Source organism: Wolbachia endosymbiont (group A) of Barypeithes pellucidus, from assembly GCF_964030885.1.
GTDB lineage: Bacteria > Pseudomonadota > Alphaproteobacteria > Rickettsiales > Anaplasmataceae > Wolbachia.
In genome coordinates this window covers 1,153,430-1,268,772 of record NZ_OZ034985.1, presented here as the reverse complement: position 1 = coordinate 1,268,772, position 115,343 = coordinate 1,153,430, and the positions used below count along the sequence as shown (strand labels likewise).

Annotated in this window: 92 protein-coding genes, 2 tRNA genes, 2 rRNA genes and 7 pseudogenes (1 of these 103 cut by a window edge); 46 read left to right on the top strand and 57 right to left on the bottom strand. The window is 36.0% G+C overall.

The genetic code is table 11. The annotated features are described in order from the left end of the window. Positions 1–20: 20 nt before the first annotated feature. On the top strand, positions 21–1,250 hold the full coding sequence (locus ACQH1X_RS06450) for an IS256-like element ISWpi15 family transposase (protein ID WP_425385843.1): 1,230 nt from the start codon (positions 21–23) through the stop codon (positions 1,248–1,250). On the opposite strand, the gene ACQH1X_RS06445 is transcribed toward ACQH1X_RS06450, so the two are convergent. The 3 genes from ACQH1X_RS06445 to lysS all read right to left on the bottom strand — a co-directional run bounded on the left by ACQH1X_RS06445 (position 1,191) and on the right by lysS (position 4,821). Beyond that, a complete protein-coding gene (locus ACQH1X_RS06445; RefSeq protein WP_425386048.1) occupies positions 1,191–2,447 on the bottom strand; it encodes a recombinase family protein in 1,257 nt (418 codons plus the stop codon). The genes ACQH1X_RS06450 and ACQH1X_RS06445 overlap by 60 nt on opposite strands. Further along, on the bottom strand, positions 2,396–2,731 hold the full coding sequence (locus ACQH1X_RS06440) for a recombinase family protein (protein ID WP_419247151.1): 336 nt from the start codon (positions 2,729–2,731) through the stop codon (positions 2,396–2,398). The genes ACQH1X_RS06445 and ACQH1X_RS06440 overlap by 52 nt, the downstream gene beginning before the upstream one ends. Before the next feature lie 368 nt (positions 2,732–3,099). Continuing rightward, entirely contained in the window at positions 3,100–4,821 is a 1,722-nt protein-coding gene (lysS, locus tag ACQH1X_RS06435; RefSeq protein ID WP_425386047.1) for a lysine--tRNA ligase, read from the bottom strand. Between the two features lie 116 nt (positions 4,822–4,937). Between lysS and ACQH1X_RS06430 the strand changes: the two genes are divergently transcribed. The 8 genes from ACQH1X_RS06430 (at position 4,938) to rsmD (ending at position 20,124) form a co-directional block, all read left to right on the top strand. Then, positions 4,938–5,234, top strand: a complete 297-nt coding sequence (locus ACQH1X_RS06430) for a type IV secretion system protein VirB3 (RefSeq protein ID WP_007548615.1) — start codon at positions 4,938–4,940, stop codon at positions 5,232–5,234. Positions 5,235–5,243: 9 nt separating this feature from the next. Next, on the top strand, positions 5,244–7,649 hold the full coding sequence (locus ACQH1X_RS06425; protein ID WP_425386046.1) for a VirB4 family type IV secretion/conjugal transfer ATPase: 2,406 nt from the start codon (positions 5,244–5,246) through the stop codon (positions 7,647–7,649). Continuing rightward, the gene (locus ACQH1X_RS06420) at positions 7,642–10,155 is read left to right on the top strand and encodes a type IV secretion system protein (protein WP_425386045.1); all 2,514 of its coding nucleotides are present in this window, start codon (positions 7,642–7,644) and stop codon (positions 10,153–10,155) included. The genes ACQH1X_RS06425 and ACQH1X_RS06420 overlap by 8 nt, the downstream gene beginning before the upstream one ends. 9 nt (positions 10,156–10,164) lie before the next feature. Next, complete coding sequence (locus ACQH1X_RS06415; RefSeq protein ID WP_425386044.1) at positions 10,165–12,564, top strand: type IV secretion system protein; 2,400 nt, start codon at positions 10,165–10,167, stop codon at positions 12,562–12,564. Beyond that, on the top strand, positions 12,561–15,533 hold the full coding sequence (locus ACQH1X_RS06410) for a type IV secretion system protein (RefSeq protein WP_425386043.1): 2,973 nt from the start codon (positions 12,561–12,563) through the stop codon (positions 15,531–15,533). The genes ACQH1X_RS06415 and ACQH1X_RS06410 overlap by 4 nt, the downstream gene beginning before the upstream one ends. 90 nt (positions 15,534–15,623) lie before the next feature. Further along, positions 15,624–18,821: a type IV secretion system protein gene (locus tag ACQH1X_RS06405; protein WP_425386042.1), complete on the top strand. Its 3,198-nt coding sequence runs from the start codon at positions 15,624–15,626 to the stop codon at positions 18,819–18,821. A 2-nt stretch (positions 18,822–18,823) separates the two neighbouring features. After that, positions 18,824–19,456: a WD_0853 family protein gene (locus ACQH1X_RS06400; protein ID WP_425386041.1), complete on the top strand. Its 633-nt coding sequence runs from the start codon at positions 18,824–18,826 to the stop codon at positions 19,454–19,456. A 119-nt stretch (positions 19,457–19,575) separates the two neighbouring features. Next, positions 19,576–20,124, top strand: coding sequence for a 16S rRNA (guanine(966)-N(2))-methyltransferase RsmD (gene rsmD, locus ACQH1X_RS06395; RefSeq protein ID WP_425386040.1), 549 nt, complete (start codon positions 19,576–19,578; stop codon positions 20,122–20,124). On the opposite strand, the gene ACQH1X_RS06390 is transcribed toward rsmD, so the two are convergent. From ACQH1X_RS06390 to murD, 3 genes are all read right to left on the bottom strand, one after another. Further along, complete coding sequence (locus ACQH1X_RS06390; protein WP_425386039.1) at positions 20,121–21,497, bottom strand: alpha/beta hydrolase family protein; 1,377 nt, start codon at positions 21,495–21,497, stop codon at positions 20,121–20,123. The genes rsmD and ACQH1X_RS06390 overlap by 4 nt on opposite strands. Before the next feature lie 89 nt (positions 21,498–21,586). Beyond that, on the bottom strand, positions 21,587–22,186 hold the full coding sequence (locus ACQH1X_RS06385) for a COQ9 family protein (protein WP_425386038.1): 600 nt from the start codon (positions 22,184–22,186) through the stop codon (positions 21,587–21,589). Positions 22,187–22,192: 6 nt separating this feature from the next. Next, entirely contained in the window at positions 22,193–23,596 is a 1,404-nt protein-coding gene (gene murD, locus ACQH1X_RS06380; RefSeq protein ID WP_425386037.1) for a UDP-N-acetylmuramoyl-L-alanine--D-glutamate ligase, read from the bottom strand. Between the two features lie 584 nt (positions 23,597–24,180). Here murD and ACQH1X_RS06375 point away from each other — a divergent pair. From ACQH1X_RS06375 to ACQH1X_RS06360, 4 genes are all read left to right on the top strand, one after another. Continuing rightward, positions 24,181–24,324: a WPE palindromic element domain-containing protein gene (locus tag ACQH1X_RS06375; RefSeq protein ID WP_265035086.1), complete on the top strand. Its 144-nt coding sequence runs from the start codon at positions 24,181–24,183 to the stop codon at positions 24,322–24,324. Between the two features lie 525 nt (positions 24,325–24,849). Then, positions 24,850–25,209 (top strand): ferredoxin family 2Fe-2S iron-sulfur cluster binding protein, encoded by a 360-nt coding sequence (locus ACQH1X_RS06370; RefSeq protein WP_265026265.1) that lies wholly within the window; start codon positions 24,850–24,852, stop codon positions 25,207–25,209. Positions 25,210–25,211: 2 nt separating this feature from the next. Continuing rightward, positions 25,212–26,252, top strand: coding sequence for a hypothetical protein (locus ACQH1X_RS06365; RefSeq protein WP_425386036.1), 1,041 nt, complete (start codon positions 25,212–25,214; stop codon positions 26,250–26,252). Then, positions 26,236–26,613, top strand: coding sequence for a cytochrome c-type biogenesis protein (locus tag ACQH1X_RS06360; protein WP_010962876.1), 378 nt, complete (start codon positions 26,236–26,238; stop codon positions 26,611–26,613). Before ACQH1X_RS06365 ends, ACQH1X_RS06360 begins: the two co-directional genes overlap by 17 nt. Positions 26,614–26,953: 340 nt before the next feature. Here the strand turns inward: ACQH1X_RS06360 and ubiG are convergent, their stop codons facing one another. Together ubiG and ACQH1X_RS06350 are read right to left on the bottom strand one after the other, a co-directional pair. Further along, positions 26,954–28,117 (bottom strand): bifunctional 2-polyprenyl-6-hydroxyphenol methylase/3-demethylubiquinol 3-O-methyltransferase UbiG, encoded by a 1,164-nt coding sequence (gene ubiG, locus ACQH1X_RS06355; RefSeq protein WP_425386035.1) that lies wholly within the window; start codon positions 28,115–28,117, stop codon positions 26,954–26,956. Between the two features lie 135 nt (positions 28,118–28,252). Then, positions 28,253–29,677 (bottom strand): recombinase family protein, encoded by a 1,425-nt coding sequence (locus ACQH1X_RS06350; RefSeq protein WP_425386034.1) that lies wholly within the window; start codon positions 29,675–29,677, stop codon positions 28,253–28,255. Positions 29,678–29,743: 66 nt separating this feature from the next. Here ACQH1X_RS06350 and ACQH1X_RS06345 point away from each other — a divergent pair, with 66 nt between their 5' ends. Next, a complete protein-coding gene (locus ACQH1X_RS06345; protein WP_425385758.1) occupies positions 29,744–30,496 on the top strand; it encodes an IS5 family transposase in 753 nt (250 codons plus the stop codon). Positions 30,497–30,515: 19 nt separating this feature from the next. Here the strand turns inward: ACQH1X_RS06345 and ACQH1X_RS06340 are convergent. Next, a pseudogene (locus ACQH1X_RS06340) lies at positions 30,516–31,547 on the bottom strand (phage terminase large subunit); the annotation flags it as partial. Between the two features lie 336 nt (positions 31,548–31,883). Between ACQH1X_RS06340 and ACQH1X_RS06335 the strand changes: the two are divergent. Then, positions 31,884–32,231 (top strand): IS630 transposase-related protein, encoded by a 348-nt coding sequence (locus ACQH1X_RS06335; protein ID WP_425385784.1) that lies wholly within the window; start codon positions 31,884–31,886, stop codon positions 32,229–32,231. Between the two features lie 10 nt (positions 32,232–32,241). Further along, positions 32,242–32,742 (top strand): IS630 family transposase, encoded by a 501-nt coding sequence (locus ACQH1X_RS06330; RefSeq protein WP_306794344.1) that lies wholly within the window; start codon positions 32,242–32,244, stop codon positions 32,740–32,742. 332 nt (positions 32,743–33,074) lie between these two features. Here the strand turns inward: ACQH1X_RS06330 and dapE are convergent, their stop codons facing one another. Continuing rightward, positions 33,075–34,280, bottom strand: coding sequence for a succinyl-diaminopimelate desuccinylase (gene dapE / locus ACQH1X_RS06325; RefSeq protein WP_425386033.1), 1,206 nt, complete (start codon positions 34,278–34,280; stop codon positions 33,075–33,077). A gap of 42 nt (positions 34,281–34,322) precedes the next feature. Here dapE and ACQH1X_RS06320 point away from each other — a divergent pair, with 42 nt between their 5' ends. Further along, positions 34,323–35,621, top strand: coding sequence for an iron-containing alcohol dehydrogenase (locus tag ACQH1X_RS06320; RefSeq protein ID WP_425386032.1), 1,299 nt, complete (start codon positions 34,323–34,325; stop codon positions 35,619–35,621). A gap of 194 nt (positions 35,622–35,815) precedes the next feature. On the opposite strand, the gene ACQH1X_RS06315 is transcribed toward ACQH1X_RS06320, so the two are convergent. From ACQH1X_RS06315 to ACQH1X_RS06270, 10 genes are all read right to left on the bottom strand, one after another. Beyond that, a tRNA-Met gene (locus tag ACQH1X_RS06315) sits at positions 35,816–35,888 on the bottom strand. Further along, positions 35,888–37,180: an adenylosuccinate lyase gene (gene purB / locus ACQH1X_RS06310; protein WP_425386031.1), complete on the bottom strand. Its 1,293-nt coding sequence runs from the start codon at positions 37,178–37,180 to the stop codon at positions 35,888–35,890. Before purB ends, ACQH1X_RS06315 begins: the two co-directional genes overlap by 1 nt. Then, positions 37,164–37,364 (bottom strand): hypothetical protein, encoded by a 201-nt coding sequence (locus ACQH1X_RS06305; RefSeq protein WP_425386030.1) that lies wholly within the window; start codon positions 37,362–37,364, stop codon positions 37,164–37,166. The genes purB and ACQH1X_RS06305 overlap by 17 nt, the downstream gene beginning before the upstream one ends. A gap of 11 nt (positions 37,365–37,375) precedes the next feature. Continuing rightward, positions 37,376–38,677 (bottom strand): group II intron reverse transcriptase/maturase, encoded by a 1,302-nt coding sequence (gene ltrA, locus ACQH1X_RS06300; protein WP_425385808.1) that lies wholly within the window; start codon positions 38,675–38,677, stop codon positions 37,376–37,378. 26 nt (positions 38,678–38,703) lie between these two features. Beyond that, positions 38,704–39,090, bottom strand: coding sequence for a hypothetical protein (locus ACQH1X_RS06295; protein WP_246433168.1), 387 nt, complete (start codon positions 39,088–39,090; stop codon positions 38,704–38,706). A 122-nt stretch (positions 39,091–39,212) separates the two neighbouring features. Beyond that, positions 39,213–39,770 carry a 50S ribosomal protein L9 gene (gene rplI, locus ACQH1X_RS06290; protein ID WP_425386029.1) on the bottom strand — a complete coding sequence of 186 codons (558 nt, stop codon included), beginning with the start codon at positions 39,768–39,770 and terminating at the stop codon, positions 39,213–39,215. A gap of 7 nt (positions 39,771–39,777) precedes the next feature. Further along, positions 39,778–40,053 carry a 30S ribosomal protein S18 gene (gene rpsR, locus ACQH1X_RS06285; protein ID WP_250294995.1) on the bottom strand — a complete coding sequence of 92 codons (276 nt, stop codon included), beginning with the start codon at positions 40,051–40,053 and terminating at the stop codon, positions 39,778–39,780. After that, positions 40,053–40,835: a 30S ribosomal protein S6 gene (gene rpsF, locus ACQH1X_RS06280; protein ID WP_265026309.1), complete on the bottom strand. Its 783-nt coding sequence runs from the start codon at positions 40,833–40,835 to the stop codon at positions 40,053–40,055. Before rpsF ends, rpsR begins: the two co-directional genes overlap by 1 nt. Positions 40,836–40,883: 48 nt before the next feature. Then, positions 40,884–44,213 (bottom strand): DNA polymerase III subunit alpha, encoded by a 3,330-nt coding sequence (dnaE, locus tag ACQH1X_RS06275; protein ID WP_425386028.1) that lies wholly within the window; start codon positions 44,211–44,213, stop codon positions 40,884–40,886. Between the two features lie 492 nt (positions 44,214–44,705). Then, a complete protein-coding gene (locus ACQH1X_RS06270; RefSeq protein WP_425386027.1) occupies positions 44,706–45,443 on the bottom strand; it encodes a WD_0702 family putative metalloprotease in 738 nt (245 codons plus the stop codon). Between the two features lie 1,039 nt (positions 45,444–46,482). Here ACQH1X_RS06270 and ACQH1X_RS06265 point away from each other — a divergent pair. Both ACQH1X_RS06265 and ACQH1X_RS06260 read left to right on the top strand, forming a co-directional pair. Then, complete coding sequence (locus ACQH1X_RS06265) at positions 46,483–47,091, top strand: superoxide dismutase (protein WP_265026315.1); 609 nt, start codon at positions 46,483–46,485, stop codon at positions 47,089–47,091. A 1-nt stretch (position 47,092) separates the two neighbouring features. Further along, entirely contained in the window at positions 47,093–48,367 is a 1,275-nt protein-coding gene (locus ACQH1X_RS06260) for a M16 family metallopeptidase (protein ID WP_425386026.1), read from the top strand. A 115-nt stretch (positions 48,368–48,482) separates the two neighbouring features. On the opposite strand, the gene ACQH1X_RS06255 is transcribed toward ACQH1X_RS06260, so the two are convergent. Further along, the gene (locus ACQH1X_RS06255; RefSeq protein WP_425386025.1) at positions 48,483–49,253 is read right to left on the bottom strand and encodes a hypothetical protein; all 771 of its coding nucleotides are present in this window, start codon (positions 49,251–49,253) and stop codon (positions 48,483–48,485) included. A gap of 38 nt (positions 49,254–49,291) precedes the next feature. Here ACQH1X_RS06255 and ACQH1X_RS06250 point away from each other — a divergent pair, with 38 nt between their 5' ends. Both ACQH1X_RS06250 and ACQH1X_RS06245 read left to right on the top strand, forming a co-directional pair. Beyond that, positions 49,292–49,639, top strand: a complete 348-nt coding sequence (locus tag ACQH1X_RS06250; RefSeq protein ID WP_425385784.1) for an IS630 transposase-related protein — start codon at positions 49,292–49,294, stop codon at positions 49,637–49,639. 10 nt (positions 49,640–49,649) lie between these two features. Beyond that, positions 49,650–50,150 carry an IS630 family transposase gene (locus tag ACQH1X_RS06245; protein WP_306794344.1) on the top strand — a complete coding sequence of 167 codons (501 nt, stop codon included), beginning with the start codon at positions 49,650–49,652 and terminating at the stop codon, positions 50,148–50,150. Here ACQH1X_RS06245 and ltrA (ACQH1X_RS06240) read toward each other — a convergent pair. The 4 genes and pseudogenes from ltrA (ACQH1X_RS06240) to truB form a co-directional block, all read right to left on the bottom strand. Beyond that, complete coding sequence (ltrA, locus tag ACQH1X_RS06240; protein WP_425385785.1) at positions 50,147–51,280, bottom strand: group II intron reverse transcriptase/maturase; 1,134 nt, start codon at positions 51,278–51,280, stop codon at positions 50,147–50,149. The two genes, ACQH1X_RS06245 and ltrA (ACQH1X_RS06240), sit on opposite strands and share 4 nt — an antisense overlap. Positions 51,281–51,306: 26 nt before the next feature. After that, positions 51,307–51,693: a hypothetical protein gene (locus ACQH1X_RS06235; protein ID WP_246433168.1), complete on the bottom strand. Its 387-nt coding sequence runs from the start codon at positions 51,691–51,693 to the stop codon at positions 51,307–51,309. After that, a complete protein-coding gene (locus ACQH1X_RS06230) occupies positions 51,683–51,886 on the bottom strand; it encodes a hypothetical protein (RefSeq protein ID WP_425385884.1) in 204 nt (67 codons plus the stop codon). The genes ACQH1X_RS06235 and ACQH1X_RS06230 overlap by 11 nt, the downstream gene beginning before the upstream one ends. Before the next feature lie 197 nt (positions 51,887–52,083). Beyond that, a pseudogene (truB, locus tag ACQH1X_RS06225) lies at positions 52,084–52,769 on the bottom strand (tRNA pseudouridine(55) synthase TruB); the annotation flags it as partial. A gap of 199 nt (positions 52,770–52,968) precedes the next feature. On the opposite strand from truB, the gene ACQH1X_RS06220 reads away from it, so the two are divergent. Together ACQH1X_RS06220 and tnpC (ACQH1X_RS06215) are read left to right on the top strand one after the other, a co-directional pair. Further along, on the top strand, positions 52,969–53,316 hold the full coding sequence (locus ACQH1X_RS06220) for a hypothetical protein (RefSeq protein WP_425386024.1): 348 nt from the start codon (positions 52,969–52,971) through the stop codon (positions 53,314–53,316). Between the two features lie 132 nt (positions 53,317–53,448). Then, complete coding sequence (gene tnpC, locus ACQH1X_RS06215; RefSeq protein ID WP_425386023.1) at positions 53,449–54,831, top strand: IS66 family transposase; 1,383 nt, start codon at positions 53,449–53,451, stop codon at positions 54,829–54,831. A gap of 53 nt (positions 54,832–54,884) precedes the next feature. Here tnpC (ACQH1X_RS06215) and ribD read toward each other — a convergent pair whose 3' ends face one another. Next, positions 54,885–56,366 (bottom strand): bifunctional diaminohydroxyphosphoribosylaminopyrimidine deaminase/5-amino-6-(5-phosphoribosylamino)uracil reductase RibD, encoded by a 1,482-nt coding sequence (gene ribD, locus ACQH1X_RS06210; RefSeq protein WP_425386022.1) that lies wholly within the window; start codon positions 56,364–56,366, stop codon positions 54,885–54,887. A gap of 17 nt (positions 56,367–56,383) precedes the next feature. Further along, positions 56,384–57,574, bottom strand: coding sequence for a deoxyguanosinetriphosphate triphosphohydrolase (locus tag ACQH1X_RS06205; protein ID WP_425386021.1), 1,191 nt, complete (start codon positions 57,572–57,574; stop codon positions 56,384–56,386). A gap of 47 nt (positions 57,575–57,621) precedes the next feature. Between ACQH1X_RS06205 and ACQH1X_RS06200 the strand changes: the two genes are divergently transcribed. Together ACQH1X_RS06200 and ACQH1X_RS06195 are read left to right on the top strand one after the other, a co-directional pair. Next, positions 57,622–58,083 (top strand): HesB/IscA family protein, encoded by a 462-nt coding sequence (locus ACQH1X_RS06200; protein ID WP_425386020.1) that lies wholly within the window; start codon positions 57,622–57,624, stop codon positions 58,081–58,083. A 391-nt stretch (positions 58,084–58,474) separates the two neighbouring features. Next, positions 58,475–59,149, top strand: coding sequence for an ABC transporter ATP-binding protein (locus ACQH1X_RS06195; RefSeq protein ID WP_425386019.1), 675 nt, complete (start codon positions 58,475–58,477; stop codon positions 59,147–59,149). Between the two features lie 246 nt (positions 59,150–59,395). On the opposite strand, the gene ACQH1X_RS06190 is transcribed toward ACQH1X_RS06195, so the two are convergent. Then, the gene (locus ACQH1X_RS06190) at positions 59,396–60,094 is read right to left on the bottom strand and encodes an alpha/beta hydrolase (protein WP_425386018.1); all 699 of its coding nucleotides are present in this window, start codon (positions 60,092–60,094) and stop codon (positions 59,396–59,398) included. 155 nt (positions 60,095–60,249) lie between these two features. On the opposite strand from ACQH1X_RS06190, the gene ACQH1X_RS06185 reads away from it, so the two are divergent. Both ACQH1X_RS06185 and ACQH1X_RS06180 read left to right on the top strand, forming a co-directional pair. After that, positions 60,250–61,386 (top strand): cysteine desulfurase family protein, encoded by a 1,137-nt coding sequence (locus tag ACQH1X_RS06185; protein WP_425386017.1) that lies wholly within the window; start codon positions 60,250–60,252, stop codon positions 61,384–61,386. Positions 61,387–62,326: 940 nt separating this feature from the next. Beyond that, a pseudogene (locus tag ACQH1X_RS06180) lies at positions 62,327–63,249 on the top strand (IS5 family transposase). 2 nt (positions 63,250–63,251) lie between these two features. Here the strand turns inward: ACQH1X_RS06180 and ACQH1X_RS06175 are convergent. From ACQH1X_RS06175 to ACQH1X_RS06160, 4 genes are all read right to left on the bottom strand, one after another. Beyond that, a complete protein-coding gene (locus tag ACQH1X_RS06175; protein WP_425386016.1) occupies positions 63,252–63,428 on the bottom strand; it encodes a hypothetical protein in 177 nt (58 codons plus the stop codon). Positions 63,429–63,439: 11 nt separating this feature from the next. Then, on the bottom strand, positions 63,440–64,741 hold the full coding sequence (ltrA, locus tag ACQH1X_RS06170; RefSeq protein ID WP_425385808.1) for a group II intron reverse transcriptase/maturase: 1,302 nt from the start codon (positions 64,739–64,741) through the stop codon (positions 63,440–63,442). A gap of 26 nt (positions 64,742–64,767) precedes the next feature. Further along, positions 64,768–65,154 carry a hypothetical protein gene (locus ACQH1X_RS06165; protein ID WP_246433168.1) on the bottom strand — a complete coding sequence of 129 codons (387 nt, stop codon included), beginning with the start codon at positions 65,152–65,154 and terminating at the stop codon, positions 64,768–64,770. A gap of 296 nt (positions 65,155–65,450) precedes the next feature. Beyond that, on the bottom strand, positions 65,451–65,963 hold the full coding sequence (locus tag ACQH1X_RS06160) for a hypothetical protein (RefSeq protein ID WP_425386628.1): 513 nt from the start codon (positions 65,961–65,963) through the stop codon (positions 65,451–65,453). A 261-nt stretch (positions 65,964–66,224) separates the two neighbouring features. Here ACQH1X_RS06160 and ACQH1X_RS06155 point away from each other — a divergent pair. Continuing rightward, a pseudogene (locus ACQH1X_RS06155) lies at positions 66,225–67,658 on the top strand (IS4 family transposase). A 60-nt stretch (positions 67,659–67,718) separates the two neighbouring features. On the opposite strand, the gene ACQH1X_RS06150 reads toward ACQH1X_RS06155, so the two are convergent. Next, positions 67,719–70,754 (bottom strand): AIR synthase-related protein, encoded by a 3,036-nt coding sequence (locus tag ACQH1X_RS06150; RefSeq protein ID WP_425386015.1) that lies wholly within the window; start codon positions 70,752–70,754, stop codon positions 67,719–67,721. A 91-nt stretch (positions 70,755–70,845) separates the two neighbouring features. Between ACQH1X_RS06150 and ACQH1X_RS06145 the strand changes: the two genes are divergently transcribed. Continuing rightward, positions 70,846–73,653: a WPE palindromic element domain-containing protein gene (locus ACQH1X_RS06145; protein ID WP_425386684.1), complete on the top strand. Its 2,808-nt coding sequence runs from the start codon at positions 70,846–70,848 to the stop codon at positions 73,651–73,653. 812 nt (positions 73,654–74,465) lie between these two features. Here the strand turns inward: ACQH1X_RS06145 and ACQH1X_RS06140 are convergent. Together ACQH1X_RS06140 and ACQH1X_RS06135 are read right to left on the bottom strand one after the other, a co-directional pair. Then, positions 74,466–76,250, bottom strand: coding sequence for a ribonucleoside-diphosphate reductase subunit alpha (locus ACQH1X_RS06140; protein WP_425386014.1), 1,785 nt, complete (start codon positions 76,248–76,250; stop codon positions 74,466–74,468). 58 nt (positions 76,251–76,308) lie between these two features. After that, positions 76,309–77,385, bottom strand: coding sequence for a methyltransferase domain-containing protein (locus tag ACQH1X_RS06135; protein ID WP_425386013.1), 1,077 nt, complete (start codon positions 77,383–77,385; stop codon positions 76,309–76,311). Positions 77,386–77,720: 335 nt separating this feature from the next. Between ACQH1X_RS06135 and ACQH1X_RS06130 the strand changes: the two genes are divergently transcribed. Together ACQH1X_RS06130 and rrf are read left to right on the top strand one after the other, a co-directional pair. Next, positions 77,721–80,486, top strand: a 23S ribosomal RNA gene (locus ACQH1X_RS06130). Positions 80,487–80,552: 66 nt separating this feature from the next. Beyond that, positions 80,553–80,659, top strand: a 5S ribosomal RNA gene (gene rrf / locus ACQH1X_RS06125). A gap of 16 nt (positions 80,660–80,675) precedes the next feature. Here rrf and ACQH1X_RS06120 read toward each other — a convergent pair. The 3 genes and pseudogenes from ACQH1X_RS06120 to rpmH form a co-directional block, all read right to left on the bottom strand. Continuing rightward, entirely contained in the window at positions 80,676–80,900 is a 225-nt protein-coding gene (locus tag ACQH1X_RS06120) for a hypothetical protein (RefSeq protein WP_425386012.1), read from the bottom strand. An 89-nt stretch (positions 80,901–80,989) separates the two neighbouring features. Next, positions 80,990–81,265: pseudogene (gene rnpA / locus ACQH1X_RS06115) on the bottom strand (ribonuclease P protein component); the annotation flags it as partial. Between the two features lie 67 nt (positions 81,266–81,332). After that, positions 81,333–81,467 (bottom strand): 50S ribosomal protein L34, encoded by a 135-nt coding sequence (gene rpmH / locus ACQH1X_RS06110; RefSeq protein WP_006279898.1) that lies wholly within the window; start codon positions 81,465–81,467, stop codon positions 81,333–81,335. Positions 81,468–81,574: 107 nt separating this feature from the next. Here rpmH and pstC point away from each other — a divergent pair, with 107 nt between their 5' ends. The 4 genes from pstC to fsa all read left to right on the top strand — a co-directional run bounded on the left by pstC (position 81,575) and on the right by fsa (position 85,462). Further along, a complete protein-coding gene (gene pstC, locus ACQH1X_RS06105) occupies positions 81,575–82,663 on the top strand; it encodes a phosphate ABC transporter permease subunit PstC (protein ID WP_425386683.1) in 1,089 nt (362 codons plus the stop codon). A 101-nt stretch (positions 82,664–82,764) separates the two neighbouring features. Beyond that, the gene (gene atpD / locus ACQH1X_RS06100) at positions 82,765–84,192 is read left to right on the top strand and encodes a F0F1 ATP synthase subunit beta (protein WP_425386682.1); all 1,428 of its coding nucleotides are present in this window, start codon (positions 82,765–82,767) and stop codon (positions 84,190–84,192) included. 12 nt (positions 84,193–84,204) lie between these two features. Then, a complete protein-coding gene (locus tag ACQH1X_RS06095; protein ID WP_006279902.1) occupies positions 84,205–84,549 on the top strand; it encodes a F0F1 ATP synthase subunit epsilon in 345 nt (114 codons plus the stop codon). Between the two features lie 271 nt (positions 84,550–84,820). Further along, positions 84,821–85,462: a fructose-6-phosphate aldolase gene (gene fsa, locus ACQH1X_RS06090; RefSeq protein WP_425386011.1), complete on the top strand. Its 642-nt coding sequence runs from the start codon at positions 84,821–84,823 to the stop codon at positions 85,460–85,462. A 23-nt stretch (positions 85,463–85,485) separates the two neighbouring features. On the opposite strand, the pseudogene tnpC (ACQH1X_RS06085) reads toward fsa, so the two are convergent. The 6 genes and pseudogenes from tnpC (ACQH1X_RS06085) to ACQH1X_RS06060 form a co-directional block, all read right to left on the bottom strand. After that, positions 85,486–86,778, bottom strand: a pseudogene (gene tnpC, locus ACQH1X_RS06085) (IS66 family transposase). A 129-nt stretch (positions 86,779–86,907) separates the two neighbouring features. Next, positions 86,908–88,401, bottom strand: coding sequence for an IMP dehydrogenase (guaB, locus tag ACQH1X_RS06080; protein ID WP_425386010.1), 1,494 nt, complete (start codon positions 88,399–88,401; stop codon positions 86,908–86,910). Positions 88,402–89,215: 814 nt separating this feature from the next. Then, positions 89,216–89,974 carry a cell division protein FtsQ/DivIB gene (locus tag ACQH1X_RS06075; protein ID WP_425386009.1) on the bottom strand — a complete coding sequence of 253 codons (759 nt, stop codon included), beginning with the start codon at positions 89,972–89,974 and terminating at the stop codon, positions 89,216–89,218. Then, positions 89,955–90,962 carry a D-alanine--D-alanine ligase gene (locus ACQH1X_RS06070; protein WP_425386008.1) on the bottom strand — a complete coding sequence of 336 codons (1,008 nt, stop codon included), beginning with the start codon at positions 90,960–90,962 and terminating at the stop codon, positions 89,955–89,957. Before ACQH1X_RS06070 ends, ACQH1X_RS06075 begins: the two co-directional genes overlap by 20 nt. Positions 90,963–91,022: 60 nt before the next feature. After that, positions 91,023–92,066 (bottom strand): RDD family protein, encoded by a 1,044-nt coding sequence (locus ACQH1X_RS06065; RefSeq protein WP_425386007.1) that lies wholly within the window; start codon positions 92,064–92,066, stop codon positions 91,023–91,025. A gap of 188 nt (positions 92,067–92,254) precedes the next feature. Beyond that, the gene (locus ACQH1X_RS06060) at positions 92,255–92,629 is read right to left on the bottom strand and encodes a ferredoxin family protein (protein WP_010082601.1); all 375 of its coding nucleotides are present in this window, start codon (positions 92,627–92,629) and stop codon (positions 92,255–92,257) included. A gap of 61 nt (positions 92,630–92,690) precedes the next feature. Between ACQH1X_RS06060 and dprA the strand changes: the two genes are divergently transcribed. Then, the gene (gene dprA, locus ACQH1X_RS06055; protein ID WP_425386006.1) at positions 92,691–93,779 is read left to right on the top strand and encodes a DNA-processing protein DprA; all 1,089 of its coding nucleotides are present in this window, start codon (positions 92,691–92,693) and stop codon (positions 93,777–93,779) included. A gap of 347 nt (positions 93,780–94,126) precedes the next feature. On the opposite strand, the gene ACQH1X_RS06050 is transcribed toward dprA, so the two are convergent. Next, positions 94,127–94,852 (bottom strand): triosephosphate isomerase, encoded by a 726-nt coding sequence (locus tag ACQH1X_RS06050; RefSeq protein WP_425386005.1) that lies wholly within the window; start codon positions 94,850–94,852, stop codon positions 94,127–94,129. A gap of 24 nt (positions 94,853–94,876) precedes the next feature. Continuing rightward, positions 94,877–94,949: transfer RNA gene (locus tag ACQH1X_RS06045), tRNA-Thr, on the bottom strand. A gap of 78 nt (positions 94,950–95,027) precedes the next feature. Here ACQH1X_RS06045 and rsmA point away from each other — a divergent pair. Continuing rightward, complete coding sequence (rsmA, locus tag ACQH1X_RS06040; protein WP_425386681.1) at positions 95,028–95,840, top strand: 16S rRNA (adenine(1518)-N(6)/adenine(1519)-N(6))-dimethyltransferase RsmA; 813 nt, start codon at positions 95,028–95,030, stop codon at positions 95,838–95,840. A 302-nt stretch (positions 95,841–96,142) separates the two neighbouring features. On the opposite strand, the gene ACQH1X_RS06035 is transcribed toward rsmA, so the two are convergent. From ACQH1X_RS06035 to def, 4 genes are all read right to left on the bottom strand, one after another. Then, positions 96,143–98,806, bottom strand: a complete 2,664-nt coding sequence (locus ACQH1X_RS06035; protein WP_425386004.1) for a 2-oxoglutarate dehydrogenase E1 component — start codon at positions 98,804–98,806, stop codon at positions 96,143–96,145. Positions 98,807–99,164: 358 nt separating this feature from the next. Continuing rightward, complete coding sequence (locus ACQH1X_RS06030) at positions 99,165–100,121, bottom strand: IS5 family transposase (RefSeq protein WP_264735368.1); 957 nt, start codon at positions 100,119–100,121, stop codon at positions 99,165–99,167. A gap of 645 nt (positions 100,122–100,766) precedes the next feature. Beyond that, positions 100,767–101,588 carry a uracil-DNA glycosylase gene (locus ACQH1X_RS06025; protein ID WP_425386003.1) on the bottom strand — a complete coding sequence of 274 codons (822 nt, stop codon included), beginning with the start codon at positions 101,586–101,588 and terminating at the stop codon, positions 100,767–100,769. Beyond that, positions 101,578–102,117 (bottom strand): peptide deformylase, encoded by a 540-nt coding sequence (gene def / locus ACQH1X_RS06020; protein ID WP_425386002.1) that lies wholly within the window; start codon positions 102,115–102,117, stop codon positions 101,578–101,580. Before def ends, ACQH1X_RS06025 begins: the two co-directional genes overlap by 11 nt. A 136-nt stretch (positions 102,118–102,253) precedes the next feature. Here def and ftsA point away from each other — a divergent pair, with 136 nt between their 5' ends. Continuing rightward, positions 102,254–103,492: a cell division protein FtsA gene (gene ftsA, locus ACQH1X_RS06015; RefSeq protein WP_425386001.1), complete on the top strand. Its 1,239-nt coding sequence runs from the start codon at positions 102,254–102,256 to the stop codon at positions 103,490–103,492. A gap of 140 nt (positions 103,493–103,632) precedes the next feature. Continuing rightward, complete coding sequence (map, locus tag ACQH1X_RS06010) at positions 103,633–104,415, top strand: type I methionyl aminopeptidase (protein ID WP_425386680.1); 783 nt, start codon at positions 103,633–103,635, stop codon at positions 104,413–104,415. A gap of 26 nt (positions 104,416–104,441) precedes the next feature. On the opposite strand, the gene ACQH1X_RS06005 is transcribed toward map, so the two are convergent. After that, on the bottom strand, positions 104,442–105,689 hold the full coding sequence (locus ACQH1X_RS06005) for an MFS transporter (protein ID WP_425386000.1): 1,248 nt from the start codon (positions 105,687–105,689) through the stop codon (positions 104,442–104,444). 217 nt (positions 105,690–105,906) lie between these two features. Between ACQH1X_RS06005 and rsmH the strand changes: the two genes are divergently transcribed. Together rsmH and ftsL are read left to right on the top strand one after the other, a co-directional pair. After that, on the top strand, positions 105,907–106,797 hold the full coding sequence (rsmH, locus tag ACQH1X_RS06000) for a 16S rRNA (cytosine(1402)-N(4))-methyltransferase RsmH (RefSeq protein ID WP_425385999.1): 891 nt from the start codon (positions 105,907–105,909) through the stop codon (positions 106,795–106,797). Between the two features lie 26 nt (positions 106,798–106,823). Then, on the top strand, positions 106,824–107,099 hold the full coding sequence (gene ftsL, locus ACQH1X_RS05995; RefSeq protein WP_425385998.1) for a cell division protein FtsL: 276 nt from the start codon (positions 106,824–106,826) through the stop codon (positions 107,097–107,099). Positions 107,100–107,141: 42 nt separating this feature from the next. On the opposite strand, the gene ACQH1X_RS05990 is transcribed toward ftsL, so the two are convergent. Beyond that, positions 107,142–107,441, bottom strand: coding sequence for an NADH dehydrogenase ubiquinone Fe-S protein 4 (locus tag ACQH1X_RS05990; RefSeq protein ID WP_425385997.1), 300 nt, complete (start codon positions 107,439–107,441; stop codon positions 107,142–107,144). 145 nt (positions 107,442–107,586) lie between these two features. On the opposite strand from ACQH1X_RS05990, the gene ACQH1X_RS05985 reads away from it, so the two are divergent. After that, on the top strand, positions 107,587–108,198 hold the full coding sequence (locus tag ACQH1X_RS05985) for a 50S ribosomal protein L25/general stress protein Ctc (protein WP_425385996.1): 612 nt from the start codon (positions 107,587–107,589) through the stop codon (positions 108,196–108,198). Further along, positions 108,198–108,746 carry an aminoacyl-tRNA hydrolase gene (gene pth, locus ACQH1X_RS05980; RefSeq protein WP_425385995.1) on the top strand — a complete coding sequence of 183 codons (549 nt, stop codon included), beginning with the start codon at positions 108,198–108,200 and terminating at the stop codon, positions 108,744–108,746. The genes ACQH1X_RS05985 and pth overlap by 1 nt, the downstream gene beginning before the upstream one ends. Before the next feature lie 37 nt (positions 108,747–108,783). Here the strand turns inward: pth and ACQH1X_RS05975 are convergent, their stop codons facing one another. The 3 genes from ACQH1X_RS05975 to ACQH1X_RS05965 are packed head-to-tail and all read right to left on the bottom strand — an operon-like array spanning position 108,784 to position 111,363. Continuing rightward, positions 108,784–110,076, bottom strand: coding sequence for a cbb3-type cytochrome c oxidase subunit I (locus tag ACQH1X_RS05975; protein WP_425385994.1), 1,293 nt, complete (start codon positions 110,074–110,076; stop codon positions 108,784–108,786). Beyond that, on the bottom strand, positions 110,069–110,827 hold the full coding sequence (locus ACQH1X_RS05970) for a hypothetical protein (RefSeq protein WP_425385993.1): 759 nt from the start codon (positions 110,825–110,827) through the stop codon (positions 110,069–110,071). The genes ACQH1X_RS05975 and ACQH1X_RS05970 overlap by 8 nt, the downstream gene beginning before the upstream one ends. Beyond that, complete coding sequence (locus ACQH1X_RS05965; protein ID WP_425385992.1) at positions 110,827–111,363, bottom strand: Na+/H+ antiporter NhaC family protein; 537 nt, start codon at positions 111,361–111,363, stop codon at positions 110,827–110,829. Before ACQH1X_RS05965 ends, ACQH1X_RS05970 begins: the two co-directional genes overlap by 1 nt. Before the next feature lie 203 nt (positions 111,364–111,566). On the opposite strand from ACQH1X_RS05965, the gene ACQH1X_RS05960 reads away from it, so the two are divergent. From ACQH1X_RS05960 to ACQH1X_RS05950, 3 genes are read left to right on the top strand one after another with little or no spacing between them, the layout of a single operon-like run. Then, a complete protein-coding gene (locus ACQH1X_RS05960) occupies positions 111,567–111,953 on the top strand; it encodes a hypothetical protein (RefSeq protein ID WP_246433168.1) in 387 nt (128 codons plus the stop codon). A gap of 26 nt (positions 111,954–111,979) precedes the next feature. Beyond that, positions 111,980–113,524, top strand: coding sequence for a group II intron reverse transcriptase/maturase (gene ltrA, locus ACQH1X_RS05955; RefSeq protein WP_425385991.1), 1,545 nt, complete (start codon positions 111,980–111,982; stop codon positions 113,522–113,524). Between the two features lie 39 nt (positions 113,525–113,563). After that, complete coding sequence (locus ACQH1X_RS05950; RefSeq protein ID WP_425385990.1) at positions 113,564–114,070, top strand: ankyrin repeat domain-containing protein; 507 nt, start codon at positions 113,564–113,566, stop codon at positions 114,068–114,070. A 170-nt stretch (positions 114,071–114,240) separates the two neighbouring features. Here ACQH1X_RS05950 and ACQH1X_RS05945 read toward each other — a convergent pair. Further along, positions 114,241–114,992, bottom strand: a pseudogene (locus ACQH1X_RS05945) (IS5 family transposase). Positions 114,993–115,320: 328 nt separating this feature from the next. Beyond that, on the bottom strand, positions 115,321–115,343 hold the end of the coding sequence (locus ACQH1X_RS05940) for an IS110 family transposase (RefSeq protein ID WP_425385829.1). It continues 1,000 nt past the right edge of the window; only the last 23 of its 1,023 coding nucleotides appear in the window; the start codon falls outside the window, past its right edge; it ends in the stop codon at positions 115,321–115,323.

Here is a 115,343-nt window from a genome sequence, read left to right as displayed (position 1 = left end):
AAAAAAATGGAGGTTTGACAATGAGTCAGAAAGTAGTAAACAGAACTACCGGTTTGGTAGATTATAAAGAATTAGAAACAAATATCCTGTCGTCTATACGAGAAGGAAGACCGTTGACAGGAAGAGATGGAGCATTAACACCGTTTATAAAAAAGTTGCTGGAGGTAAGCCTGGAAGGTGAAATAGAAAACCACTTGTCGGCTAAAAGCGAAGAGAATAATCGAAGAAATGGGAGAAATGCAAAAACTTTACGTACAAGTGCAGAGCTATTAACACCAAGAGATAGAGAAGGAAGTTTCGAACCACAAATAGTCAAAAAAAGGCAAACAAACTTACATCCAGAGCTTGAAACGAAGATTTTGAGCACATTTGCCAGTGGTATGGGCTATAGAGATATAGTGTCACATGTTGAGGAAATTTATGATCACAAAATATCGGCGGCAGAGATATCAAGTATTACTGACAAATTGCTACCAGTAATCAACGAATGGCGTAGTCGCCCGCTGCAGTCTGTATATCCGATAGTTTTCATGGATGGCATGTTTTTTAAAGTCAAAGAGGACGGGCATTGCGTAAGTAAATGCATGTATAACATATTAGGCATAGATCAAAATGGCAAAAAAGAAGTATTAGGTTTTTATTTGGCTGAAAGTGAAGGAGCTAACTTCTGGTTGGGAGTGTTAAATGACCTCAAAGAAAGAGGAGTAGAAGATATCCTTATTGCCTGCGTTGATGGGCTAAAAAGCTTTCCTGCAGCTATAAACAGTGTCTTTCCTAATGCGGAAGTGCAGATGTGTATAGTGCATCAGATACGCAACTCACTGAAGTATGTGGCCAGTAAAGATGCGAAGAGTTTTTTGAGCGATTTAAAGAAGGTATATCAAGCTTCAAGCAAGGAAATTGCCGAGAATTATCTGTTGGAATTGGATGAAAAATGGGGCACAAAGTACCCTATGGTTATAAAATCTTGGCAGAATAATTGGGAAAACTTGTCTGGTTATTTTAAGTATTCTGGTCCAGTTAGGAGGATAATCTACACCACCAATCCCATAGAGGGGCTACATAGGCAAATTAGGAAATTCACTAAGACCAAAGGCTCATTTACCAGCATAAATGCCTTGTATAAGCAGGTATATTGTGCTATAAAGAAGGCAGAGGAAAAGTGGACGATGCCTGTACATGATTGGGCATTAACTATCTCTCAACTTGATGTTTTCTTTCCTGGCAGATTGAAAATTGAGTCGAACTAAAAATGCGGTTTGACACAGTTTATTTAACACTCCCACAACCAGGGTTAATTCCTGTTTTAATTTCTTTTGATCAAATATCCTTTTTTTCTCCTCTTCAATTGTTTTTAAGTTTTGTTTCATTGCTTTAATTCGTGGTTCAAATTCTTCTTGATTAATATATTCTTGAGCATAACTATCAATAAGTCTAGCAATACCTCGTTTTAATTTACTTTCTTGTTTCTCTAGTAAATTGCTTTTTTGATCCCATGATAATTTTTTAAGCTCTGAAAGTCTACGCTTGTATTCTTCTAAAACCCTATTTGGATTTTTTAATAAATGCTTAACCTCTTCCCACACAGCTGTTTCTAATGCATCTGTACGAATGTGTTTATTATCACAAATCTTATTACCACCAAAACGGTAAGAATCTCTACCAATACAACGATAATATGCATAATGATCAACTTTTTCTCCTCGCTTATTTCTTACAGAACTTCCGTAATATGCATAACGACAATGCTTGCATACGATTAAACCTTGTAGTAAATACTTTGCTCCTCTTTCTCTTGTCCTTGCTATTTTTCTATTCTCAGCTAATTGTTCTTGAACTATATCAAACACATCTTCGTCCACTATATTTGGCACTTCAACATAAATCCAATTTGCTTTTTCAACAGAATAAGTAGAGTAATTATCTTTCGGTTGTTCACAAGAATGTTTTTGTGGTCTTATATGTTGTAACTTTACACCTACTTTTGTTTTACCAAAAGCTGCTTGTCCTTTGTAAGCAGGGTTTTTTAACATACCCCAAATTACACTCCTATCCCAGCACTTTTTTCCTGTTCGTGTTATAATAGACATAGTATTTAGCCGACGGCATACTTCCCCAATACTTGCTCTTTCCCTGCTTACCCACAAAAATACTTTGCGAACAATATCAGCTTCTTCTTCGTTAATCTCAAATAAAGCTTGTCCTCCTCCCATATGTTTATCTATATAACGATAGCCATAAGGAGCTCCTCCCATTACGCTTACACAACCTTTATTAGCTGCATAAATCTTTCCACGACGACTTCGTTCCATAATTTTCGCTCGTTCATATTCTGCTATCATACCTTGCATTTGTAACAGCAATTGAGATTCTGGGTTATCGTTAATCTCATAATTTAAAAAAACCGCTTCTGCTCCTGTTTTCTCAAATTCTTCAAGTAATACCATTTGATATGCATATTTTCTAGATAAACGATCAGGAGAGTGAATCTATCAATTTTACCTTCTGTTACTTTATCGCGTAATTTTTCTAGATCAGGACGAACCAAATTAGATCCACTGTAGCCGTTATCAATAAATTTATACTCACTCAATAATTTGTACCCATCCATACCAATTTGCTTCTCTAAAGCTGCAACTTGACTTGCTATTGTATTTTCTTGTGCTTGTTTCCCTGAAGAAACCCTTGCATATAAACTCACTGTTACCATTTGATCCTCCTTGAATCCCATTTTTACCCTTTAAGTTTTTTTGACTTTCTCCCTTTGATGCTGACTTTTCATAAGCATCTGATAAATACTTTTCTGCCAACCGGTTAGGCTCATGGCTACAACTAATCCGTATAGCTAATCTCTTATTTCCCATTATCTTTCCTTGAAATAATATGTTCATATCATTCATTGAAGCTGATGGTTAATTGATTATTAGCGCTATAAATAAATGGAACTCTTGTTTTTGGACACAGAAGTTTTCGAGAAATAGTTTTCTCTAGTTTTATGTTTTTTGCAACATTGTTGGCGGAGTAGTGATAAGGGGACTGGCAAAATGTGTCAAGGAATTCTTATTAAAACTAAAGAGCTCAAATGAAAGAAGGTAAACTCTAAAGTATACATTTAGTAGCGCTTTCTATGAGAGAAATCGTATTATCTATTCCATAAAGCTTTATGAAGGATCCCATTCTTGGGCCGGTTTTTTGGCCAAGTAACGTTTCATATAATAGCTGAAACCAATCACGTAAGTTGGTGTAATCATATTTTTTTCCAATAGAAAATACCTGAGATTGAATTTCTTCAGCAGTAGCAGTTATAGATAGAGAATGTAAAGTGTCCTTCAAATCTAGTAACGCTTCTTTCTCTTTTGCATTTAGAGTTTTATATGATTTTGTTGGTTTGATAAAATCGTGGTAATACTTTACTGCAAAGTCTGAAAGTCTATCAAGCATTTTATTATTTTCTGGTGTAACGTTTGGTGCATAAGAGGATATAAAACCCCATAGGATCTCTTTGTTTTCGGCGTTACAAGCTGCTGCTAGGTTTAAAAGTAGCGAGAAATTTATGCCTGAAGTATCTATATTTGGAACTTTGCCCTGGTGGATATGCCATGCAGGATTGTCTAATCGTTGTTCTAGTGAAAAATTAGCACCTCGGTCAGCAGTGCTTGACACTGGAATCCATATTTTTTCTTCCTGGATCCCAGTGTCCGCTACTCGGATGACAGTAGAGAGGTCTGGGATAACAGAAGCCTCTGAGGTAACAAATGATTCTGAAATTATAGGCGATTCTGCAGTAAGTCTACTGTCTGTATCCTTTTCTTTATTCTCATTATAACGCTTAACAAACTCTAGATACTCATCAGTTGATTTTGGTATCACATCAAAATATAAACGTTTAGCTTTTTTAGGACTCTGAAAAATGTACAATGCTAAGCTCTCTGTTGGTGCGTAAGTTAGCCACTCTTCAATCGAAATACCATTTCCTTTTGATTTTGATATCTTCTTTCCTTCTTTATCAAGGAAAAGTTCATAGCAAAACAGAAGTGGTGGTTTTTCTCCAAGTATTTCACATATTTGACTTGAAAGCACAGCAGATGGAGTTAAATCTTTTCCATGAGCTTCGTAATTTACTCCAAATGCAGCCCACCTCATGCCCCAATCAGGTTTCCATTGCAGTTTACATTTTCCTTTTGTCACTGGAACTTCTATTTTTTCCCCGTTTGGGTCTTCATATGTGATTGTTCCTTTATCTGTATTTGTTTCAATTACTGGAACTTGTAAAACTTGAGAAGTTTTTGGGCATATTGGCAAGAATGGACTATAAGTCTGCTGTCTTTCTTCCCGAAATGATGGAAGCATTACGTCCATCACTTTATCATAATTTTTCAGCAAGAGTAAAAGTTTTTCATCGTAAACGCCAGACTTATAACACTCTGTTGCACTCCTGAACTCGTATTCAAATTCAAATAAATCAAGGAATTTACATAGTAACGCATTCATGTGATGACCATAACTTTCATGAATCCCAAATGGATCAGGTATCATAGTCAATGGTTTATTTAAGTGCTCTCTTAGCATCTCTTGATTTGGCACATTATCTGGTATTTTTCGCAAACCATCCATATCATCTGAAACTGCAATGATTTTGGTTTTTATACCAGGAGCTATTTTTTTTAATGCATTTACAACAACTGTAGTGCGGAAAACCTCTCCAAAGGTTCCTATGTGGGGTAAACCAGAGGGTCCATAACCAGTTTCAAATATTATTTCTTTTTTATTAGGAAACTCTTGCAATATTTTTTCTGCTTCTTGAAATGGCCAACTTGTCATTATCTGGGTTAAATTATTAATCAATGTATCTTAACTTAAAGTGCTACTAGTTTCAATGGATTTTTAATATAATGGTATAGTATTAGTGTTAGAGCTATTATTAGAAGGTTAAAGATATGTCCACAGGTAGTATACAAACAGATCAATTATTTAAAGGTCTTACAAGACCTGCAATGCTCTTTGGTGTGAGTTATATGTTTGCAATATTAAACGTCCTGATTTGCATGCTAATTTTCATTAATTCAAATGATTTGCGAGTGATTCTCTTAATGTTACCAGGTATACATGGACTTGGCTATATAGCTTCTGCAAAAGAACCGTTGTTTATTGAATTATTTATGGTAAAATTAGGAAAGTGCTCGAAATGTTTAAATCGTTTTTATCATGGAGCCAATTCTTATGATATTGCTTAATGTTGTGTGATGCTGAGGTTTAGGGCTATTCAATCAAAGAATAAGTCTACTCTGAGCAGGGAAGTTCACGCTGCTGAATTTATTCCTTATTCTTGCTATTGGAATAGCACAACCTTGATGACAAAAGAAAATTGGTTGGTTAAGGTTATAAAATTAAGTGGCTTTGCATTTGAAACCGCCGATGACGAGGATTTAGTAATACAAAATAATATCAGGAATCAGATGCTCAGAAGCATTTCATCTCCGGCATTTAGTTTGTATTTTTATACCATCAGACGTAAAAAAAATATTTTTTCTGATGAATTTGCAAGTCAAGGTTTGCCGAATTTTTTCGCTAATCACGTAAATTTAAAATGGAGAGAAAAACACGCAACAAGGCAATCATTTATTAATGACCTATACATTACGATTATCCGTAGAGCGGACACAAAAGGAGTAGAATTTTTGTCATATCTACTAAAAAAATTCGGACATGTAACTTCAAAACATGCTTGGGAAAGTGATATGCGTGCCACGTATGAAGATTTAGAAGAAACGACAAATCGTGTAGTGACAAGCCTTAGAAATTATTCGCCTAAAATTCTTGGAGTAAAAGAAACTCCAGATGGTTTGTTCTGTGAAATAATGGAGTTTCTATCTAGAATTGTAAATTGTGGCTTTGTTACAAATACGCTTTTTCCGCTAAGAACTGAAATATCAAGATACTTACCAGTACATAGGTTATTCTTTGGCCGTAAGATGATACAGGTTGTGACTCATAATGAGAGTAAATATGCTGGAATAATTAGTATCAAAGAATATGGAAATCATACTTCTGCAGGAATGCTTGATTCATTTTTACAACTTCCTTACGAGTTTATAATTACACAATCTTTTCAATTTATAAACAGGCAAATGGCGATTGGAAAAATGCAGATACAGCAAAATCGAATGATACAGTCTGCAGATAAAGCTATTTCTCAAATAGCAGAAATTTCTCAAGCGCTTGATGACGCAATGAGTGGTAAGATTGCGTTTGGTCAACATCACCTGACTATTTTATGTATAGAAAAAAGTCCTAAATCATTGGATAACGCTCTGTCGTTGGTAGAGTCTGAGCTTTCTAATTGCGGTGTTTACCCTATCCGTGAGAGAGTTAATCTTGAACCAGCATTTTGGGCGCAAATTCCTGGTAATTTCGATTATATAGTGAGAAAAGCTACAATAAGTAGTCTTAATTTGGCTGGATTTGCATCTCAACATAATTATCCTACTGGCAATAAATTCAATAACCACTGGGGAGATGCCGTTACAGTTTTTGACACGACATCTGGTACTCCATTTTTTTTCAACTTTCATATAAGGGATGTTGGACACACTATGATAATTGGCCCAACCGGCGCTGGTAAAACTGTTTTAATGAATTTCTTGTGTGCCCAAGCGATGAAGTTTTCTCCAAGGATATTCTTTTTTGATAAAGATCGCGGTGCAGAGATTTTCTTAAGAGCACTTAGTGGTATCTATACTATAATAGAACCAAGAACTAAAACAAATTTTAACCCTTTGCAACTTGATGACACCTCTGATAATAGAACATTTTTAATGGAGTGGATAAAGTCTTTAATTTCGGTATATAATGATAAATTTACTTCAGAAGATATTGCACGAATTAATGATGCAATTGAAGGGAATTTTAAATTAAGAAAAGAAGACAGGTTCTTGAGAAACCTCGTACCGTTTTTAGGGCTTGCAGGTCCTGATACTCTAGCTGGGGCAATATCTATGTGGCATGATAATGGTTCTCATGCTGCAATATTTGATAATAAAGAAGATTTGCTAGATTTTTCACGAGCAAGAATATTTGGTTTTGAGATGGCTAGCTTGCTCAAAGATCCCGTTGCTCTTGGACCGGTCTTGATTTATTTATTTCATAAGATTAGTATATCTCTTGATGGCACTCCATCTATTATCGTTCTTGATGAGGCATGGGCATTAATAGATAATCCAGTTTTTGCACCCAAGATAAAAGACTGGTTGAAGGTACTGAGAAAACTAAATGCTTTTGTGATTTTTGCTACTCAGAGTGTTGAGGATGCAAGCAAAAGTGCTATTAGCGATACGCTTGTACAACAAACAGCGACACAGATTTTTTTACCAAATCTGAAAGCTACTAGTGTCTATCGGGATGTTTTTATGTTAACTGAACGTGAATATATATTAATTAAGCACACAGATCCAAGTACTAGATTCTTTTTGGTGAAACAAGGAGTTAATGCTGTAGTAGCTAGAATAGACTTAAAAGACTTAGATGATATAATCAACGTATTATCCGGACGTGCAGAAAGTGTTCTATTGTTACACGATATATTAAATGAAGTTGGGGACAACCCAAAAATATGGTTACCTATATTTTATCAGAAGGTAAAAAATGTTTAAAACTAAGCTGTCATTATTGCTAATCGCAATATTCTTATTAAATATAGATTTTTTACTCTCATATCCAGTACTTGCAGATGAAGTAAGTGGTAATGACAGGACGAAATTTGTTAGTAGATTTAACTCTACTGGCAGCTTTAGCCGTGCCTCTAATCCTGATTGTGGAGCTTTTAAAACAGCTGCAGCACTTGCTGGAATAGCGATTGCTGTTGGTGCAATATTTACTGGCATTGTTTTGATCGTTTCTTCTGCTGGTTTGTTTACTGCTTTTGTTATTGTTGGAATGATAGCTGCAATCGTTGGAGTCTGGAAAGCCATAGGTGGGCTTGTTGTTTGTGAACATAGTTTTGTTAAACACCCAGTTGCACGTGATCATGATGGAAAATACAAAAATTTTAAATTAGAAGACACAGGTTATAGTGGCTGCACCAATGAAAATTACCAAACAGAAGATGAATATTTTTCTTGTTTGCAAGATAAAGCTCGGGAAGACGTGAACAAAAAAGATTATGACGGGAAAAGAGCAGAAAAAGAAGCCTTAAATTCTAACGTTCAGGAGAGTACAGAGAGTTATTACTGGCCAAAAAACGGTGTGCAATACAGTGAATATATAGAAGTATGTCATCGAAACCCCTTAACGTTTGGTAATCTTTTTGGTGATATAGACTTTAATGTTAGAGAGAAGGACACTGGATATGAAGGTGGGTCATGGTCCCCGAGGGTTGATGGCGAGCTGAAATGTGAAGTGCTTAAAGCTGGACAGAGCAAAACTATACATGGATCAACATTCAAAGCAGTAAAAAAAATGGGCAGATTGTGTGTGGAGTTAGCAAGTGTGAGAATGCTTGGTATCGAAATGACTCCTTGGCCGCAAGGGGTTGATATGGGGTGCACGGAATTGCCACCTGACCCACTTGCTCCTATGTGTGAAAAATCTGTGATGATATTCAAAAATAAAGATGGTACAGGAAAGGAAGAAGTTCCTATTGGTAATAATGATGATTATAAAACTACTATAAGAAATAAGGAAAAAGAAGGAAAAATTTTTGCAGGTTATGATAATGCCAGTTGTTTTAGCTCGTATGTTTCTGAAGCTTGTTATAACCAGGCTGGAAGTAAATCATTAGCTCCTATTCCCGTAACTTCTATGATAGTGCAATGCATTAAGGAATCGTTAGATAATTTAGTTGCAGGTATTGATTCAAGTGGCAGCCCACTTAAGGATCAAAATGGACATAACAAGGGCAGTTTCTTGTCTGTAGCACAAAAGAGGTTGAAAAACACTGTCACTGCTGTTTTGGTTTTAGCTTTAATACTGTTCTCTATAAAAGCCATGTCTGGTGGAGTGCGCAGCCCACAAGAAATGTACATGTTGATTATTAAATTCGCTTTAGTGATTTACTTCACAACAGGCAGTACCATGTCTCATTATTATGGAGAATTAACTCGTCTCTCAAATGGTTTGTCAGAAATAGTGCTCAAAGCTTCATCTGAAAGTAAAGGTATATGTAACTACAAAGCAGAGGATTATAAATACGACCGTGCAGGAAAGAAGGTATCTTACAGTTATCTTGCACCTTGGGATAGGCTTGATTGTAGAATTTTATTTTATTTAGGTGCCCCTTTAGATGGAATTGGTGGCAAAATTGGTACTGGAGGTGTTGCAACGTTAGCGGTCTTGCTTGGTGCTGCTCCTGTTTTGTTAGCTGCAGGTTCGGTGATTGGTATTATTTTCGCTGGTGGACAAATTTTAGTAGCTCTTGTCTGTATATTTATGGCCGTTCTGATGATGATGGTTATTTTGTGGCTGTGCTATGTATTTATTTTATCTCTAGTTGCTTTAAGTGTAATCATCATTTTATCACCTTTGTTTATTCCTATGGTTTTATTCCAACACACCAAAGGATATTTTGATGGCTGGGTAAGAGAATTAATCACCTATAGCTTATACCCGGTTATCCTTTTTGCGTTTTTGTCCTTTATGTTCATAGCATGTGATAAAATCTATTATAAAAATTTGAACTTTGAGCCGGACAAGGAATATGAGGAGAAAATAAAAGCCTCGGGTGGTAGTAAAAAACAATGGTTTAAGTTAAGAGATGGAGAATGTAATAACAATAAAACTACTCTAGCGTGTATGATGCAAAACTACAGCTTTAAAAAGAGCACTATACTTGGTCTATTTGATTTTACATACATGGAATTTGGCAGCTCTCTCATCGGAGAATTATTAAAATTGTGTTTAGTATTATTCCTCTTTTACCATTTTTTAAACATTCTTCCTAACATGGCTGCCGAACTTGCTGGTAACCATAGAGCAGCACTTGGCTCAGGTCATACACCTGGACAAATGGTGGGCAAAGCTTTATCCGCTGCCAAAGCTGCTGCTGGGGGAGTTGCTGGAGTTGCTGGTGCTGCTGCTAAGAAGTTGAGTAGTGGAGACAAGAGTCAATCTCGAGGTTCTGGTCCTAGTAGCTCCGAGAGTGTTAACAAAAGCACTGAATAAGTTGGATTTATGCTAAAGTTTTTGCTGATAATACCGTTTTTTTTTCTGTCAGGCTGCGGGGAGGATCACTGTATTAAGCCAGAAAATTTATCAGGTTTGCGTGAAAAACTAGATATAGTGTCAACAGAGCAGAAGTGGGTTGATTCCGGTGTTAATATTTCAGGTGGAATAGGAGTAACAGAGATTAATATAGTGCCTAGCAAGATTAATTTTTGTCCTATGCAGTATGCAGATTTTGCAATTCGACCTGGGAGAAATGACGTAACATTACCATTTGCACTTAAAAAAGGCGATACGATAAGCTTTAGTGTGATTGGAAGTAAAGTGTGTAAAGATAAAGAGAGTGAGACAAAAATCAGGTATGTAAAAATTGATGAAAAGTGCAGCGAGCAAGAAACGGAACATTTTGCACATGTTTTAAATCAAGAGAAATGCCAAGGTGGCAAGGATGGGATATGTCCTAATAAATATATAATAGGCGATGCGCAATGGTTGAGTGGAAGAGAGTACTGGGATTCAGATTTTTCGAAGTTAGATCAAGATGAAAGAAAAAAGGAAATTGAAAATATTATTAACTCTATAAAACGACAAGGAAAAGATATAGACTGCAGCTCGCTTTCAAGTAGTCAGAAAAGCAAAATAGATACACACATTTTGAATCTTGTCTGTGGGCGTATATGTAAGTTTTATAGTCCTAACACAGGAGGAGGGAATTGCGTTCATGTTGAATATAATACTACAGAATATGAATTGTTTAATTCTATTACTAGCGCTTTAAATAGTTCTGGTGGTAAGTTTGTAGATGCTGAGATTATTGGTAATATTTTAAAGGATGCACAGGTCAAAACTGATGTTCCATACTTAAGAGTTGATATGGATGATAAGAGTTTTGAATATTCGCAATATGGTGGTACATATACTAATTATGATCACAAGGTAAGAAAAGAGCATCCAGTACCAAGGTTAACTTTTAAGTTAGGTAATAAAAATGACAAAGGTGGTTTCAACATAAGAGTAGGGAAGAACCACAGTCTGGAGAATAGTTTGTATATAAGCGTCTCTGACAAACTTCCTGACCATAAGCCTGACGAAACCAAGGGAGATATACCCGTAGATATTAGCAAAGTTCATGACGTTCAATACATGGAAAGCTTAAAAGAAAAGTTAAAAGACAAAACAGGTACCATATATTACGGAATAAGAGACCATGGCTGCGATTACAAAAATGAAGGTCAGTTTAGCATTAACCTCACAACTAAAGAGCCACCTACAAGAACTTTTAGTGCAATATATAATTTCTTTGATGAAAAAGTGAAAACTGCATTTTTTGGTTCTAGTTATAAAGACTCTAACGCAATTCATTCTGATACTAGTCCTGTAAAGTCTCTTTACGAAAGTTTTATAAAATCAAGCAGAACAAATACCATTAGATCCACGATAATATCGCTGTTAGTATTATACATAACCTTATATACCCTTTACTACTTTTTTGGATTAACTCATATTTCTATATATGAATTTTTAATTGTATGCGTAAAGATAGGAATCATCGCCCAGCTGTTGCAGGATAATAGCTGGAACTTTTTTTATAACAATGCATTCTCTATGCTTATTAACACTCCAAAACAACTAATAGAAATAGCAAATTTTAGAGGCACTACTTCAAATGTTTTTGAGTTTCTTGATTTGCCGCTCAATAGGTTCTTGTCATCGCATTCAGTATTGTTAATAGTGTCTCTTATATTTTCTGGCCCTTTGGGCATTGTATCTTTTTGCTTGGTGATTTGGGGTTTAATCACAGTGAGCTTATCTATTTTCAACGCCTTATTTTCTTTTATTACATCTATAGCAATAGTTGCGTTATTACTTTCTTTAGCACCTATTTTTATTATTTGTCTTTTATTTGCATATACTAGGCAGATGTTTCAAAACTGGGTTAAAAATTTAGCAAGATTTGCGATTCATCCAGTAGTGCTTTTAATTTTTATATCACTGATAAGTCAAGTTATGGATTATATCATATATTCAGTATTTGATTTTGAAGTCTGCTCTACGTGTATACTTAGTATTAACCTAAAGATTTTTAACCCTTGTATCTTCTATGGTTATGCTTCCAAGTATACACCTAATATTACCGCTATGATGGCTTTTGTTATTTTGGGACACGCTATGAAAGCTTTAGTTGAAGCTTCTTCGACAATATCTGACTCGTTGTTTAATGTTTATGTAGCAAGCGAACCTGGAAGACAGTATCAACAAAGCTTAATGGGAACAGTAGGGTTAGACGAACAAAGCGTTCAAAGAAGAGGAGGAGGTGCTTCTCAACAGTCAGGTGCGTCAAGACCTCAAATACCACAAGGGACTCAAAGGTCAACGCCTCTGATACCACAACCAGGAAGACAGCAATGATAAGTAAAAGATCACTATTATTGATACTGTGTCTTGCAATCACTGGTTGTACTATGGATTGTGTTGAGCCTGGGTTGCAGAGCAGAAACACTAGCGTTAATGTGGACGTTCCAGTTCATAAAGCCGATAAAATTCATTGGGTTGATTCTGGTCAAGTAATTAGCAAGGGTGAGGAAATCAAATTCACCCTCGATGGATCAGTAAATTTTTGCCCTTTTAAAGAAGGTAAAAATCCAAGGAAAGTACTTGTGCCAGCTAGCTTTTGTGCTGATGGCTCAGAACCAAATTATAGTAAAGCTGCAAATATTAACGATGTGCCTAATAATTATGGCGTTGATGAAAAAGGCGTAAATGAAAACGAATTGTGCGGCGGTAAAGGATTTGGCAGCAATAGACGTTATGTAGACACTGGAATAAAAGTAAGTCCTGGTGATAAGTTAAGCTTTAGCTTAGTTCCCAGAAAAATAACAATTGATTATGACAATCCAGGAGGGAAAGGCATCAGTTTTGATGACAATTGTTATAGAGCTGAAGAAGGAGGTGAAAAAGTGCCAGCAAGGGAAATATTGAATGTTAGCGAGAAAAAAGAATTTTTTTGTGAGGGCAAGGATGGAAAGAGAAATAAAATAAAATTTTTACCTCTTGATAAAACAAAAGCAAAGGAAAGCAAAGTGCTAGTTGGCAATGGGTATACCCCATATGATAATAAGGTACATTTTAATAAAGGTTATATTCAAGACAACGAACCATGGATATATGGCTCGCTACTCGATTTACGCCGCGCTAAAATAGGATTGAACGAATTATGTGATGGAAAAAACTGCGATTCTAACGAGGTGAAAAAGTACAGCTCTTATGAGCTTAATTGTTACTATCAGAACGTGTGCTATACCGAGAAGGGTATATGGAATTATACATATAAAGACAAAGAACGGAACTGTGTCTCTTCTATAAGGTATAGCAAATATGATAAAGGAAATAAATGTGACATGTATTCTCACCTTAAAGAAGTTGAAGATAAGCTTAAGAGGATAGAAGAAAATAAAAGGGGTCCCATGCAGATTAACGTTGATTTTACATCAAACACTGAAGAAGATATCTCATGGGCTGAGGCTCTTGTTGCAAAAATTGGTGATCTTGATAATCATGATGCTGCTAAAGGTATTCAATGTCTTCCAGAGGAAAAGGGTGCAAAAGGGGATAATGTGTGTTCACAAATTAAAGATGAATTTGGAGATTTTTCTCTGAGGTTAAATCATGACTATCCAATAGGAAGTGTAACACTTGGTAGTAGTGTGATGCTTGCTATAGCAGATTATGGTCACTATGAAGCTAATAGGGGTGGGTACCATGTTAAAGTGACTAGATCATGTGAATATATTAATGGCGAAAAACTGTATGTGTATTTGGGTGATAACCCACCTAAAGATTTGCATGGTGTAGGAACTAATGATTTCAAAGTGGTAAGAGAAAGAGTGGACGGAAAAGATGAGTACACCATATTAGATGTAATAAGCGGAAAACACTTTCAGAACAAAGAATCTAAGAAGATATATTTTGGTATTGATGTAAGCAACGTAGAGAAAGATGACATTACGGACAAAAATGGCAAATATTACGAAAACAATAAGTATAGTGTAACTTTATTTGTCAAAAGAAAAATTAATGATTTTATTTCATCAAATATAAACGAGATATTTGGTTTTATGAAAAAAGAAGTAATTGGTGACAGCGTTGAAGATTCATACAAAGGATATGCAAGAGGTTTTCTTCAAGGAGTAAGAGCTTTGCTTACTCTATACGTTATATTTACTGTCGTTGGCTATATGCTTGGAACAATACAGCTAAGTAAATTTGATTTCATTGTAAGAATGTTCAAGATAGCATTTATAGCTTTTGCCTTTAGCGATAGAAGCTGGGAACTTTTTGGTACAACTTTATCCAGACTTTTTGTAAATGGTAGCACTTATTTAGTTAATAGCTTTTCTGGCTATATAGGGGAAGGGGAGGAGAAATTTGCATTCTTAGACTTAACAGCAGGAGTATTATTCACAGCAGAAACTTGGTTAAAGTTTTTATCGTTGATGCTCTCTGGTCCTTTTGGCTTTATTGCATTTTTGGCAATACTCTACGCTACTTTTGCGTTTTTAAAATGCATTATTAGCGCTACGTTTAAATATGTAATATCTACTGTTCTAGTAGCGTTTTTACTGTCATTAACACCTTTGTTTATCGTGTTTATTTTATTTCAACAGACTAAACCCTTATTTGATAACTGGATAAAAACGCTGGCTCACGTTGCAGTACAACCAGTTATTTTATTTTCATCTTTATCTCTTTTAAATCAGTTGATGTATTCAGTTCTATACAATCTCACAAATTTTTCTGCATGCTATCAATGTTTAATTAGCGTAAATTTCTTATCGTATGATCTATGCTTGATGAAATCAATACTGCCTCTTGGATACAGTCCTGGCACTAATGTTGATGTTGCATTAAGTACCGGAGAAAGGGCTGATGGGCACTTTGCAGCGTTGCCCATAGATCTGATCCAAGCATTTATGTACTTAATTATTGCTAATGCAATGGAAGCTTTTGTTTCTATATCAGAAACTATGGCGCAAGCACTATTCGGCTCTGGTTTTGGGGTTGCTCAAAGTGTTAGCAAAGTTGCCGGTAGCGCATCACAAGCTATACTGTCAACCGTTGGCCTTGATGATAAGACCCAAAGTATGATACAGAGTATCAAGCAGAAAATGAGTAAAGATCGGGGAAAAATTGAGGCTAGATTGCCTGATACACCAAATCAATCAAACAAAAAAGAAGATTCTAAAGGAAGTTCTGATAGAACAACGGGTGATGATTCTGATAGGCCTAAAAAACAATCAGGCAAGCAAGAAATTCCTGATGAAATAATAAGAAGTAATTCTAGTGATCATGAAGCTAAAAACAAGAATGGAGAGGAGTAAGATATGAATGATGTTATGGAGTAACTAATTAAAAAGATATTTTAAGTAAAGTTTTAGAAATTTATTTCTGTATTTGGAAAAAGTTTAGATATGCAATCACGCTTAGGCAAATGTTGGTTTAGGGTATTACTTCTTGCAGCTTATGTGCTGATCACAGGTTGTAGTAAGAGCGATATGCCTTTTCCAAGGTGCATATCTGCTGACTATTTTGGTCCTGAACCTATTGCAGTAAGCGCCCATTTTTCAAGCGACCACAATGAGTTTATTCCAGAAGATGGAGAAGTCATTGACCCTGAAACTGGCGAAATTAATTATGGTTTTCACCATAACCAAGTGGTGAAGTGGAAGGATACCGGACTCGAAACCAATGGAGATAGTTTAGAAGTGCGAGTTAATGGCGCATGGACGTCTTGGAGTAATAATAACAAGAAGGAATCTAAAAAAGGCAGTTATAACTTACAAAGCTTGGAGCAGTTAAAATATGCAACTAAATTTGAAGGCAAGTCAGGCGATAATAGTCTACCTAACTTTCACTTAGTTTGTAATGATTATAAACCTAGCATAGAAAAATTTTCAAGTAATCCTAATGCAAGTTGCACTGTAAATTGCAAGTGCATTAATGAAGATGATAGCGCAAATACAGTATCACGTGGTGCTCCATGTTGGTTTACCAATGGTCATGGTGCTTATCTTTTGTTTAAAACGGGGAAAGATGATCCTAACGAAAATCTAAAGTTAATGCGCGATCCTCAATATCCTACTGTACATCTAGGTTACAACTCCGTGGCAGAAAATGGGAGCGGTCTTTTTACTTTAGACAGAGATAGCACTAAATTAAAAGACAGAAATTGTAACCCGGTGAAATTAAAAAAGGGATGGAAAATATATGTAAAAATATTAGATAGATATTACTTAGATAATGCAGGTGGCTACTCTTTTGAGTTCTTAAGTGGAGTGCAGCAGCCAAGTAGTTTTGGGTTTTTTGATTACATTTATAACTATCTAAAATGTGTATTATTGATTAACGAAAATTGCAAAGAACATTTTAATAGCAATGATCCTGCAGTTGCACAAGCTATGTTCGAAAATATAGCTGAAAAAAGTACGAGCTTTCACAATTTTGTTCTTTCCTTGCTTGTTCTATTTGTAATGATTTCATCGCTTCTTTATCTTTTTGGCATGATACGAGAAACTAAGCATGATATGCTCATCAGAATGATGAAAATCACTCTAGTAATAGTGCTTATATCTCCTGGAAGTTTTAGATTTTTCTATGATCATTTTCTTGTTTTATTCGTTAAAGGTCTTGAACAATTGATAAGTGTAATTACTAACTTTGCTCCCAACATGAACACCGGAAGTATTGCTCAAGGAGATGAAGCTAAGTTGTTTAGCTTCATGGAGGACATGTTCAATAAGTTTTTTGCTTATTCTGTTTGGAAAAAGTTTGCAGCGTTTTTACATTACCAAATGTGGGCAAGCCTCCTTATGATACCAGCAATTTTCATAGGGATTGTGCTATACTTCTTGTTGTGCTTGTATGCTTACATAATATTTCTTTCTGGCTTTATGGGTATAGCTTTTCTTATAGCTATCATGCCACTGTTTCTAATTTCTATTTTATTTTCACCGCTGAAAAGTCTATTTGAAGGTTGGATAAAATTTTGCATCAGTTTTTGTTTACAGTCGATTATGATATTTACCCTGCTGTCATTGCTGGCTTCAATTATAATGAACACCTTTTATAGACAACTAGGTTTTACTGTATGCTACAATAAATGGTTTGAGGTAAAGTTATGTGCTCCAAAATGGGTGTTTGGCGGTTTTTGTATCGTTGATAAGCAGTACTTTGGTTGGACTCCAGGGCAAATTTTTGTACCTTACACTCTTGGAGAAGCTTCTCCGCTGAACGTAGATAAAAACATAGAAGGTATAGAAAAGATAAGCAGAGAAGGTGGTACAATAAAATTTACTGGTGGCGCTGGATATATCCCGCTTCCACCGGATTACCCTAAAGATAAAAATGGTGAACGTATAAAAGGGTTTCGTTATATAGATTATCCTTTCTTTAATCCAATTCCTGGTACTAAAAAGAATCCAGCAGACCACTATATTGCAGAAAGTGATATGGTAGTTAGTAATGGCTGTAGTGCAAAAGATCTAGTACGCTTAACAAATAGTTTATCTCATGCATCAGAAAAGGCTGATATCTTATTGCTGATTAATAGTATAAATAGAGAAATAGATATAGACAGTAAAATAAGAGAATTTTACTGCAGGTCAGTAGATGAGAAATGCAGCAATTATCGGGAGATGATGAATGATTATAGAAATGGTATCATAAGACCAGATCTCAAAAGAGAGATGAAGTCTTTAGTGCAGAGAGTAGTAGAAAAACAAGGTTGTAGAATACTGAAACTTCATGATTTATATAAGGATCCCAACAGTGAATACTGTCAGAAATGTAAAGATTGTGAGGATTGCAAAAATTATCAAGAAAATAGCGATTACCAAAGGGTGCAAGACATACAGAGAGGTTATTTAATCAATGCAGGGGAAATCTTTGTGTTATTCTTGCTTTCATTTTTAATGTTCTCCTTACGCGAGTTCGTACAACAAATGGGCTCAAGTATAGCTAGTGGTGGATTCAGCGTTTACAATATATCCAGCATGTACGCAGCATCACCTGTAACTGGTTTAATGCAGGGATTAAAACAACAGGTACAAGATAAAATTGGTGGAGGGTTAGAGTCTTTAGGCAGTTGGGCTACTCATTTACCGGATAGATTAGCCGGAGGTACAGCTAATCTACTGGGCAGGATACCAAGAGTTGGAGGAGTGCTGAAATACGCTATTGATGTGCCACGTAAATTTGTAGATGCTACTATTGAAGCAACAAAATTTGTGACATCACCTGAAAATGATGTTGATAAGCTCGAGGAAAAAATCTACAGGGCGTTTGGAGTTGATAAAGAAGATATTACGCACAGAAGGATCGGTAAATATTTAGATTATTATAAAGGATATGTAGGATCACATTTGGGCTACACAATAGAAGATGCTATGAAATTTACTTGGGAGCATGGCCTTGACTCTATAGGAAAGCATGGCTATGATCATACCCTACTCTATAGAGCAAAAGAATATAGGCGAGATTTCTTAGAGAAGCTTCATGATTACACTATCGGCCGTAAGAGAGAACCAGAAAAAGATAAGCTTGATCAACCGGTCAAAAGGAAATTACCGGAACCAATGAGGAAACCAGATGCAAAAGGAGAAGAGGATTGAAGATGAAGACTAATAAAAATTTCAAAGGCCTTGATTATTATAAATTGCAGCAAGACGATGATGGCAACATAAAGTTAAATGACTACGACGACATTTTAAATGCGCGTAGGGCGAGAGTAGATCTACTATTAGATAACACACCGGACAACAATATCGACCTCACTAGGTTAAATAAAGCTTTGAGTGAGAAATTTGTAGATAATCATAGTTTATTGTCTGAATTTGATAAGGAAGACAAAGAGATTGCACAAGAAAGGCTTAAGGTGTTTAGTATTTTAGAAAGCCTTGAAGACCTTAAAAGCGTGAAAAGTGAAGATCTGTTGGAGGTTAGCTTACTGCTGTCGGATCTTAGCTTCATAGAGAGAAATGTTGTACTAAATACCGATCAGAATTCTGATCTAGCAGAGTTTAAAAGTCTATTTATCGAAAAAAAGGCATCTGGTGAAGAGTATAGTGAAGAAGAATGTAAAGGCTTTCTTGATAATATAGATAAAATCAATACTATAATTAAGTTAGAGTTAGAAAGCAGAATTGAAGGGCTAAATCATGATGAAGAAAACGATCATGATGATTTACAAGATGAGATTGGTCAAGCAATTAATGCAGCAGACAAATCAGAAAAAGATAACGGATGAGTCTTGTGTTTGTGTTTTTCTTACAAGCGGCTCGATAGCTTCTCTCTATTAAACTGCTAAAGCCATATTGACATTAATCATATAGTATAAATAATTAATTATTTTGGAGCTTATTTAATATGCTACGCATCATTGCAGGCAAATATCGCGGAAGAAAAATAACTACAGGTAAGCATTTAGCTGCACGGCCAACTATGAGTATTGTCCGAGAAGCAATATTTAACATGCTTTCCTCAAGGAAACCTATTTATAACTTGAATGTACTTGATTTATTTTGCGGAAGTGGCTCTTTTTCATTTGAAGCGCTTTCTCGCGGTGCTAAACATGCATTCATGGTAGATTCAGACTATTACAATTTGCAACTGCCTAAAAAAACAGCAGAAGATTTTGGAATTACGGACAATGTCACGCTAATTTGTTGCAGTGCTAACAAATTGCCACAACCTATTTCAAAGTGCGATGTAGTTTTTATAGACCCACCTTACAATAGCAATCTAGTTGAATCAACGTTGAATGGACTAGCTCACTCAGGCTGGTTAAGTGATGATGCATTGATAATTCTAGAGATTAGGAAAAACGAAGGTTTTGAGTGCAATAAAAACTTCAGTATAATCTTGGAACGCACCTACGGTATAGCAAGAATAATTTTTCTTTCTTTACTCACTTAAACTTCTGCCTGAATACTTATGACACAGTTGCTATTTTTTATACGGACTGGTTCTATGTGTATTAATTCTATTTCTGTCAATTTTCCAGAGAAACCACTTTCTCTGTACTTCTCTAGATCAAAATTTTTATTAAATTCAGAGTCTATTAAATATTTATGTGCGTCATTAATAAATTGATTTTCTTTTTCTTCATACTTTTTTATACTACCGTTATCTTCATGATAAACTAAATGTTCTTTATGATCAGCATGAATATTTTTGCTCTTACACTCCTTGTTTTGAGGATCATGTTCAAGTACTATATTTTGTCTGAACGTTTTGCTAGTGGATTGATCATCGTCAAGTTTACCAACGAGTTGTGCTTCCTGTGGAATTACAGTATCGCCTTTCCTGCCAGCAATTAATACAGGACATTTTGTATTCTCTATAATCTCTCGTGAATTAAATTCCAATCTGCAACGACTAAACCAAAAATTCAAGAATTTTGCAGGAAGCCGTCTTATGAAAAAATTCCCTACCCCATGAGGAAAGTTATTAGTTGCATCCTTAAGCGAGCTATAAGAATTACTATGAATTAGCGTTAAATAAATCCCTTGCTTTTCAAACCTTTTTAAAACTTCTGCTGCAATTCCTCCTCCAAGAGAGTTAGTATCCAAAATTATATCGTTTGGACGCACACCTTTTACAAGTAACATGTTTACCATTGCCATTCCAGCTTGAACTAACTTTTCACCGTTTGTTAGAAATTTACATAGTGCTACAACCTTCTTTCTCTCCAAAAGAAACTCTATAATATCCTCTATATCTTTTTCCAACTCTTGATCACAAGCTTCTGCATCTCTTTTCGAATCTTTATCTATAAATTCTTTTTTATAACGCTTTATCCACTCAGGGCTGACTTCATTTTCCAAAAAGCCTTTTATTCTATGTACAACAAACCTTTCCTTAACAAAGTGAAAAAATACCCATAAGAAAGCTACAACAAAAAGTATGGTAGCCAAAGTCGATAGTACTGAAGACGTAAAAAATAGTCCTGTAAGTACCTTTTTTGATTTTTGATTCTGGTATGCCAAGTATAACGATACAATAGAAGCAGTGGACAATATAGCAGAACATAACCATAGTGATACTATTCTCCTATTGAATTTTTTTTCTTCGGCATTTAATTCTTTTTGAAAGAATTCTGGATTAACAATTCTAGAGAAATAGGGATAGTCAAAATAATGCTTAACTAACTTACTTTCTTGCTCCTTAGGTGCATCTTTACCAAGAGCATTAACCTTAATACACTGAAGTACTCCAAAAAAGTTTATCACGTGTTTTGCAGTTTCTTCTGGCTTGATATTACCAATGGTATGATAAATAACTTTCATTTTTTTGTTAATAAATATTAACCTGTTTTAACATAAAGATCAAAAAAAACAAGAGAATATAAATATGAATAACCAGTATGATGAAAAGCTTATAAGAAATTTCCTATGATTCCTTTTAAGCGAGTTTTGAATTCTTGAAATGTCATGACATTGTTGATACGTTTATCAAGAAACGATAAAGTATCCGCAAAATCTTCTGAATAATCATTGATAAAAAAAAGTATCGTACTTAAGTACACTCCAGCTAATATTGCTCTTTTTGTATAGTAGTTAAAATCTGTTGATTGGTCATGAATGCCATACCAAATCGCGCTAATAGTTCTGTATAAAAGTTTACTAGAAAAATATGTATTTTTTGGTGATACGGAGAATGATAAAACATTTTTTAAAAGTTCTCTATAATTCGGTAGCTTAGCGTAGTTTGAAAGGCGTATTTGAATAGCTAACTTTACTCGCTCTCGCACTTTCATATCTTCTAAATTAGAATTTCTTAGTTCAGCTTCCATTGAGCTATTTAAGTCCTCTGCTATGTGCTCCAAAGCGCTATATATTCCATTCTGAAATTTGCAAAAGCTACTAGCTAGATTAAGGTCAGTGCACACCTTTAATAGGGTTTCATCGCTTATCCCTTCAAATGGAATAACCCTAATTAGCTTATCTATTATTAACTTTATTTCATCTTGTTCCACGCAACATTATACTAAACAGCACGTGTGATTGTACCTGAGATTTTCAAACATTCTACAAAATGCTTCGCCGCGTTCCTCGAAATTTTTCCATTGATCAAAAGAAGCACACGCGGGAGAAAGTAATATTGTTACTTCTTTTGCACTATTTAAGGCCTCTTCAAAAGCTAGTTTAAGTGCGTTTTTCAAATTGCAACATTTCACGAAATCTACTTTATTCTCCATAGTGTTTGCAAAGGCTTCGGTTGATTCCCCAATAAGAAAAGCTTTTCCAATCCTTGTGAAATGCTTGCTTAATGATTCTATTCCACCTTTTTTGCTTCTTCCACCAACGATCCAATTTATGTTTTCATAAGATAAGATCGCCTTTTCGCTCGACTTTGCATTAGTTGCTTTGCTATCATTCACGAAAAACACATTTCTTATTTTGCCAAGCAGTTCATTCCTATGCCTCAGTCCTGAAAAGGACTTGATTCCATTGATAATAGTGTTGCTATCTACTCCAAGTAGCTTACATACGGCATATGCGGCTGCTATGTTTTCTGCGTTGGATATTAGGTTTATTTTCACGTCGCTTACTGATAAGCTATGACTCTCTAGTTTTAACGAGATCTTCTGGATCCGAGTAGTCAAGCACTGGGATGACAAAGAGGGTGGCTGGAATGACACCGGGGAATATGTTACTGAGATTGGAATTTTGTTTCCAGTGAATTTGTTGAATATATCAGCGGTAATCTCATTGTCACATCCTATCACGGCAACCTCACTACCATTTATCAGTTTTAATTTAGCTGCTATGTAATTCTCCATACTTCCATGCCTATCTATGTGGTCTGGTGTAATATTAAGCAGTACTGAAATGTCCACGTTAATTTCATTCATCAACTCCAATTGAAAAGAGGAGAGTTCAATTACATAAATTTCTGCATCTCTTTCTAGATCCAAAACAGGAACGCCTAAATTTCCACCAATAGCTACTTTTTTCCCTGCAGATTTTAATATGTGCCCTATTAGTGATGTAGTGGTTGATTTACCATTTGTTCCTGTGACGCCTATTACCTTCTGGTTTGTAGTTTTAGCTTCAAGAAATAGCTCAATGTCTGATTTTATTTTGCAATCAAAACTTCTTGCAAGTTTTACTATCCAATGTGGCTCTATTGGCACTCCAGGGCTTAAAACCAATGCACTGATCTCCTGCCAATTATATTCTTTGGGATGAATAAAATTACATTTTTTATACATCATTTTTGCATTTGCTATTTGCTCTTCATGATCATCCCATGCATATATTCTTGCACCACTCTTTATTAGAGCGTTAATGACAGATAAACCAGTTTTACCAAGACCAAAAACCGCAACGTTTTGATTTTTGTATTTGTTTAGTTGCACTGCTAGATACCTTATGCGAACCATTTTATAAAGATATCGTACAAACTACAACAGACTTCTTGCATAGGTCACAACTGTCATTCAATAGAAACAAAAACTTGCTTGACACCCCCCGCCAGCCCCCTTATCATGAAACTGAAGCTATTGTATTTGCTTTCGCCAATCTGCAGATTAAAAGGTAAGGATTACTTAATGTATCGGCGTCTTATGTTCAATTTTTTGCAGTATATAGATACTGTATGTCTTTACAAAACTTCATCTACATCTAGATTTTTATCTAAATAAGCTGAACGCGCTTATAAAGCGTTACAAGACATCAAAAAATGCCAATACTCGACAGAGATAGTAAAAGACTAGCTAACTCGGGGATTCTTTGTCTTTTTTTCTGCTTAGTAAATTTCTTAAACATTTATGACTAAAGGTTAGTTGCATTAAAAAGCAGCTGAGTCGCGGTTATTAAACGTTTAAAACATAAAAAAACGCCAATACTGAAAATAGACAATGACCAGGGCTTCTTTTGCCTTTTTTTTCGTTTGGTAAATTTCTTAATATTTATAGCTAAACGACAACCGTCATCCCGCTGCGTGTTAGCGGCTGAGATACCGCGAATGAATCCACAACTGTACGAACATTGTGATTTGAGAACAATCTCCGCCAGGAAGGGTGTCATCCCAGTGCCCAGACACTGGGATCCAGGAAACTTAATTGCAAGTAATGCATTGGGTTTGGTGAGTATGGGTTTTGCGTTATAGAATGAAGCACTTTTGATGAATTTGTAAAGAAAACTAGATTCCAGTGTCAAGCACTGGAATGACACCGAAGGAGCTACTGGGATGACAGGGGAAGTTGACAATCATCATCCCGCTGCTTGTTAGCGCCGCGGCGGTATGACGGTTTGCGGTGACATGACGATAACCTCGTCATCCCGCTTTGTTAGCGGCTGAGATACCGCGAATGAATCGCGGTATGACGTAGGACTGCTGTGATACCATTATAGAGTGAACCAGTGTCAGCTACTTGAATGACACCATTCTTTTTTCTGGATCCAAGTAGTCAAGGCACTGGGATGACATCATATAGGCTACTTGAATGACATCATCCTTTTTTCTGGATCCCAAGTAGTCAAGCTACTCAGATGGCAACAAAGGGCTACTTGAATGACAAGAAAGGGGTACTTGGATAACAAGAAATAGGTACTGGAATTGTAAAGAGTTTGCAAATATTAGTTATTACCTGTAGGATATAGAGAAATTAGTAAGGATTTTAATAGGAATAATATGCCATCTGTTACTTTTATTTTACCTGATGGGAGTAAGAAAAGCTATGAAGCTGCAGAGGGAGAAACTTTGCTTAATTTAGCCCACAGAAGTGATCCAGATCTGCTTGAAGGTGCATGTGAAGGCTCTCTTGCTTGTTCTACATGCCATGTAATTGTTGACCCAAAATTCTATGATGCTGTAGAAACACATAACCCCATATCTGATGAGGAAAACGATATGTTAGATCTGGCTTTTGGCTTAACAGAGACATCAAGACTAGGGTGCCAAATTAAAATAACAAAAGATATTGATGGTTTGTGTGTTAATATACCAAGAGGTACAAGAAATATATCGCTGGATAAACAAGGGAGTGATTAGCTATGCGTAAGGTTTTTATCTATATTATCGTCTCTTTACTTTTGTTTATTCCTGTAGCGTATAGTGGTTTTTGGTATTTTTCTGCATGTAAGGTAAAAAATCTTTTAGCTGAAACAATACTATACATTAACGACGAAAAATTTGATATTTCACATGATTTTAGTGGATTTCCTTCTAACCTAATTTTCCGTGTGACAAACCCAAAATTTTCCAATGAGCAATTAACCATCTCATCTGATGCTTTATTGATAAAAAATAGATTGTTTGATAAATCAGTATATATCTACATACTAAGCAATGAAGTCAACATTGCTGTTCATGATGATGAGAAAAAGAATATAAAATGCCACACAAACGATAGCAGCCACTTTGTTGTTAGACTAAACGATTTACCATCTTCATTGCGATTCAACAGAAATAGTACCGTGATAGACTATATAGATACACTTCGTTACGAAGATTATGGATTAAAATGTGATGTTTCAGAAAATCAGCAAAGTGTTATAACTGAAGTGAATGATAAAAGTAATTACATTCAATTTCACCTCGATAAAGAACCAAGTGGAAATGCTAAGCTAGGATTTGATTTGTATACTTATCGGTATAAAAATACTGCAAGTCCTGAAAGTTACCTTAGTATCGACACTAAATTTGATTATGAATTTGTAAACGACATCTCAGCTTCCAGAATTAATTTCAATATAGAGAAATTTTTGATTCAAAGTAATAATTTTTCTTTTGCTGCAGATGGTGGGGTAAACAATTACAACTTAGTTACATATTCATTTAAAGACAAAATCAACGTGGCTATATCAAATTATAAAGAATTAATCTCGTTTATGATTGGTGACTCAAAAACTTCAGATGCGTTCGAAAAATTAGTACCTTCCTTATCAGAAAAAACAACTGATAATGGCATTCAATTTTCAATAAAGTACGATGATGATGTAGGGTCAAGCTTTATTGGAAAGTTATCCATCACTGATTTTATGAACCAACTCAGTAAAATAATCCAATTAACCAAGAATGAGAATAGTAATTAGCTTACTTTTCATATTGATATTCCACTCAGGCGTAAACGCTTTTACTCTGGATAATAAACTCAGAGATAAAAGCATGGAAAAACGAGCAACCAGTTTATTTGAAATAATAAGGTGTCCAATATGTTCTGGCGAATCATTGTCTGAATCTGGATCTCAGATTGCGTATGATATGCGAGAAGCAATTCGTAAAAAAATCAATGATGGATACACTGATGAAGAGATAATCTCAGAGTTAAAAAATTCTTACGGCAATTCAATTATAATCGTACCACCTAGCACTTACATTTTGTGGTTTATCCCACTTACAACTCTGCTTATTGGGTGTTTTCTAATACAAAGATACATCAATACAACCACTTAAACCTTTTATATATAGCTAAAGTAACTTAGGTTCACCAACAATCGTCATCCCGCTACGTGTTAGCGGCTAAGAGATACCGCGGCGGTATGACGTAGGACTGCTGTCATTCCAGCGCGTAACGCTGGAATCCAGGAATTTTATTAAGTTGGTGAGCATAAAAATAGCTGTTTTACGTTAAAATACAACGTTTTTGATGATTATGGAAAGGCTGGATTCCAGACTGGAATGACACCAAATGGGATGACATCGTCATAAAGGAACCAGTGTTAGCTACTTTCATGACACCATTCTTTTTTCTGGATCCAAGTAGTCAAGCTACTCGGATGACATTAGAACCTTCTCAAACTACAATGTTTCCACAAAGTATATAATTAACATCCACGCCTTTAGTTAGATTCCACTCACGCTTTATTACGTTATACTCCATGCCAGCCATGTTTTGCAGCGTTACATTATTTTCTCTTAAGTGATCTGCAATTTCTGACGGCTTGAGAAATTTATTCCAGTTATGTGTACCTTTTGGCAGCCAATTTAATATGTACTCTGCACCAATTATTGCAAGGCAGAAGGATTTGATAGTTCTATTTATTGTGGATATAAAGATTAACCCCTCCGGTTTTAGCAGCTCTATTGCTTTCTTCATGAAAAGCTCTAAATTATCCACATGCTCAACTACTTCCATCAACAGAACCACGTCGTACTTCTTGTCATTGCTTAGCTCTTCAATGCTGGTGTGCGTGTATTCTATATTTAACCCTACTTTTTTCGCATGTGAATGCGCTACTTTGATGTTTTCTTCACATACATCTATTCCCACAACGTTAATGCCAACGCGTGCCATTGACTCTGACAAAATGCCACCACCGCATCCAACATCAAGCAATGATAATTCTTTTAAATCGCATTTTTTTAACTCTTTTATTTTCTCAATAATGTAAGATACTCTAACAGGATTCATCATGTGCAATGGTTTGAATTTGCCGTTCTCATCCCACCACTGGCCTGCTATTTTAGCGAATTTTGATATTTCATCTTCGTTATAAGTTTTTGTTTTCTTAGAGGTTATATTGCTGAGTTTATCAAGGCGTTTTTTATGTCTGCTTTCTTTTGAAAATTCTGTTTCGAGGAATTGTTTGACTATGTCTTTTGCTAATCCACTCGCAGTAAATCCTGCACCAAGACACAGTACATTTGCGTTGCCATGCTCGCGAGCTAATTTTGCGATCTCAACACTGTTACATAAAGCAGCGTAGATTCCTTCAAAACGATTTGCCACAGTACTCATGCCCAAACCTGTACCACAAATTAATATCCCATAATTTGCTTTTTTGTTTGTTATATCTTCTACAACTTTAACAGCATAGTCTGGGTAATCTACACACTTTTGCTTAGCAGTACAGCCTTGATCTACCACTCTATAACCTAGGGTTTCCAGATAGGATTTTATTTCTGATTTTAATTCATAACCAGCATGATCTGAAGCAATTGATACCACATCTAACATATAAAAAATTATGACTCAAGGACATTTTATATGGGTAATTTATTTTGAACTTTCTGTCAAGTCATTCAATGTTCCTGACCTTTTGGGAGTTCTAAAACTATAGCTAAGGTTTTCCTACATCATACCGCCGCGGCGCTAACACGTAGCGGAATGACTACTCCGCCAACAATGTCGCAAATTTTTCTTTTCTTCTCCATTATGTCCAGAAGAGTTTGGTAGCTCTTTTACGCGAAATACCACATTTACATCCTCAAGATTGATTTCAATTCTCTTGACTAACGTTCTGATAGTATCACGTTTGGTTAGCCAGTCTGCGTTATCAAGGTTCAATGCAATATTAGAAGAAAAGTCTTCTAAATTGGTTACAACCAGGGTTAATTCCTGTTTTAATTTCTTTTGATCAAATATCCTTTTTTTCTCCTCTTCAATTGTTTTTAAGTTTTGTTTCATTGCTTTAATTCGTGGTTCAAATTCTTCTTGATTAATATATTCTTGAGCATAACTATCAATAAGTCTAGCAATACCTCGTTTTAATTTACTTTCTTGTTTCTCTAGTAAATTGCTTTTTTGATCCCATGATAATTTTTTAAGCTCTGAAAGTCTACGCTTGTATTCTTCTAAAACCCTATTTGGATTTTTTAATAAATGCTTAACCTCTTCCCACACAGCTGTTTCTAATGCATCTGTACGAATGTGTTTATTATCACAAATCTTATTACCACCAAAACGGTAAGAATCTCTACCAATACAACGATAATATGCATAATGATCAACTTTTTCTCCTCGCTTATTTCTTACAGAACTTCCGTAATATGCATAACGACAATGCTTGCATACGATTAAACCTTGTAGTAAATACTTTGCTCCTCTTTCTCTTGTCCTTGCTATTTTTCTATTCTCAGCTAATTGTTCTTGAACTATATCAAACACATCTTCGTCCACTATATTTGGCACTTCAACATAAATCCAATTTGCTTTTTCAACAGAATAAGTAGAGTAATTATCTTTCGGTTGTTCACAAGAATGTTTTTGTGGTCTTATATGTTGTAACTTTACACCTACTTTTGTTTTACCAAAAGCTGCTTGTCCTTTGTAAGCAGGGTTTTTTAACATACCCCAAATTACACTCCTATCCCAGCACTTTTTTCCTGTTCGTGTTATAATAGACATAGTATTTAGCCGACGGCATACTTCCCCAATACTTGCTCTTTCCCTGCTTACCCACAAAAATACTTTGCGAACAATATCAGCTTCTTCTTCGTTAATCTCAAATAAAGCTTGTCCTCCTCCCATATGTTTATCTATATAACGATAGCCATAAGGAGCTCCTCCCATTACGCTTACACAACCTTTATTAGCTGCATAAATCTTTCCACGACGACTTCGTTCCATAATTTTCGCTCGTTCATATTCTGCTATCATACCTTGCATTTGTAACAGCAATTGAGATTCTGGGTTATCGTTAATCTCATAATTTAAAAAAACCGCTTCTGCTCCTGTTTTCTCAAATTCTTCAAGTAATACCATTTGATATGCATATTTTCTAGGCTCTGTGGACAAAAAATATGAAAAGAGAGAAAAAGATGGTAGTTTAGCTTAATAGGTAAAAAATGGAGAAACTACCATATGCAATATTACATCAAAGAGGAAAATTGGAAACAAATTTTAGAGTTCATAAAAAGCGTAAAAGGAATGCATAGCAAAGATGAAAAACGTTTAAGAATATTCATAGAGGCAGTGTGGTACATAGTCCGAAGTGGTTGCCAATGGAGACTTTTACCAAAAACTTATGGTAATTACAGGAGTATACATAAGCGATTTAAAAGATGGTGTGAAAGAGATGTCTGGGAAAAATTGCTTGAATATACTAAACAAGAGCCTGATTTAGAAGTTGCTATAATCGACGGTACGATCATCCGAGCCCATCCATGTTCATCTGGATATACAAAAAACTCCAAGGATCAAGAAGCTTTAGGGAGGAGCAAAGGTGGCTTTACAACTAAAATACATGCGCTTGTCGATGCACTTGGAAATCCACTTAAATTTACTCTGACCCCTGGTCAAAGAAATGAGATTACACAAGCAGCAACATTAACTGAAAGTGTCTATAATACCACTGTAGTGGCTGATAAAGGCTATGACAGCAATGCTTTTGTTACGAGTCTTGAAAGCAAGGGATGTACAGCAGTTATTCCTCCGAAGCGTAATCGAAAAGTGCAGAGGGGTTACGATAAACACATTTATAAAGAGCGTCATTTAATTGAGTGTTTTTTCGGTAAAATTAAGAACTTTAGGCGTATTTTTTCCAGATTCGATAAAACGGCTGAGGTTTTTATGGGTTTTCTAAATTTTGTCGGGGCTCTTGTATGGCTTCTCTAAAATTTTGTCCACAGAGCCTAGAATCGCTTATTGAAACCGCAGTGTCCCAACTTTGTGTTACATGCGAGAGATTATCAAGAACATTTTTATAGCGCTTTAGCCACTCTCGTTTGACTATACCACTTGAAAGCGGCAGAGGGTTTTGTTGATATTGGGCAGCAAAAGCGTAACTACCAAGCTCAGCCTTTATCATCTCAATTTCTTCTTTTCCTCCATCTAGAGGATATAGCAACTGATCTTCTTCTCTTGAGTATAATATTACGGGTGGTGTCATTCTAGCACTTGATGCTGTAATCCAGCTTTTGTACTCATTTGTAGTTACTCGGGTGACAGGAACAAGAAAAGGAGGCGCTGGCTTTTTGATTGAATAGATAATCTCCTTATTTTCAGATATCATCGGTAAACAAGTGTGGTTCCATATGTTTTTCGGTTTGGAGAGAAGGTGTCCGGTCAAATCTTCCTGATGTAGCCTATGCATCACAAGAACAATTACTCCTTTTTTTCTGTCGTTGAGCCTGGTTACTAAAGTCTGGTCAAACCAGTTTGTGGCACGTTTTCTAAACGTTTCGCTCAAAGCTTGAGCGGGACTCAGTGGATCATCCACGATGATGAAATCACCACCTTCACCGGTTAGTGTTCCTCCAACTGATGTTGCGATTCTGTATCCTCTCTGCACTGTTTGGAATTTGTATTTTGTATTCTGATCTTTGGATAGTTCTACTTCTGGAAATAGCTTTCTATACCAACTAGACTGCATTACGCACCTGGTATCGAGCGAGTGTTTTTCGCTGAGCAGCCGAGAGTAACTTGCAACTATTATTCTTGCCGTTGGCTGATTCCCAAGTATCCATGCAGGCCACGCAACACTCACACATATGGACTTCATTGAACGCGGAGGCATATTGAATATTATTCGCCTCATTTTGCCAACATTTGCCGCTTCAAGTCTGTCTGCTATGACTTTTATATACTGATAATTATTATACTCACACCCCGGCACTACCGTTTGAAAGCATAACTCGATGAATTCTAAAAAGTTGATTTTGTCCATGATATAATGTTGAAACCAGCGCCTCCTTCTCCTGTCATCTCAGTGCCCTGACTACTTGGATCCAGTTTAGCTATAAACATTAAGAAATTTACCAAACGAAAAAAAAGGCAAAAGAAGCCCCGTGGTTGGCTAATTACTTACATTATACTTTCAAGTATGGCGTTTTTTTATTCTAAACACTTAATAACCGCGATTCAGCTACTTTTAAATGCAACTAACCTAAATTATAAACGTTAAGAAATTTACTAAACAGGAAAAAAGGCAAAAGAAACCCTAGGGTAGCTATAGTATTTCCCAAAGTAAATGATAAAGGTATAATAAGGTATTTGGGTTATAATGGCGTATAGTGTGGATTTAAGAGAAAAGGCAATATCGATGATAGGAAAAGGGAAGAAGAAGGTTGAGGTGGCAGAGCTTCTGGAGATAGGAATAGCAACTTTGTACCGCTGGTTAAAAAAGAAAGCTGCTGGTGAAAGCCTCAAGCCATCTAAAAACGGCAGCTTTATTCGAAAAATAGACCCAAAAATACTCGAAGAATATGTTACAAAGAATCCAGATCATACTCTGGCAGAGATGAAACAAAATCTTGGATTTGGAATAAATTCAATTTGGTATAGACTAAAACAGCTAAAAATTACTTTAAAAAAAAGTCACACTATATCAAGAGCGCAATCAAGAAGATAGGCAGCAGTTTATTGATAAAATCTCAAAAATAGACCATTCCAGCATCTTATATATAGATGAAGCAGGAGTTGATAATAAATTATACCGAGAATATGGACGTGCTCCAAGAGGAAAGAAAATTTATGCAGATATTCCAGGGAGAACTCGAGAGAGAATCAGTATAGTAGCCGGGTGGATTGGAATGAGATTTATTGCACCAATGACTTTCAAAGGTGGGTGTGACAAAGAGGTATTCAATATATGGTTGGAGAAGATGTTATTACCTAAATTGCCACTTGGCACAACCATAGTTATGGATAATGCTACATTTCATAAGACCACTAAAACAAAATCATTAATAGAGTCTTTTGGCTGTCATGTGCTGTATCTTCCAACATATTCACCAGATTTGAATCCCATAGAACACTGTTGGCATACCATCAAAAGCCGCCTCAGACCTCTAATGTATAAATGTACAGACTTACAACTTTTGGTTGGTAATACCATAATGGAAATTTATCATTCATTTTAGAAAATACTATAGTTATTCACTATCCATTTTTTAAGTTGGCGTTTTTTTATGTTTTAAATGCTTTATAAGCGTATTTCAGCTTGTGTAGGTAAAAACCTAGAAATTTGATAAAGACATAAGGTGCACATAGTGCAAAAAATTAAACATGAGACGCCAAATACGTTGAGTTTTTTTGTCATTTAATCTGTACAGAGAAGATAAATAAATAGCTTCAGTTTCATGATAAGGGGGCTGGCGAATGGTGTTAAGCAAGTTTTTATAGCTCTCATGGTTTTTGGATTCTAACCTGGAATGATACTAGTTGTTACTCAAACAACAGTTATGCAAGAGATCTAAGCTAACAATGGACCACTAGATATATTACTAACTACGTTGACCTGATTCAATATTTTATTAGTGGGATTGAAATAATTTTCTATAAATTCCTTATATATAGCTGTTAACTTGTGTATATCGTCTACTAATACGCATTCATTTGTCTGATGTGCGGTTTTGTTGATTATACCAAATTCAATCACTGGACAAACATCTTTGATAAACGCAGCATCAGATGTGCCACCACTTGTGCTCAGCACAGCATCAATACTGGTAACTTTATTTATCGCATCAAGCATAATATCAGTATTCCTATCGGGAGTAGAGAGGAAAACGTCCCTGCTGCTATGCATAGAAAGCTTATAATCGTTAGTTACACTGGAGCATATTTCATCAATCAGCTTATATAAGCCACCCGGTGTTTGTTCATTGTTATATCGAATGTTAAAACGTGTAGTTGCTGAACCAGGTATTAGATTGCTAGTATTATTTCCAACATCGATAGTAGTAACTTCGCAATGTGAAGGCTGAAAATATTTATTACCATGATCAAAAGTAGTATTTTTTATCTTACTCAATATCGATATTACCTTGTATATCGGGTTATCTGCCAAGTCTGGATAGGCAACGTGCCCTTGTTTTCCATGGCAAATTAATTCAAATGTTACAGAACCTCTTCTGCCTATTTTTATGGTATCACCTAATTTCTCACTACTGGTTGGTTCGGCAACTACACAAAAATCTATCTTTTTTTGCTTACTTTTCATCCATTCCAAAACTGCCTTTGTTCCATATTCTTCTGTGCTTTCTTCAGCACTGGTAATCAATGCACTTATCGAACCATTAAATTGAAACTTCTCTGCAATCAAATTTACCATAGCGGCAATAAATGCAGCTACTCCGCTTTTCATATCAGCGGCCCCTCTTCCATATAGCATTCCATCCCTCACTTCTGGATTAAATGGACCAAATGCCCAATCTTTTAACTGACCTGGTGGTACAACATCAACGTGCCCAGCAAAACATAAATTCGGCATTCCATTTATATATTTCGCATAGAGGTTTTTAACTTTAGTTCCATTATCACCAAATTCTAAAATCTCACAGTCAAAGCCACTTTTCTTGAAGATTGTTGCTATACACTCTATTGCCCCGCTGTCCCTTGGTGTTATACTCTCAAAAGAGATCAATTTCTTAGTTAGCTCTACAGGGTCAATTTTCATGTCAATCTTAAAATACTTATATTGCTATATTGTAAACACTCTATGCATTATTTAAAACAAATATTACATCAAGCTGAACAAACTTTTCTAAGGGAAGTAATAACAGATTACCACCTTGCTGATGATATCTATGAAATATGCACACGACACGGAAATGACATCTTTCTAGTTGCAGATGAAAATACAGCAAAACTTTTAAACAAAAACGTATTTAATAAAATTTCTCATTTAATTATTCCAGCCCCACCTGTCATTCCAGCGCGTGACACTGGAATCCATAAGTTGTTTTCCTGGATCCCAGTGTCAGCTACTTGGATGACACCAAGTAGAGAAATGACACTGAACGGAGCTGCCTCTCTTGAAACCGTAAATCTAGTTAGAAACAAAGTAAAAGATAATGACTTAATAGTTGCATTTGGTAGCGGCACCGTTAACGATATCTGCAAATATGCAAGCTACCTCGAGAGAAAAGATTATATATCGTTCCCAACAGCCGCTTCCATGAATGGATATACATCCGCAAATGCTTCAATATTAGTAAATGGATATAAAAAATCGTTCAAAGCACATCTTCCAAGAGCGATATATATAGATATAGACATACTTACTAATGCACCACTGCGCCTCACATTAAGCGGATTTGCAGATTTCATTTGTCGTTCAACAGTTCAGGCTGACTGGCTACTATCTCATTTGTTGCTTGGCACAGAATACAATGAATTACCTTTTACACTTGTTCGCGATTTGGAGCAAATTTTGCTAAGAGAGTATACAGCGCTTACTAAAAGAAGTAGAAAAGTGGTCCTATTACTTATGGAAGTTCTACTAATTTCAGGACTTGGAATGGTAATATCAAAAGGCAGCTATTCTGCAAGCCAAGGAGAGCATATGATAGCTCACGCAATGGAAATGGTAATAAAAGATCATTCCTCACTACATGGCGAAAAAATTGCTGTCACAACGATTACTATGGCTAATTTGCAGGAAAAGATATTATCAATACAAAACCCGATTATCAAACCGACCACTTTAGATGTAAAACATATAACTCAGTGCTTTGATAATATCGAATTTGTAAGAACTTTTGAACAGAAGCAAATTCTGCAGCAAAAAATCCAAGAGATTATTCGCAAAGAATGGCATAATATTTCCAGCTTAATTAAGCAAAATTTACTACCTGCAAAACACCTACAGAAAATATTTGAAGATCTATCGATTCCATACTTACCAGAGCACCTCAGTTGGAATAAAGAACAATATTGTAAAGTGGTAGATCTTGCGTTTGCAACAAGAGATAGATTCACCTTTCTTGACTTGGCTAACTGCATAGAAGAAAGTTAAGTTTTGTAGTGAAATTCTGTCATTTAAAGAGATCATAGGCCAAAAGCTAAACCCTTTCACAATCTCTTATCCATTGTCCTCTAAACTGTACACCTGAGTGGATACACAACTGAACGTAACCATTCCAAGTAGTTGACACTGGGTCGCACTACTTCACCAATAGTACTATCTTGCTAAACATAGTTTAGTTCGAGTGGCTGAGGAGGGACTTGAACCCACGACCAAGAGATTATGATCCTCCTGCTCTACCAACTGAGCTACTCAGCCTAATTGAAAACCTTGCTATATATGTGACCTACATGCTTTGTATAATATTTCAAATCAAACAAAGATTCAAGTTTTTCAGAGTTAATAACTTCAAGTAAGGATTTATCTTGTTTCAATTCGGCCAGAAAATCACTGTTGTTTTGTTTCACTTTCATTGCATTGCTCTGAACAATTTTATACGCCTCTTCCCTCGCCAAACCACTATTTACTAACTCAAGCAATACACGCTGTGAGAAAACTAAACCTTTTGAAGAATTTAAGTTCTTCTCAATGTTTTCCTTATTGATCACCAATTTATCTATCAAATCTGTTAATCGCACTAAAGCAAAATCCATTGTTATACAAGCATCAGGAGCAATGCATCTTTCCACAGACGAGTGTGATATATCACGTTCGTGCCACAATGCAACATTTTCTAACGCAGGAAAAACATAACTGCGTATTAAACGTGAGAGTCCAGTCAGATTTTCACTTAAAATAGGATTACATTTGTGTGGCATAGCAGAGCTTCCCTTCTGCCCAATGGAAAAATGCTCAGAAATTTCGCCGATTTCAGTTCTTTGCAAATGACGAATTTCAATTGCAATATTTTCTATTGAGCTTGCAATCACTCCCAAAACTGAAAAGAACATGGCATGTCTATCACGAGGAATGACTTGAGACGATATGGTTTCAGGTATGAGTCCCATTTCTTTCGCTACATACTCTTCGACAAACGGATCAACATTTGCAAAATTACCTACTGCACCTGATATTTTACAAATTGAGATCTCTTTTTGCGCGCTAATTAATCTCTGATAATTGCGTTTAAATTCAGCATAAAATCTAGCAAATTTTAATCCAAGAGTTGTTGGTTCTGCATGCATTCCATGACTACGCCCAACACAAACAATATCTTTATAGTCCTCAGCTTTTTTTTTCAATACTGCAAGTATATTTTTTAGATTCTCGAGTAAAATATCACATGACTCTTTCAACTGCACCGCAAGGCATGTATCTAAAACATCAGAACTTGTCATTCCATAATGAAGATAACGAACATCAATTCCCGCTTTTTCAGCAACATACGTCAGAAAAGCTATAACATCGTGTTTTACAATGGATTCAATTTCGTTGATACATTCAATATCAAATTCAATAGCATCAGAGAGCTTCTGAGCAATATCCTTAGGGACAATTCCTAGCTTTGCTTGAGCTTCGCACGCTAATTTTTCTATTTTGAGCCATATATTAAATTTGTTATTTTCTTCCCAAATGGAAGACATTTCTTTTCGGCTATAGCGCAGAATCATTAAATGACCCCATCTTATCTTTGAACATGCTAGATCCCAGTGTCACGCACTGGGATGACACCAGCTTAGCGTTCGGTAGAAGCTGTAGCTTTACTCCTCTCGTTTGAGTTATATTACTACAACTCCCCCTAAAGAACCGTGCTTGCAGATTTCCCGCACACGGCTCATCAATATTAGTTTTCACAGTCGTCCCTCTTATGCATATAAAGAAAAATGTATTTTTGGCTTTGGTAATGGATTTACTTCTACGTAGTGTACAAACTGTTCCCAGGTCATACTCTTTTTCTGACTACGCCGATTTATCCATTTAAATGCTAGCTTTCTTACTGATGTGTAAAATTGTTTCAAACACCAATAATTTCCGCTAATACCAAAGTAGTTATAGTGTCCTGTTAATTTAGCCTTCAGTACTTGCCACCAATCTTTAAGTCGAATACTTCCGCGGACTATTTTCAACCACTCCTTGATTTCTTTTAGTTTTCTGGCTAGATTTAACTTTGAGGTTTTATGTCCCATTATTAATCTACCACGACGACTTTTTGCACCATAGTGCGTAAACCCCAGAAAATTGAAACTTTCCGTCCTTCGTTTCTCTCTTATCGCTTGTTGCCACTCCCTCTTGCCAAACTTTACTACTCTGGTCTTGTTTTCAGATACTTCCAACCCAAATTTATTTAGCCTTTGTTTCAGTAATTCCAGAAATTCTTCCGCGTCTACCTTACTTTCGCAACAAACCACAAAATCGTCGCAAAACCTTATTAGTTGTATATATCCTCTGGATCTTGGTTTAAATTTCTTTTCTATCCATAAATCCAACACATAATGTAAGTATATATTTGCTAATACAGGACTTACTATACCACCTTGGGGTGTACCTTGTTTTGTTGCTTCATAATTTCCAGCTTCGACTATCCCTGCCTTGAGAAACCGCTTTACTAACCACAGCAAATTTGGGTCAGTTATTCGTTCCCTTAGACATCTCATTAGCCATTTATGCTGTATATTATCGTAGAACTTCTTGATATCCACTTCTACAATGTAGTTTATTGGCTTGTACATAACTGCTTTATCTAGTGCATTTACCGCTTGATGACAGTTTCTTCCAGGTCGAAATCCATATGAGCTGTCCAGAAAGTTTGCCTCGTAAATATTTTCTAATATCTTCTTCAGCATAATCTGTACTAATTTATCCTCGGTCGATGGTATTCCGAGTCCGCGTTTCTCTTTACTTCCAGCTTTCGGTATATATACCCTCTTTACTGGTTGTGGTTGATATTGCTTCCTCTTCATACTTTCTACTAGCACTTCGAGTTTCTCATTCAGATTTTCTCCGTATGATTCCACTGTTATCTGGTCTACTCCACAAGCCTTGTTACGCTTCAGTTCTTTATAACATCTCGCAAGATTCTCTGTATTTATCAGATGGACTAACGATGTGAATTTTAGTCGCTTATCTTGCTTTGCTCTTACTGCTATCTGGTTTAGTTTATTTTGCATGTTATTCCAACCTCCGTTGTATTGGCCTAGCAATCCCTATTCCAGTTACTATATTGCTGATCGCTTCCCCTTGTACGTGGCTTTCCCACATTCTGAGTACTATCAATCAGTCCGACTTCCCCTGCATCTTCCGCTAGTTCTTGCCTTTGTTGACTTGTTCCAGCGTACCTTTGTAGGAATGCATAGGATCTCCCAAGTTCACTTGAAGTCCATTTCAATACATGGCACGGTCTCAGATCCCGATAGAGTGAGTGATAACTTGCCTTTACGTTATCCTTCATGCTGTCTTCCATGGCCATGAAAATGTCGACCTCTATGTCTTCAGGTATTTCGGAACTCAATCCCTTCACTTTCGTTGTACCCTGCATTGTCCATCCCACTAGCTCTATTACACTCGTTACCTCATGCAACATAGTGGTCTGTTCCAAACTGTTGGCTAGACTTTGTTTGTGTTGGATTTTCACCAACTGTTCTCCAAGCACTTCTTGGCGCACCTTGGCAGACATTTCTTTACGGCTATAACGAGGGATCATCTTTAATCAGCTTCACCACCATCAGTAGCTTCTTTATTCGCACCTTGCCCTGCCTCTTGTTGCTGCGACTTCTGATTTTGCAATTTTACTTGCCTTAGCTCATTTGCATCTGTTTCGGATTTCACGACGTATATAGTAATTGGTACTACTACTTCACTATGTAATTCTACGTTTACTTGGTATTCACCCAAGTTTTTGATGCTTATTCCACCAAAAGATAAACTACGATGATCTATCGCACGTCCTTCTTGTAGTAAAACTTTCGCAATTTCACGTGTTGTTACAGAACCAAAAATTTTACCATCCTCTGAAGCTTGCTTTGTCAATACCACAAACTTATCATGTAGTGACAATGCAAGCTCTTTTGCTACATTTAATCTTTTTATATTCTCTTCTTCCAGTAATAAACGTTGCTCCTCTAGCTTTGTTAAATTTTCCTTGGTAGCTTTCACCGCTTTTCTTTGTGGAAAAAGAAAATTACGTGCATAACCTGGTTTAACTTTTACAACTTCACCAAGCTTACCTAAAGTCCTTATATTTTCCTTTAAAATTATCAACATAAATTACCTAAACTTTTTTAGTACAGTAAGGAACAAGAGCCAAAAAACGTGCCCTTATGACCGCTAAGCGTAACTTCCTTTGTTTTTTTGCACATACGCCTGTTAATCTTCTAGGTAATATCCTACCATAGTCAGAGGTAAACTTGGATAATAAATCTGTATTCTTATAATCTATGTCTTCATCTTTAGACGCAGCAAGAGGGCAAACTTTAGAACGCCTAAAGCCAGTCCTATTATTTACAGATACGTAAGAATTATTAAAACTATTTCGTCTTTTCATCATTATGCGTTTTGCTCCTCAATTTGTTTATTCATCATATAAGATTTACCTTCAAAAAATTTATCAACCTGCACAGACAAGTGGCGAATAACGTTCTCATTAAGTTTCATTCTACGCACAAATTCATCCAGAATGCTTGCAGTAGAACTTATACACATTATACAATAATGACCGCTCTTCATCTTATTTATTGGATATGCAAAATCCAAAAGACCCCAATGTTCATACTTGATTAATCCTGATGCTTCAATGTTTTCCAAAAGCATTTCCAATGCTTTGCTCGATTGAGTTGGACCGTTTATTCTAAAATCTTTCAAAATATCTTGAAAAATCTTTATTAGATGTTCTGAAATATTTCTCTTCAAAGCATTTACTGCATTATGGATAAACGCACTTTTAGTAATTTGCTCACTGCCTCCTAGAAATTTTATAAAATCTTGCGTTATTCCTAAATCTTTTAGGTCATCTTTCAACTCTTTATCGATTTTTGACTTCACTTCTTTCAAATTTGAAAGATCTTTTTCCAATTCAACCCATAAAATTTTTGTAAGATCTTCCAAGAAATCAGAGTAAGCAACTAGACCTTCTTTAATGTTTTCAGCACGCGTTTCTAACTCTTGTTTTGTAAGCGTGCTATTTTGCCTTTCCATAAGACTCTTAATCTTCTGGAAAATAACATCTGCTTTAATATTCTTCAATGAAACAGCTAGCTCTTGGACCATCTCCTCTACTTCTTGCTGTAATAATCCTTGTTGTGCTATAAAAATAAATTCATAAAGATTCACTATATCTTCCTTTAATACCGATTAAATATTTCATTATATAAAGCTTTTTTATATAAGCAAGTTATTTGTATTAATTTCTACGCCTTTAATCCAGCTTAAGTTAGATATTTCATAAACAACTTGAGGAGCAATTGAGTATGCACCTGGTAATAAGATGCTCACTTTATGTTTTTCGAGAAGAAGTTTTAGCATTATTTTGGTTCTGCCTTCATCTTTCAATATTGTGTTTAATTCCATAGCGGCTTTTTGCGAATCCGTGCACTCAGTGGTGAGAACTAATTCTTTTATTGTAGAAGTGATTCTTTTTGTAAACTCAGATATATCCTTGCCTGCTAATCTTGTCGTATTTTCCGAAGCTTCAAGATCAATTATCACAAATGTTCCTGGTGAAAATAAATCTCTTTTTTCTTCTATTATTTCATTATTATAGAATGCTATTTCAGAAACGTTATGGGGATCAGAAAGTGTGAGTATAACAAACCTTCCACGCTCTGAGGTTCTCATACGTGCATTTAATATTACCCCAGCAGTTTTTGCTGTTCTATTTTCTCCGATAAACCCAATATTTAACTTTTCCAGAAGAGTTCTAAATTTTTCAAGTGGATGATTAGTTAAATAAAATCCTAGTGAAAATAACTCATGCTCTAATTTTTCCTCTTCATCAAAATCTTCCACATTCTCAAATTTCGGTTTGAGGACATCAAGACTACCAAACAAAGCAGCTTGACTTGATTCTCTATCCTGTTTGTTTTTATTTGCAAAGTAAATCAGTGTGTCCATTGACTCATATAGCTGCTTTCTGTTCTTATGCACGCTATCGAATGCTCCGGATTTAATCAGGCTTTCTAGCGCTCTCTTATTTATTATATGACCTGAATTTTGAATGAATTCCCATATGTCCTTACAAGCGCTTGAACGTACGTTCACTATTCCCTCCGCTATAGAAAAACCAACATTCCTCAAGGCAGCAATACCATAACGTATGCGTTCGTTCTCTATTGAGAATTCAGCTTTAGATTTGTTTATATCAGGTGGAAGAACGGTAACGCCACTAAACTTTGCTGCATGATAAAATAAATTCAGTTTATCTCTATCATCAATATTCAGATTCATTAGTGCTGTAAAAAATTCTAATGGATAATTAGCTTTAAGGTAAGCCGTTTGATAAGATATAACCGCATATGCTGCAGCATGAGATTTATTGAACCCATAACCAGCAAATTTTGCAACAAGGTCAAAGATATAACTTGCCCTGTCATAATCAACGCCATTCTTCGTTGCCCCTTGGACGAAAAGTGTACGTTGTTTATCCATCTCTTCCTTAATTTTCTTACCCATGGCACGTCTTAGCAAATCTGCTTCTGTGAGACTATATCCAGAGAGAATACGCGCTATTTCCATCACCTGTTCTTGGTAGATTATTACCCCAAACGTTTCTTTTAATATTCCCTCAAGTAATGGATGAATATAATCTGGCTTTTCAAGTCCATGTTTTCTTGCAACATAAGTTGGAATGTTATCCATAGGTCCTGGACGATAAAGAGAGATTAAAGCGATGATGTCCTCGATGCAGTCTGGTTTTAACTTGATTAAAGCTTCTCTCATTCCCGAACTTTCAAGCTGGAACACTCCAATTGAATCACCGCTAGAGAGCATCTCATAGGTTTTTTGATCATTCAAAGAAACTGAAGAAATATCGATCTTTTTTTCATCACGATTAATTAAACGACACACATGATCTATTAGCGTTAGCGTACCAAGTCCAAGAAAATCAAATTTTATTAGCCCAGCTTTCTCCACATATTTCATGCTGTATTGAGTGATTGGCAGAGCCGAATTTGGATCATAATACACAGGAACAAAATTTTCCAACTTTTGATCACATATTACAATTCCAGCAGCATGAGTTGAAACGTGACGATATATTCCTTCAAGCTTAAGAGATATATCAAGAAGCTTTGCAATTACCTCATCACTATCCCGTTCTTTCTGCAGGTTTTGATCGAACTCTATCGCTTGTGATAAAGTTACAGGATTTACTGGATTAAATGGAACCATTTTAGATATTTTATCCACTTGAGAGTAAGGCATTTGTAATACCCTCCCAACATCACGCAATACTGCCCTTGCCTGCAATTTTCCAAAAGTGATTATTTGAGCGACATAACCGTACTTTTTCTGAACATAATCAATAACCAGGTCTCTTTTTTCCTGGCAAAAATCAATATCAAAGTCAGGCATCGATACACGATCAGGATTCAAAAATCTTTCAAATATTAGGCCAAACTTTATTGGATCAAGGTCTGTAATCTGTAAGCCCCAAGCAACAATTGATCCAGCACCAGAGCCTCTTCCTGGACCAACTGGAATGCCATTTACTTTGCTCCAACGAATGAAATCAGAAACTATCAAAAAGTAGCCAGCGTAGTTCATCGAAGTTATTACGCTTAGTTCGTAATTCAGCCGATCGTAGTATTGTTTAAGGTCTATGTCTGTCTCATTCGCAATGCGGAATTCTAATCCTGCAACTGCCTGCTCCCTCAGTTCTTCATTCTCAGTTTTATTTTCTCTACAAGGAAATTTAGGCAAAATAGGCTGCCTGCTTCTTGGCATGTAAGAGCACCGCTTAGCTATCACTAAAGTGTTATGAATTGCTTCGGGAATGTCGCTAAACAGCTCCTCCATTTCTGCCACAGATTTGAAGTAATGCTCGGTAGTTAACTTCTTTCTGTTATTCTCCAGGGCATAACTCCCCTCCGATATGCACGTTAATATGTCACAAGCTTCATAGTCAGACCTATTTGGAAAAAACACATCGTTCGTTGCAACCAGTGGTATATTGCGCTGATAAGCAAAGTCTATCAAAGCTTCTTCAAGCTCTAGCTCTTTATTCAATCCATGACGCTGCAATTCAACATATAAATGACCATTGAATGCTAAAAGCAGTTTTTCAACCGTTTCTTTATCTTGCCCCAACAATAATTGAGCCAAACATCCACCGGTTAAAGCGATCAGACCCGTACTTAAATTCAATAGCTCATCAAAATCAACGTAAGGAATATCGCTGTTATTCTTGCGCTTTCTAAAAGACTCACTCACCAAAGTGACTAAATTAGTGTACCCTTGCTCATTTTTTGCAAGCAATAATATAGGTAAATTTTGTTCTGAATGTTTAACTATAATATTGCATCCTATTATTAGCTGTATTCCCCTACTTGCTGCATATTCTGAAAACTCGAGCGAGCCAAACAAGTTGCCTGAATCAGTAATTGCAACCGCTGGCATTTTATTTCGCAAACAAAGGCCGATCAGCTCCTCAATTTTAACCGAGCTTTCAAGCAGCGAATAAACACTATGAACACGTAAGTGTATGAACATAAAAAACTTTAGATCAACAAAAAAGGATAACATTAATTTACTCATGAGAACATAATTTTCATGAGAACAAAAGCCTATAAGATTTCTCAAATCTAAGGTTAAAATACAAAAAACTTACTTGACGAACTCCGCCAGCTCCCTTATCATAAAACTGAAGGTATTCAGTTATCTTCATCTGTGCAGATTAAACAGTAAAAAAACAACGTGGTTGGCGTCTTATTTTTAATTTTTTGCACTATGTGCACCTTATGTCTTCACAATATTTCTGGGTTTTTACCCATATAAGCTGAAACGCGCTTATAAGTCGTTTAAGACAGTATAGTACGCCAATTTGAAGGATTAGAGAGTGAACACTAATTACCACGGGGTTTCTTTTGCCTTTTTTTTCGTTTGGTAAATTTCTTAAATATTTATGGCTAAACGACAACCGTCATCCCGCTGCTTGTTAGCGCCGCGGCGGTATGACGTCTGGCCTGCACTAGCTATACTAAGCTAATCATCATCTCCAAATATAGAGCTAATTTTTTTGCCTCCAGGAGAAAATTTGTTAGTCCAACTGCTTTGCACTTTGGTTACGTCTTTAGTGGCAGTTTTATTGCTGTATTCCTTGATTTCCTTATCTATTCTCTCCATTATTTGTGGATCCAGGTAGCTCTTTTTCCATTGGTCAGTAGCAAGGAACACTTTGTTTAGGTCTTGAGTGCGGATTAAGTATTCTTTGTCTTTAGGGTAAACCTCCTGCGCCCAAGCAAATAGCTCAAAATAGCGTGCAAATAATTCAGATGCACGTGATTTTGCAGTTTGATAAGCCTGTATCTCCTTAAATATAACTTGGCCGATAATTTTCTGCACAAGAATATTTGCTTGCTTTAGGTTCTGCTCGACATCTTGATAAACTTTATGGAGAAATTCCTGTTCCAAACTTAAGTTCAGTTCATTTTCAACCATATGTGAAAGTTCGTGCACTATAATGTATGGATTTGACTTCCTCAGTACAATAACATATTTATTTACACTGGAAGACCTGATTGTCTTACACACCCCTTCTTCCATATCCACTAATCCCTCTTGGTATATTTCAAATGAGAGCCTATTTTGCTTTATTAGCGATAAAGTGAGGTTTAATGTGTTTCTAAACTTCTCAAATTGATAGAGATACTCAATATATCGTATTACATTTTCACTGCTTCCTACTTTAGTCGCTTGTTTTATTAAATTCCTGATTAGCATATCTATTATTTAAAGGAATTTTTTTTATACTCAAGAGCTATAAAGTGTTTTTAGGGAGCCTGATTGCATGGCTAAAGTAATTCATGTTTACTGATAACCGTCATACCGCCGCGGTATCTCATCCGCTAACAAACAGCGGGATGACGGTTATCAGGCTAGCTGTCATCCCAGTGCTTGACACAAAGCTGTACGAACATTGTAATTAGCAGGTGGCAAATTCAAGTAGCTGACACCGGTTCACTCTGTGGTGGTGTCATCCCAGTGCTTGACACTGGGATCCAGCCTTTCTGCAATCTCATCGAAAACGTTGTAACCACTTTCTATGCTAGTTTGCTTGCTCACAAGCAAACTTTCCTGGATCCCAGTGTCTGGGCACTGGGATGACACCATTTGTTGTGTTTAACAAAGTTCGTACTTAGCTTCATGTTAGCTATAAATATTTAAGAAATTTACCAAATGAAAAAAAAAGGCAAAAGAAGCCCTAGTCATTGTCTATTTTCAGTCTTGGCGTTTTTTAAGTCTTAAACACTGCAATTTAGCTGCTTTTAAATGCAACTAACCTTAGCTATAAATGTTTAAGAAATTTACTAGGCAGAAAAAAAAGGCAAAGAAAACCCGTGGTAGCTAGTTATTACACTCTCTATTTTAAAATTTGACGTTGGGTGATGTCTTGAACGCTTTATAAGCGCGTTTCAGCTTATGTAGGTAAAAACCTAGAAATTTGATAAAGACATACGGTGCACATAGTGCAAAAAATTAAACAATAGTACGCCAAATACAAGTTTTCTTGTCATTTTAATCTGCTGCAGAGATTGCGAAGTTAAATAAAATAGCTTCAGTTTCATGATAAGGGGACTGGCGAAGGGTGTCAAGCAAGTTTTTGTATTTAATCCGTTTCTATGGCTTATATAATAATCATCATTGTAGTATAATTTAGAATAATGCAATAGATACCTAAGTGTTTTAGCTATTAATTATATGTTGCACAAAAGCATATATTGCTCTAACATCGCAGTAGGTTAGAAATTGAGGAGGTTGAATGAATTTTACTTTACCTGAATTACCATACGGTAAAACAGCTTTGGAGCCTTACATATCTGCAAAAACCTTAGATTTTCATTATGATAAGCACCATAAAGGATATTTAAATAAACTCAACGAGCTAGTTGAAAATACAGATTATCAACATGTGAAAATTGAGGAATTAATAACAAAAGTGCATGGTAATAGTGACAACTTGCCTATATTTAATAACGCAGCACAAGTTTGGAACCACACTTTTTATTGGAACTCAATGAAAAAAAATGGTGGTGGTAAGCCTAAAGATAGTAGTCTTTTAGCAAAAAAAATTCAGGACGATATCGGTGGCTTTGATAAATTTTATGAAGAATTCTCCAATTATGGAGTAAGCCAGTTTGGTAGTGGATGGGTGTGGTTAGTGCTTGAAAAAGGAAAGCTCAAAATCACCAAAACTCCAAATGCAGATTTGCCATTAACTTATGGTCAAGTGCCATTACTCACTATGGATGTGTGGGAGCACGCATACTATTTAGATTGTCAAAATCGTAGAATTGACTACATAAAAGTTTTCCTTGACCATTTGATTAATTGGGATTTTGCAGAAGAAAATTTAAAAAAGAATACATAAGATGAATACACCTCAGGTAACGAAATTAGATAATGGTCTGCGCATAATAACTGAGCAGGTGCGTGATGTTGACTCTGTAGCTTTAAGTATACGAGTTGGTGTTGGCAGTAGAGCGGAAAGTGCAAATCAAAATGGAATATCCCATTTTCTAGAACACATGGCTTTCAAAGGAACGAAGACAAGAACTGCGTTTGAAATTGCAAAAGCTTTTGACGACATAGGTGGGGTTTTCAACGCCAGCACTGGTAGGGAAAGCACCACCTATTATGCAAAAGTTCTCAAGAAGGACATCAAAACTGGTATTGATATATTAATAGATATATTGATGAATTCAACATTTCCAGAAGATGAATTGGAACGTGAGAAGGGCGTTGTAATACAAGAGATTTTTCAAACTAATGATTCACCAAGTGACATTGTTTTCGATAAATATTTTGAGGCAGCTTATGAAGATCAACCTTTCGGCAGGTCAATCTTAGGCACGCAAGATACTGTAAAATCTTTTACTCGAGAAGATCTAAATAACTACATAAATGAGCATTACTTTGGCGAGAATATGCTATTTGCCGTTGCAGGAAATGTTGAACATGAAGAAGTTGTTGCATTAACCAAAGATTTTCTCTCAAAGATTCATTCTAAAAAGCTAAAAAAAAGCCAAAATGCGACGAGCTACACTGGTGGTGAGTATTTAGAACATCGTAAATTAGATCAGGTGCACTTGCTAATTGGTCTACCTAGCGTTTCTCGTTATGACGATAAATATCACACGTTTCAAGTGCTTGATTCTATATTAGGGAGCGGAATGTCATCACGTCTGTTCCAGGAAGTAAGGGAAAAGCAGGGATTAGCTTACTCTGTTTATTCATTTAATTCCAGCTACACTGATACAGGGATGTTTTCCATTTTTGCTGGTACAGACAGTAGTAACTTAGATAAGCTTTTAAAATCTATAATGACAGAGTTGAAGAAGTTGTCTACAGATGATCTGAAGGAAGAAGAAGTAAATAGAGTGAAAGAGCGGGTAAAATCCCAAATTTTAATGTCACGCGAAAGTGTGAGCTCACGTGCTGAAACATTGGGGCACTACTACGGTAACTATAATAGGTACATCAGTAAAAATGAATTAATAGAAAAAATTAGTGCAGTTACCACTGCTAACGTAAAAAAAGCAGCAGAAGAATTATTATCTCAGCATGAAAAAGCCACTCTAGCTGCAATTGGAGAAATTAAGTCACTGCCAAGTTACGATAAAGTGGTTTCTATGCTTAAAGCTTAGCGCATTCTATTATATTGATTTGGCTGCTTTACAATATAATTTAGCACAGTGATTAAAGAAGTGTAAGTTGAAACAATGTGCCATGAACCGGATATGCAAGAAATTATACGAATCTTCAACCTCCTCTTTCAATAATATTATTATTTCTATTTTGCGTAACTTTTTCCGTATAATTTTTAGGAGGTACTGGTGGTGCAAGTGGTTTTTTGCTTACAGGGTTTGAGTCTATACCTTTCTTTTGCCGATGATAGTTCCGTGCTTCTTGAACGGTCTGAAATATAGACTCTCCACCATTATAGTTTCCTCTCACAGAGTTTGAGTTTATGTCTTTCTTTTGCGGAGGATAGTTCGATGCCTCTTCACGAGTCTGAAATATAGGCTTCCCATCATTATAGTTTCCTCTCACAGAGTTTGAGTTTATGTCTTTCTTTTGCGGAGGATAGTTCCGTGCTTCTTGAGCGGTTTGATGTGTAGGCTCTCCATCATTATAGTTTGAGTTTATATTTTCCTTTTGCGAACCAGCGTTCAATAATTTCGATATCTCTCGCCCTAGCTGATCACCTTTATAATTATTGTTAAGATCTTTGATTTTCTCCTCACCCAATTCCATTATTCGAATTAGAGAGGTATCAATAAAATCCGTTTTTATTTTGTCAATATCTACCAATTTATTACCATAAATCGTAATTTCACTTTTACCTTTTTCACTATTCACATCATAGCCTTGCTCTTTAACTCCTGTTATTACTTCCTTCTTTAGTAATCTATGAATAGTATTTATTATTTTTTGACCACAATCTTGAAAAAAATCTCTGATTGTATCAAATGCCTTTGATAAGGAGATGGTTTCAGTATGTGCGTATTTTTTACCTATAGTATTTCCCAAAGTAAATGATAAAGGTATAATAAGGTATTTGGGTTATAATGGCGTATAGTGTGGATTTAAGAGAAAAGGCAATATCGATGATAGGAAAAGGGAAGAAGAAGGTTGAGGTGGCAGAGCTTCTGGAGATAGGAATAGCAACTTTGTACCGCTGGTTAAAAAAGAAAGCTGCTGGTGAAAGCCTCAAGCCATCTAAAAACGGCAGCTTTATTCGAAAAATAGACCCAAAAATACTCGAAGAATATGTTACAAAGAATCCAGATCATACTCTGGCAGAGATGAAACAAAATCTTGGATTTGGAATAAATTCAATTTGGTATAGACTAAAACAGCTAAAAATTACTTTAAAAAAAAGTCACACTATATCAAGAGCGCAATCAAGAAGATAGGCAGCAGTTTATTGATAAAATCTCAAAAATAGACCATTCCAGCATCTTATATATAGATGAAGCAGGAGTTGATAATAAATTATACCGAGAATATGGACGTGCTCCAAGAGGAAAGAAAATTTATGCAGATATTCCAGGGAGAACTCGAGAGAGAATCAGTATAGTAGCCGGGTGGATTGGAATGAGATTTATTGCACCAATGACTTTCAAAGGTGGGTGTGACAAAGAGGTATTCAATATATGGTTGGAGAAGATGTTATTACCTAAATTGCCACTTGGCACAACCATAGTTATGGATAATGCTACATTTCATAAGACCACTAAAACAAAATCATTAATAGAGTCTTTTGGCTGTCATGTGCTGTATCTTCCAACATATTCACCAGATTTGAATCCCATAGAACACTGTTGGCATACCATCAAAAGCCGCCTCAGACCTCTAATGTATAAATGTACAGACTTACAACTTTTGGTTGGTAATACCATAATGGAAATTTATCATTCATTTTAGAAAATACTATAGTTATAGTGTCCTGTTAATTTAGCCTTCAGTACTTGCCACCAATCTTTAAGTCGAATACTTCCGCGGACTATTTTCAACCACTCCTTGATTTCTTTTAGTTTTCTGGCTAGATTTAACTTTGAGGTTTTATGTCCCATTATTAATCTACCACGACGACTTTTTGCACCATAGTGCGTAAACCCCAGAAAATTGAAACTTTCCGTCCTTCGTTTCTCTCTTATCGCTTGTTGCCACTCCCTCTTGCCAAACTTTACTACTCTGGTCTTGTTTTCAGATACTTCCAACCCAAATTTATTTAGCCTTTGTTTCAGTAATTCCAGAAATTCTTCCGCGTCTACCTTACTTTCGCAACAAACCACAAAATCGTCGCAAAACCTTATTAGTTGTATATATCCTCTGGATCTTGGTTTAAATTTCTTTTCTATCCATAAATCCAACACATAATGTAAGTATATATTTGCTAATACAGGACTTACTATACCACCTTGGGGTGTACCTTGTTTTGTTGCTTCATAATTTCCAGCTTCGACTATCCCTGCCTTGAGAAACCGCTTTACTAACCACAGCAAATTTGGGTCAGTTATTCGTTCCCTTAGACATCTCATTAGCCATTTATGCTGTATATTATCGTAGAACTTCTTGATATCCACTTCTACAATGTAGTTTATTGGCTTGTACATAACTGCTTTATCTAGTGCATTTACCGCTTGATGACAGTTTCTTCCAGGTCGAAATCCATATGAGCTGTCCAGAAAGTTTGCCTCGTAAATATTTTCTAATATCTTCTTCAGCATAATCTGTACTAATTTATCCTCGGTCGATGGTATTCCGAGTCCGCGTTTCTCTTTACTTCCAGCTTTCGGTATATATACCCTCTTTACTGGTTGTGGTTGATATTGCTTCCTCTTCATACTTTCTACTAGCACTTCGAGTTTCTCATTCAGATTTTCTCCGTATGATTCCACTGTTATCTGGTCTACTCCACAAGCCTTGTTACGCTTCAGTTCTTTATAACATCTCGCAAGATTCTCTGTATTTATCAGATGGACTAACGATGTGAATTTTAGTCGCTTATCTTGCTTTGCTCTTACTGCTATCTGGTTTAGTTTATTTTGCATGTTATTCCAACCTCCGTTGTATTGGCCTAGCAATCCCTATTCCAGTTACTATATTGCTGATCGCTTCCCCTTGTACGTGGCTTTCCCACATTCTGAGTACTATCAATCAGTCCGACTTCCCCTGCATCTTCCGCTAGTTCTTGCCTTTGTTGACTTGTTCCAGCGTACCTTTGTAGGAATGCATAGGATCTCCCAAGTTCACTTGAAGTCCATTTCAATACATGGCACGGTCTCAGATCCCGATAGAGTGAGTGATAACTTGCCTTTACGTTATCCTTCATGCTGTCTTCCATGGCCATGAAAATGTCGACCTCTATGTCTTCAGGTATTTCGGAACTCAATCCCTTCACTTTCGTTGTACCCTGCATTGTCCATCCCACTAGCTCTATTACACTCGTTACCTCATGCAACATAGTGGTCTGTTCCAAACTGTTGGCTAGACTTTGTTTGTGTTGGATTTTCACCAACTGTTCTCCAAGCACTTCTTGGCGCACCATTAGCAAACCCTCCTATGGATCTTCTGAAAAGTTTTTGAGTATATTGTATTTTTAATTTGTAAAATAAGATTTTTTCCTTTCTGCATGTCTCCTTATAGAAAGGACACATTTTAAACTTTTTTATAGAAACAACAGCGTTTTTTTTTACTCTTTGGATAATTTTATGATAAAAAATTTAGAGAGAAATTTTACACACTATCGCTTATATTTTTCCTTAAGTTGACGCCATTGAGTGTACGGACATTGTGATTTGAGTCCACCAGGGAAGGGTGTCATCTGAGTAGCTGACACTGGTTCTTTTTTTCTGGATTCCAGCGTCACGCGCTGGGATGACACCAAAAAGCGAGTTTTTTCAATAAGTTGCTCAATTGTCACTGATTCATTTTCTCTAAAGTCACCTACCATAGTTCTTCTTAATTTTGTAATGTGTCCAAAACAATTTAATGCAATTCCAAGATCACGAGCAATTGATCTCACATGTACACCACTACCGCACATCATAGAAAAATTTGCACTATTATTTATGGTATCCACAGATATCAATTTCAGTTCATGTATTTTGACTTGTCGGGCTTTATATTCACCTTTTGCCCACTTCTTGCCAATTTATACGCCCTTGCTCCCTTGATTTTTATTGCTGAAAATTGAGGAGGAGTCTGCTTGATCTCACCAATAAAATTTTTAATTGCACAATTTATTTGACTATATTGAGGTTCTATAGTGCTAGTTCTAATAATATCACCACCCAAATCATCCGTTGTTCTTTGTTCACCCCATTTTATTGTAAAATCGTATGCCTTTAAGTCACAAGATAAATACGGTACAGTTTTTGTTGCTTCGCCAAGAGCAATTGGCAACACACCTGAAGCTAAAGGATCAAGTGTTCCCAGATGACCAGCTTTCTTAATTCCAAAAATCTTTTTAACTTGGGTTACAGCTTGTGCAGAACTAATTCCTATTGGTTTATCGAGATTCAGCCAACCATGTTTCATAGTTAATTATATACAATTGGTAACAGTTTAGAAAGCAGCTTGAAATATATACTTTAAATAATAATGTAAAAAATAGCTTGACCAACGTGCATCTATTAACACATACTTAATCCTCTTATTAACCTTACTTTAAGAGGACTATTATGACTATAAAAACATATTGAAGTGGGAAAATACTGCACATATAACAAAAACAACCATGCAAGCAGGATTTGCAATTGCATTCGTAGCATTAGCAGCGACAGCTATTTATGCTGCTGCGAAAGGTGCAACGCTTCCTTTAGCGTTTCTTGCTAAACCTTGGATAATAGCAGCAATAGTTTCTTGTGTTGCTGTATATTTTGCTGCACAAGCTTATTCTTCATATCAGCAAATGAATGCAATGGAGGGAGCTAAGGGTAAAGACGGCGTGGACGGTAAAGATGGTACTCCAGGTAAAGTACTTTCTGACGATGATTTGAAAGGAAAAGTTAAAGAAATTTTACCTACTCTCTTAGTAGATCCTAATGTTGTTACTGCGGATGTTAAAGCAGCATTTAAAGAATAACAGCTTAATAAATTAACATGACTAGAGGTGGAGCCATTTCTACCTCTTTTTTTCGTATCCGTTCAGCGGAGTGGCAGAATAAGGTAGACAAGGTGATCTAAAAAGATAATCATAGAGCAAAAGTGAGGTAATGTGGTAAACCTTTTAGAACTTTGCAAAAATTTACAGCAAAAAATAGAAAAGTTAGAAGCAAAAATAGAAAGGCTGGAAAGAGAGAATGAAAGTTTAAAAGCAGAGAACAAGGCTTTAGGGATAGAGAACGCTGAGTTAAAGGAAAGGCTCGGTTTAAATTCAAAAAACTCATCCCTGCCCAGCTCAAAAGAGCTATACAAAATAAAAAAGGACAAGCCAAAAAGCGAAAGAAATATTGGTGGTCAGATCGGACACAAAGGTAATTATCGCGCTAAAGTGGATGCAGATGAGGTGATAAAGATAGAGTTGCCTAATACTTGCGAATGCGGAGGGAAGATTGCAGTATGTGAAAAACCATATATTCATCAGAAAGTTGATCTGCAGGAAATTAAGCCGTATGTAGTAGAGTATCAGCTAGAGCATGGCCGTTGTCGGAAGTGCGAAAAAAGAAGAAGCAGCAAATTACCAGAAAGTGTTACATCAGATACATTTGGTCCAAAAGTTAAATCGATAATTGCAGCACTCAGCGGATTTTACAAAAACTCAAAACGTGAAGTAGCAAGCATTATAAATGACATTTTTAATTTGAACATAAGTGTTGGTAGCATATCAAACAGTGAAAATAGAGTTGCATCAAAATGCGAAAAAACATATGAGCAAATCGAACAAGAGATAAGTAGAAGTAAAGTTTTACATATTGATGAAACGAGCCATTATAATAAAGGTAAACTCGCTTGGTGTTGGATGTTTGCAAGCAATACGGCAAGTTTTGTAAAGTTGACAGAGTCAAGGGGAATGAAAGTTTTAAAAAATAGTGTATGCTGCAATCGTAATAGTTTGGTAGTAACTGACAGGTATGCGGCATACAACTACTTTGCTGATGAAAAAAGGCAAATTTGTTGGGCACACTTATCAAGGGATTTTGAAAGATTAGCACATAGTTGGAATATTGAAGTCAAAGTTCTCGGCTGTTACTTAAGAAATGTAGCTACTGAATTATTTGCACTAAAAAAGGCTTTGCTAAAAAATGAGATAGATGTTTTTAGATTTACCAGACGTGCCAGAAAGTTGCGAAAACGTACAAGGTATTACTTGAAGGAAATATCCCGTTTACCTGAAGCAATTGGAGCTTCTCGAGTTGCAAAAAATATTTTGAAATCTGAAAGAATGATGTGGAATTTTTTAGATGATCTAGAAAATATTCCGCTGACAAATAACTACGCTGAACGGCAAATTCGGCATTATGTCGTTTATCGCAAAAATTCATATTTTACCCAATCGAAGCGGGGAAATGCATTCCTTGAACGGATAATTTCGTTATACTTAACATGGAAACAAATGGGTCTCAATCCTTTCCAAAACCTTCTATCTATTGTTTCTTAAACCACTCTCCTGAACGGATACTTTTTTTCTTCTTTTATTTGAATATGTAAAGGTTACAATAATCTATCCCATATCTCAACTATATCCTCATCAAAGTCTATTATCTCTGTTTTTTTGAACTGGTAACATTTGTTAATAGATTGAATTCCTAAATTTCCTACAAAAGAAATGGCATCGTTGCCTAGAATTTTACCACTGCGGCAGATTATTAACCTGTCGATTAAATTACACTTTAATAGTTCTGTGATTAACACTCCTCCACCTTCAACTAATAATCTTGTTATACCAATTTCTGAAACAAGTTTTGATGCCATGTTTTTTAGGCAGACTTTGCCGATAACATCAGGTTCTGATGTCATTCCAGCGCGTGACGCTGGAATCCAGTTTTCATTATGCAATTGCTTGAAGTTTTCTGGATCCCAGTGTCTGGGCACTGGGATGACACCCTTCTTGGTAAAAATCGCTCTTATATTACAGCATTCGTACAGTTGAGCACTTGACGTTGGAATCCATGTTTTTTCTAGATTCCAGTGTCCGGGCACATAATTATACGAACATTGCAATTTGCCGGTGGTGTCATTCCAGTGCTTGACACTGGAATCCAGTTTTTTGATCGAAAATGTTGTATAGTGCACAATCAATTTTCCTGGATCCAAGTAGTCAAGGCACTGGAATGACACCTTTGTGTTTGAGGCAAAACCGGCTAACACACTGCCTCCGCGAACAACAGCTATGTGTCTGGGCACTGGGATGACAGGAGGTGTATTAACTATCAAATAATTAATGTTTTTTATTTTTCTCTCTATTTCTCTGTTTGTAATCACCCAAGTTGTTACTTTATCTGCAGTCTTTGCAATATTGTGCTCTTCCTTCAATTTTGCTTGGCTATCTATAATTAGCCTTATTGGCGATCTACTTCCGAGTTCTGGTAATCTGCAAGTTAAGAGTGGATCGTCATTAATAAGAGTATTGCTGCCGATCATAATTGCGTCATATTTTGCTCTGAGCTCATGCACCCAATTTCTTGTATCCTCACTTGTTATCCATTTGCTATCGCCTGTAAATGTTGCAATTTTTCCGTCAAGAGTTGTTGCGATTTTGCAAGCTATAAATGGTCTATGTAATTCTTTAGTGGTGAAAAAACCAACATTCAGTTCTTCTGCCTCTTTTTGCATAATACCTTGCTCAATCTCAATTCCTGCTTCTTTTAGAGCTTTAATGCCTCCACCTAAAACTCTACTATCTGGGTCAATAGTTGCAATTACTACCCTTTTTATTCCAGCTCTTATAATTCCTGCGGTGCAAGGTTCTGTAACTCCAAAGTGGCAACATGGCTCGAGCGTGATATACATAGTTGCATCTTGAGTTGAACCTTTCGCGTTTTGCAAAGCGACTACCTCCGCATGCGGACGCCCACCGATCCCTGTATATCCCTCACTAATAATTGTACCATCCTTTACAATAACACACCCGACAGCAGGATTTGGTGCAACATTTCCAAGATTTTTTTCTGCAAGTCTTAATGCAATTGACATGAAATGATCATCAGTCATTAGAAAGAAGTCATTTCGTATGAGGTATCAAAAATTCTTCTGTGCTCGTGTATGGCAAATCTATCTGTCATACCTGAGATATAGTCACATATTATTACTGAACGCTGAGATTCACAAGCGAGTTTGCTCCACTCTGTGGGAAGTAATCCTGGGTTTTCATAAAAACATTGAAAAAGTTCCTGTATTATGCGTTTTGCTTTGTTCATCGTTCTACTCAGTTTATAGCTTCTGTATATTTTCTCCATGTTGAATCTTTTCATTTCTTTTGTAGCATTCGCAACTTCTGGTGAAAATGTGACTAGCATTTTATTTAGACTTCTTACGTCTTCTACGCTTTTTATTTTGTGATCTTCAATATTTCTTTCAGTCTGAGAAACAACATCGCTTATCATAGTTCCTATAGTTCCACTCAGTGATTCATGTATGAGTTTGCTCTGAGGCAATTCTGAATATCCGCTCCTTACGTCTTTAAACACCTTTCCAATTAAAGGGACATTCAGCAAATCTTCGATGGTTACTAAATTTGCCCTGAGTGCATCATCAAGATCGTGAACACTGTAAGCAATATCATCGGCAATTGAGGCAACTTGCGCCTCAATGCTTGAAAATTCTCCAAGTTTTAGATCATATTTTTCATTATATTCTAATAACAGCTGATTATTTGTAGAAGACTCCGCGTTTTGACCAAGCAAGGGACCGTTATGTTTTGCAACCCCTTCAACCACCTCCCAACTTAGATTCATACCATCAAAGTCAGCGTGTTTTTGTTCGAGGTAAGTTAAAATCCTTATAGCTTGAACATTATGATCAAACTCATACTTCTCATTATTAACTTGAACTGATTTCTTTAGAGCATCCTCACCTGTGTGACCAAATGGGGGATGACCAAGGTCATGTGCAAGCGCTATGCATTCAGTGATGTCCTCATCTAAGCTGAGCCTGCGTGCGATGGATCTTGCAATTTGTGCAACTTCAAGGCTATGAGTCAGCCGAGTACGATAGTAATCGTGCTCGTAATTGATAAAAACTTGTGTTTTGTATCCCAATTTCCTAAACGCATTAGAGTGAACAATGCGATCCCTATCACGCTGAAAGCAGCTGCGATTTTCATCTTCTGGCTCTTTGAAGTATCTCCCTTTTGTTTTGCTTGGAAAGCATGCATAATTTAATAGAAAATTATTGTTTGACATGTAAAATTTCTACTATAATAAGTTATCAATAATAAACGGTGGTTACTATGTCAACAAATTACAACATCAACTTAACTGATAATGCACTAAAAAAAATCCACTCTCTTGCAGAGGAGGAAGGGGATAAGAGTTCCGTTTTGCGGGTTGCAGTTTCAGGTGGTGGATGTTCTGGTTTCAAATACAATTTTCTTATGGATCAAATGAATAAAAATCTATCTTTGGATGATGAAGATGATGATTACGATGATGAGTTTGATGACGAAGACGAAGATGATGATTATGAAGAAAGCGAGGACTATAGAAGCCACTCCAGTTTCAGCAAAAAAGGTAAAGATATAGTAATTAATGATGAAAATGGCAATCCTGTATTAATGGTTGATAATTGTTCAGCAAAATTTTTAAATAACTCAGTTATAGATTATACTGAGGATCTCAGTGGTTCTGGTTTTCAAATAAAGAATGCGTTTGCTAAGTCTCAATGTGGTTGTGGTAACAGCTTCTCAGTTTAGTCAAAAATTTGATGTCATTCCAGTGCTTGATATATAACTGTACGGATGTTGTAATGTGACACGATGTTACATAGTAAATGATGTCATTCCAGTGCGTAACACTGGAATCCAGCCTTTTACGCAATCCCATCACAAACGTTGTGTTTTAACATAGGATTAGCTACTTTTATGCTCACCAACTTAGTGTCCAATCAAAATTCCTGGATCCCAGTGTCGGAGTACTGGGATGACACCCTTCTCTGGTGGAGGGTGCTCTCAAGTCACAACGTTCATATAGTTGTATACTTGACACTGAGGTTTATTCTTCTATTTCTTTTTTACTGGTCATGCACTGGAATAACATCATTTGCTATGCAAGCACAACATTTGTATGGTTATAGGTCTTTTAAACATGGGTGGTAATGTAGCACTAGAACTAACTTCTGTAGATAAAAGCTTCAAGGACAATTCTGCTGTTGTAAAGGATATCAACTTAAGTGTCACAAGAGGGCAAGTAGTAGCGCTGATTGGCGATTCAGGTGCAGGGAAAACAACTATATTGCAAATTGCAGGCTTGTTGGACAAGCCAACTTCAGGTATAGTTACGATAGATGGAATAAATTGCACACAAGCCAGTAATAAGCATAAAACCCATGTAAGAAGAAATTTTCTTAGTTTTGTTTATCAATTTCACTATTTGTTACAAGAGTTATCGGTGTTGGAAAATATTATGCTTCCTCAACTCATTGCAGGAAAAAGCAAAGCTGAAGCAAAAAAAAATTCGCAAGCAATGTTGGAAAAATTTGGTCTGGAAAACAAAGCAAGTAGTATGGTATCTGAAGTTTCGGGTGGGGAAAGGCAGAGAGTTGCAATTGCAAGAAGCATTGTAAATTCCCCAAAGCTTTTACTTGCAGATGAGCCAACAGGAAATTTAGATCCAACAAATTCTTTTAACGTGTTTTTACTGCTACATTCATACGTAAAGGAAAATAACAGCTCTATGCTTATAGTAACACACAATCATCTCCTTGCAGAAAAGGCAGACTGCATTTTCCAATTGAGAGATCGATCATTAGTGAAGTTGTGAATAGGAAAAATAGCACAATTTAAAACTACCTATGCCTTATACTTATCTAACCAATGATCATTAACAGAGTACAACTCGCATGAAATGCTTTCATTGCTTTTTATACACGGACTTTTTAACTTACGCTGTTTACTTAGGGAACACCCCGATAACATAAACACAGCTAAAACAAAAAATAATAGCTTTTTAAACATAACAAAACCTTTTCATTTATATTACTACACTCATTTCTCTTGTTTGTAAAGATTAGGCATATTCTTTTACCCTTACCTCTTTTTTGACCTTTTGAGAAGAAATAGTTGCACTATTCAAGCGCAGTTTTATATAATCGTCTACGATTTGAGTCACTTCCTCTTCTTTATCCCTTAGAAAGTGATTAGTCTCATCTATTATATGGTATTTCATGTGATCACTTTTTACTGAATTTATCAACCTTTTTGCTAATTCTGTTACATCGCTTTCTTCTGAGATTGTATCATTACTGCTTTGTATTATAAGCCCAGAAACTGGACAGGGAGAAAGAAAAGAAAAATCGTACTTAGTTACCGGAAGAGAAAGAGCAATAAAACCCACTATCTCAGGGCGGCGCATTGTTAGCTGCATAGCCACCCATGCTCCAAAAGAAAAACCAGCGATCCAAATTGGAACGTTGCTAGAATTATGTTCCTGAAGCCAATCAATAGCTACCGCAGCGTCAGTTAACTCTCCTATACCCTTATCAAAAGTTCCAGTAGATTTTCCCACACCCCGAAAGTTAATTTTCAATGCAGAAAAATTGTTATCGATAAAAGACGTATATGTACTATGTACAATTTTACTATCCATATTACCACCATATTGAGGGTGATGATGTAAAACCAGCACAACCGGCGCGTTGGCATCTTTGCTTTGGTGGTATTCACCTTCTATCTTTCTTGTTGCATTATTCAAAAAAACTTCTACCACGGTAACTCCTAATAAAAACCTGCTTGACAGGTATTGATGACATGAATTATTAATTATGTATTAATTTCGCTGTTTTTGCAATAAATTTTTTATCGTGTTAAAGCTAACGTACATAGTTATGGCTATAGTTGATGGTAAACTTATTTAAGTGACAGATGAGTCCATTCTCTTTAGAAAATAGTGGTTGCGTATATGCTGATTACAATGCAACTGCTCCAATTAGTGAAAATGTAAAAAAAAGTATATTTGAGGTCTTGTTAAAACAAACGCTCAATCCATCATCACTACATAAAAGAGGACAAGAAGCGAGGAAGATTCTTCAGGAGGCAAGAGATAACGTACGTGGTGCTATTGGCGTCTCAAGTGATAAAGAAATAGTTTTTACGTCTGGTGCAACCGAAGCGAATAACCTTGTTATGAGAGGAATAGCAGGCTATCTGCATGTAATTTCAGCTATAGAGCATCCTTCAATTCTTAATTCTGCATGTAATCCATATATAATACCCGTTAATCTGGAGGGCATTGTTGACTTTTTAGAGCTAGAAAAAATTCTAAGCAAACTTAAAGGAAATAAAGCAATAGTTTCAGTTATGATGGCAAATAACGAAACCGGAGTTATTCAGCCTGTTAAGGAAATAGCTGAAATAGCACACAAATTTGGAGCAATTTGCCACACTGACACTGCTCAAAGTGTTGGAAAAATTAAAGTTAATATGGAAGATTTAGGAGTGGATTTACTCACTTTATCCGCCCATAAATTTGGCGGTGTAGCAGGCAGTGGAGTTTTAATATTCAATAAAGAACTTGCGATAGAACCTATTATAATAGGTGGTGGACAAGAGAAGGGATTTCGTGGTGGTACGGAAAATATTGTTGCGATTGCAGGCCTTTCTGCTGCACTGCAAAATATTCCAGATCTTCTATCCAAAATGGATGAAGTAAAGGAGCTACGTGATCAATTAGAGTGTGAATTATTAAATCTTGCCAGTGACATAAGAATCTTCGGTAAAAACTCTAAGAGGCTGCCAAACACAAGTTTTATTTATATGCCAGGAGTAAAGAGTGATGTGCAGCTCATGCATTTTGACTTGAATCATATTGCAGTTAGTAATGGTTCTGCATGTTCTTCTGGAAAAGTTGAGCCTTCCCATGTTTTGCTTGCAATGGGGGCAACAAAAGAGCAAGCAGAGTGTTCAATTAGAATCAGCATAGGTCCAGAAACTAAACCACAAGACATAAAAAAAATAGTGGATTGTTGGTATAATATCTACAAGCAGAACACCTTGGTATAGATAATACGTGGTATCATGCAGGGAGCTATAAATTAAATGTAAAAAATTACTTTACAAACTCCGCCAGCCCCCTTATCATGAAACTGAAGGTATTCAGTTATCTTCATCTGTGCAGATTAAACAGCAAGAAAACAACGTAGTTGGCGTCTTGTTTTTAATTTTTTGCACTATGTGCACCTTATGTCTTCACAGTATTTCTAGGTTTTTACCTACACAAGCTGAAACGCGCTTATAAGTCGTTTAAGACAGTATAGTACGCCAATTTGCAGGATTAGAGAGTGACAACTAGCTAACAAGGGATTTCTTTTGCCTTTTTTCTGCTTAGTAAATTTCTTAAACATTTAAACTAAGGTGAGTTGCAATTAAAAGCAGCTAAATTGCAGTGTTTAAGACTAAAAAAACGCCAATACTGAAAATAGACAATGACCAGGGTTTCTTTTGCCTTTTTTTTCGTTTGGTAAATTTCTTAATATTTATAGCTAACATGAACAAACATTTGAGAGTAACTTCCGCTAGTAGGGTGTCATCCCAGTGCCTTGACTACTTGGATCCAGGAAAGTTTGCTTGCTCACAAGCAAACTAGCATAGAAAGTGGTTACAACGTTTTCGATGAGATTGCAGAAAGGCTGGATTCCAGTGTCAAGCACTGCCGTCATAAAGGAACCAGTGTCAGCTATTTGAATAACATTATCCTTTTTTCTGGATCCCAGTGCCCCTATGATGTCATTCCAGCACTTGATGCTGGAATTCAGTTTTCTTTACAAATTCACCAAAAGTGCTTCATTCTATAACGCAAAACCCATACTCACCAAACCCAATGCATTACTTGCAATTAAGTTTCCTGGATCCCAGTGGGCTTTGTTGCATAGCAACTGAAAAAATCTTGCAGTTACTGACAGAATTCATTATAAAACAGCTATTTAACCGACAAAGGAAAAATATGCCACAAAAAATGAAAGTCAGTAACCAAAATGAATATAACAAATTTCTCCAGGAAAGAGGAAATATTTTTCATTACATCGATAAAGCTATCGAAAATTGGTATGAAATTGGGCCAAAAATGCAGGGTGGCAACTATATTTATAGTGATAAAGTTGTAATTTTGGTGCACATAATCGTCAGTCTCTTTAGAATTAGTTTAAGACAAACAGTCGGGTTTATAAAAGGATATTTGCAACAAATAGGAAGAGATTTGGCAGTTATCAGCTATTCACAAGCATCAAAAGAAACTTGATATTAAGATCAATGATTGCAGAGTTGATAAAAATAACATGGAAGATATCGAAATTGCTATAGACAGTATAGGAATTAGTATATACAACAACACACAGCAAAGAAAATAGCAAAGATAGAGAGTACCGCGGCTATAAACAAGTAAGAAAATTGCACATAATGTTGAGCAAACAAGTCATAGCTACAAAATACAGTAATGGCGTTTACTCTGATCACTATGGAGCATTGGGGAAATTTGATGTTAAATATGCTATAAAAGCACTATATGCAGATAGGGCATATGATAGAAAAAAGCTCTATAAGCTGTGTAATCAATATGGCATAAAAACGAAAATTCCTCCGAAAAACAACGCAGCAGAGCATCCAAAATTGGATTATATGCTTGATAGAAATGCCGCTATTCAGTTAATGAAATTACATGGTGAGAATGGTATAAAAAGATGGAAAGAAGAAGTAAATTACGGAAAAAGATCGTATATTGAAGAATTTTTCTCAAGGTTGAAGCGAATATTTGGGTTTAGTTTTAAGAATAAATCTGAGACAAATAGAGAGAAGGAACTACTTATTAAATGCTACTTAATGAACAAATTTACTGCAATTGGTATGCCTAAATTTGAAATAGTCGCATAAAATTATTTACTCTGGAAAAAACTTACGTTGCTATGCAACAAAGCCATCCCAGTGTCGGCTACTTTGTTCGGTAGAAGCTGTAGCTTTACTCCTCTCGTTTGAGTTATATTACTACAACTCCCCCTAAAGAACCGTGCTTGCAGATTTCCCGCACACGGCTCATCAATATTAGTTTTCACAGTCGTCCCTCTTATGCATATAAAGAAAAATGTATTTTTGGCTTTGGTAATGGATTTACTTCTACGTAGTGTACAAACTGTTCCCAGGTCATACTCTTTTTCTGACTACGCCGATTTATCCATTTAAATGCTAGCTTTCTTACTGATGTGTAAAATTGTTTCAAACACCAATAATTTCCGCTAATACCAAAGTAGTTATAGTGTCCTGTTAATTTAGCCTTCAGTACTTGCCACCAATCTTTAAGTCGAATACTTCCGCGGACTATTTTCAACCACTCCTTGATTTCTTTTAGTTTTCTGGCTAGATTTAACTTTGAGGTTTTATGTCCCATTATTAATCTACCACGACGACTTTTTGCACCATAGTGCGTAAACCCCAGAAAATTGAAACTTTCCGTCCTTCGTTTCTCTCTTATCGCTTGTTGCCACTCCCTCTTGCCAAACTTTACTACTCTGGTCTTGTTTTCAGATACTTCCAACCCAAATTTATTTAGCCTTTGTTTCAGTAATTCCAGAAATTCTTCCGCGTCTACCTTACTTTCGCAACAAACCACAAAATCGTCGCAAAACCTTATTAGTTGTATATATCCTCTGGATCTTGGTTTAAATTTCTTTTCTATCCATAAATCCAACACATAATGTAAGTATATATTTGCTAATACAGGACTTACTATACCACCTTGGGGTGTACCTTGTTTTGTTGCTTCATAATTTCCAGCTTCGACTATCCCTGCCTTGAGAAACCGCTTTACTAACCACAGCAAATTTGGGTCAGTTATTCGTTCCCTTAGACATCTCATTAGCCATTTATGCTGTATATTATCGTAGAACTTCTTGATATCCACTTCTACAATGTAGTTTATTGGCTTGTACATAACTGCTTTATCTAGTGCATTTACCGCTTGATGACAGTTTCTTCCAGGTCGAAATCCATATGAGCTGTCCAGAAAGTTTGCCTCGTAAATATTTTCTAATATCTTCTTCAGCATAATCTGTACTAATTTATCCTCGGTCGATGGTATTCCGAGTCCGCGTTTCTCTTTACTTCCAGCTTTCGGTATATATACCCTCTTTACTGGTTGTGGTTGATATTGCTTCCTCTTCATACTTTCTACTAGCACTTCGAGTTTCTCATTCAGATTTTCTCCGTATGATTCCACTGTTATCTGGTCTACTCCACAAGCCTTGTTACGCTTCAGTTCTTTATAACATCTCGCAAGATTCTCTGTATTTATCAGATGGACTAACGATGTGAATTTTAGTCGCTTATCTTGCTTTGCTCTTACTGCTATCTGGTTTAGTTTATTTTGCATGTTATTCCAACCTCCGTTGTATTGGCCTAGCAATCCCTATTCCAGTTACTATATTGCTGATCGCTTCCCCTTGTACGTGGCTTTCCCACATTCTGAGTACTATCAATCAGTCCGACTTCCCCTGCATCTTCCGCTAGTTCTTGCCTTTGTTGACTTGTTCCAGCGTACCTTTGTAGGAATGCATAGGATCTCCCAAGTTCACTTGAAGTCCATTTCAATACATGGCACGGTCTCAGATCCCGATAGAGTGAGTGATAACTTGCCTTTACGTTATCCTTCATGCTGTCTTCCATGGCCATGAAAATGTCGACCTCTATGTCTTCAGGTATTTCGGAACTCAATCCCTTCACTTTCGTTGTACCCTGCATTGTCCATCCCACTAGCTCTATTACACTCGTTACCTCATGCAACATAGTGGTCTGTTCCAAACTGTTGGCTAGACTTTGTTTGTGTTGGATTTTCACCAACTGTTCTCCAAGCACTTCTTGGCGCACCATGACACCACTTACTCGCAAATTACCTGCAAATTGCAATGTTCGTACAGCTGTGTGTCAAGCACTGGGGTGACATCTTACTGGTGGAGATCGTCCTCAAATTGCAATCTTTGTACAGTTGTGGGTTTAGGCTACCTATAAATTCTAAACTGTTGTTACGTATTAGGACCACCAACCCAGGACCCAAAGTCAGTTTAGCTATATCAGAAAACAGGTTATGTGGAAATCTTAAAATACTTCTTGTTCGCCAAGCAAAATAAATACATTCCTACAAACAAGCAGATGCTCAATACTGACACATAAGAAAACTTAAAAATTAAATCTCTAATATATATTGATAAGCATTTACCTGCAGAAAATTTGTATAGTAATCCAACACATACAACGGCACTATCAACAACTGATGCTATAATTAAAGTAATGAAATTTGCCATATGAAAATTCAACTTGGACTTCAATTTTTCAAAAATAATTATGCTTGAGAGAAGAGAGACTAAAATTGCAGTATATGAAATCAATATCATCAAATTAAAACTTTGCCATTTAAAAACACAACATAGCGCTGTACACACTATTAATCTGTACGTAGCTTTGCTTTTGCCATAAAATTCAACCATTGAATTTACAACTAAAGCAGCTCCCACAAATAAGGCAGCACATATCATCAATTTATTTGAAGTGTTGAGTAAAGAAAGACTGATAAACAGGAGTATCGATAAAATAGACATAATCAAATTTAATAACATACATTTATTTTAAGTAAATATTGCACATAGTGAAAGAGTTATTTAGCATAATCAAAAAAAATATTTTAAACTGACATGCTATAGCTAACCCAAGAAAGGTTTTCCTACGTCATACCGCCGCGGTATCTCTAGATCCCGCTAACAACTTACTATTACCCATAAATCTAAAAATGGAGAAAAAGCTGCTATTTTACTAATTCAACTTTCTATTATAAATAGATCTATGGTCTAAAAATGGAATATATGATGAAAAGAAATATAAATACCTCAACTGGCGAATGGGCAGAAAGTGAATTTGGAATTGTTAATTTTGGTGATATAAGATTAAGTAAGAGGCTTTTAAAAATAGTTAATAGTTTTGCTGAATCGCCTGAGCGTTCAATAAATCAAGCTTGTGAAGATTGGCATCAAAGTAAAGCAGCTTATAGATTTTTCCAAAACGATGCCATTTCTGAAAGAAAGATATTAGACAGTCATATAATTAAAACTGTTGAAAGAGCTAAAAACTATCTTAGCTATCCAAGACACGAGTTATATTTCATATAAAAATCATAAAAAGACCGAAGGATTAGGGATTATAGCAGCAAGATTAACATCTAAAACAACTAACTTTAAAACCCATGATGCATACAACGTTTGCAGTTACAACAGAAGGGCTACCTATAGGATTATTAGATCAAAAAATTAGTACTAGACCTCCTTTGGCTGAAGACCTAAAAGAGTTGAAAAGAAGAAGCCATAATACTGCTATTCCGATAGAAGAGAAAGAAAGCATACGGTGGATAGCATCACTTAAAGATTCTACTCACCATCCTGGATTAAAGAACGTTAAGGTAGTTACCGTTTGCGATAGAGAAGCAGATATTTATGATTTATTTGAAGTCGCTTCCACTAATCAATCTCTTTTTGTAGTAAGAGGAAATCAAAACAGAACAGTAAATAAGAAGTCGACTTATTCTGAAAAAGGTGGTGAAAGGTTGTGGGATTTAATGAATCGCATGTCTTGTCAAGGAGAAATTCAAGTCTGCTCGCAATGATAAACCTCAAAGAACAACAGTTTTAGAAGTAAAGTTTAGTAACTTTGTGATGAATGCATCAAAAAATAATGCTAGACGTAAAACCCAAAAACTTCCTAATTTAAGTTTAAATGCTGTCTATGCTATAGAAAAACACCCCCCATTTGGCGAAGAACCTATGAACTGGATTTTGTTGACAAATATAAATATTAATAATTTTGAAGAAGCAGTAGAAAAAATACAATGGTATTGCTTAAGATGGAGAATAGAGGTTTTTCATAAAATTTTAAAATCCGGTCTTAAAGTTGAAGAATGTAGGCTCCAAACAGCAGATAGATTAATCCGCTTTCTTACAATTATGAGTATAATTGCATGGAGAATATTTTTTATCACACTAGTAGCTAGAACAAATCCAAATCTTTCTTGCACTGTCATACTGACTGATGACGAATGGAAGGTTTTGTATACCAAAATGCTTAAGACAAAAGACTATCCTGAAATCCCACCACCTATAAGAGAAATCGTGAGGTGGATAGCCAAATTAGGAGGGTTTTTAGCTCGCAAAAATGACTTAGCTATAGCTTTGTGGAAGGGATGGAAACGTCTCTTTGATTTAGCAGAAGGATGGAGACTCGCTCATGAATTTTATACTTGTGGGTAATAGTAAGCGCTAACAAGCAGCGGGATGACGAATTTGTCATTTATCAAATCGTCTGTAAACCTAAGTCACTTTAGCTATATAATAACTATTTCCCAAATCTTTCAGATTTACTTTTAAAACATCCTTTATATTTAGCACCTTTTTCTCTGTTACTTTGCCAATACATGAATAAACCGCACCTTCAAACAATGCTTCAAACCTCTTCCGATTTTGTGATGCAATAGTAACCAAAATTCTACTTTGCGATTCAGAAAACATTATTATCTTGTTTATTATACCTGTATTTTGTATTTTTCCTATTGGCACTAGTGAAAGATCGATTTCAGCACCAAGGTCTCCTGCAATTAGCGATTTTGCCAGAGCAATAATTAATCCGCCCAAGTTTGGTGCGATTGCAGAGGCAATTATGCCATCTCTTATTGCCTGGTTGTAACGCTCATACAACTTCCTAGCGCTCTTTGCATCAACTTTTGGTACGTTGTTATTACCTATTCCACTATATAACTGATATTCAGATCTACCAAGCTCATCGTGGGTTGTACCAAGCACATATATCAAGTCCCCCGGCATTTTCACATCAAGCGATACCGCACTTTCAATATTCTCTATAACTCCAATTGCTGAGATGAGTAATGAAGGTGGTGCAGATATCATCACTTTCTCGCCATTTTCGTCATATCCCTTAAAGTCGTTAAACATACTATCTTTTCCGGATATGAATGGTGTTTTAAATGCAGTTGCAAAGTCGTAACAAGCCTCTGCAGCTCTCTTTAGTTGCCACAGCCTTTCTGGATTATAAGCATCACACCAGCAAAAATTGTCGAGCAACGCTAGATGATTTATATTTCCTCCTGCGGCTACATAGTTGCATATCGCGGTGTCAATTGCACATGCTGCCATGTGGTAGGTGTCAATTTCTCCATAACTCGAGCCAAACCCCTGTGATTTCACAACACCTTTGTTTGAAGAAAAGATTGGCCTTGAAACAATAGCTTCACTGCACACTCTTCCCTTGCCCTGCAATGGTTTTAGCACTGACGATCCTTGAACTTCATGGTCATATTGCACCACTATAAACTCTTTGCTGCATATGTTTGGTCTGCTCAGCATTTCTTTTAGCTCGACTTCTAAAGATGCTGGATTTGTTGTCATTCCAGTGCATGGCGCTAGAAGCCCCTTAGACCACGGCTTTGTCTGTAAATGCACTTTGGGATTACCATCATGCAGAAATTCAGTTTCGATGTCCATTATTGGTGGAGCAGAAGAGAGTTGAACCTTAGCCCTCTTGCTATCACTGAACTCTCCAATCACACAAACCTCCACATCATGTTTTTTCATGATTTGCTTAAACACAGGAAGATTTTCTTCTGGAACTGCTAAGGTCATTCTCTCTTGTGATTCTGATATCCATATTTCCCACGGAGCCATACCATCGTTTTTAAGGAGAACCTTGCTCAAATCAACTTCAAATCCGTCTTTTCCCATTTCACCAATAGACGATGATAGACCGCCTGCTCCATTATCCGTTATTGCATTATAAAGATCAAGATCTCTTGCTTCCAAGGCGGCATTGGATAATTTTTTTTGTGTTATAGGGTCACCAATTTGTACGATTGTTGAAGGGCTGTTTCCCGACAAAGCCTCTGAAGAAAATGTCGCACCGTGAATTCCATCTCTTCCAACTCTTCCACCAATAATTACAATCTTATCGCCGTTTTTAGGTCCTTTTATGTGTGAAGGTGCATTATTTATACTGCGCGGAATAATTCCGACACTTCCAACAAAGACCAGCGGCTTCCCACAAAATCTATCGTCAAAATATACCGACCCAAGTTGTGTTGGAATACCAGAGCAATTACCAGCAACATTAACGCCATGAATCACTTCTTTCATTATATATTTCGGCGGTAAGATCTCATCAGTGCGCTCTTTATCCCTATAAAATTTGCCTTTTGCTTCTTTGGCAAAGCAAAAGTAATAGGTATTCATTATAGGTTCCGCGCCTTTCCCGAAACCCACTATATCACGATTAACTCCAAGCACTCCGGTCATTGCTCCACCAAATGGATCAAGAGCTGAAGGGCTATTGTGAGTTTCAACTTTATCTACGATTAAGTAATCGTCATCAAAAATTATTCCCCCTGCGTTGTCGGAGAAAACTGACACGCATATGTCAGAATTTATCTCACGCGTTGCACGCTTAATATAATGAGCATATAGACCGTCTTTTATTTCATCAATAGGAGAGCAAAAAATATTGTGTTTACAATGTTCGGACCAAGTTTGTGCTAGGGACTCAAGTTCAATATCATATGGATTTCTATTAAGTTTTTTAAAGTAATCCTTTATAGCTTTCATTGCTGCCAGAGAGAGCCCTAAAGTACCATTGCCATCGATTCCATCTTTGCTGATCTTTTCAAGCTCTTGGTCACTTACATTGAGGTCAACAGACTTAGCCCCATTACTACTTGATGTTATCCCAGTACTCTCTTTTGTCATCCCAGCCCCTTCTTTTGTCATTCCAGTGCTTGACACTGGAATCCAGTTTTCATTATACAATTGCTTGAAGTTTCCTGGATCCAAGTACTGGATGACACCAGGTGAGGCATTCGATTTACCATAATACTTCCAACGGCGATTGCTGTTTTCTTTATAAACAAGAATGCAATACTCAGTGATAGGGTTGAATTCTTGTTTTATATCATCTTCAGTTGGCAAATTCCCTTGCCCTAGAATCAATTTTGAACTTCTTGCTTTTATACAAACATTTTCATCAATGTAGTTCTTGTTTATTAAATATTCTCTAACAATTTGTTTCGCTGTGTTGCCTACATTGTCGGTCATGCCAGGTAAAAAGCTTATCTCCAAGCCCCACTTTGCTTGTGGTTCTATGAAGTTATATTGAACTTCTTCAAGGTTTTCATTATAGGAATAATAATGGCAATCTTGTATGATTCCATTATAAAATAGCTCACAAATTTCTTCATATAATTTTGGTGGTAATTCTTTGTGTATATAAATCGAGTAAACGTTGACTAACCATCTGCGGCCAACTTGCTCACATTTATTTAAAACTTCTATTCTAATGTTTGTCATATAAAAGATTTTAATATATAATAGCATACAAGCACATTTATATTTTAAATAATTTCTATACAATAAAATATTGTATTAATTGTTACTGTTAGTGGGAAGAGTTTTTACTGTTAATGTGGATGAATCCCTTTTTGATGTGCTGGTTCAGCATATATTTTCTGAATATGAAAGAGAAAAAATTCCCGAGATAAAGATCATACTTCCCTGCAAAAGGGATGTAATAGCGCTGCTGAGTGCGTTCAAGAATTACAACGCTAAAAAATGCATAATTTTGCCAGAGATAGTTTCGCTAGAGAACATCGATGAGGAGGATTTAATATTAAATCTTGATAGAGTTAAAGTTATCAATCCAACAAAGAGGACGCTGCTACTCATTCAATTCATATTGGAGTGGAATAGAAAAAATAATGATAATTTCCCCATTGATTTAGCTTATAGCCTGCCATCATTGCTTGATAAAATTCGATCTATCCAAACAACGGATTGTTATCAATTCGATGAACATTCAAAAAAAATAGAGAATTTCATAAGCTTACTCATTGAGAGTTGGAATAAAATTTTAAAAGATTTAGGAGTAGTAGATATATTAGAACATAAGAGTGATTACATAAACAATATGATAATCTCTTTACAAAAAGACCAACATATAATCTTTGTTGGAATTGGAAAGGATAAGTCGTTAATTAAGGCTATATATGACCTGCCGTTTGGAAAAATAATTTTGCCTAACCTGAATTTGAAAATTAAAGAGAAAGACTGGAAATTGCTTGATAAAAAACACTATCAATATTGTTTGAAAGATTTGTTGGATTATTTAAATGTAGATAGAAGGGATGTGAGTTTTCTGCCAGAAGCGTGTTCTGGTGTCATCCCAGTGCTCCGACACTGGGATCCAGAAAACTTAACTTTAAATGAGCGCACCAGGTGGCTGTATAATGAAAACTGGATCCCAGTGTCAAGCACTGGGATGACAGAAGAAAGGGCTGGGATAACAGGAAGTCCTGAGGAATATCTAGATTACGTCTTTGATACAACTGCCGATCTAAGCAAAGTTAGTAATGGACATATTGGCAATATTGAAGTCATCACTTGTGATTCCAGAGAGGAAGAAGCACAAGTGACATCATTAATTATAGAGAATGAAGGTTATGAAAACGTTTCTTTGGTTGTCTTTGATAAATTACTTGCAGCTCGTATAGCATGTTTATCAAGGCAACACAGTGCCATACCGGAAAATTACCCTTATATAATGCTTCTGCTTTATAGTATCGAAGTTTTGACCTCAAATTGGAGCAGTGTGTCATTACTTTTGCTCCTTAAACATAGGCTAGTGACTTTTGGTTACACTCAAGAAGAGTACTCTCGGATTTTATCTGAATTTGAAATAGAGATATTACGCAACTTTAGTACAAATGGCCTGAGCGATATTATAAATGCTATCAATGCCCATAAAAAGCTAAAATATAAAGAGAATATATTGCTTATTATCAATAGGTTAGAGGTTATATTTAATCTTTTATTTGATTCTATAAATTGCCCTATTTCTGATGTGGTGGCAACTCATTTGCAGTGTATTAATATGCTATCTGGTATAAATTTTTCAGAGCTAAATAGTGAAATAGGTAATTTTACCTGTAATTTCTTAAATGCATGTGAGGGTATAGAAATTAAGTGCTCCTTAGAGTTATATAGCCAAATTCTGACTTTATTTTTAGAGAAAGAGTTTTTCTCTGTAGCAAGTGACTTGAATAAATTCAGCTTATATCACAACAAAGTTGTAATACTTGCTGGATTTAATGAAGCGCCAAGCTTTCAAAGTCCGCTTTTGAATGCACTTACGAGAGAAAAATTTAATCTTCCTTCTGCGCAAGAAGAGCAGGGGTATTTTTTTTATACTTTACACAATTTGTTTTGCGCAAGTAAGGTTTATATTACAAGATCGCTAAGCCATAGAAAACCAATTCTATTGCAGCGTTTGGAAATTCTGCTCAAGGAGGGGAAACAGCCGTATCGTGATTGGCTGAGGGTATTAAATACGCCTGAATGTACTGTTCCATGTACTCAACCTATGCCAAAACCTCAAACCGAAGTTAGAAAAGAAAAAATGCAGGTGATGTCTTGCAGTGCAATAGAAAAGCTAATTCGTAATCCTTATTCATTTTACGTTGAATATATACTGGGCCTTAAACAATTAAGAGACTTGAATTTTAAGCCATCGATATTGGAATTTGGCACTATGGTACACAACATTCTTGCAAGATATTTACGCAACAAAAAATCGCTGATGAGCATTGCACGAGAAGCATTCTCGACTAGTCAGTTTAATTTTTCAAATATGTGGTGGGTAAGACTGCAAAGGATTTTTGTCGAATTTGATGAGACTCGAAGCAATTATGTTGAGTTGGAAAAGAGTTTTACCTGTCCGATATTTCATATTGGTGTCATTCCAGCGCGTGACGCTGGTTCTTGTGATCAGTATGAAACTGCTGGAATGACAAATAGGCCACAAGAAGTTTCACTGACAGCAAGATGTGATAGAGTTGAGTATCTACCAAGTGGGCAAGTAGCAATTGTAGACTATAAGCTTGGTTCACCACCTTCCAATGAAGAAGTGATGTCGGGGTTTTTTCCGCAATTAATTTTACAAGCCTTAGCGGTAGAGTATGTGACCGGAAGGGAAGTCTCAGAACTTGCTTATTGGAAACTTGATTATGATAAAATAAAAGTTATTTCTTTACGAGATTATAGACAAAAAATGCAAGAATTTCAGAATGATCTGCCAGATTTTTTATCTAATTATTTAAGAGATACTATTCCCTTTGTTGCCTCTCCATATTTTGATAAATTCCTGAGATTTAACAGCTATAAACAGCTAGAAAGGGTAGGGGAGTGGTTGTAAATGGTGTCATGTAAGTAGCTGACACTGGTTCACTCTATAATGGTGTCATCCCAGTGCCCAGAGGTGTCATCTCAGTGCTCCTTTTTTTGTCATCCCAGTGCCCAGACACTGGGATCCAGAAGACTTGATTCTAACCAAGTGGCTGCATAATAAAGACTGGATGCCAGTGTCAGCTACTTGCATGACAGCAGTCCTACGTCATGCCGCCGCGAACCGTCATACCGTCACGGTATCTCAGCCGCTAACATGTAGCGGGATGACGGTTGTCGTTTAACTATAAATATTAAGAAATTTACCAAATAAAAAAAAAGGCAAAAGAAGCCCTAGTCATTGTCTACTTTCAGTATTGGCGTTTTTTAAGTCTTAAACACTGCAATTTAGCTGCTTTTAAATGCAACTCACCTTTGTTTAAATGTTTAAGAAATTTACTAAGCAGAAAAAAAAGGCAAAAGAAACCCCGTGTTAGCTAGTTGTCACTCTCTAATCCTGCAAATTGGCGTACTATACTGTCTTAAACGACTTATAAGCGCGTTTCAGCTTATATAGGTAAAAACCTAGAAATATTGTGAAGACATAAGGTGCACATAGTGCAAAAAATTAAAAATAAGACGCCAACTACGTTGTTTCCTTGCTGTTTAATCTGCACAGATGAAGATAACTGAATACCTTCAGTTTCATGATAAGGGGGCTGGCGGAGGGTGTCAAGCAAGTTTTTGTTTCTATTCTCTTCTATTTGCCATATTTTGAAAAAAACGTTTTATTTTACTCCAAAAACGTCTTAACTTTCTCTCTACTTTTTCTGAATAAGGTCACTATTGGCATGACAAACATTCATCGTAGTCAATATCTGTTTTTTGTTGCAATATTTCACTTTTTTTGAATATGTCATGCGAGACCTTATCGGCTCTCTGCATTGATTGTGATCTGCAGTAATATAAGCTCTTCAATCCTTTTTTCCAAGCAAGCATGTGTATTTTGTGCAAGTAACGTTTATGTACGTTGGCAGGTAAGAACAGATTTACTGATTGAGATTGACAAATATACGAAGTTCTATCACTTGCATGTTCTATAATCCATCTTTGGTCAAGCTCGTACGCTGTTTTAAATGTCAATTTTTCATGCTCACTAAGAAAATCTAAATGCTGAATGGAACCCTCATTTGTTGAAATTGAAGACCATACTTTATCATTGTCTTGATTTTTTTCTGCTAATAGTTTTTGCAAGAATTTATTTCGCACTACAAATGAGCCTGTAAGTGTCTTTTGTATGAATACGTTTGCTGCATATGGTTCTATTCCAGGAGAGGTATTGCCTGCAATAATGGAGATCGAGGCAGTAGGAGCAATAGCGAGCTTGTGTGTAAACCTTTCCATTAGATCAACTTCTTTGGCATCAGGACATGCCCCCTTTTCTTCTGCCAATTTTTTAGAAACTATATCTGCTTGCTCGCGTAAATACTTAAATATTTTTTTATTCCATTGTTGTGCTGTTACTGATTCAAAAGGAACCATTTTGCTTTGTAAAAATGAATGAAAACCCATCACACCAAGACCAATACTGCGTTCTCTGGCTGCAGAATATTTTGCTCGCTGCATTTCATTCGGTGCTTTATTTATAAAATCTTCCAATACATTATCAAGGAAACGCATTATATCTTCTATGAAGAGTTTATTGTCTTTCCATTCTTCGTAGTACTCAAGATTTACGGATGATAGACAACACACAGCAGTGCGTGACTTATTCAGGTGATCATAACCTGTGGTTAAAGTTATTTCACTGCATAGATTTGACATCTTGATGTCTAAGTTGAGCTTTTTGTAAGATTCTGGCTTATTGTTATTTGTTGCATCAAGGAAAATAATGTAAGGTTCTCCAGTTTCAACTCTTGCTGTTAGTATTTTGATCCATATATCCCGCGCTTTTACAGTTGAAATAACCTTATTGTTGTGAGGGCTTATTAAATTCCATTCTTGATCATTCTCAACAGCCTGCATAAATTTATCTGTTACTATTACAGCATGATGTATATTTAACGCTTTGCGATTTGGGTCACCGCCTGTTGGCTTACGTAAATCCAGAAACTCTTCTATCTCCGGATGAGATACAGGAAGATAAACTGCTGAACTTCCTCGCCTTAAGGATCCCTGACTAATTGCAAGCGTTAGAGCATTTTGCACTACAATAAATGGAACAATTCCTGATGTTTTACCACTGCCTTTTACACTCTCACCAATTGAACGTAAATTTCCCCAATAACTACCTATGCCTCCTCCACGTGCAGCAAGCCAAACATTTTCATTCCATAAGTCAACTATTCCCTGCAAGCTGTCTTCGGTTTCATTAAGAAAGCAAGAGATAGGTAACCCTCTCTTAGTGCCACCATTGCTGAGTATTGGTGTTGAAGGCATGAACCACAAGTTGCTCATGTAGTCATAAAGACGCTGCGCATGTTCTTTATTATCAGAGTAGTAATTGGCAATACGTATGAAGAGGTCTTGATAACTTTCATTTTCTATTAAATACCTGTCTGATAGAACTGCTTTTCCAAAATCGGTTAATTTGCTATCCTTTGCGTAATTAATAGTAATGTTATTCATAAAATTCCTTTTATTCTTTTATTATATATAGATACTTAAAAGCCACTTTGAGCGATTTTTAAGTTAGGTTTTTCGGATTTTCTTGTTGATGCTGTAATGCAAACAAGATACCGTCAACCTGACTGCCATATATTTTACAGTAACTCATATAACTTATTTGCATATTTATTTCTTTTGCAACATGTTGAACATAACTTTCTGAGTGACGAAAATAGTCTCCTTTGTTTACAAAGTCAATACCTTCACCTTCCTTTCTTCTTATTAAACATACAATAACTCCTTTTTTGCTCGTAGATCTTTTTGCTAATTCCAACTCTTCTTGAAAATCATGTAGATAATGTAGCACTTCAGCAAAGATAATTACATCATACTGCTGGTTTTTCTCTTGTTTAAGAAACTCTTTCATTTCCATATGTATTAATTCATTGTAAACAGGCTTACCTTTTATAAAGCATCCTCTTACAATATTTAGCATTCTACTTGAAATGTCAATTCCTGTTATGTGGTTTCCAATACTATTTATTTTCAAGAAATGACCACATATTCCAGTTCCACAACCAAGGTCAAGTATATTGAGCTCAGAAGTGGAGTTGTTGAAGATTTTTGTAATTATCATGTGTACAAGTTCATGCCCTTTATACTGTTTAGCAATCAACCAATGCTCAACAAAATATTCACCTGTGTAATCAAAATATTGTCTTATGAGGTTTTTTGGCAATTCTGTAATAGGCGCTGAGTTTGTCATTTTTTTTATATAGTAAGACGCCTCCTCGTGATCACTATCTAATTTTAGTGTCTTTGTTAAATAATTATAAGCTTTGTTAGTATTTCCTACCGCAAAATGACACCTTCCGATATTATACCAGACTATAGGTAGATGGGGGTAAAATATGCTAATTAACCAAAATCGTAACTTTGCATCTGATATGCTGCCTTTATAAAAGTGATATAAACCGATTTCAATATTGGTATTTAACAGGTTTTTAGATTTTTCAAGAAGCACTGTCATTTCTTTATGAAGAGTATTATATTTATTCACAATGAAGTGTTTTACTTTCTTAATATTTAATACGCCAATGAGCTTAGACATACAATTTAAAGCAACGTTTTTTATAAAAGAGAGATTACTTTTCATACATTAGAAATACTCCGAATGTTCATTATCATTTTTAGGCAATTGATTTTAACACATTTTATCTTACAAAATATCTTTTTCATTAATTTTTACTGTATATATAAGTTTACCGCATATTTCTCAGATTATACTGTTTAGGATTGCTAGTATATTGTTGTTGATAATATAAGTAAATGTTTTGTGCAAAAAGGCGTTGACATATTATTTGTTAGGTTATAATATATAAAAGATTAATTTAGTTTTTAGATGTTTGACAAGTTTTATGGTAGAGATTAATTTAATCTCAATTCAATTTTAATAATATTTAACTCTGCATATTCTGCATATAGTCGGATAAATAAATTATTAAGAGCACTTGATGGATGCCTTGGCGTTAAGAGGCGATGAAGGACGTGGCAGGCTGCGATAAGCTGTGGGGAATTGTCAACAAATTTTGATCCGCAGATTTCCGAATGGGGAAACCCAACTAGCTTAGCTAGTTATTACATACTAAGTATGTAAAGCAAACTTGGTGAACTGAAATATCTAAGTAGCCAAAGGAAAAGAAATCAACCGAGATTCTGTTAGTAGTGACGAGCGAAAGCGGAAAAGGCTAGTGATTTAAGGATAAGAATTAGAATACTCTGGAAATAGTAACCATAGAAGGTGATAGTCCTGTATAAGTAGAAAGTTTTTAAATCCTTGAGTAGAGCGGGGCACGTGAAATCCTGTTTGAATATGGGGGGACCATCCTCCAAGCCTAAATACTCCTTAACGACCGATAGTGAACAAGTACCGTGAGGGAAAGGTGAAAAGAACCCCGGGAGGGGAGTGAAATAGAATCTGAAATCAAGTGCTTACAAACAGTTGGAGCTCTATATCAATTTATTGATATTTAGAGTGACAGCGTACCTTTTGCATAATGGGTCAGCGAGTTAATCTATGAAGCAAGCTTAAGCCGTTAGGTGTAGGCATAGCGAAAGCAAGTCTGAATAGGGCGTTTTAGTTTTATGGATTAGACCCGAAACCAAGTGATCTAGTCATGACCAGATTGAAGGTGTGGTAAAACACACTGGAGGATCGAACCAGTTAATGTTGCAACATTATTGGATGAGTTGTGATTAGGGGTGAAAGGCCAATCAAACTTGGAAATAGCTGGTTCTCCGCGAAATCTATTTAGGTAGGGCGTTGTATGTATGTTGTTGGGGGTAGAGCACTGGATAGACTAGGGGGATTCACCGTCTTACCAAATCTAACTAAACTCCGAATACCAACAATTAATTATACAGCAGGCACACTACGGGTGCTAAGTCCGTGGTGGAAAGGGAAACAACCCAGATCACTATCTAAGGTCCCAAAATTACAGCTAAGTGGGGAAGGAAGTAGAAAAACCATTACAGCTAGGAGGTTGGCTTGGAAGCAGCCATCCTTTAAAGAAAGCGTAACAGCTCACTTGTCTAAATAAGTTTTTCTGCGCCGAAAATGTACCGGGGCTAAAGCTGTATACCGAAGATGTGAGTGCTTATTGATTCCGATCAATAGGCGCGGTAGCGGAGCGTTCCGTAAGTCTGTGAAGGTGGTTTGTGAAAACTGCTGGAGATATCGGAAGTGAGAATGCTGACATAAGTAGCGTAAAAGAGTGTGAAAAACACTCTCACCAAAAATCTAAGGGTTCCTACGTTAAGTTAATCTGCGTAGGGTTAGTCGGTTCCTAAGGCGAGTCCGTAAAGGAGTAGTCGATGGCAATTAGGTTAATATTCCTAAACCTCTTAAGTGTGACGGGTTTCGTATTTGTATAGATCTTATTGGATTGATCTATGCTTAAAAGAAGCTCCAGGAAATAGCACTTATATTTATGAGGCCGTACCGCAAACCGACACTGGTGGATGAGTAGAGTATACTAAGGTGTTGAAAGAATGATGTTGAAGGAACTCGGCAAATTATACCTGTAACTTCGGAAGAAGGGTAACCTGCTTTTAGGCAACTATGAGTAGGTGGCACAAAATAGGGAGTAGCGACTGTTTACTAAAAACACAGGACTCTGCAAACACGTAAGTGGAAGTATAGGGTCTGACGCCTGCCCGGTGCTGGAAGGTTAATAGGAAGGGTGCAAGCTCCGAATTGAAGCCCCAGTAAACGGCGGCCGTAACACTGACGGTCCTAAGGTAGCGAAATTCCTTGTCGGGTAAGTTCCGACCCGCACGAATGGCGTAACGATTTCTCCACTGTCTCCAACATCACTTCAGCGAAATTGAATTCCCCGTGCAGATGCGGGGTACCCGCGGTTAGACGAAGAGACCCCGTGCACCTTTACTATAGCTTTACATTGCTATTAAAAGTGTGATGTGCAGGATAGGTGGGAGACTTTGAAGTTATGGCGCTAGCTATAATGGAGTCAACCTTGAGATACCACCCTTTACACTTTTGATATCTAACTATGTTTCATTATCTGGAACTAGGACATTGTATGGTGGGTAGTTTGACTGGGGCGGTCGCCTCCTAAAAAGTAACGGAGGCGTGCGAAGGTAAGCTAGAGCTGGTCGGAAATCAGCTTGATAGTATAATGGCATAAGCTTGCCTGACTGCGAGGCTGACAAGCCAAGCAGAGACGAAAGTCGGTCATAGTGATCCGGTGGTTCTGTATGGAAGGGTCATCGCTCAACGGATAAAAGGTACGCCGGGGATAACAGGCTGATGGTGTTCGAGCGTTCATAGCGACGACACCGTTTGGCACCTCGATGTCGACTCATCACATCCTGGGGCTGAAGAAGGTCCCAAGGGTTCGGCTGTTCGCCGATTAAAGTGATACGTGAGTTGGGTTTAGAACGTCGTGAGACAGTTCGGTTTCTATCTGCCGTGGGTGAAGGAAATTTGAGAAGGTCTGACTCTAGTACGAGAGGACCGAGATGGATATACCTCTGGTGTACCAGCTGTTATGCCAATAGCATCGCTGGGTGGCTATGTATAGATGGGATAATTGCTGAAAGCATATAAGCAAGAAACCCTCTTCAAAAAGATTTCCCAATTAAGGCCGTGGAAGACTACCACGTTGATAGGCTAGGTGTGGAAGCATGGTAACATGTGAAGCTAACTAGTACTAATAGCCTGATTGATTTATTTGCTTTCTATATGTGTGTATGCAGTGTTAAATATTAAGTTAAAATTGTTAAGTTAGAAATTTTTATTGACTTGGTGGCTATAGCAAAAATGAACCACCCGATCTCATCCCGAACTCGGAAGTGAAACTTTTTAGCGCTGATGGTACTTGAAAAGGGAGAGTAGGTCGCCGCCAAGTTTATAAAAATTTCTTTTTATCGCCTTTTAATAATTCTTTTATTACGAGAAGTCGCTTCTATGTTCAAATCTAATAATTGCGGTCTAGGCTTATTCTTATTCTGCTCTAAGTATTGACTTTGCTCAAATGCTGATTCCCATTGTGTACGATAACTAGATTCTTTATATTCATAAAAATCTTCTTTAACATTATTTGTATTTATATTGAGATTTTTATCTTGTTCTTTTCTACTTTCTACCATTAAACACCCACACCCATTAATTTATTTTAAAAATTTTACTTATGTTATCATAAAAAATATAGTTGTAAATACCTTAATTGATTTTTTTTTTATTTTATCTTTTTTAAGCAAATAGTTAGATCTTTTTGTAAGTTTTTATAACTTGCTTGCATAATGTTTCTATGAGTTAGTATTATGTAGTAGTGCCCTATATTGCTTATATTTAAAATGCTAATTTTAGCAAGTATTCGTAGTTGCCTTTTTATTTTATTTCTTTTTGCTGCTTTTCCGGCTTTTTTACTGATAGCCAGACCTACTCTAATAGTATGAATGTACTTTTCAGGTTCTCTTTCTTTTATAGCATACAGTGATATATAAAGCCCACGATAAAAAAGACTGCTGAGTGCTAACTTATTTTTGAAAGCAAAGGAAAAATCTTTTTTTTTATACTTACTATGCGCATAATTTGTTACACCCTAATGAACGGCGCCTATTAAGGATTTTTCTTCCAGCTCTTGTTGCCATACGTGAACGAAATCCATGTCTGCGCTTTCTTATCAAATTTTTTGGTTGAAATGTTCTCTTCATTGTTTTTATATTAATATAATTATTTATTTTAAATTGTTTTACTTTATTGTCAAATGATGGTGAACTTGTATGACATTTTTGTAGAATAAAATTTGATGCATGGGAAAATGAATTCGGTGATAGTCATACCTGTCCTACTAATCCTTTTATTTTGTCTTAGTAGGTTTCAAGAAGTAAATAAGGTTAAATCTTATCTATATCTTAGTTGTGTATGGATGCTAACTTGGTTGTTAGTACTCTATAATAATTGTTTTGTAACTTTTATTTCTATAGCGTTACTTTTTTTCATGCTTGCTTTTATCTTTAAAAATAAAAGAAATAAGATAATAAAACTTTCGTTATTTGTGGCTTTGGCCATATCATTTTTTATCACTTTATTTATAATGCTATCTATTTTTATTCAATCCATTAATTTTTTTAATAAAGTAGCTATTTCAGAATTCTTGTTTTGCTTGAAATGGGGCCACAATGTAGTCACTATCAATGAAGAGAAGGTAGGATGTTTTGGTATAGCGCCGCTTTTAGTGGGTACATTACTTATAACTATTATAGCAATGTTAGTTGTCGTTCCGCTTGGTTTATTTTCTGCAATATATATTAGTGAATATGCGAGTGAGAAAGTGCGTTATATTGTTAATACAACTTTGCAAGTTTTGTCTGCTATTCCTACGGTTGTATATGGATATTTCGCGGTTGTGTTTTTGTCTTTCTTTATAAAGCAGGTAGCAAATTTTTTTGGTTTAAGTATACACTCAGAAAGTGCATTAGTTGCCGGTTTATCGATTGGGATAATGATTCTTCCTTTTATTATTTCTTTACTCGAAGATGCCATAAGATCTGTTCCCAAAAGCTTGCGTTATGGCTTCACGGCACTTGGTGCAACTCCAGCGGAAACTATATGGCATATAACAATACCTTATGCAATGCCTACAATTTTAAGTGCAATTTTATTGTCAATTTCAAGAGTGATAGGTGAAACAATGATTGTGCTAATGGCTGTGGGAATCAACGCAAATTTGACTTTTAACCCTCTTAATTCAGTTACTACCATTACCGTGCAGATCGCTACATTACTTACCGGAGATCAGGATTTCAATAGTGTACAAACTCTTGCTGCTTATGCGCTTAGCTTAGTATTGTTTATTATTACTTGGCTATTAAATGCATTTGCATTGTTTGTAATGAAGCGTAACTAGTAAGCGTTTTAATGTTGCAAAATTTCTATTAATAATATAAGATTTATTTTCTTTAGAAGTTCTTTTATGGAATTATAGTGTTAGGTGATAAAAGTAAAGAGATGAATATAGGTAGAGCGATTAAGGTAACTCAAGCAGTTGTTGATATAAAATTTGAAGGTGAATTGCCTAAAATATTTAATGCTTTAAAAAGCAAACTAAAATATAAGGATAAGGAGCTGGTTTTAGAAGTTTCGCAGCATATAGGTGACAATATAGTTCGTTGTATTGCTATGGATAGCACAGATGGTATGTCAAGGGGGGATGAATTTTTTGATACAGGTGCACCAATATCTGTGCCAATTGGGCGTTCAACTTTAGGAAGGATTTTTAATGTTGTTGGAGAGCTTATAGATGAGTGTGGTCCACTGAAGGGAAAATATAACTTAGAGCCTATACACAGAGCACCTCCAAGTTTTACTGAACAGAGAATACAGGAAGAAGTTTTAGTTACGGGAATAAAAGTTATAGATCTTCTTGCACCTTATCTTAAAGGAGGAAAAATTGGCTTATTTGGTGGAGCCGGTGTTGGTAAAACAGTCCTGATAATGGAATTAATTAATAATATAGCAAAAGCTCATAAAGGATTTTCTGTGTTTGCCGGGGTAGGGGAGAGAACACGTGAAGGTAACGATCTTTATCACGAGATGATCACTTCAAATGTAATAAATATAAATGAGCATGAAAAATCTCAAGCTGTTTTGGTTTATGGTCAGATGAATGAGCCTCCTGGAGCAAGGGCTAGAGTTGCTTTAACAGCACTTACTATGGCAGAGTATTTTCGTGACCGTGAAAACCAAGATGTTCTGTTTTTTGTGGATAATATCTTCCGTTTTACACAAGCTGGTTCTGAAATTTCTGCTTTACTTGGAAGAATACCGTCAGCTGTTGGTTATCAGCCAACCCTTGCAACTGATATGGGTGCAATGCAAGAAAGAATAGCTTCAACAACTTCTGGCTCTATTACTTCTGTGCAAGCTATATATGTTCCTGCGGACGATTTAACTGATCCAGCCCCAGCAACTACATTCTCTCATCTTGATGCCACCACAGTGTTGTCAAGGCAAATAGCTGAAATGGGAATATACCCTGCTGTTGATCCACTTGATTCAACTTCTCAGTCTTTATCTGCTGAAATCATTGGTGAAGAACATTATAAGGTAGCTTCTGAGGTGAAACGTATATTGCAAACTTATAAATCACTGCAAGATATTATCGCAATACTTGGTATGGATGAGCTATCTGATGAAGATAAAATTATTGTTGATAGGGCTCGTAAGATTCAAAAATTTCTTTCTCAACCTTTTCACGTTGCAGAAATATTTACTGGTATGCCTGGTAAATTTGTTTCACTTTCTGATACTGTTTCCAGTTTTAAAGAGATTGTTGAAGGTAAATATGATCACTTACCAGAGGCTGCTTTTTATATGGTGGGGAATATAGATGAAGCAATAAAAAAGGCTGAATTAATACAAGCTGAAGCTAAATAAAAGTTAAAGATTATGAATACTTTTAAAGTGCAATTTTTCTCTCCTGATGATCAAATTTCATTCAGTGGAGTGGTTTCTCTTTCAGTAACTGGGCTCGAAGGGGAGCTTATGATTTTAGCTCACCATGCTCCTTACTTAATTTATTTATTGCCTGGTATGATTACTGTTAAAATGAGTAACCAAACAGAAAAGAAGGTTGTAATTGATAGTGGCGTATTAGAAGTTGCAAATAATAATTGTAGCATTATAACAAGTCAAATTCAGGTTTTTGATCGTGCAATTCATGATGAGAAATCGTTTAAAAATAAGAGAATTAGTATATATCTAAGTTATCTTGATGAGAAATTTCTTTCTTAGTTATTTTAGGCAAAAAGTCGGTTATCACTTTCTTGTCATCCAAGTGCTTTTTTTTCTTTTATCCAGTATTCTCTTCCCTGTCATCCTAGTGCGTGACACTGGGATCTAGGTGTAAAAATATTTGTAAATTATGCAATGGGTAATAGATTCTAGGAGCATATAATGTTCATAATAAAAAAAAGATGGATCCCAGTGTCAGCTACTTGGATGACAAAGGAGGGCGTTTGGATGACAAGATTTTGCAAGGGTATTTTTTTTATGGGAGATTAATATGGAAATTTTTCTTGATAGCGTTGATTTAAATGAAATTAAAGAACTAAAGGAGTTCATTGACGGCATAACAACTAATCCTTCTTTAATAGCAAAGTCCGGGCGTAAAGATAAATACGAGGATTTAGTGCGTGAAATATGCTCTATTATCAAGGGGCCTGTTAGTGTTGAAGTTGTTGCAAATAACCATGCAGATATGGTTAAAGAAGGCCTTAAGTTAGCGAAAATCGCTGATAATATTGTGGTAAAATTGCCCCTTACATATGAAGGATTAATTTCTTGTAAAAAGTTGTGGACAGAGCATAAAATACCTGTTAACATCACATTATGTTTTTCTCCTGGACAAGCACTGCTTGCCGCTAAGGCCGGTGCTTGTTTTGTTTCTCCCTTTGTTGGTCGCCTTGATGATATAAGCTATGATGGCTTATCGCTAATAGAAGATATATGTACTATATATTCTAATTACGGTTTTGATACTAAAGTTCTTGTTGCATCAGTGAGAAGCCCAGCACATGTAATAGAAGCTGCAAGGCTTGGTGCTGATTCAATTACTGTGCCAGCAAAAGTACTTAGACAATTAATTAATCACCCACTTACTGACCAAGGGCTAGCAATATTTGAAAAAGACTGGGGTGCAAAATAATAGTATCCGTTCAGCAGAGTGGTTTAAGAAACGGTAGATAGGAGATTGTGGAAAGGCCCTTTGTTTCCATGTTAAGTATAACGAAATTATCCGTTCAAGTTCCCCGCTTCGATTGGGTAAAATATGAATTTTTGCGATAAATGACATAATGCCGAATTTGCCGTTCAGCGTGGTTATTTGTCAGTGGAATGTTTTCTGGGTCATCTAAAAATTTCCACATCATTCTTTCAGATTTTATAATATTTTTCGCAACTCGAGAGGCTCCAATTGTTTCAGGTAAGTGGCTTCAAGTAATACCGTGTACGTTTTCGCAATTTTCTGGCACGTCTGGCAAATCTAAAAACATCTATCTCATTTTTTAGTAAAGCTTTTTTTAGTGCAAACAACTCAGCAGCAACATCTCTCAAATAACAGCCGAGAATTTTGACCTCAATATTCCAACTATGTTTCAAAATCCCTTGATAAGTGTGCCCAACAAATTTGCCTTTTTTCATCAGCAAAGTAGTTGTATGCCGCATACCTGTCAGTTACTACCAAACTATTGCGATTGCAGCATACACTATTTTTTAAAACTTTCATTCCCCTTGAACTTTACAAAACTTGCCGTATTGCTTGCAAACATCCAGCACCAACCAAGCTTACCCTTATTGTAATGGCTGGTTTCGTCGATATGAAGAACTTTGCTTGTACTTACTTCTTGTTCGATCTGCTCATACATTTTTTTGCATTTTGAAGCAACTCTATGTTCACTATTTGATATGCTACCGACGCTTATGTTCAAATTGAAGATATCATTTACGACACTCGCTATTTCGCGTTTTGAATTTTTGTAAAACCCGCTGAACGCTGCAATTATTGACTTAACTCTTGGTCCAAATGTATCTGACGTAACACCTTCTGGTAACTTACTGCTTCTTCTTTTCCCGCATCTCCGGCAACGGCCATTGATATTCTACTACATAAGGCTTGATTTCCGGAAGATCAACTTTTTGATGAATGTACGGTTCCTTGCATATTGCAATCTCTCCTCCGCATTCACAAGTAGATGATAACTCTACTTTTATCACCTCATCTGCATCCATTTTGGCGCGAAAACTTCCTTTATGACCAACCTGACCGCCAATATTCCTTTCGCTTTTCGGCTTATTCTTTTTTATTTTATACAACTCTTTGGAACTTGGTATTGATGAATTTTTTGAGCTTAAACCGAGTCTTTCTCTTAACTCAGCGTTTTCTATCTTCAATGCCTTACTTTCTGCTTTTAAACTTTCATTCTCTTTTTCCAATCTTTCTATTTTTGCTTCTAACCTTTCTATTTTTTGCTGTAAATTTTTGCAAAGTTCTAAAACATGTTACCTCACTTTCGCTCTATGATTGTCTTTTTAGACTACCTTGTCTACCTTATTTTGCCACTCCGCTGAACGGATACAAATAATAAACGGTCACTACTCTGAATCGGTTGACAAATTGGACGTTTGATAAGCGTAATTTGGAGCTTCTTGTGTAATGACTACATCATGAGCATGACTCTCTCTTAATCCTGATGCAGTAATAGTAACAAATTTACAGTTTTTCTTCATTTCTTCTATATTCCTGTTACCGGTATATCCCATTGCAGCTTGCAATCCGCCAATCAACTGATGGATTACTCCTGAAGCCGGACCTTTGAATGGAACTCTTCCTTCCACTCCTTGTGGAACTAATTTGAGTTTTGAATCTTTATCTTGAAAATAACGGCTAGCTGAACCTCGTTTCATTGCACTAATAGATCCCATTCCTCGATAGCCTTTATATGCTCTGCCCTTATACATGATAATCTCACCTGGGCTTTCGTCAGTGCCAGCAAAAATCGAACCAATCATCACAGAGTCAGCACCAACTGCAATAGCTTTTGCAACATCTCCTGAGTATTTTACCCCACCATCAGCAATTAGTCTGACGTTTCTTGCTCTACACGCCTCTGCAACATTCTTGATTGCAGAGAATTGTGGCACACCAACACCTGTAACTATTCTGGTTGTACAGATTGATCCTGGTCCTATTCCAACCTTCACTGCATCAACACCCGCATCAATCAACACTTCAGCAGCCTCCTTTGTTGCAATGTTTCCGCCAATTAATTGCGTATTAGGATACATCTTTTTTATTTCCCTAATGGTATTGATAACGTTTTCGGAATGACCGTGAGCAGTATCCACAACAACTACATCAACTTCTTCTCCGATCAAAGCTTCACATCTTTCTATACCATCTTTTTTACCAGTGCCAATTGCAGCGGCAACTCTGAGCCGCCTTTTACTGTCTTTACATGAATTTGGGTATCTATTGTATTTTTCAATGTCTTTAACCGTAATTAAACCTATACAACAAGAATTTTCATCTACAACCAAAAGCTTTTCTATTCTATTTTCATGCAACAATTTCATTGCTGAGGCACTATTCACTCCCTGCTCCCGCACTGTCACTAACTTATCTTTTGTCATCACTTCGGAAACTTTTACATTCATGTTCTGGTCTTCAATAAACCTCACATCTCGGTTAGTTAAAATTCCAACTAACTTGCGTTGATCGACTACAGGAATGCCAGAATAATTGTGCTCTCTCATTAATGAAATTGCTTCCGCAACTGTTTTATCCGGTGAAATCGTAATTGGGTTATACACGATCCAACTTTCATATTTTTTCACCTTTCTCACTTCTAAAACTTGTTCATCTATTGATAAATTCTTATGTATGCAACCTATCCCTCCATGTTGGGCAATAGCTATTGCAAAGCCCGATTCAGTAACAGTATCCATTGCAGAGGATATGAGAGGGATATTTAGTTCTATACTATTTGTTAAATAAGTTTTTGTATCTGCATCGTAAGGTAATATATCAGAATAGGCTGGCAAAAGAAGTATATCGTCAAACGAATAACAAGCTTCCATTTTTTTCATAGGCTTTATTTAAAGCTTATACGCCAATTAATTAAATTGCAATAGGGCTTTTGCAAAATTAGCTACAGCTTTAGATTAGTAATTGTAGGTGATACCTTAAGTTGTCATTCCAGCGTATGACGCTGGAATCCAGGTTTTATAAACTGGATCCTATGGTCAAGCCCACAACTGTACGAATATTGTCTAGCAGGAGGGTGTCATCCCAGTGCTTGACACTGGGATGGCTTTGTTGCATCGCTACTTATGAAAGGCTAACTATAGTTAGGATTATAAGCAACCTATTGAAAATCTTGTTTTTTTGCAATCAATCTGATCAAATTTAAGAATAGTAATTTATTATTTATATTAATAAATTTAATTCTATTGAAAATAGCTAAAGCATTGAAATTCTTGAATTTTAGCCGGATTAGTGAGTGGTAGTGAAATTTCTTTTACTCAAATTTAGGTATTCACTGACCGTTCTTGTTATAAATACCAGAATAATAAGCTACTGATATTCTCCATCTTTTTTATCTTTAATCCATCATAGCTAGCGATGCAACAAAGCCCACTGGGATCCAGTTGAGCTATTTCAACAAAAATACTGCATTTTGAGATGAACGTTTATTCTCACCAGACTTATTTACAAGCATAACAATTAAAGTCTGGATTCCAGTGTCAAGCACTGGAATGACACCGTCATAAAGGAACCAGTGTCAGCTACTTTCATGACACCATTCTTTTTTCTGGATCCAAGTATAGTCTGGGCACTGGGATGACAGGAGAAAGAGGCTACTGGAATGACAGGAAAAGGGGCTACTTGGATGACAGCAGATCACCTCTTCACAAAAATTTTATCAGTAATACGCATATCAATAATACTCCAATTGCTGAAAGTAAAATCAGTTGTATTTTGCAAGTGGTTTAAATAGTCCCATGCACTATAAGGGTTATCTTCAGGCAGTTTCACTGTGGAATCGTTATCAAGTATGATATTCCATCTTCTATTCCCTATATAAGCAAAAGAAGAAATGTGGTCACTTAATTGAGTTTTACTCTCTAACACATCTTTAACAAATTCTAGGTTTGATAACGAGTTTTGTCCTGTAATTACAACAAGATCATCTACTGGATAGTCATCTACGATCACTTTGCCTTCGAAATCAATTACCGAGGTTTTGTTATTATCTTTCCAGAGAGCAAACGGTTTATGCTCATCTATATTAATATGTAGGGTATTGGGCAAAATTCTGTGAACTCTTACGTATTTTATCCATCTGCTTACGGATTGTATGTTACCGGCAAGTTTTGAAAGTGATATATACAGGATAGGTTGCGTTCTATCTGTCAAACTTAGAATATCCTTTTTGTTTGTAAATTTATTGCCGCTCACGACTACTTCGTTGATTGAAAATCCACTACTGAGTAATAAACTGGATAGGCAGTCATTATACCAAGTAAAGTAGTAATTAAATCGATTTATTATTTTATCAAGTGAGCTGTAGAGTATTAGCGTAAGAAAAAGTACTGTGATAATAACCAAGGCACACTTACGCAAAAAACTCCTTTGGCTTCTAGTAATACTGCTCAACATGACTTAAATCCCTAATATTTTTGTGCTGCAAACTATCTTCAATAATAATTTTAACTAATTCATTAAAATTGATTCCTTTTGCCAATTTTGCAATTTCTGGCACTAACGATAACTCAGTAAAGCCAGGATGTGTATTAATCTCAAGCATTTTTAAAGTGTTATTTTTGGGATTATAACGGAAATCTGAGCGGGAAATAGTTTTGCATCCTAAAAATTGATGAATTTTCAGTGCGTGTTCCAAGGTCATTTTATATATATTGTCAGGAATTTCAGCAGGAAATATATGTTCTGCAAATCCATCTGTATACTTTGCTTCATAATCATAGAATTTATTTTTTGGTCGTATTTCCATAGTGCCAATTGCTTCATCTAGCAATACAGCAGTATGTAACTCTATGCCCGGTATGTATTCTTCTACGATCATCAAATCTCTTGTCATCCAAGTAGCTCCTTCCTTGTTATCCAAGTAGCTAGACACTGGTCCTTTTCCCTGGTCACGCGCTGGAAGCATGTTTTTTAGTTTCTCATGCGAGAAAATTATGTGCACTCCGATGCTAGAACCTTCGTTAATTGGTTTTAAGACGTACGGATAATCGATTTTAATATTATTTTTTAGTAGATCTTCTTGGCTAATTACATAACCTTTTGGAGTGTCGGTACTAAGGGATCGAAATATATGCTTTGACATCACTTTATTCATAGCAACAGCAGAAGCCATAACTCCTGAGTGTGTATATTTTATACCTAAAATCTCCAGTAAACCTTGAATGCAGCCATCTTCACCATAAGGTCCATGCAGAGCGATAAAAGCAAGGCCCGGATTAATTTTTTTAAGCTTTTCAGTAATGTTGCTGTCAACATCTATTTCTATTGCATTATATGAAAGGCTATCAAGCGCCTTCTTTACTGCTTTTCCGCTCATAAGCGACACTTCTCTCTCACAAGAAAATCCACCACTTAAAATTGCTATACTTGGAACCATGGGCACTCTTAGAAGAACCTTATTAATTATAACTACATATATGAACCTTGTAAACAGAAGGGAAAGTTAGCTTGGAGGTTTATAATCTACTGCCACTGTCTTTGCAATTTTATCATGAAAAAACTGCTTGCGTTGGTCAAATATTGCACATATGAAAATTAGTATTGTGGTCATAAAGATTAAGCCTAATAAAGGATCAAACCACCATTCAGAGGTATACTTATCAAAAAATTTCCTTCTCGTGATGAATATGGGGAAGCAAATAACTTCAAATGAAATATGCCTAACTATTGCTTGCACTAGAGTAACATTTTCAAGTGTATTTGCATCTTTGATATTAATACCGCATAACAATTGTCCTGGAGTACCACCAAATCTTCTTATCATGAATACTCCGAATACTATCGATAGCAAAAAAGATAAGCAAATACGTATAATTAATAATTTAGGTCTAGCAATGTGAAAAACCACTCTTACAAGAATCAAACAGAATAAAGGAATTCCCTTAATAATAAGACTGTCAATAATATGCGCTAACACACGCCTAGTTATTCCCACATATACATAGTTTAATTTTGGGTAGCATGCTTCAGACCTATAATCCATTACTACTGTTTTTGTAATTTTGTCGTAGAAAAGCTGCTTGCGCTTATCAAATATTGCAAACATTAGAACCAATATTGGTAAAATAAAAAACCACTCAGAAATGTAGGTGGGTACCCACAAAAGTGCCTTGAGAGTGCTTCTCATCACTACTTGCATTAAAGCAGCGTTTTTAAGTGTGTTTGCATCTTTTATGTATATACCAAGTAGCAACTTTCCTGGAGTCCAACCAAGTCTTGTTATCATTAATACTTCCAATGCTATATATACTAAATCTTTCAATAATATATCTAAGTCTTCTAATATTTCATATCGCTCTGATATAAGGTCACTATTAGTGTCAATATCAGGAAAGACATAATTAAAAACACCGGCAAGGGGCTCTCCTGATAATATGAATAAAATTAACAAATAAAATAATGAATAACAGACTAGGAATATAATTTGGTCAACTATATAAGCTGCAGCACGCTTAGTTATTCCCGCATATTTTACTTTAATATCCATTTTATACCCCATATGATCCGTCTAATGTACCTATTAACAGTTAAATAGCAGTAAAATTGCTGTATTACTATTTGTATTCTCAAGTAAACTAGTTATGCTATCAAGGACATAAACAATACAGCCACTTTCAGCAATGCAAAACAATAATTGTGAGATACAAGAGAAATTTTCTTTTTCCTTCAGTAGCATTATTCTAAATTTTCGTCAAAATAAGCTGTTTTATCCTTTTTTTCCTTATACTCTTCTGCAGTATAGAGAGGTTGTTTTTTAGCTGTGATATTTGGCCACTTTTGTGAGTATTCTACATTTATATCGTAAAATAACTTGAAAGTTTTTTGTTCGCTGCTCAGCAACTCTTCATCTAGTTCTAAAATATCTTTTATGGAATCATCAGTTACAATTGCATCTACTGGACACTCAGGTATGCACACTCCGCAATCAATACATTCATCTGGGTTAATCACGAGCATGTTTTTACCTTCATAGAAGCAGTCGACGGGACATACTTCCACACAGTCCGTATATTTACATTTTATGCATTTATCTGTAACAAAATGCGTCATAAAACACTGTATATTTGCATTATCTTGGGTACACTAAATTGATAAGAAATTCAAGCCTTTTATGAAGATAAATAAATTGAACAACAAAGAATTAGAAGTATGGTTAAGCTTGGCTAGAACTATAGGACCAATAAAGTTTTTTAGTATACTAAGAACACACGGATCGCTAGATGAGGTGCTAAAATATCTCAATAGGGTGGCTAATAATAAGGTGTATGACATTCAAGATGCACGAGAAGAAATCAATAATGCAGAAAAAATTGGAGCTAAAATTATACCCGCATGCGATCCAAATTACCCTGGTCTTTTAAGAAATATCTCTAGTTGTCCTCCTGTAATAACTGCGCTTGGTGATATATCATTATTAAGCCGTGAGATAATTGCAATAATCGGTGGGCGTAACTCTTCAATGAATGGAAGAAATTTTGCCAATAAGTTGGCACTTGATTTAAGCGAAGCTGGTTTTGTTATCGTTTCTGGACTTGCAAAAGGAATCGATACTGCAGCAAATAGTGTGATATACAAAAACCACCCCACTATTGCTGTTACAGCAAGCGGAATTGATGTAGTGTACCCAAAAGAAAATTTTGATCTATACAAAAAAATCACTGGGAACGGTGGTTTAGTAATTACTGAGCTTCCATTTGCTACTAAACCAAAGCCTCAGTATTTTCCTCAAAGGAATCGAATTATATCTGGTCTATCGCTGGGTGTTGTAGTGATTGAAGCATCGAAACGTTCTGGCTCTCTAATAACAGCAGATTTTGCTTTAAATCAAGGGAGAGAGGTATTTGCAGTTTCTGGTTTCCCTTTAGATTCACGCTGTAGTGGTAGTAATTATTTAATTAAAAACGGTGCTAAGCTTATCGAGTCCGCTGATGACATAATAGAAAGTGTTAGGTTTAGTTTACCTCCGCAGCAAAAAAACCTATTTGATGTTGAGCACCATTCTGTTAACCAAAAACAAGAAAAATTACAACAGGCAAAATCTGTTATAGTTGATCATATTAACTCTGTACCTGTTGATATAGATGAACTTATATTAGCAAGCGGACTTTCTGCCAACATAGCTCTAATGGCTCTTTTAGAACTAGAGTTGGAAAACAAAATAGAGCGTTCACCGGGGAATAAAATATCGTTAATTTTCTAGATTACTTTAGCTATAAGCCCACAACCGTACGAACATTGTGATTTGAGTCCACCAAGAAAGATGTCATTCCAGCGCGTGACGCTGGAATCCAGCCTTTATTATTTGGTTGAAATTAAGTCTTCTGGATCCAAGTAGTCTGGGCACTGGGATGACACCGTTTTGGATGGAAATCAGTGTCAGCTACTTAGATGACACCACCTTTGTATGGAAACCAGTGTCACTCTGACAACCGTCATCTCGCTACGTGTTAGCGGATACCGTGACGTTATGACGACGAGGGAGTACGCGTTAGCTGAATCTGCTGAGACGCCCGTGATAGCCCTATTCCTATAGTGAGTAATTCCCTTTTATCTACTTTTAGAATTGATAAGAGAAAACTTTTTTTCAACTTGTTGTATGATTTTATAAAAGTGATCGAAATCTAAGCTTGCACTGCCAATTAAAACTCCTGATAAATTTGAAATATTTAACAAATTTTCTATATTTTCTGAACTGACTGAACCACCATATGTAATGTGTTTTTTACCAGTACACAATTTTATTACCTCTATCACCTCAGCAATTGCATCATTATTTGGCACATGACCTGTGCCTATTGCCCATATTGGCTCATATGCTACGGTATATTCACCGTGTGTTGGCAAACGGTTTTTGCATTGATATTCTATTACTTCTTTTGTTTTTTCATTCTTATAATCTTCTGAATTTTCACCTACACAGATAATTGGGTGTAAGCCTGATTCTATTGCTACTTCCGACTTAAGTTTTATTTCACTATCTTTTTCATTGGCCCTTTCAGAATGCCCAAGTATTACGTAAGTACACCCTAGTTCTTTTAACATTTCTGCGCTAATTTCACCTGTGTAAGAACCGAACTTTTTATGATGGCAATTCTGTGCTCCTATATTAATATTATTGTTCAACTCTATACTGCTTGGAAATGATGTAAAAGGAGGGCAAATTACTAATTTAGAGGTAATTTCGTTGCTCTTGTTGTTAAGTTTGCCTATAAAGTCAACAAATGAAGAACGCATTCCATTCATTTTCCAATTTGCTACTATTAAAAAGGACATCAACTTTACTTATATGGGCGAGAGTGCCGGCTGTCGGACTTGAACTGACAACCTACTGATTACAAGTCAGTTGCTCTACCAATTGAGCTAAGCCGGCGTTAAACACATTAATAATATACAATTATCAATGGATTTTAGTCAACTGATTTTTAAAATACTGTATAATGAAAATAATATGAGAAAATTTTTACTGAAGCCAAAAAAGAGTCTAGGGCAAAATTTTATTTTATCGAGTGAGATAACAAAAAAAATCGTCGCTTTAGCTGATAGTCTGGAAAATTTTAATGTCATTGAAATTGGTCCTGGATATGGTGCATTAACAAGAGAAATATTGGTACATAATCCAAAGTCTCTACTTTCTATAGAAAAAGATAGAGATTTAGTAAAACACCATGACCAACTGCTAAATGAGCATCAAGGAAAGTATAGAATTATAGAAGCGGATGCACTGCATGTTATAGAAGAAGAGCTGATAGAGCGCCCAGTCAAAGTTATTGCTAACTTGCCTTACAATATCTCGGTAGTGTTATTTTTAAAGTGGTTAAATAATATAAAATTTTTTACGAGTTTGACATTAATGTTTCAAAAAGAGGTAGCAGATCGCATTACGGCAAGACCCAATTCTAAAGATTATGGTTCCTTATCAGTGCTAAGCCAGTTACTATGTGATATAAAAAAGGAATTTGATATTGAACCTAAAGAGTTTTTTCCAAGACCAAAAATACATTCTTCAGTAATTACAGTAAATCCTTTGCCTACCCCAAAGTTTGCAGTAAATTTGGAAACCTTAACAAGATTAACACGTGCCGTTTTTTCTCAAAGAAGAAAGATGCTGAGAAATAGCTTGCAAAATATAACGAACCACGCTGAAACTGTCCTTGAAAACGCTAAATTGAGTGGAAACGAACGTCCAGAAAACCTAACTATTGAGCAGTTTTGTTTGCTGGCAAATAATGTAGAATGCTTATTTTGCAATAAAATGTGTTAGCAACCATATAGCCTTTCTATCCCCTAAAAACAGTTAGAGTTATACGACAGAACCACACCGGCTTCTATAGCTCCGCTTCTGTCATCCTATGGCTTACTGTACGAACATTGCAATATGGCACATAGTAAACGATGTCATTCCAGTCTAAAATCCAGCTTTTTCATAATCATCAAAACGTTGTATTTTAACATAAAACGGCTACTTTTATGCTTACCAACTTAATAAAATTCCTGAATCCAAGTAGTCAGGGCACTGGGATGACACCACTTTTGCTTAAAAACCTCAATATTTGCACAATTGTGCTAGATTCCCTGCACAACTTGCTTCAAAATTTCCTCCTGTTGCTGAGCATGGACACTAGCATAGCCACATGCAGGAGATGCAGCAGCAGGTCTTGCGATACACTTAGGTCTTCTTGCTTGAATATCGAGATTGGACAACACTTCTTCTATCAATGGGTTGACAAAAAACCATCCTCCCATATTTTTTGGTTCTTCTTGACACCATATAATTTCAGCGTTTTTGTACTTTTCAAGTTCACTGCTTAGTTTATCGGCAGGAAATGGATAGAATTGTTCTAAACGTATTATTGCTATATCGTTTATTTTTTGTGCTTCACATACTTCAATTATGTCGTAATAAACTTTACCACTGCATATTACAACTTTACGTATTTTATCATTTGAAACTAAATCTGTTCTATATTCTGGAATTACCGTGAGGAATTTTCCTTCAAAGTCAGATAGGTTAGAAACTGCTCTTCTATGACGCAGTGGCGATTTAGGTGTAAACACTACCAGAGGCTTACGAAAGTCTCTATGCATTTGTCTGCGTAAGACATGGAAGTAATTTGCCGGAGTGGAACAATTAACTACCTGCATATTATCTTCTGCACAGAGTTGCAAAAATCTCTCTATACGCGCGGAGCTATGCTCAGGTCCTTGCCCTTCATAACCATGAGGCAACAATAAAACTAGACCGCTTGATCGCAACCACTTTGTTTCTGCAGATGCGATAAACTGGTCGATCATAATTTGCGCACCATTTGCAAAATCACCAAATTGTCCTTCCCAGAGCACCAGTGAATACGGGGAATCAAGACTATATCCATATTCAAAGCCCATTACAGCATACTCTGATAAAGCGCTATCTATGACCTCAAAGTGAGCTTGCTTTTCATTTATATTGTTTAGCGGAATAAACGCTTCTTCTGTTACCTGATCAACAAGCCTTGAATGACGGTGCGAAAAAGTGCCACGGCCAGAGTCTTGTCCTGATAAACGCACTTCTATTCCTTCTGTGAGCAGTGATGCAAACGCAAGACTTTCGGCAGTTGCCCAGTCTATATTACTACCGGAATTTATACTGTCTATTCTGCCATCAAGTATTTTTCTAACCTTATTGTTAATGTTAAAGCTACTTGGGATGTTGCTATTTATATGCACACCTAATTTTTTCAACTCATCTGGCGGAACACCAGAGTCCGTATAGTATTCACTCAAATCGTTCAACCTTGCCCTTCTTAATTTTGACCACACTCCACCGAACCAGTCAGCTTTTTTTGGAGTATAAGCCACTGATTCAGCAAGACTTTTATCTAATTTTGCCCTGAATTCACTGCGTAATTTATTTACTTCATCGCCATCTAATACTTTCTCTGCAGTCAATTTTTCTTCATACAATGTTCCAGGAGTTTTATGTTTTGATATCAGCTTATACATGAGTGGCTGAGTGAAATTCGGTTCATCGCCTTCATTATGGCCATATTTGCGGTAGCATATTATGTCAATCACTACGTCCTTTTTAAATTTCTGCCTATATTCCATCGCCAGACTTGCAGCAAAACTCACAGCTTGCGGGTTATCTCCATTAACGTGAAACACTGGGGCTTCTATTGATTTTGCTATGTCAGTGCAATAAAAAGAGGATCGTGCGCAGCATGGGTTAGCAGTAAAACCAACTTGGTTATTAATGACAATGTGCACAATGCCATCCACCTTATAACCTTCAATATTGCTTAAGGTTAAAGTTTCAGCAACCACTCCTTGACCAATGAAAGCCGCATCACCATGAATTGATATTCCAAGCACAGACCTTATATTCTGTTTTGCTCTTATTCTTCCAGCCAAAACCGGATTTACCGCTTCAAGATGAGATGGATTAGGGCATAAACTTAAGTGTATTTTTTTACCACCGGCAAGTGTTCGATCAGAAGAGTAACCAAGGTGATATTTAACATCACCGGACACCTCAAGACCACTTGGGTGTGCGAGATTGCCTTGAAATTCAGATAGCATTGCCGCATATTCTTTTCCCATAACTTTGGTTAGAACATTGAGTCGTCCGCGATGAGCCATGCCAAGGACTATTTCTTCAGTACTAAAAGCTGCAGAATCACTAATGATTCTCTCAATTGCAACGATAGCTGATTCCCCACCTTCGATAGAAAAACGTTTATATCCAGGAAATTTCATATGGAGAAATTGCTCGAACATTTCGGATTCGACCAAGTGCCTCAGTATTTCTTTTTTGTCTCGTGAATCCAGTTTGTAGCTCTGACTTTCTATTTTTTCCTGCAGCCACATTCTCTCTTCATAAGAGGAGATATGCATAAATTCAAAGCCAATATTCTTGCAGTAAATATCTCTATAGATTCTAGTATCATCCGTAGGAGAAAGATTCGAGTATTTTTGATAATCTATTTCTTGACTTTCATTCGGTGATAACGGATTAAGGTCTGCAAAAAAGTGACCATAAGACCTGAAAAAATTTACCAAATCGAAAGCCGAATCATCCGCCTTAGTTGCATATTGTGCACCGCAAGTCTCCGTTTTATTAACTTCTAAATTGCTTGAAAAAATTCTGTGCCAATCTTCCCCGATTGATTTATCACCCTGCAGATAACGGCTATACATTTCTTCTACAAATTCTGCATTATCACCATAAAGGCAGCTTAAATTCGACATAATTACTATATAAGATATCAAACACTTATAAGTATAACTTAAGTTTTTTAAAAAAGAACTTTTTTAGTTTCTATACGTCATACCGCGATTCATTCGCGGTATCTCGGCATAGATCCCGCTGACAAGCAGCGGGATGACGGTTGTCAGGCTACCCTGTCATCCCAGTAGCTGACGCTGATTTCCATCCAAGAGGGTGTCATTCCAGTGCTTGACACTGGAATCCAGCTTTTTCATAATCATCAAAACGTTGTACTTTAGCATAAAACGGCTACTTTTATGCTTACCAACTTAATAAAATTCCTGGATCCCAGTGGGCTTTGTTGCATAGCACCTTAAGCAGTGATGGTTTACGACAAATTTATGTAATGATTTCAAATTTAGCCATACCAATATCAGTGAATTTGTTGAGCAAATAGCACTTAATTAGTAATTCTTTTTCACGATTTACTTCAGATTTATTCCTAAAGCTAAATCCAAATACTTGCTTCAACCTTGAGAAAAATCCTTCTATGTAAGATCTCTTTCCATAAATCGCTTCCTTTTTCCACTCTTTTACACCATCTTGTCCATATAATTTTATTAACCTAATAGCAGCATTTCTGTCAGACATATAATCTATTTTTGAATGTTCTGCTGCATCCTTTTTTGGTAGAACTTTTGTCTTTATATCGTATTTCTTACACAATTTATAAAGTTTGTGCCTATCGTATGCCCTATCTGCATATAATGCTTTTATTTTGTGCTGAAAATTAACTTCTTCAAGCAAATCGCAAGCTCCATAGTGGTCAGAGTAGACGCCATTACTGTATCTTGCAGCTATAGCTTTTTTACTATTCACACTTAACATAACATGTAACTTTCTTACTTGCTCGTAGCTTCGGTACTTTCTATCTGCACTGTTTTCCTTACTGTGGCCAGGAGTGTTACTGTAAATGCTGATACTTGTGCTATCTATGATAATTTCAATATTTTCCATGTTGCTTTTATCAACCCTGCAATCATTTATCTTAATATTAAGTTTTTTAAACCTTCTTGATGCTTGTGAATAGCTGATAACTGCCAAATTTTTTCCTATTTGTTGCAGATATCCTTTTATAAACCCCACCGTTTGTCTTAAACCAATTCTAAAAAGATTGACAATTATATGCACCAAAATTACGACTTTATCACTGTAAATATAGTTGCCGCCCTGCATTTTTGGACTATTTTCATACCAATTTTCGATAGCTTCATCGATGTAACGAAAAATATTTCCCCTTTTTTCAAGGAATTTGTTATATTCGTTTTGGTTACTGACTTTCATTTTCTGTGGCATATTTTTTCTTCAACAGTTAAATGGTTATTTATAATGAATTTTGTCAGTAGCTACCAGATTTTTTCGGTTGCTATGCAACAAAGCCATCCCAGAGTCTGGGCACTGGGATGACAAGGGAAGGTACTGGGATGACGGTTGTCGTTTAGCCATAAATATTTAAGAAATTTACCAAATGGAAAAAAAGGCAAAAGAAGCCCTAGTCATTGTCTACTTTCAGTATTGGCGTTTTTTAAAGTCTTAAACACTGCAATTTAGCTACTTTTAAATGCAACTCACCTTAGTTTAAATGTTTAAGAAATTTACTAAGCAGAAAAAAAGGCAAAAGAAACCCCGTGGTAATTAGTGTTCACTCTCTAATCCTGCAAATTGGCGTACTATACTGTCTTAAACGACTTATAAGCGCGTTTCAGCTTATATAGGTAAAAACCTAGAAGTATTGTGAAGACATAAGGTGCACATAGTGCAAAAAATTAAAAATAAGACGCCAACTACGTTGTTTTCTTGCTGTTTAATCTGCACAGATGAAGATAACTGAATACCTTCAGCATCATGATAAAGGGGCTGGCAGAGTTTGTCAAGTAGGTTTTTCGTTTCTAACGATTGTTAACATGCTGCAAAAAACTATGCAAGAGGTCTACCACTTTATTAGGTGTTTGTGCAGTTATTGGTGTTATCAAGATACTCCCTAATCTTCTTCAAATCCTCCCAGGCTAAACGTTTTTGTGCCGGTTGGCGAAGTAGGTAAGCTGGATGAAATATAGCGGCTGTGGTGATTGAATTGGACAAATATTGGTTAGTGTACGTATGAAATCTACCACGCAAATTCGATATAGTTTTTGTGCTGTCAAGAAGGCTATAACACGCAATTCCCCCGACCAAAATTAGAATTTGCGGTGAAACCAGTGCAACATGCTTCTCAACAAATGGTCTGCACATATCAAGCTCTAGGTCGGTTGGCTTTCTATTGCCAGGTGGGCGCCAAAATACAGTATTGCTTATGTATACCTTAGTGCGATCAAGATTGATTGCATTTAACATTTTATCGAGCAACATTCCACTTGCACCACAAAATGGTATGCCTTGAAGGTCTTCATTTGCTCCTGGAGCTTCACCAACGAGCATAATTTTTGCGTTTGGATTACCATCGGAAAAGACAGTATTAGTTGCAGTTTTTTTTATTTCACAACCTTCAAATGATTCAACTGCACTTCTTAATTCATCCACACTACTACATTTACCTGCAAGTTTCCTTGCTTCAATTATCCAGTCACTTGGAAACATGTCTTTCCCATCTTTAGTGTCATTCCAGCGCGTATCTGCATCTTTCTTCTGGGTCCCAGTTTGGATAACAGAGGGTTGCACACCCTCTTTGCTCTCCAACTTTTTTTCCTTTTCACCCTCTGTTAGTGTGCAATCAACGCCCACTTCATGGCAAAACTTTAATAATTCTAGGTCTTCATTGCTCATAATGCTTTTTAACCTTTTGTGCTTTTGTCATCGCCATATCATACTTTAATTTAGACAAATGTCTAATATATAATATGCCATTTAAGTGATCTAGCTCATGCTGAATACACCTTGCAAGCCAACCACTAGCTTTTAGCGTCTGTTCTTCGTTATTTAAGTCTCTGTATTTCACAGTTAAATACTTTGGACGCTTAATTTCATAGCTTTGCTCTGGAATAGAAAGACATCCTTCCTTGAGAATTACTTGTTCATCAGATAATTCCGTAATTTCTGGATTAATCATGCAAAATTTGCCAATTGATTCATATCCTGCTGGCTCATTTTCAATTGTTTCTAGCTGAATGTCCATAACAAAAATTCTCTTTAACACTCCAACTTGCACTGCAGCAAGGCCAAGACCTTCTGCATCGTACACAGTTTCGAACATGTCATTTACTAATTCTTTAATTTTATCGTTTATATCTGTTACTTCACTGGCACGTGTGATTAGTCTTTCATCAGGAGCAATTACAATTGGTAATATGGACATAAAAATTATAATTCTATGTTTTGTTTTTCCTTTTGTCCAGAATTTAGGGTATATTAAAATGTTGCTATATCTATAATAGAAATATAAATTAAAAGAAAGCTACAATTTAAATGAAATTGCGTAATAAGGTTAACTAATGTACTCTGCAGTAATAGCAAAACCAAAGAGAAACGTTTTTGCTGTTTTAGACATAGGTACAACAAAGATTATTTGTCTAATCGTTAAGATAAATGGCAACTTCAGCTATAAAGTAACAGGAACGGGTTATAAGATTGCAGAAGGTGTAAACGGTGGATCAATAACCAATGTAAAACACGCAAATTACTCCATCTCATCAACTATAGGTTTAGCTGAACAAGTATCAGAAGAAACTATAGACCAGATATATGTGAACATTGCTGGATGTGGCATCTCATCTTTCAATGTACATAATGAAATTATTGCAGCTAATCATGAAATTTCTGACCGGGATATAAAACGTGTAGTTTTTCAGACGTTTGAGAAATATATTGAAGACAATGTTATCATTCACAATATACCACTGAAATATCACTTGGATGACATGACTGATATAAAAGAGGTTGGTGGATTGTACGGAAAAAGACTATCTGCTGATGTTAATGTTGTCACTGCTTCGCGTCCAGCGCTTACCAATATTGAAAACTGTATTACCAATAATGGTGGATTAAATATGGCAGGTTGTATTGCTTCTGCATATTCTGCAGGTCTTGCCTGTCTGAGTGGAGATGAAAAAGAGCTCGGGACTGCTATTGTTGATATAGGAGGCGGATGCACTGCAATTGGAATTTTCAAAAGAGGGAAACTTGTGTATGCAAGCAGCATTCCAATTGGTGGTGTTCATATCACTCGAGATATTGCTTACGGGCTATGCACAAGCATAGAACGTGCAGAGTATATAAAAATACTGTATGGTAGCACTATCGTAACTTCAATAGATGAGAATGAGTACATTACAGTGCAAAACAACGAAAATGATGAACCTACTCAAGTATTCAAATCTGAGCTTATTAACATCATAAGACCAAGAGTTGAAGAAATACTTGAAATGGTAAGAGAGCAATTTCAAGAGCAGAAAGATCCAATTAATAAAGTAGTGATCACAGGTGGAACTAGTCAACTCACAAGCATGAAGGAAATTGCAGGCTATATATTCAATAAACAAGTTCGAATTGGGTGCCCTGAATCTCTTAGTGGCCTTGATGGCGAGTATGATAAAAATCCCGTATTTTCTGCTGCTATAGGTTCTATAAAGCTAATAGTTGACACTTTTTATAAAAATAATTCTGGTATTTTAGGTCAGGATGGTAAAATGAGTAAATTGTATAATTGGGTTAAATCAAAAGTTACAGTCTAGATTTCTGTTTTACCACTTGTCATACAAATGACTTGACACTAGGATCCATAGGACTTATTTTTATAATATGTAAAGTTATTATGTTTATGTGCTTGCGAGTAAGCGTAAAAGATCACCAATTACAATAAGACATGGAAAATATGAACATAACTATACACTCACAAGAAGATTTTGAATTCATGCGCAAGGCTGGCAGGCTTGCTGCTGAAACTCTTGATTTCATTGCACCATACGTAAAGGTAGGGGTGACAACTAGTGAGTTAAATGATCTATGTCATGACTTTATAATTAATGCAGGTGCAATTCCAGCACCACTAAACTATAGGGGGTATCCAAAATCAATTTGCACTTCAAAAAATGCAGTTGTGTGCCATGGTGTTCCCGATGATAAACCGCTTAAAGATGGAGATATTTTGAATATTGACGTTACGGTGATTTTAAATGGCTGGCATGGTGATACAAGTCGCATGTTTTGGGTTGGCAAGCCATCAATAAAAGCAAAACGTTTGTGTGACGCTACTTATCATGCGTTGATGGAAGCAATTAAACAAGTTAAGCCTGGCAATAAGTTGAATGAAATAGGGCTTGCTATAGAGAAATATATTAGAGATTTTGGATATTCTATCGTATGCAGCTACTGCGGACATGGTATAGGAAAGGTCTTTCATGCTCCACCGAATGTAGTGCATTTCTATGATCAAGATGAAAATCTCGTCTTGAAGGAAGGTATGTTTTTTACAATAGAGCCAATGATTAATGCTGGAAAACACGAGACTCTGCTCAGTAAACTTGATGACTGGACAGTAATAACACGTGACCTTTCACTTTCTGCTCAATTTGAACATACACTCGGAGTAACAAAAGATGGTGCTGAAATATTTACATTATCACCTAAAAATTGGCACTTCCCACCATATAATTAGATTTTTTTAAACTCTGCTTACTGCAACTATACTTGGTTTACTTTGGGTGATTTTGAAGAAAGCTCACCCTTAATTTGCGATATAGCAACTAGCCCAATTAATGCACAGAAAATCATGTAAAAACTAGCTGAAGTCTCTTGTCCTGTAACCTTGATAATTGTTGTGCATATAAATGGTGCAAGGCCACCAAAAAATCCAGCAGCTATATTTCTTGATAAACCAAATCCGCTGTACCGAACCTTTGTTGGAAATAATTCGCACATAAGTGCACTGACAGGACCAAGCGATGCAGCTATTGGAATTATAAAAAGAATGTGTGCGATTATGGTTAGTAAATTATCACCACTTAGTATCATTGAAAAAACTGGATAACTCACTATCACAAAAGTTATAAATGCAAACTTCATAACTTTTTCTCTTCCTATCTTATCAGAAAGTATTGCAAATAATATTGTCAACCCTCCGAGTACAATTTGACTCAGTATTTCTACCATATGGTTAAAATGAGTATTTATTGTTGATGTAAGCACATTGAAAAACATTAGATATATATAGAGAGACGCATTTTCAACCAAGTCAATACCTATTGATATTAGAACAGGCTTTTTGTAATTGTTTAATAACTCTTTTAATGGCAATTTAGATGGATTTTTCTGTCTTTTATACTCTGGACTCTCATCAAGTATACATCTCATATATATGCTGATTAATCCCATTGCTAAACTTAAAACAAAAGGTAACCTCCATCCCCAAGATTCAAAATCAGATACTTTCTTGCATATGAGTACCGCTATAAGACTTAATATTGAACCAAGAATTGCACTTAATACTTCAATGCTGCCAAAAAATCCTTTTTTGTTTTTAGGAGCGTGTTCTATTAAGAACGGTGCATTTCCTGCTTCCCCTCCAAGAGATATACCCTGCAATAACCTTAAACAAACTACCAGTATTGACGCTAGTATTCCAATGCTTTGATAACCTGGAACAAAAGCAATTAATACGGTTGATAGAGTCATTAATATAATCGAGAGCAATAAGGCAATTCTTCTGCCATGTTTATCACCAATGTGACCAAATATAGCAGCGCCGATTGGTCTCATTAAGAAACCCACTGCAAACACTCCAAAAGCCTTCAATACGCTGGTTAGTTGATCATCCGATGGAAAAAACACACCACCTATTATGTTTATTAAGTGGCCAAAAAGCATGTGGTCATACCACAATAAAGTGTTACAAATCAAACTCGAGAATATTACTTTTGTTATTTGCTGCATAATTTCCCTATAGCCTGTTTGATCTTATATATAAAAAAAATGTGAACATTATGTGAATATTATATTAACAATATTAAACCTTAATTTTAATATTATTGCTCATATATTCCGAGAAGATACCATATTTTGGTAAGAAAATCTATGTACATAAATAAAATTGATGCGAAGAGAAGAGTAGAGTAGGATATCTACACCAGATGTACTTAAATTTTTTGATATGACACACACTCCAGTTTTGTTAAAAGAGATGCTATCACAACTTTCACCGCAGGATAGTGGTATATATGTAGACGCCACATTTGGAGCTGGAAGGTATAGCAAAGCAATATTGGAGTCAGCTGATTGCAAAGTATATGCAATTGATAGAGATGAAACGGTAACTAAGTTTTATGATGATTTAGGCGTTAGATATCCCGATAGAATAAAACTATTCATTGAGAAGTTTAGTAATATTAAAAATTTATTAGATAGCAACAATATTGAAGGTATTGATGGAATAGTTTTTGACATCGGAGTTTCATCTATGCAGCTTGATAACGGAGATAGAGGGTTCTCATTTTTACATGATGGTCCACTCGATATGAGCATGGATAACTCTTCTTATATAAACGCTTCAACGTTTGTTAACGCTTTACGCGAAGAAGAAATCGCAAATACTATATATAACTACGGAGGCGAACGTCATTCTCGCAAAATTGCAAGAGCAATAGTAAATGCACGGAAGAAGAAAAATATCAAAACTACATTTGAGCTTGCGAATATTGTACGTTCCGTGGTATTTCGTGGAAAAAGCAAAATTGATCCTGCAACCAGAACATTTCAAGCAATCAGAATATGGGTAAACGATGAGCTGGGAGAACTTGAAAAGGGCATTAAAGCTGCATCTGAAATTTTAAATGAGAATGGCAAATTAATTGTCGTCACCTTTCATTCCTTAGAAGATCGTATAGTCAAAACTTTTTTTAAAGATTTATGTGAATCAAAATCTGCTGATTGCAAGACATTCTCTCTTCTAAATAAAAAAGTGATCAAAGCAAGTATAGAAGAAGTAAGTGCAAATCCGCGTTCACGCTCAGCAAAACTAAGAGCTATACAGAGGTTGTCATGAGAACTTTCTGCATCATCTCAATAGTTATGTTTTTTCTTAGCATTGTAGGACTATTTAAGGTAAAATTATATGTTCAGTCATTAAATAGAGAGCTAATAAAAATAAAAAGTGAAATTAATTTAGTGCAAAGTGATATAAAAGTTTTACAAGCAGAGTGGAGCTATTTGAATAATCCAAAAAGACTTGCAAGCCTTGTAAAGAAATACCTGAAAAATAACTCGTTAATACTGGCTAGCCAGGTTAAAAATCTTGACTCTTTAAATGGCCGCAGTGTGTTAGCACAACTTAAAACCCAGAGTTAAACTAAGCCTTATCTTTTACAGACAAGCACGCCACAATAAACCTTACTTTAGTATGAAATTGCTTGCGTAAGATTTTGGCAATCTCTTAACATTTTTTGGCATTTCAATTATATATTTAACGTTGCGTTTTTTTGCGTAGAATACTGCTTTTTTAAGAGAATCAAACTTTAATACAATCTGTTTTTTTTGATCTTTTGAGCCAACCCACCCCATCAAAGGTTCAATATAGTAAGAGCCAGATTCGATTTTTAGGTGCCAGAAATTTGTATTACCTAAACCAGATTGTGTTGCAGTTCTTGTTGGTTTATAAATCCTAAAAACTACTTTATCATCAATGCCCATAGTTCTTGTTAAATAAGCTTAAATATATATCTAAATAAATCCTTTCACAAACAATTAGTATGAAAGAATGAAGTTTGAAATAAATATTTTTATGTTATATTATTATTAAATTATATTAAAAGGATTAGCTGAATAGGAGTAACCGATGACGCAACAAGAAATAGTAACAATTAATGCAGAGTTACGTGGTATAACAAAAACAAAAGCGATGCATTCTCTAAGGAAGAAAGGAAACATTCCTGGAATCATATATGGAAAGGGCCATGATAATGTAAATTTGACATTGTCTGCAAAGGAATTCACGAAGCAATATAAATCAGGCTCTCTTTTTGCACATTTGATAGAGCTGAATATTTCAGGCAAAAAGGAATATGCTCTTGTTCGCGATATCCAATTGCATGTAGTGAAGGATACTGTGCAACATGTTGATTTTCAGTTTGTTGATAAAGGCAGTGAAATTAAAATAGACATACCTTTATCATTTGTGAATGAAAGTAAAGCTCCAGGAATCAAGTTAGGTGGAGTGCTTAATGTTTTGTGTCGTTCTATTGCTGTTAAGTGCTCTCCTGATAAAATACCTCAGGTTATTGAAGTTGATTTATCCGGTAAAATGATTGGCCAATCTATACATATCAATGATGTAAAATTACCAGAAGGTGTTAAGTTTGTAGCTCATGAGGAAGAAAATTTTACCATTGTTACAATTTCTGCTGCCGATAGTGACGTTGAAAAACCTCAAGCAGAAACAGAGGAATAGTGCACCTGATAGTTGGGCTTGGTAACCCTGGCAGTCAATATGAGCTAACTCATCATAATATCGGCTTCATCACCGTTGATGCAATCTGCAAATATTGGAATTTCCAGTTGTTCTCTAAAAAAGCCGATTATCTAATAACCTCTGGTATAATTAATGATAATAAAATCATGTTAATAAAGCCTTATTCATTTATGAATAATTCAGGCATCCCTGTTGCAAAAATACGAAACTTTTACAAATTATCGCTAGATAATATCATTGTCATACACGATGACGCTGATTTGGAACTTGGAAGAATAAAAATAAAGAAAGGTGGTAGCTCTGCTGGACATAATGGACTTAAATCCATAGATAGTTTTATTGGCAACGATTATTGGCGCTTGAGATTTGGAGTAGGCAGACCTGAAGATCAAAAAAGCTTAGCAGATTATGTATTATCAAAATTTTCAAATTTTGATAACGTTACTCCCTTAGTGGAAAAAATAGCAAAAAATATACACTTAATGCTGCAAGGAGATAATACAGCTTTTATCAATTTGATTGCATAATATTACGAAACACAAAAGTAAGTTTTGTTTCTATGGGTTAGTTGGTACGCGCTTTGCCTTTTAACAGATGTAAAAGCACAATTATTACGAACAACATTCCACCAATAACTGATATAGCTCCACCCGCAATAAAACAAGCACGTGCCAACATTGATGAAATACTTGGCAGATCTGCAACTTTTCTTAAGGCGCCATACCCACCAAGCCAAACAAGGCCAGTAATATGGAGAAAATGCCCTATACTGTAGGCATAAATCTGTAATCTTACCATGGAACTTTTTACCTCTTTAAAGTTTAATTTAGGTAACAGCCAATAAATGAAATTCATAAAAGCTATAGTGATCCCAACTACAGAACCATGATAATGAGCGGGAATGGTGACATTTCCCTCAATAGTCAGCACTCCAAGCACATCTCCATAAATGAACAATAAAAATGAATGTAATAAATAGTTGCTTTTATCATTAGTAAAAGTCCTGATGTTGCAGCACACTAATATTATCAAAAAGCACGGCAAAACTGCTCCAGCAATTCTCATATGCCAAGTAAAAAACTGTATTAACTCGGCGCTATCAATTGGATAAACAAAATATACAAACGGTGCACCTATAGCCAAAATCGTGTTTATAAACAGCGGTAAAATAGTAATTTTATTGCTTGAAGCTAAACTAACATCACTGATTATTAAATACACTAAAAACATTCCTTGAGTAAAAGCAAACTGCAATAAATGTCCGCCTCCCCAAAAGAGATATTCGTAAAATAAATTCTTATCCGAGTGATATAGACCTGGAGGCATATTTTGATATGCTAAAACAAAGCAAAGAAATGACGATACAAGTATAATAACCAGCCCAATTTGCCCCACAGAGAGAAATGAAACCTCTTTTTTTGACATATATGCAAGAACTGCATTTATTAATATGCTGGCAATAAATAAGCTGAGTCCAAGTAAGAATAATTTGTTTTGTAACACGGGAATATAGTTACTTTTGATAACTTCAGTGTTTGGAACAAATGCAGATACAAACATGAGCAGCACAGAAAGGGTTGATAGAACCCATGAAAAGTTAAACCAACTATTGGTATTTTGTAGATTTATGATAAAGAGCAGAGATATTATAGAGCACATCCACACCAAAATTGACAAGTTCACGTGTATTACCAGCGCATTATCAAAAATATATTGTGCAGAAGAAACAAGAGAGGAGATAAAAGGCAATCGTAGAAAAATAACAATTATTGACAGCAATCCAGAGCAAGCAAGAGCACATACTGCTAGGAATATCCATCTTTTACAAAGTAGAGCATTGTCTTGTATATTAAGCACAGTCTTTTTTCTCAATTTTGTTTAATACGATATATAACACTGCAATAATACCTAAAACATAGCAATAGTATACGTGTGGCATGACTGCCAAAGGTGAAACTCCAGCAATAGTGCTAGCCAAAAGCAATTGAGCGCCATACGGTATTAATCCTTGAAATACACAAGAAAATATGCCTAGCCATGCTGCACTATAGTGAGGCGGTATTTCATATTTCTTAGCAATATCTCTAGCAATTTCACCGCTAAAAATTATAGCGATGGTATTATTTGCAAGTAAAATGTCAGATATACTGACTATTTTTGCAATAAATAACTGCGCAGTTTTTTGTCCACCACGTTGTATCATAACCCAAGATGAAAGTTTATCTGCAAACTCCTTAGAAATTTTACCTACCAGTCCTGAAAGTCCGCCAACCATCAATGACAGTAGCATAATTTCATGCATACTCATAAACCCTTTGGTGATGTTTTGGCTTAAAAACAATAACCCATAATTGTTGTTATTTATAAATCCAATAATTCCAGCAAAAGTTATGCTTAAAACCAATGCCGTAAATACATTGATTCCAAAGTTTGCAAGCAATATAAGTATGATGTAAGGAGCTACAAGTAATAAAGAATACTCCTTAACTGAAATAGCAGCACTATTGCTTGAGCTATAAAATAATATAATTATTGTGAATATAGAAGCAATTAGTGCCACTTTTGCATTCAGTTTTAATTTTTTCTTTATATCAGCCTTTTGAGACATCACAGATGCAATTGTAGTATCAGAGATATAGATAAATTGTCACCAAACATTGCTCCTCCTACAACGGTTGCAACTCCTAAGGAAGGAGAAATCCCAGCTTGTGTCAGTTCAACTGCAATAGGAGCAATTGTTGCAATGGTGCCCATTGATGTACCAATAGCAGTGGAGATGAAAGCTGCTACAAAAAATAATCCTGTGAGTAAAAATTGTGTTGGTATAAATGAAAGAGCCAAATTAACTGTGGCATCAGCACTACCGATTGCTTTAGTTACTTCACTAAATGCACCTGCAAGTAAAAAAATGATGCACATAGTGATAATATTACGATCTCTTACCCCATCTAGAAAGGCATACATTTTTTCTTCAGTATTGCCCTTGTATAAAACCCAACCCAGAGCTATGGCAGGAACAATGGCTACCAGTGGAGATAACTGATAAAAAGCATTTGACACGCCAAGAACAGTAAAATATATGCCACTTCCTACAAAAAGAAATAGGAACAGTAAAATAGGCAAAAAATTTGTAAAATAAAACATACCTCTACTCCAGCTCTGATAAATGCAAATCAACTATGATATAATTTATATTATTATAAACCACAGTTAGCACCTTGACCAATGTTTTTCTAGAAAGCAATCTACCAGAAAAGGTTTCCAAGGTGCGCCAAGAAGTGCTTGGAGAACAGTTGGTGAAAATCCAACACAAACAAAGTCTAGCCAACAGTTTGGAACAGACCACTATGTTGCATGAGGTAACGAGTGTAATAGAGCTAGTGGGATGGACAATGCAGGGTACAACGAAAGTGAAGGGATTGAGTTCCGAAATACCTGAAGACATAGAGGTCGACATTTTCATGGCCATGGAAGACAGCATGAAGGATAACGTAAAGGCAAGTTATCACTCACTCTATCGGGATCTGAGACCGTGCCATGTATTGAAATGGACTTCAAGTGAACTTGGGAGATCCTATGCATTCCTACAAAGGTACGCTGGAACAAGTCAACAAAGGCAAGAACTAGCGGAAGATGCAGGGGAAGTCGGACTGATTGATAGTACTCAGAATGTGGGAAAGCCACGTACAAGGGGAAGCGATCAGCAATATAGTAACTGGAATAGGGATTGCTAGGCCAATACAACGGAGGTTGGAATAACATGCAAAATAAACTAAACCAGATAGCAGTAAGAGCAAAGCAAGATAAGCGACTAAAATTCACATCGTTAGTCCATCTGATAAATACAGAGAATCTTGCGAGATGTTATAAAGAACTGAAGCGTAACAAGGCTTGTGGAGTAGACCAGATAACAGTGGAATCATACGGAGAAAATCTGAATGAGAAACTCGAAGTGCTAGTAGAAAGTATGAAGAGGAAGCAATATCAACCACAACCAGTAAAGAGGGTATATATACCGAAAGCTGGAAGTAAAGAGAAACGCGGACTCGGAATACCATCGACCGAGGATAAATTAGTACAGATTATGCTGAAGAAGATATTAGAAAATATTTACGAGGCAAACTTTCTGGACAGCTCATATGGATTTCGACCTGGAAGAAACTGTCATCAAGCGGTAAATGCACTAGATAAAGCAGTTATGTACAAGCCAATAAACTACATTGTAGAAGTGGATATCAAGAAGTTCTACGATAATATACAGCATAAATGGCTAATGAGATGTCTAAGGGAACGAATAACTGACCCAAATTTGCTGTGGTTAGTAAAGCGGTTTCTCAAGGCAGGGATAGTCGAAGCTGGAAATTATGAAGCAACAAAACAAGGTACACCCCAAGGTGGTATAGTAAGTCCTGTATTAGCAAATATATACTTACATTATGTGTTGGATTTATGGATAGAAAAGAAATTTAAACCAAGATCCAGAGGATATATACAACTAATAAGGTTTTGCGACGATTTTGTGGTTTGTTGCGAAAGTAAGGTAGACGCGGAAGAATTTCTGGAATTACTGAAACAAAGGCTAAATAAATTTGGGTTGGAAGTATCTGAAAACAAGACCAGAGTAGTAAAGTTTGGCAAGAGGGAGTGGCAACAAGCGATAAGAGAGAAACGAAGGACGGAAAGTTTCAATATATGCATAAGAGGGACGACTGTGAAAACTAATATTGATGAGCCGTGTGCGGGAAATCTGCAAGCACGGTTCTTTAGGGGGAGTTGTAGTAATAAAACTCAAACGAGAGGAGTAAAGCTACAGCTTCTACCGAACGCAAAATTAGCAGGAGGATATATATTGTTTATTCCAAAAGGTGCAGCAAAATCAGCAACAGGAAAAGCTTTAGGAACAACGACTATTAGACCTCAAGATACAATCAATTGGAAAGTGCATTTTACTGTACGTGATAAATATAATTCAGTGATAGCAAAATGGTATAGCTATGAGAAGGGAGAACCAATATCAGAAACAGTAGGTAGCAGTGAACCAAGTTACCCTATACAAACAATTTACCCAAATGCAGAATCAGCAATTAGTGCAGCAAGTGCCAAATTTAAGCAACTACAGCGTAACAATGAGACTTTAGAAATGACAATACCAGGTGATCCAGAGTTATTTGCAGAGGCAAAACTTAACCTTGTAGGGTTCAATCAGGATATAGATGGTGAATGGGTAATTGATAGAGTGGAGCATATCTTAAATAGTGCAGGTTATCTTACTACATTATCAGCATCTTTGAGTAATTATGTTTAAGAGAAAATAAGTAAATTGCTGATTTAATGTGGAAAAAAAATGCTGAACATGAGCAAAAAATCCAAGAAACAAGCTACATTGTGGTTTATAGTGGTAATAGTATGTGTTGTTATTACGTATTATTATCAAAAATCCAAGGCTGCTGAGGAGTATCAGAAAATGTTGGAAGTGGCAGCTAAGAACTGTAACTTAGACACTCTGAAATTATTAATAAAAAAAAGTAGAGGTGATTCAAGTATTAGTAAAAAAGCATTATATTACGCTGCAGAGAAAGGGTGCTTAGAAATTGTTACATTTTTGTTAGACGAGGGGATGGATATAAATACTATTAGTTTAGCATTACTTGATGCTGCTGAAGGTGGTCAGTTAGAGATCGTAAAACTTTTGCTAAAGAGAGGGGCTAATCCTCATGTTGGAGACTGGAAAGGAAGAACTGCAAAAACTATAGCAATGAAGAGGTCATCTTATAGTGGAAATAAGAAGTCTTATAGAGAAATCGTAGACTTACTTGATGAAGCAGAAAAGCAGTACAAGCCAGAGCAATAAACTGTACATACAACACACAGTAGAAATTTTCAACAATTATCTACAATAAATTAATATCTCATTACATTATGCAAAACCAAAAAATTCCAATCGCAGTAATTGTAACGATGTTAATACAGACGGTAGCGGCGATATGGTGGCTTGCCAAGCTAGGCTCTGTGGACAAAATTTTAGAGAAGCCATACAAGAGCCCCGACAAAATTTAGAAAACCCATAAAAACCTCAGCCGTTTTATCGAATCTGGAAAAAATACGCCTAAAGTTCTTAATTTTACCGAAAAACACTCAATTAAATGACGCTCTTTATAAATGTGTTTATCGTAACCCCTCTGCACTTTTCGATTACGCTTCGGAGGAATAACTGCTGTACATCCCTTGCTTTCAAGACTCGTAACAAAAGCATTGCTGTCATAGCCTTTATCAGCCACTACAGTGGTATTATAGACACTTTCAGTTAATGTTGCTGCTTGTGTAATCTCATTTCTTTGACCAGGGGTCAGAGTAAATTTAAGTGGATTTCCAAGTGCATCGACAAGCGCATGTATTTTAGTTGTAAAGCCACCTTTGCTCCTCCCTAAAGCTTCTTGATCCTTGGAGTTTTTTGTATATCCAGATGAACATGGATGGGCTCGGATGATCGTACCGTCGATTATAGCAACTTCTAAATCAGGCTCTTGTTTAGTATATTCAAGCAATTTTTCCCAGACATCTCTTCCACACCATCTTTTAAATCGCTTATGTATACTCCTGTAATTACCATAAGTTTTTGGTAAAAGTCTCCATTGGCAACCACTTCGGACTATGTACCACACTGCCTCTATGAATATTCTTAAACGTTTTTCATCTTTGCTATGCATTCCTTTTACGCTTTTTATGAACTCTAAAATTTGTTTCCAATTTTCCTCTTTGATGTAATATTGCATATGGTAGTTTCTCCATTTTTTACCTATTAAGCTAAACTACCATCTTTTTCTCTCTTTTCATATTTTTTGTCCACAGAGCCTAAGTTATATTGTGAAATCAAAAAATACTGCCAATTCCCGTCCTGTGTAGCGGTATACAGATTGTAGTTGTATTAAACAAGAGCCTGATATTAGTTTTGACTACCTCAATTCTTCTGTCAGTTAATTCTTGTCTGTCAGATTAAATCTTGTCTTTTACACTTATCAACATATACACTAACCAACTACATTCAATAAATTTGTGTAAGATACCATTTTACATAAGATAGAATGGAAGCATTTTTCGATTTTAAATTACTAAAGCTTCAGTCA

What these genes read in the sequence shown, in the direction of transcription:
- ACQH1X_RS06450 (WP_425385843.1), top strand. Translation starts at nt 21, where the DNA reads ATGAGTCAGAAAGTAGTAAACAGAACTACCGGTTTGGTAGATTATAAA.
- ACQH1X_RS06405 (WP_425386042.1), top strand. Translation starts at nt 15,624, where the DNA reads ATGCAATCACGCTTAGGCAAATGTTGGTTTAGGGTATTACTTCTTGCA.
- ftsA (WP_425386001.1), top strand. Translation starts at nt 102,254, where the DNA reads ATGTACTCTGCAGTAATAGCAAAACCAAAGAGAAACGTTTTTGCTGTT.
- ACQH1X_RS06365 (WP_425386036.1), top strand. Translation starts at nt 25,212, where the DNA reads ATGCGTAAGGTTTTTATCTATATTATCGTCTCTTTACTTTTGTTTATT.
- ACQH1X_RS05990 (WP_425385997.1), bottom strand. Translation starts at nt 107,441, where the DNA reads ATGGGCATTGATGATAAAGTAGTTTTTAGGATTTATAAACCAACAAGA.
- ACQH1X_RS06185 (WP_425386017.1), top strand. Translation starts at nt 60,250, where the DNA reads ATGAGTCCATTCTCTTTAGAAAATAGTGGTTGCGTATATGCTGATTAC.
- ACQH1X_RS06030 (WP_264735368.1), bottom strand. Translation starts at nt 100,121, where the DNA reads ATGCCACAGAAAATGAAAGTCAGTAACCAAAACGAATATAACAAATTC.
- ltrA (WP_425385808.1), bottom strand. Translation starts at nt 38,677, where the DNA reads ATGCAAAATAAACTAAACCAGATAGCAGTAAGAGCAAAGCAAGATAAG.
- lysS (WP_425386047.1), bottom strand. Translation starts at nt 4,821, where the DNA reads ATGACAAGTTGGCCATTTCAAGAAGCAGAAAAAATATTGCAAGAGTTT.
- ACQH1X_RS06420 (WP_425386045.1), top strand. Translation starts at nt 7,642, where the DNA reads ATGTTTAAAACTAAGCTGTCATTATTGCTAATCGCAATATTCTTATTA.
- rsmD (WP_425386040.1), top strand. Translation starts at nt 19,576, where the DNA reads ATGCTACGCATCATTGCAGGCAAATATCGCGGAAGAAAAATAACTACA.
- ACQH1X_RS06270 (WP_425386027.1), bottom strand. Translation starts at nt 45,443, where the DNA reads ATGCTAATCAGGAATTTAATAAAACAAGCGACTAAAGTAGGAAGCAGT.
- ACQH1X_RS06250 (WP_425385784.1), top strand. Translation starts at nt 49,292, where the DNA reads ATGGCGTATAGTGTGGATTTAAGAGAAAAGGCAATATCGATGATAGGA.
- ACQH1X_RS06005 (WP_425386000.1), bottom strand. Translation starts at nt 105,689, where the DNA reads ATGCAGCAAATAACAAAAGTAATATTCTCGAGTTTGATTTGTAACACT.
- rpmH (WP_006279898.1), bottom strand. Translation starts at nt 81,467, where the DNA reads ATGAAGAGAACATTTCAACCAAAAAATTTGATAAGAAAGCGCAGACAT.
- ACQH1X_RS05950 (WP_425385990.1), top strand. Translation starts at nt 113,564, where the DNA reads ATGCTGAACATGAGCAAAAAATCCAAGAAACAAGCTACATTGTGGTTT.
- ACQH1X_RS06415 (WP_425386044.1), top strand. Translation starts at nt 10,165, where the DNA reads ATGCTAAAGTTTTTGCTGATAATACCGTTTTTTTTTCTGTCAGGCTGC.
- ACQH1X_RS06400 (WP_425386041.1), top strand. Translation starts at nt 18,824, where the DNA reads ATGAAGACTAATAAAAATTTCAAAGGCCTTGATTATTATAAATTGCAG.
- ACQH1X_RS06230 (WP_425385884.1), bottom strand. Translation starts at nt 51,886, where the DNA reads ATGTGTCCTTTCTATAAGGAGACATGCAGAAAGGAAAAAATCTTATTT.
- ACQH1X_RS06440 (WP_419247151.1), bottom strand. Translation starts at nt 2,731, where the DNA reads ATGGGATTCAAGGAGGATCAAATGGTAACAGTGAGTTTATATGCAAGG.
- ACQH1X_RS06375 (WP_265035086.1), top strand. Translation starts at nt 24,181, where the DNA reads ATGAATCCACAACTGTACGAACATTGTGATTTGAGAACAATCTCCGCC.
- ltrA (WP_425385808.1), bottom strand. Translation starts at nt 64,741, where the DNA reads ATGCAAAATAAACTAAACCAGATAGCAGTAAGAGCAAAGCAAGATAAG.
- ACQH1X_RS06410 (WP_425386043.1), top strand. Translation starts at nt 12,561, where the DNA reads ATGATAAGTAAAAGATCACTATTATTGATACTGTGTCTTGCAATCACT.
- ACQH1X_RS06065 (WP_425386007.1), bottom strand. Translation starts at nt 92,066, where the DNA reads ATGGATATTAAAGTAAAATATGCGGGAATAACTAAGCGTGCTGCAGCT.
- ftsL (WP_425385998.1), top strand. Translation starts at nt 106,824, where the DNA reads ATGTTTTTTCTTAGCATTGTAGGACTATTTAAGGTAAAATTATATGTT.
- ACQH1X_RS06165 (WP_246433168.1), bottom strand. Translation starts at nt 65,154, where the DNA reads ATGTTGCATGAGGTAACGAGTGTAATAGAGCTAGTGGGATGGACAATG.
- ACQH1X_RS06295 (WP_246433168.1), bottom strand. Translation starts at nt 39,090, where the DNA reads ATGTTGCATGAGGTAACGAGTGTAATAGAGCTAGTGGGATGGACAATG.
- ACQH1X_RS06095 (WP_006279902.1), top strand. Translation starts at nt 84,205, where the DNA reads ATGAATACTTTTAAAGTGCAATTTTTCTCTCCTGATGATCAAATTTCA.
- murD (WP_425386037.1), bottom strand. Translation starts at nt 23,596, where the DNA reads ATGGTTCGCATAAGGTATCTAGCAGTGCAACTAAACAAATACAAAAAT.
- dnaE (WP_425386028.1), bottom strand. Translation starts at nt 44,213, where the DNA reads ATGTTCATACACTTACGTGTTCATAGTGTTTATTCGCTGCTTGAAAGC.
- ribD (WP_425386022.1), bottom strand. Translation starts at nt 56,366, where the DNA reads ATGTCAATTGCATTAAGACTTGCAGAAAAAAATCTTGGAAATGTTGCA.
- def (WP_425386002.1), bottom strand. Translation starts at nt 102,117, where the DNA reads ATGTCCATATTACCAATTGTAATTGCTCCTGATGAAAGACTAATCACA.
- guaB (WP_425386010.1), bottom strand. Translation starts at nt 88,401, where the DNA reads ATGAAAAAAATGGAAGCTTGTTATTCGTTTGACGATATACTTCTTTTG.
- ACQH1X_RS06140 (WP_425386014.1), bottom strand. Translation starts at nt 76,250, where the DNA reads ATGAATAACATTACTATTAATTACGCAAAGGATAGCAAATTAACCGAT.
- atpD (WP_425386682.1), top strand. Translation starts at nt 82,765, where the DNA reads ATGAATATAGGTAGAGCGATTAAGGTAACTCAAGCAGTTGTTGATATA.
- ACQH1X_RS06360 (WP_010962876.1), top strand. Translation starts at nt 26,236, where the DNA reads ATGAGAATAGTAATTAGCTTACTTTTCATATTGATATTCCACTCAGGC.
- ACQH1X_RS06235 (WP_246433168.1), bottom strand. Translation starts at nt 51,693, where the DNA reads ATGTTGCATGAGGTAACGAGTGTAATAGAGCTAGTGGGATGGACAATG.
- ACQH1X_RS06430 (WP_007548615.1), top strand. Translation starts at nt 4,938, where the DNA reads ATGTCCACAGGTAGTATACAAACAGATCAATTATTTAAAGGTCTTACA.
- ACQH1X_RS06390 (WP_425386039.1), bottom strand. Translation starts at nt 21,497, where the DNA reads ATGAAAGTTATTTATCATACCATTGGTAATATCAAGCCAGAAGAAACT.
- ACQH1X_RS06075 (WP_425386009.1), bottom strand. Translation starts at nt 89,974, where the DNA reads ATGTTGAGCAGTATTACTAGAAGCCAAAGGAGTTTTTTGCGTAAGTGT.
- rsmA (WP_425386681.1), top strand. Translation starts at nt 95,028, where the DNA reads ATGAGAAAATTTTTACTGAAGCCAAAAAAGAGTCTAGGGCAAAATTTT.
- ACQH1X_RS06265 (WP_265026315.1), top strand. Translation starts at nt 46,483, where the DNA reads ATGAATTTTACTTTACCTGAATTACCATACGGTAAAACAGCTTTGGAG.
- dapE (WP_425386033.1), bottom strand. Translation starts at nt 34,280, where the DNA reads ATGAAAATTGACCCTGTAGAGCTAACTAAGAAATTGATCTCTTTTGAG.
- ACQH1X_RS06445 (WP_425386048.1), bottom strand. Translation starts at nt 2,447, where the DNA reads ATGGTATTACTTGAAGAATTTGAGAAAACAGGAGCAGAAGCGGTTTTT.
- ltrA (WP_425385991.1), top strand. Translation starts at nt 111,980, where the DNA reads ATGCAAAATAAACTAAACCAGATAGCAGTAAGAGCAAAGCAAGATAAG.
- ACQH1X_RS06050 (WP_425386005.1), bottom strand. Translation starts at nt 94,852, where the DNA reads ATGTCCTTTTTAATAGTAGCAAATTGGAAAATGAATGGAATGCGTTCT.
- ACQH1X_RS06060 (WP_010082601.1), bottom strand. Translation starts at nt 92,629, where the DNA reads ATGACGCATTTTGTTACAGATAAATGCATAAAATGTAAATATACGGAC.
- rplI (WP_425386029.1), bottom strand. Translation starts at nt 39,770, where the DNA reads ATGTTGATAATTTTAAAGGAAAATATAAGGACTTTAGGTAAGCTTGGT.
- ACQH1X_RS05960 (WP_246433168.1), top strand. Translation starts at nt 111,567, where the DNA reads ATGTTGCATGAGGTAACGAGTGTAATAGAGCTAGTGGGATGGACAATG.
- ACQH1X_RS06195 (WP_425386019.1), top strand. Translation starts at nt 58,475, where the DNA reads ATGGGTGGTAATGTAGCACTAGAACTAACTTCTGTAGATAAAAGCTTC.
- ACQH1X_RS06135 (WP_425386013.1), bottom strand. Translation starts at nt 77,385, where the DNA reads ATGAAAAGTAATCTCTCTTTTATAAAAAACGTTGCTTTAAATTGTATG.
- rpsR (WP_250294995.1), bottom strand. Translation starts at nt 40,053, where the DNA reads ATGATGAAAAGACGAAATAGTTTTAATAATTCTTACGTATCTGTAAAT.
- ltrA (WP_425385785.1), bottom strand. Translation starts at nt 51,280, where the DNA reads ATGCAAAATAAACTAAACCAGATAGCAGTAAGAGCAAAGCAAGATAAG.
- fsa (WP_425386011.1), top strand. Translation starts at nt 84,821, where the DNA reads ATGGAAATTTTTCTTGATAGCGTTGATTTAAATGAAATTAAAGAACTA.
- ACQH1X_RS06025 (WP_425386003.1), bottom strand. Translation starts at nt 101,588, where the DNA reads ATGAGCAATGAAGACCTAGAATTATTAAAGTTTTGCCATGAAGTGGGC.
- ACQH1X_RS06150 (WP_425386015.1), bottom strand. Translation starts at nt 70,754, where the DNA reads ATGACAAACATTAGAATAGAAGTTTTAAATAAATGTGAGCAAGTTGGC.
- rsmH (WP_425385999.1), top strand. Translation starts at nt 105,907, where the DNA reads ATGACACACACTCCAGTTTTGTTAAAAGAGATGCTATCACAACTTTCA.
- ACQH1X_RS06320 (WP_425386032.1), top strand. Translation starts at nt 34,323, where the DNA reads ATGCATTATTTAAAACAAATATTACATCAAGCTGAACAAACTTTTCTA.
- ACQH1X_RS06335 (WP_425385784.1), top strand. Translation starts at nt 31,884, where the DNA reads ATGGCGTATAGTGTGGATTTAAGAGAAAAGGCAATATCGATGATAGGA.
- dprA (WP_425386006.1), top strand. Translation starts at nt 92,691, where the DNA reads ATGAAGATAAATAAATTGAACAACAAAGAATTAGAAGTATGGTTAAGC.
- map (WP_425386680.1), top strand. Translation starts at nt 103,633, where the DNA reads ATGAACATAACTATACACTCACAAGAAGATTTTGAATTCATGCGCAAG.
- ACQH1X_RS06160 (WP_425386628.1), bottom strand. Translation starts at nt 65,963, where the DNA reads ATGTCTATTTTATCGATACTCCTGTTTATCAGTCTTTCTTTACTCAAC.
- ACQH1X_RS05985 (WP_425385996.1), top strand. Translation starts at nt 107,587, where the DNA reads ATGACGCAACAAGAAATAGTAACAATTAATGCAGAGTTACGTGGTATA.
- ACQH1X_RS06205 (WP_425386021.1), bottom strand. Translation starts at nt 57,574, where the DNA reads ATGTCAAACAATAATTTTCTATTAAATTATGCATGCTTTCCAAGCAAA.
- ACQH1X_RS06425 (WP_425386046.1), top strand. Translation starts at nt 5,244, where the DNA reads ATGCTGAGGTTTAGGGCTATTCAATCAAAGAATAAGTCTACTCTGAGC.
- ACQH1X_RS06345 (WP_425385758.1), top strand. Translation starts at nt 29,744, where the DNA reads ATGCAATATTACATCAAAGAGGAAAATTGGAAACAAATTTTAGAGTTC.
- ubiG (WP_425386035.1), bottom strand. Translation starts at nt 28,117, where the DNA reads ATGTTAGATGTGGTATCAATTGCTTCAGATCATGCTGGTTATGAATTA.
- ACQH1X_RS06260 (WP_425386026.1), top strand. Translation starts at nt 47,093, where the DNA reads ATGAATACACCTCAGGTAACGAAATTAGATAATGGTCTGCGCATAATA.
- pstC (WP_425386683.1), top strand. Translation starts at nt 81,575, where the DNA reads ATGAATTCGGTGATAGTCATACCTGTCCTACTAATCCTTTTATTTTGT.
- purB (WP_425386031.1), bottom strand. Translation starts at nt 37,180, where the DNA reads ATGATTCTGCGCTATAGCCGAAAAGAAATGTCTTCCATTTGGGAAGAA.
- ACQH1X_RS06120 (WP_425386012.1), bottom strand. Translation starts at nt 80,900, where the DNA reads ATGGTAGAAAGTAGAAAAGAACAAGATAAAAATCTCAATATAAATACA.
- ACQH1X_RS05970 (WP_425385993.1), bottom strand. Translation starts at nt 110,827, where the DNA reads ATGTCTCAAAAGGCTGATATAAAGAAAAAATTAAAACTGAATGCAAAA.
- ACQH1X_RS06035 (WP_425386004.1), bottom strand. Translation starts at nt 98,806, where the DNA reads ATGTCGAATTTAAGCTGCCTTTATGGTGATAATGCAGAATTTGTAGAA.
- ACQH1X_RS06370 (WP_265026265.1), top strand. Translation starts at nt 24,850, where the DNA reads ATGCCATCTGTTACTTTTATTTTACCTGATGGGAGTAAGAAAAGCTAT.
- ACQH1X_RS05965 (WP_425385992.1), bottom strand. Translation starts at nt 111,363, where the DNA reads ATGTTTTATTTTACAAATTTTTTGCCTATTTTACTGTTCCTATTTCTT.
- ACQH1X_RS06220 (WP_425386024.1), top strand. Translation starts at nt 52,969, where the DNA reads ATGCAAGCAGGATTTGCAATTGCATTCGTAGCATTAGCAGCGACAGCT.
- ACQH1X_RS06200 (WP_425386020.1), top strand. Translation starts at nt 57,622, where the DNA reads ATGTCAACAAATTACAACATCAACTTAACTGATAATGCACTAAAAAAA.